This is a genomic window from Paenalicyclobacillus macrosporangiidus, assembly GCF_900116805.1.
In the GTDB taxonomy this organism is placed as follows: Bacteria; Bacillota; Bacilli; order Alicyclobacillales; family Alicyclobacillaceae; genus Alicyclobacillus_H; species Alicyclobacillus_H macrosporangiidus.
Window position 1 is genome coordinate 55,343 of record NZ_FPBV01000006.1, and the last position, 109,579, is coordinate 164,921.

Here is a 109,579-nt window from a genome sequence, read left to right on the forward strand (position 1 = left end):
AGCGCGATGGCCAAGGGGACCCACCGGACGCGTGATCCGGTCATGAAGTCTCACCCCACTGTCACGGGAATACCGGAAGTATGCGCGAGGTGGCGGCCCGTTATACGGTTTGTACCCAAGCGGGGTATCGGGTATGATGGAGGCGACGGGGAGGCATGCACATGCGTCTGAACCGCTTGATGTTTCTGATCGCCACCACGGTGCTGCTGGGCGCGGGGGCTGGCATCCTGACCACCGCCACGGGTTGGTGGCTGCACGTCCCGTGGTTCGCCGGAATGGTGTCGGGCGCCTTTTTTGCGACGACCAGCCTGATGGGATTCTGGGCTTACCTCACCCTCAATTTCGTCGCCCGCGTGACGCTGCCCCGCCGCGTCTGGCGTTGGGCGCAGGCGTTGGTGCTGGCGATCGTCCTGTACGACATGCTGTACTGGCGGTATCACCTGCACGCGGCCTCCGCCGGGGAAGACTCCGCGCTGTTCTGGACCTCGTTCTGGCAGGGATTGTGGCCGCTGGTGCCGGCCTTGGCAGGCGCGTTCGCCAAGCAGCGGTTGTCCGGCAGGGGAAGTTTTCTGCCGGCCCTGTTCTTCCTTTATGTGTTCACCATCCTCGACTCGCTGCCGTTCATTTGGCTGCAGTACGGGTGGTCCCAATCCAGCTCGCTGGTGAACCAGACGCTCTTGGTCGTCATGGCGTGCAACCTGTACCTGATCCTCGTCTTTGGGAAACTGTTGAACCGGCCCGACGGTTCGGGTTCATCCGTCATGGCGGAACGGATGGAGACAGGGCGCGATGGGATGTCCTGAGACGGTGGCCGAGGCGAGCGTGGCGGCCGAGGCCTGTCCGCCATTCCGAACATGGACGGGGCGGAAGCCCCCCGAAGCCTGGCGGTCGGGAGGCCTGTTGACCGCACCGTCACTGGACGCTCGACTTGACATCCGCCAATGCCAACAGCTCGGAGACCGTCACAAACTGGTATCCCTGAGCCCGCAGGCCGGCGATGATCTGGGGCAGCGCTTCGACAATCTGTTTGGACGAGTCACTGGCGTGCATGAGGATGATATCTCCCGGGACGACTCGTTTCAGGACCCGGTCTCGAATGGCCTGGACGCCGGGGTTTTTCCAATCGAGGGAGTCGGTGTTCCACTGGATCACCGTGTACCCCAGGTCATTCAGACACTGGATGACGCGGGGATTGATGTCTCCGTTCGGCGTGCGGATCAGTTTCGTCTTCACGCCGGTGACCTGTTGGATGGCTTTCTCCGACAGACCCACCTGTTGAACGATCCAGGAGTTCGGATAATTGGAGAAATCCTTGTGCAGGTGGCCGTGATTTCCGATCTCGAACCCCATCCGGTGGATCCGCTTGGCGATCTCGGGATGGCGGAGGGTCCAGGGCCCGCTGAGGAAAAACGTCGCCTTGGTGATTTTCTCCCGCTCCAACGCGTCCAGTACCGGTTCGGGGACCTTGTTGCCCCAAGAGATGTCGAACGTCAACGCGACCACTTTTTTGTCGGTGTCCACCTTGTAGACCGCTTGGGGCTTTTCCGCCGCGAACGCCGGGGTCTGCCCGGATACGGCGTACAGCACCCACATGAACAGGGCGATCACCGCGGTCAGCGCGAACATGCGCCTTCCTTGCCGCATGTGCTTCCCTCCTTTTCGGGCTCCAGCCCGGACGTCTGAGCACAGTGTATGCGGCCGGTACATGCCCTATACAACTTGGCACCCCTGCCAAGACGGTGAGGAGATGGAACGTCCGTGCAACCGGTGAAACACCGTCTGTTTTTGTGGTTATGGGCTTTGGCGGCCGCCGTCCTCGCGGCCGGGTTCATCAGCGGTTACACCGCTCCAGACCAATTTGGGCACGCGCTCGCGCCCACGTTGGAGAAACTCGAGCAGTTGGCCGAGTCCGCGCGTACCGGCGACGGATCGGGCATTGGCATGTGGACCGTGTTTGTCAATAACGCGCTCGTCGCGCTGCTGTTGTTGGCCACCGGGGTATTCGCGGGCGTGATCCCCGTGCTGGTGCTGTGGTTCAACGGCCTGCTGATTGGGTACGTCGTCCAGGTGGGGGCATCGCACCTGGGTGTCTCCGCGTGGCGTGTGTTGGTGTATTCCATGCTCCCGCACGGGGTCTTTGAGTTGGCGGGCCTGATGTGGGCCGCCAGTTGGGGATTGTACTTGGGATACGTCGCGGTGTTTGGCGTGGCGGACCGGATTCGGACCGTGTTGCCCGGAACACGCGGGGGGCCGCGGCCAAAGCTTCGCAAGGAGCTGGTGCGCGCGTGCGTGCGCGTTCCCGGTGTCCTCGCGCTGTTGGCGGTGGCGGCCTGGATTGAGACCGCCCTGACCCCGGCCATCATGGGCTGGGGCTTGCCGCTGCATTGACGGACAGGCGCGGACGTACGCCTTGACGCTCGTCCACCTTGCCCGTCCACCTTGACGCCTGTCCAATTGTAAGAAACAATGGGAAGGAACACGGTCACAGTCCGTCGAGCTGGGTGGCGCCGATGAATGCGTGGTTGAACGTGCTGTCCAAATTCAATGTGCTGAACGCCATCGACATCCTGATTGTCGCGTTCGTGCTGTACCGGCTGCTCCTGATGATCCGGGGGACGCGCGCGGTCCCGCTGCTCAAGGGCGTCGTGGTGATCCTGGTGGCCACGGCGCTCAGTTCGGCGCTTCACCTGGAGGCGCTCAACTGGCTTCTGAACAAGATCATCACCATCGGGGTCATCGCGATTCCGATTGTGTTTCAGCCCGAACTCCGCCGAGCCTTGGATCAGCTCGGCCGGGGCGGGTTTTTTTCGATTTCGTTCACGGCCGATCGCGCGGACGCGCAGCAACAGACCATCGCCGAGGTGGTCAAGGCGACGCAGGTCCTCTCCAAGACGAAGATCGGCGCGTTGTTGGTCATTGAACGGAAGACGGGCCTGTCCGAATACGCCGAGACCGGGACGCAGATTGAAGGCCTGGTATCCTCCGAGCTGCTCATCAACACGTTCATCCCCAACACGCCGCTGCACGACGGCGCGGTGGTGATCCGGGGCAACCGCATCGTCTCCGCGGGGTGCTTTTTGCCGCTGACGGACAACCGGGATCTCAACCGCGAGCTGGGCACCCGGCATCGCGCGGCCATTGGCGTCACGGAGCAGACGGACGCGATTGCCGTGGTCGTCTCGGAAGAAACCGGAAAGGTGTCGTTGGCGGTGGACGGCGTCCTGACGCGCGGACTGCAGGAGGCGGACCTGCACGAGCTGCTCGCCAGTCTCCTCCTTCCCAAGCGCTCCAGCCGCTTGCACTTCCTGCACCGAAAGGCGGAGTCGTGACGTGGACCGGTTTTTGAACAGCAATGCCTTTCTCCGCGTGATCGCCTTGGTGATGGCGTGCGTTCTGTGGTTGTCTGTCAACGCGCCCGGGAATTCGGGGGGCGGGGCCGGGGGACCGGTGGTCAAATCCTTTCCCTATCCCGTCCGGGTCCAGGTGTCTCCCGACATGACGGTGACGAGCATTGACAACCCGACCGTCATGGTGGAAATCGTCACCGACGCCGTCAATGTGTCCAGCTTGACAGCCCAGATGCTGGGGGTCTCGGTGGTGGCGGACGCGCGCGGCCTGTCCGCCGGCCGGCACGAGCTGCGCTTGACGGCGACCGGGATGCCGCCGGTCCGATATTCCATCGATCCGCCCGTGGTGACGGTGAACCTGGACCACAAGGTCGTATCGGTGGCCGATGTTCGGGTGACGACCACCGGGAAGCCGGCGGCGGGATACGAGGCGGGCCAAGCGACGGCCGACCTGCAGGCGGCGCAGGTGTCCGGGGCGCAGTCGGCCGTCGCGCAGGTGGACCACCTGGAGGCCGCGGTGGCCATCGACGGCGCCAAGGCGGCGGTGACCCGCACGGTGGAACTGAAACCCGTCACGGCGTCCGGGGCGCCGGTGGCCGGCGTCGAGGTCAACCCGCCGACGGGCACGGTGACGGTGCAGATCCGGCCCAAGTCGGTGACGGCGCGCCTGGTGCCGGAGATCCAAGGCAGCCCGGCGGACGGATACGCGGTGGCGGGAGTCCGCTTCAATCCAGCAGACGTACGGCTGCGGTTGGGGGAGGACGCGGCCATCGGGATGGACGCCGTGCAGGTCCCGGTCGATGTCAGCGGGCTCACCCGCACGAAGACGTGGACGGTGCACATCCCATTGCCTGCGGGAGCCACCTCGGCAGACCCGTCCGAGGTCACCGTCACGGTGGAGGTGGATCAAAGCGCACAGCGAACCTTCCACGGACTCCCGGTGACCGTGGCCAACGTTCCGGCTGGACTGCGAGCGTCCGCGGCGACGCCGGCGATGGTGGACCTGACGGTGACGGGACCCGCGGCGGTGGTGGCCAAGATGGCCGATTCGAACCTGCACGCGTACGTGGACGCCTCCGGGCTGGCGGCAGGGACCTATACCCTGACGCCAAAGGCGGAGGTGCCCGACTGGGTCCGGGTGTCGGATTGGGCGCCGGCCGCTGTCCAGGTGCAATTGCAGCCCGCCCGCCCCTGACCTCCTCCCTGCATGCCCCGGTTGCCGTCAAACCTTGGCCTGTGGCACAATGATGGGGGTTTGAAGGGAGCGAAGGACTGTTGGGCAAATGGTTTGGTACCGACGGGGTGCGCGGGGTGGCCAACCGGGACCTGACCCCCGAGTTGGCCTTTCGGCTGGGACGGATTGGGGCGTATGTGCTGGCGAGGGAAGGATCCGGGCGCCGCGTCGTCATCGGCAAGGACACGCGGATCTCGAGCGATATGCTGGAGGCCGCGCTGGTCAGCGGGGTCCTGTCGATGGGCGTGAACGTGTTGCGCCTGGGCGTCATCAGCACGCCGGGCGTCGCGTATCTCACGCGCCATCTGCAGGCCGACGCGGGCGTGATGATCTCCGCTTCCCACAATCCGGTGGAAGATAATGGCATCAAGTTCTTTGGCTCGGACGGATTCAAACTGTTAGATCAAGCGGAAGATGAGATAGAACGGTGGCTCGGAGAGACGGAGGATCGCCTGCCGCGTCCGGTGGGTGGCGGCGTCGGGCGGGTGTACGACGAACCGGCGGAAGACGAGTACGTCCGCTTCCTGGCGGGGACGGTCCGCCATCGGCTGGATGGGCTGAAGGTGGTGCTCGACTGCGCCAACGGTGCCGCGAGCCGCATCGCGCCGCGGGTATTCCGCCAACTGGGGGCGGAGGTCACCGTGCTCAACGACCAGCCCGACGGGGTGAACATCAATGTGGGGTGCGGATCGACCCATCCGCAGGTGATTCAACGGGCGGTACTCGACGCCGGGGCGGACGTGGGCCTGGCGTTTGACGGGGACGCCGACCGCGTGATTGCGGTCGATCACACCGGACAGGTGATAGACGGCGACTTCATCCTGGCCGTCTGCGGCCGGGCGTTGAAGGCGCAGGGCCGGCTGAAAGGCGATACGGTCGTCGCCACCGTGATGAGCAATCTCGGATTCGTGAAGGCGATGGCGAACCTGGGCATCCGGGTGCAGACCACGCGCGTCGGGGACCGCTATGTGATGGAGGCGATGCGCGAGGGCGGATACGTGCTCGGGGGGGAGCAGTCCGGCCATGTCATCTTCCTCGATCACACGACGACGGGCGACGGCGTGCTGACGGCGCTCCAACTGGTCGACGTCATGATGGCCAGCAGGCAGCCGCTGGCGGAGCTCAGCAGGGTCATGACGCGCTACCCGCAACTGTTGGAGAATGTCCGCGTCCGTGATAAGGCCGCGTGGCGGAGCAATGACCGCATCCAGGAAGCGATTCGGCGCGCGGAGCGGGAACTGGGGGACGATGGCCGGGTGCTCGTTCGGGAGTCGGGGACGGAACCCCTGGTGCGCGTGATGGCGGAAGGGCCGGATCCCGCCCTTCTCCAGGCGTGCGTCGCGCAGATTGTGCGCGTGGTTCGCGAGGAATTGGGAGGCGCCTGAGAGAATGCGCGCAGAGGCGCTCACGCAGGCCGGGCGTGCCGCGGGGGCGCCTTTGGTGCCTTTTTCGAAACCGACGGGCCATCACAGATGGGCCGCTGCAGGTTCCTCTGCGGCGGCGGGGGAATAGCTTGACGTATGGCTTTGCGCGTGAAAGGGGGGATGCCGGCAGAGCAGGACGCGGGAGGGCAGGAAACTGGGCAGGAACTGCGAGGTTGGGCAGGAACGTGCGCCGGTGAATCTGGGACGCCGGGGCATGACACAAGCGCCTGGACTGTGCGGTCCGCGCGCCCCTCAGGGTGCCGCGGATTGGGAACAGTTGACGCGGAGGAGGTCAGCGAACCATTCGGCGGGTGCCTCCCGGTGTGCGCCGCACCGCGAGCGAAGCTCGAAAGCCGCCGGGCGACCGGCGGGACAAGGGCGAGCAGGCGAATGAGGAGGAAGACAAAATCGATGTGCGGAATCGTGGGATATGTCGGGCCGCGCGCGGTGCGCAGCGTGATCGTCGACGGGTTGCGCAAGCTGGAGTACCGCGGGTATGACTCGGCGGGCATCGCCACGCTCGATAGCGGCGTCTTGCGGACGGTGAAGTCGGTCGGGCGGTTGTCCAACTTGGAGGAAAAGCTGGCGGATGGCGAGGCGGGCGGCCACATCGGCATCGGACACACGCGGTGGGCGACGCACGGCCGGCCGTCCGATGAAAACGCGCATCCGCATCAGGACTGCAGCGGCCGGTTCGCCATCGTGCACAACGGGATCATCGAGAACTACCTGAGCTTGCGCGAGGAACTGTTGGCGCGCGGGCACCAGTTTAAATCCGAGACGGATACGGAAGTCGTGGCGCACCTGATTGAGGAGCTGTACAAAGGGGACCTGTTCCAGACCATGCTGGACGTGGCGAAGCGCCTGCGCGGCGCGTACGCCCTGGTGGTGCTGGCCAAGGACCACCCGGACACGCTGGTGGCGGTGCGCCGATCGAGCCCCATCATCGTCGGTCTGGGCGACGGGGAGAACTTCGTGGCCTCCGACATCCCGGCCATCCTGTCGTACACCCGGGACGTGTACGTCCTCGAGGACGGGGAGTTGGCGGTCGTCCGGGCGGACGGTGTGTCCATCCACACGTTTGACGGGGAGCCGGTGGCCGGCAAGAAGGTCCTGCATGTGACCTGGGACGCCGTGGCCGCGGAGCGGGGCGGTTATCCGCACTTCATGCTGAAGGAGATCTACGAGCAGCCGCGGGCCATCCGGGACACGCTGACGGGCCGCATCGCCGACGATCTGTCGCGCGTCACGCTGCCCGAGCTGAGCTGGAGCGATGATTTTGTGCAGTCTATGGATCGGGTGCACATCGTCGCCTGCGGCACGTCGTGGCACGCCGGGTTGGTCGGCAAGGCGGTGATGGAGAAACTCACGAGGATCCCGGTGGATGTGGAAATCGCTTCGGAATACCGGTATCGCGATCCCATTGAGACCGCAGGGACGCTCGTCATCGTCATCAGCCAGTCGGGCGAGACGCTGGACACCCTTGCGGCGCTGCGCGATGCCAAAGCCAGAGGGCGGCACGTGCTCGCCATCACCAACGTCGTCGGCAGTTCCGTGGCCCGCGAGGCGGATGATGTCATCATCACCTGGGCGGGCCCGGAGATTGCGGTGGCTTCGACAAAAGCGTACACCACCCAGTTGGTGGTCCTGTACCTGCTGGCGGTGTATCTGGGGCAACGGCGCGGAACGCTGGAGGATGGCACCGCGAAACAGATCCTGGCGGCATTGGCCGAGCTGCCCATGGCTGCGGAGCAGGTGTTGGACACCGCACCGCAGGTGGAGCGCTTCGCCCGGGAGTGGGCAGACGCCCGCGACACGTTCTTCATCGGGCGCGGGATTGACTACGCGATGGCCCTGGAGGGGGCGCTGAAGCTCAAGGAGATCTCGTATATTCACGCGGAGGCGTACGCGGCCGGCGAGCTGAAGCACGGCACCCTGGCGCTGATCACCGAGGGGGTCCCGGTCATTGCCCTGGCGACGCAGACCGACTTGTACGAGAAGACGCTGAGCAACATCAAGGAGGTCAAGGCGCGCGACGCCTTCGTGCTCGGGGTGACGTTCGCGGGCGACGAGGAGATGCGCCACTCGGTCGACGAGGTGCTGTACGTGCCGAGGACGCTGCCGGTGCTCGCGCCGGTCATCACCGTGATCCCGCTGCAGCTTCTGGCGTATTACGCCGCCGTGGCGCGCGGGAACGACGTTGACAAGCCGCGCAACTTGGCGAAGAGCGTCACGGTGGAGTGAAGGGGCTGTCGGGGAGGAAGTCCTGTGTTCGCAAAAGGACTTCTTCCCTTCGCAAAATACGTTTATCTGTAAAATTGATCCTCCTTGTAAAACGGGTGAATCTGGGGGAACATCCTGGATTCACCTTTTTTATTGCGGGACCGATAGAATGACGGTGACGGGCATTGCATCCAATGACGTGGAAGGGACTTGTTTCATAAAAGTGCTTGAGTCAGACGTTGCGTCACAGGTTACGTGGGTCTGGAAAGGAGGTTTTGGGTTGGGTCGAAGGCTCTATCATATGCGCGAGTTTGCCAAAAGAGCGTCTGTGTCCGTGCGAACGCTTCAGTTATTCCAAAAAGGGCATTGAGGAAGCTGGCACAGCAAGAATTTACGGAAGAAATACATCAACAATACGGTTATTTTCGAGATGAACTTAGGAGACTTGTGGCGCAGAACGCAGACCCATCCAATCAGGAGGCACAGCGTCTTGCCGAGTATTTGGCGGACTTAAACAGACGAGTTTCTCAAGGATGGGATAAAGACATCCTCGACGGAATGATCAAGTCTTGGGAGAACTTTAATGCGTTGCCCGAAGAGAAGAAACCGCAAATATACCGTCTGACCCCAGCGGAAAGACAGTTCATCAAAGAAGCGTGTTCAATCCTGCAAAAACGGAGATCCCAGGATGAATCTAGATGGGAGTGAGCCAACAGCGGTAACGTCTGAACCTGCTTCATAAAATGTGAACGGGGATTTCGTTCTCGTGGCAGGGAACACAGATTCGTTATCGAATGTCTCTGAACACGCTGTGTTTGGAGACAGAGCGGAAGCCATCCGCCTTCCGCCTCACTGCAGGCAGGATTTCTTCCGTGTTCAGGGAGGACCGTTACGTTTGGAGAGGCATTTTTTCGAAGCTAACGGCGTGAAGCTGTCCTATTTGGATTTTGGCGGCCCATCCACACGAACCCTGGTGGCTCTTCACGGGCATTTCGGTACGGCGACCACGTTCGCCGACTTGGCGAGGGGTTTACCGGAGTGGCGGGTCGTGGCGCTGGATCAGCGGGGACACGGTTGGAGTGACCATGTCGCCGAAGAGGCCTATGGTCGAGACAACTACGTGCAGGACCTGCAAATTTTCATCGAAGCAGAATTGGGCGGATCACCGGTGGTCCTACTGGGGCACTCGCTGGGTGGGGTGAATGCATATCAGCTTGCGGCGCGAAAGCCCGCGCTCGTCCGAGCCATGATCATCGAAGACATCGGCGCCGAGATCCACGACGACCAAAGTTGGCTGAAAAAATTGCCTTCCCGGGTCCCCACCCTTCGGGAACTGCAGCAGACGTTGGAGAACCTTCTTCGCCCAGGGGCGTTTTCTTACTTCGGAGACTGGGTGTGAATATATTCAGCGGGCCTTGACGTGTGCGTAGGACCGTCTTGCCAAGAGGACACGAAAGCCCCGCCGACACGGGCGGGGCTTTTGCATCACCGCAGCGGTCACACCAACTGCCGGATGCCGATGACCATCAGGGTGACCCCCGCCAGGATGCCGCCGTACGTCCCGAGCACCCGGGAGACCAGGGTGTGTGCCAGGCGGTTTCCCAACCACAGGCACAGGTATCCCCAGGCGCCGATGCTGACGGAGATGGCCCAGGTCGGCAGGGACGTGGTCAGCGACGCACTGGCGCCGCTGGCCACGTTGGTGGCGGAGAGGGCCATGCCCAATGCGATGCCTTCCCGCCAGCCCGGGGGAGCCAACGGCCGCCGGATGTTGGCCTCCGGCAACCGGGCGCTGGAGCACAACAGATACCACCCGAGCCCGCACAGGACGAGGCAGGCGGCCATTTGAACCCACACCAGCGGCACCCAGGCCGACAAGGCGCTTCCCGCCCATGCCCCCATGACCGAAGATGCCAACCCGATCCCATTGACGATGCCATTGACCCAGTGGGGGAACCGAATCCCGGCGCTGCCGTAGGCCGCTCCCACCCCCGTGTTGTCGATGTTCGATCCAATGCCGATCACGCTGACGAGCGCCAGGCACGACAACAGATGCGGCCATCCGTCCATCCGCCTCACCCTTCCCCCGCATCGCTCGACCTGCCTTTCCGCAGGTCAATCCATTCGATGGGAAACGGGCTTGTCGCCGTGTGGACGACCGGCCAAGGCGAATCCCTCAGTCCGCGAATCGCCCGTTCTGGTAATCGTCGATGGCCTGAAGGATCTCCGCCCGCGTGTTCATGACGAACGGCCCGTACGCCGCCACCGGCTCGCGCAGCGGCTGGCCCGCATACAACAGCACGTGCAGGGGTTCCATCGCCTCGATGGCGATCTCGCTCTCCGGCGCGTCGGCCGGCCCCAGCCACAGGACCTGGCCCCGTTCGCCGGTCTGCGCGTCGGCGCCGAAGCGTCCCCGGCCCTCGAGGATGTACAGAAAGCCGTTGTACGCCCCAGGAAGGTCCTGGACGAAGCGGGCCCCGGCGTCGAGGTGGATGTCCACCATGGTCACCGGGACGTGGTTTTTCGTGGGCGCCTCAATCCCGCCGGAGCGGCCGGAGAACACCCGGCCCCAACCCCCTTCCACGCGGCGGACGGGCATGTCCTTCGCCAACAGGTTCTGGTACCTGGGGGCGGTCATCTTGTGAGACCTCGGGAGATTCACCCACAACTGCAGGCTGTGCACCGTCTCGCCCGGCGCCGGGTCCTCCTGGTGGATCACCCCGCGCCCGGCGGTCATCCACTGCACGTCGCCGGGTCCGAGTTCGCCGGAACCGTTCTTATTGTCGTAATGCCGCAGATGGCCCTCAATCACGTAGGTCACCGTCTCGATGCCCCGGTGCGGATGCAGGTCGAAGGTGCCCGACTGGAACCAGTCTTCCGCCAGGAGCAGGAATGGATCGAACCGGTCCCAATGACCGGGCTCGAGCAGCATCGCCGCCGTGTGGATGGGGCTCTGCCGGCGCGCCTCGGGCGTCCAGATCCGTTCGATCCGCCGCTGTGCGACGGCTTGTTCAGACATCAGCTTCACCTCCAGTGGGATGCGGAAGCCGGCGGACGGTTGCGATCCAGATCAGGTTTCCGCACCTGACCGGAGTATAGCACATTCAAACAAAAAGTAAGAAACTATATTCATAGAACCCCGGCGGCGCGTGTCCCTGAGGAAGAAATCGGGGAACCTGTGGCGAGGAGGTGAGGGCAGTGGAAAGATCCCGGGATAGAGAGGGAATTCGTTGGCCGAACGCCGTGTGGCCGGTGCTGGCGATGTTGGTCGGCGAGGACGTGTTGGAGGCGTTTGTCCGCTCCGCCGCGCCGGAAGATGCGGAAGGGGCGCCAAAGCCCGGCGCGGATCTGGAATAGGCGTTTTTGCATCGATTCATATATAATCGGAGGTAGAACCTGCATCTGGATGGATGTATTGGAGGAGGATGCACGTGCTGTACACGGTAGCTGGAGAAGTGGCAGGTGACCGCCAACGGTGGTTGCTGGATGGGCTCCATCGGCTGTTGCAAGGGCGGGGATATCAGTTTGTGGAACCGGGTCAGCCGGACATCCGATTGGTATTGAATTTCATCGATCCAGAACGGCCGCGTCCGTACCGCCGGATGGCGCAGGCGACGTACGTGGTGTCCATCGCCACGGTGGACAAACACCCGGACAGCGTCTTGCACGCCGCCTATCCGCTGATGGTGCGCTCGCTCGCCAATCTGATGATGTACACGGTCGACGGCCCGGACGGATTCCATACATACTTTGTGACGCTGGAACAGGGGTGCTACAAGATCCCGTATCAGGCGGGGGACGACGAGGGGTACTTTGAGCAGGTGTTCAAACGCCTGGAGCCGCTGGCGACGTCCAACCTGATCATCAACAACGACTTTCACCCCGATCTGCCCGAGGAACTGTGGGAGGGCGACGAGATCACCGAACAGGTCAGCCGCGCCGCGCGCAAAATTGAGGAGATGAACCTGTGGCCTGCGCCGTTCCCCATTCAGGAGATCCTCTCGCCGGAGGACATGCGCCACGTCAAGCGGCTGTACGGCATCGGGGGCCTGAGCTACGGGAACCTGAGCGCGCGCAAGGACACGCGCCGCTTCTGGATGAGCGCCAGCGGGGTGAACAAGGCCAACTTGCGGACCATCGGCCAGGACATCCTGTTGGTGAAGGATTTCGATCCGCAGCAGAAGGCCATGCAGCTCAGCGTGCCGCCGCACGTGACGCCGCGGCGGGTGTCGGTGGACGCGATTGAGCACTGGATGATCTATACCGAACACCCGCAGGTGGGGGCCATCGTCCACATCCACGCGTGGATTGAGGGCATCCCGTCCACAGAGATCAATTACCCGTGCGGCACCGTGGAACTGGCGCGCGCGGTGGCGGAACAGGTCCGGCGGGCCAAGGATCCGTCGCGCGCCATCGTCGGTTTGAAGAACCACGGCATGACCATCACGGGCCCCGACTTGGACGACATCTTCGAGCGCATCGAGGGGAAGGTCATCCCGCAGGTGCCGATGTCGTGACGTCCTCCTGAGCGCCTTCCTGCCGCGCCGCACCCCGTGCGGCGCGGTGCTGTTCCGTTACGCGGCGGACGGTCTGGTTCCAACCGCGCACCGTCCAGCGGTAATAGGCGTCGAGCAGCGACGGGAACGCCCTCGACAACCTCGCCGCCGCGCCGAAACGGCGCGGAACCACCCACTCTTGCTTGCGCCGCAGGACCGCCTGCACCACCCCTTCGGCCGCTTCGTCCGCCGTCAGGACGGGGACACCGAGCGGCAGGCGGTACATGTCCTGATGCAGGTGCCCTTCAATCAACGCGGTGTCCACGGGACCCGGCGCGATGAGCGAAACGACGATGCCCTCGGGATGCAGTTCCTGCCGCAGGGACAAGGCCAGGCCGTGCAGCGCGTGCTTCGGCGCCGCGTAGGCGGCGAAGAACGCCGGCGTGCAGGGGACGGACAGGGATGAGATGAACGCGATGCACTTGCGGCGGCCCTGCCGGAGGAGCGGCAGAAACGCCTGCACCGCATGCACGGCTCCCCAGTAGTTGATGTCCATCGCTTGGCGCGCCCGCGCGAGATCGAGCGCTTCCACCGGCGCGAGGTAAAAGACCGCCGCGCCGTACACCAGCACGTCGACGCGGCCGTACCGGGCCGCCACCTCCTCGGCGAGCCGGTGAACCGCCACGGGATCGGACACGTCGGCCGGGATGGCTTCGGCTTCGCCGCCCTGCCGGCGGATGTCTTCGGCGGCCGCTTCCAACGCGTCCCGTCCGCGGGCGACGAGGACGACGCGGGCGCCGCGCGCCGCGAACCGAAGAGCGCTCGCCTTGCCGATGCCCCCCGATCCGCCGATCAGCACCACCACTTCCTCTCGCATGCCCTTCATGCCGGTCACCTCCGTCGCGGATCAGCTGACATCCGCGGTCAGCTCCTGTTGCTGCGCCTGGAACAGGCGGTAGTAATGGTGAATGAGCTGCTTCGTCGGGCCGCTCCAGTCCAGTTTGGACGCCACTTCCAGACCGCGCTGCGCGATGCGCTCCCGTTTGCCCGCATCGCCGAGCCAATCCTCGATGGCGCCGAGGATGGACGCCGTGTCGAGCGGGTTGAACAACCATCCCGCCTCGCCGTGCAGCAGCACCTCGCGCGTGGCCGGGCTGTCGGCGGCCATCACCGGCAGGCCGGACGCCATCGCCTCGTACATCACGAGCCCCAAGGTTTCCGTCGTCGACGGGAAGATGAAGGCGTCGGCCGACGCGTAGGCCTGCGCCAACTCCTCGCCGAACAGGTAGCCCGTGAACGTGGTGTTGCTTCCGGCGAAGACCCGCTCCAGCTCGGCTCGGTGCGGGCCGTCGCCGACCAGGGCCAGGTGGACATCGGGCAGCCGGTCGAGACACGGCCGCAGCCGCTCAAGCCCCTTCTCGGATGCGAGGCGCCCGACGTAGAGGAGCACCTTCCGGTTGGGGTCGGCGCCGCCCAACAGGCGGGCGCGCATGGCGTCCGACCGCTTGGATGGGGAGAACAGGCGAAGATCCACGCCGCGTTCCCACAATTCAAGATTGCGAAAGCCATGGGCCTTCAACGTCTCCAACGTCGCCTCCGACGTGCACAGGTTGATCTGCGCCTGATTGTGCATGGTCCGGAACAGCCACCACAGGAACGGCTCGAGCCAGTCCAATTTGTAGTAACGGGCGTAGCTCGGGATGTGCGTGTGGTAGGAGGCAATCAGCGGCACGCGCAGACGCCGTGCGTAATAGATCGCCGCGGGTCCGAGGAAACCGGGATTGACCGAGTGGATGAGGTCCGGCTGGAACGCCTTCAGGATCTTGCCCACCCGTGGCCAGGGCCGCGCGAACTTCTTCTCGGGATAGAGGGCGAAGGTGAACGAGGGCACCCCGACCACCCGCGCGGGGCCGTAGGACTCCGGCGCGCCTTTGGGGGCAAACAAGAGGATGTCGTGGTGTTCTTTCGCCAGGTGATCCAGCGTGTTGCACAGGCGGGTGACCACCCCGTCCGTACCCGGCAGGAAGGTCTCGGAAAAGATTGCGATGCGCATGCTATCGCCTCCTACTCGTCATTCTAAGACAAATCACGAGCCAGGTGGACGTGGTTTGCCGGTTCCTGTCATCCCACCTCAGTTCCAGGATGGCCGCCCCCGCTGGCATGAATACCCGAACCGTGGAAAATCGCCTCCTCCGGCGGATCGCCCAGGACCCGCCGGACGCGCTCCACGACCTCGCGGTACTGGGGCCGGTCCCACGAGTTATAGGATGGGTGCGGGACGCCGTCAATCACCTGCCAATGAGGGCTGTCCACCGCGGCGAGGCGGAAGAACTTCTGCGCGAAGCGGCCGCATGGCACCAGGGTCAAGGGCCGGTCCTGCAGTCGCTCGAGCTTTTTCCGCAGCCCGGCGACGAGCACCGCCTGCACCTCGTTGTACAGAGGATTCGGGTAGGTATCCCGCTGATTGTTGCTGCGTATGTACATGAGCGCATCGAGCCATACCCGGTGTTCCCGGCGGACGTCGGGATCCGGATAGGCGCTGGCCTGCATCGGGATGTTGCACACGTTCATGAGGCCGATCCGGTTGAGGCGGGGCCGGTTCTTCGCTTCGTCGGCGTTTTTCTTCACCAGCCGCCCAAGCGGAAACCGGGCGTATCGCTCCCCGAACAGGTGCTTGGTCATGGTGGCGCCCGAGGGTCCCGAGACCGGCGCGCCAAATTTCAGCTCCTGGACGTGAGGGGATTCGAGAATGAAGATGAGATCGGACGAGGGAAGCAGGATGTCAGGGACCTCGTAAGACGCCGACAGGGTCGACAGGACTTGGCAAAACGCTTCCGTCACGTTCACGACAACACCCCCGTCCCCATTGTATCAGGAGGGGACAGGGGGAGGCATGGTCATAGCGTGACAATCCAGAGAATCGCTTTGGCCAAGAGAGCCGCCAACAGGCCGCTGATGGGAATGGTCAACACCCAGGCGATCACGATGTTCAACGCGACACCCCAGTTGACCTGCCGGAACCGCTTCGCCGCCCCGGTTCCCATGATGGCCGACGAGATGACGTGCGTGGAGGACACCGGCAACTTGAGCAGCGTCGCGGTCAGGATGACCGTGGCCGATGTCAGATCGGACGCGAAGCCGTTGATGGGCTCCAGTTTGATGATCTTCGATCCGACCGTCTTGATGATCCGCCAGCCGCCACTGGCCGTGCCGGCACCCATGGCGATGGCGCACAGCACCTTCACCCACAGGGGGATGTGCATGTCGGACTGAAATCCGCCCGCGATGAGGGCGAACGTGATGATGCCCATGGTCTTCTGCGCGTCATTGGTGCCGTGGGTGAATGCCTGGAAGGCGGCCGAGAAGATCTGCAGGAACCGAAATCCCCGGTTCACCTTGTGCGGCGAGGTATTGCCGAACAACAGCCGCAGGATCCACATCAGGACGTATCCCAGCAGGAGCGCGCTGATGGGCGAGATGACGAGTGCCTCGAGGATGGACGTAAATCCCGCGGCGTTCACCGCCCGCCAGCCGGCCGCGCCGATGACCGCCCCTGTCAGGCCGCCGATGAGGGCGTGCGACGACGAGCTGGGGATTCCGAAATACCAGGTGAACAGGTTCCAGCTGATGGCTGCGATGAGGGCCGCCAACACAATCCACATCCCGTGTTCGATGTGCAGCGGATCGGCAATTTTTCCGCCAATGGTCTTGGCGACCCCCGTGAAGGTCAACGCGCCGATGAGATTCAGAGCCCCGGCCATCAGGACGGCGCGCCTCGGCGACAGTGCGCGCGTGGAGACGGTGGTGGCGATGGCGTTGGCGGTGTCGTGAAAGCCGTTCGTGTAATCAAACGCCAGCGCCAACAGGACGATGATGACAATCAAGGTGATCATGCATCCACCTTCTTCACGCGTTCTTCACCGTGATGGAATCGAGCACATCGGCCACATCCTCGCAGCGATCGGTGACGTTCTCGAGCGTCTCGTAGATCTCCTTGAGTTTGATGACGTCGAGGACGTCGTAGCGGCCTTTGCCGAACAGATCGCGCAGGGCATTGCGCAACACGGCGTCCCCCGCCTTTTCCAGCTGGTTGATCTTCACCGTGTATTCGCGCAGGTCCTTGAGCCGGCGCTGGAACAGCCGGTCCATCGCACCGCGGATCTCCTCCACGCACTGCAGGATGTTCTGCGCGAACTCGTGCATGACCGGCGTGGCTTCCGTGATCTGATAGACTCCGAAGCGCACGGCGCAAGCCTCCAGGCCGTCGACGATGTCGTCCATGGAGACGGCCAGCTCGAGGAAATCCTCCCGTTCCAGGGGCGTGATGTAGGTCGCGTTGAGCAGGGTGACCAGCCCGCTGGTCAACTCGTCCCCGCGGTGCTCGAAGTCCTTCAATCGCTGCGTGAACTCATCCAAACGGTCGAGTTCCTTCAGGCCGTCGGCGAAGTACCGGGCGGTGTCGTGCAAATTCTCGGCGATGTCGACGAGAAAGCGGAACAACTGCTCACTGCGTTTGGGCACAGGATAAGGCCTCCTCTGTCACGGCGGTACGGATGCGCGGCCACATCTTTGCACAGGGCCGCAGATGTGCATATTGAGCGTACGTCAGATTTGTAAAGCCGATGTGGACGCTTTATTAAGTTTTTGTAAAGGCGTTGCCCGGTATCCCGGCATCCAGGAGACCCACGGGAGCGAAGCGTTGCCGACGCGCCTGGATGTGTTACATTCAGGACGACGGCTGCCCGAGCGTTCACGGCGGACGGGTGGACTGCGCCGGAGGTGTGGACGATGAGCGCCAAGGTGTTGGTGGTCGATGATGAGGCGACGATAGTCCAACTGGTCGCGTACAACCTGCGTCAGGCGGGATACGAGGTTGAGACGGCCAGCGACGGCTGGGACGCCCTGGCGAAGGTGGAAGAGATGGATCCCGATCTGGTGGTGCTCGACTGGATGCTTCCCGGGCTTGACGGCATGGAGGTGTGCCGCCGGCTGCGCTCGCGCGGCGAGCGGCCCGGCATCATCATGCTGACCGCGCGGGACGACGAAATAGACCGCGTCGTCGGGCTCGAGATGGGGGCGGACGACTACGTCACCAAGCCGTTTTCACCGCGCGAATTGACGGCGCGCGTCAAGGCGGTGCTGCGCCGCGCGTCCGCGGGGCGAGGTCCCGGCGACGGCGAGGAGGGGGGCGTCCACCAGGTGGGTCCCCTGCGCGTGCTGGAACGGGAGCGGGAGGTGTACGTGGGCGAACGGCGGGTGGAACTCACCACGCGCGAGTTCGATCTGCTCCTGCACCTCATCCGCCATGCGGGGCAGGTCCTGTCGCGGGAGCAGTTGCTCAACGACGTCTGGGGGTACGCGTTCACGGGAGACTCGCGCATCGTGGACGTGCACGTGTCCCACCTGCGGGACAAACTGGAGGAGGACCCGAGGCGTCCGGCCTTCATCCAGACGGTTCGCGGGGTGGGGTACAAGTTGGCGGGGCGGCCGAGGTGAGCCGCCGGATGAGCGGGGTCCGCATCCGGGTCACGGCGGTTGCGGCAGGCGCTGCGGCGGCCCTGCTGCTGCTCGCGAGCCTGTGGGCCTTGGCCTTCTTCGAACGCGAGCAGCGCGACGGCGATATGGCCGCGTTGACGGCGGGCGCGCGCGGATTGGCACTGGCCCTGGGCCAGGCGGGACAGGCCAGGTGGACGGCGGTGCTGGCCGGGTGGCCGGGGTTGTCCGGCGGGCTGCCCGTGCAGGTGGCGGTGTACGATCTCGCGGGACGCCGGGTGGCCGCGTGGGGCTCCGGGGCTGAGGGCGGCCGGGCAGCGTTGCCGGCGGACGTGCGGTCCGCCCTGTCCGGCCGGGAGACGGCAGGCAGGGTCCGGGAAGTGGGCGGCACCGGCTCGGCGTGGGTGGCAGCGGAGCCCATCCGGGCGGCGGACGGCCGGGTGGCGGGGGCGGTGCGGATGACGCTCCCCGCGACGCCCAGGGCGCGCCACCTCATCCACCAGTGGGCGCTGTACGGCGGGGGGATGTTGGGGCTGTGGCTGCTGGCGACGGCGTACGCGTACCGGCGATCCCGCCGGCTGTCCTTGCGCATCCGGCTCCTCGCGACCGTGGCGGAGCGCATCGAGGCGGGCGAGGCCGGTGCCCGGATCCGCGACGCCGGTGTGGGCGAGTGGGCCGAACTGGGTGCCGCCATTCACCGGTTGGCGGAGCGGGTCGAGGAACAGCGGGCCCGTTTGCACCGCGAGCAGGTGACTTTGGCCAGCGTGATCGAGCACATGACGGCCGGGGTGATGGTCGTCGACCGCGCCGGGCGGGTACTGCTCGCCAACGAGGCGGCGATGCGCCTGTTGGCGCCGTCGGCGGACGCGGTGGCGGGAAAGCTGCACGCGGACGTGGTGGCGGACGAGGCGGTGGTGCGGGCGGTCGATCACGCGCTCGCCACAGGGGAAAGCGCCCGGCTTGAGGTCGCTGGGGGCAGGGCCAAGGAGGCGAGGGCCGACGTCGCCCTGCGCCCGCTGCGGGGCGAGCAGGGGGCGGTCGAGGCGGTGGTCATCGTGGCCCACGATGTGACCTCCTGGCGGCGTCTGGAACGCATGCGCAGCGAATTCGTCGCCAACGTGTCGCACGAGCTGCGCACCCCGATGACGGCCATTCAAGGGTTCACGGAGACGCTGCTCGACGGGGCGTTGGCGGACCCCGACGTGGCGCGCGAATTCCTGACGGTCATCCACGACGAGGCCGTGCGCCTGAACCGCCTGGTGCGCGACCTGTTGGATCTGTCGAAGATTGAGTCCGGGCACACGGTGATGCGCTTCGAGCGGGCCGACGTGGCCGCGCTGGCGCGTTCGAGCGCGGAGCGGCTGAGGCTCCAGGCGGAGGCGGGCGGGGTGGATCTGCAATTGGACTTGCCCCGTCCGGTTTGGGCGGAGGTGGCGCCGGAGCGCATCCAGCAGGTGTTGGACAACCTGGTGGCCAACGCCATCGCGTACACGCCGACTCGCGGCTTCGTCCGGCTGCGCGCGGAGGAGGCCGACGGCTGGGCGTTGGTGCATGTGGAGGACACCGGGATCGGCATCCCCGAGGCGGACCTCTCCCGCATCTTCGAGCGGTTCTACCGCGTGGACAAGGCGCGGGATCGCAGGTCCGGCGGCACGGGGCTCGGGCTCGCCATCGCCAAGCACATCGTCGAGGCGCACAGCGGGCGCATTGAAGTGGAGAGCCAGGTCGGACAGGGGAGCCGGTTCACGGTGTGGCTGCCCGTTCACCAGGGGGCGCGGCAGGGGGACCGCCCGGGCGGCGGGCAAAACGTCACAGTTCGGTGAACACTGCGCGCCGGCAGGCCGGTGCGCGTGGCGCACTGCCCCAATTTTCGATACACTGGGGGCGAATGCGCAATGGCGCAGCGGGCAAACACGCCCGACGGCTCGCACAGGGCGCCATCGGCGCCGGGGACTTCGCGGAGCCCCCTGCCACCTGGCGCGGGTCTGCCGACGAGAGGAGATGGAGATGGACTTCGACGTCCAAAGTCTGCTGCAACACTATGGATACGCGGGCGTGTTTCTGATCTTGCTCCTGGAGCCCATCGGGATTCCGTTTCCTGCCGAGACCACGCTGACCATCTCCGGCATCGCGTGGTCCAACGGGGTGTTCGCGCTGCTGCCCCTGCTGCTCGCGGCCAGCATCGGGAACATCGTCGGGTCGCTGGTGGCGTACCTGATTGGTCGTTACCTCGGGCGGCCGGTGATCCTGCGCTATGGCCGCTACGTGGGCATCACGCCCAAGCGCTTGGACAAGGCCACGGCCACGTTTGAGAAGTACCAGGCCACGGTGGTCCTCTTCTCCAAGTTCATCGCCGGGATCCGCATCCTCGTCCCGTACATCGCGGGCATGAACCGCATGCCGCTGCTGTTGTTCACCGTCTACACGGTGGCGGCGGCGTTGGTCTGGGCGGCCACCTTCATCATCCTCGGCCGCTCCATCGAAATGCAGTGGGCCCGGTACCACCATCTCATCTACCAGTACTCGGCCGTGGCGGCGGTCATCGCCGTCGTCCTCGTGGGGCTGTACATCTTTCTCAAAGTTCGGGCGCGCCGGCGGGAGCGGTGAGCTCCCGCCTCCCTCCGGCCCGGCTGGGGGATGGCCTCGGGGATCTCAACCGGACGCCGCACCGGCTCCCATCACGCCGGCGCCCGACGCCACGCGGAGCCACGGCCGGTCATCCTGCCACGTGATCTCGACCGGGATGGAAAACGCCTCGGACAACAACGGTTCCGTGACGACGCGCGGTTTCTCGCCGCTGGCGACCACGCGCCCGTGTTTGAGCAGCAACACGTGGGAGAACAGGGGCAAAAGCTCCTCGATATGGTGGGTGACGTACAGAAGGGTCGGGGCATCCTCCGACTGACCGAGGACCTGGATGGCCTGCAGGAGGTGTTCGCGGGCGAGGACGTCGAGGCCGGTACAGGGTTCGTCGAGGATGAGGATGCGGGGCCGGCCCATCCACGCCCGGGCGAGCAACACGCGCTGTTTCTCCCCTTGGGACAGGGTGTTGAATGTCCGGTCTGCCAGGTCGGCCGCGCCGAAGCGGGCGAGCAGGTCGGCTGCGCGATCGACGTCGTCTTCATACACTTCGTCGTACACTCCGATGGTGGAGAACTTCCCGCTCAGCACCACGTCCAGGGCCGTCTCCCGCGGATGGAACGACTGTAGCTGCTCCTGGAAGGCGGAGCTCACCAAACCGATGGACTTGCGCAGCTCGCGCAGGTCGACCGTTCCGAAACGGTGGCCGAGCACGGTGATGGTGCCGGAGGTCGGCCAGATATAGCCGCACAACATGCGCAGCAGGGAGGTCTTTCCGGAGCCGTTGCACCCGATGATGGCCCAGTGCTGGTCCTGCGCCACCGTCCAGTCGACGTGCTGCAGGATGGTGTCGGTACCGCGGCGCCAGACGATATCGCGAAATTCAATGACGTTCAAAACCCACCGCTCCTTTGCTCGCTGACGGTAAGCCGGGCCCGGTCGCGTGCCTGCGGGGATCCGGCAGGCACACGGAGCCGCTTTCGAATCCAAGTAACCATTACAATAGCATGACAATGGACGCCTGACCAGACACGGCACGCGGAGTTCTCCCTTGCGCGGGCAGGCCTCACGGGATTGTGTCCGCCCTGCGGGGACGGGATAATAACAGCAGAGACGAGGAGGCGTCGGCAGAATGGGACATGAAGGGCGCGTGGTTGTGGTCACGGGTGCGGCCCGCGGCATCGGACGCGCCATCGCGGAGGCGTTCGCGGCGGCCGGCGGGCGCGTGGTGATGGCGGACCGGGATGTGGAGGCACTGGAGCGCGCGGCGGCGGACCTGCGCCGGGCGGGGGCCGAGGTCGCCGCGGTGACGGCGGACGTGGCGAAGCCCGAGGACGTCGTGCGGCTGATGGACGCGGCGGTGGAGGCGTACGGGCGGATCGACACGTTGATCAACAACGCGGGGGTCTCCCGTTGGAAATCGCCGCTGGAGCTCACGGTCGACGAGTGGGACGAGGTGCTGAACATCAACCTGCGCGGGGTGTTCCTGTGCGCGCGCGAGGCGGCTCGCCGGATGCGCGGCCAGGGCGCCATCGTCAACATCGCCTCGACCAGGGCTTTGATGTCGGAACCGGACAGCGAGGCGTACGCTGCCTCCAAGGGCGGGGTGGTGGCGCTCACGCACGCTCTGGCGGTGTCCCTCGGGCCGTATGGCATTCGGGTGAACGCCATCAGTCCGGGGTGGATTGAGACGGGGGATTACGGGGCGCTTCGCCCGGTGGATCACGCGCAGCATCCGTCGGGCCGGGTGGGGAGGCCGCAGGACATCGCGCGCGCCTGCCTGTTTCTCGCCGACCCGGACAACGGATTCATCACCGGCGAGAACCTGGTGGTGGACGGCGGGATGACCAAGAAGATGATCTACGAACCGTGACATCCGGGCCGGGGGCCCGTCTGGGGGAGGTTGTGCGGGATGCGGTTTGTGGTGGCGCCCGATTCATATAAGGGCAGCCTGTCGGCCGCGGCGGTGGGTCAGGCCATCGCGCGTGCCGTCCAGGCAGAGATCCCGGACGCCGCGGTGCGGGTGTTTCCGATGGCGGACGGCGGGGAGGGGACGGTCGACGCGCTGGTGGCGGCCACGGGCGGCCGGTTGCACGGGATGCGGGCGTCCGGTCCGCTGCTGGAGCCGGTGGACACGGCTTTCGGCGAGCTGGGGGACGGGCGGACGGCGGTGCTGGAGGTCGCGAATGTGGCCGGGTTGCCGATGGTGCCGGCGGATCGAAGAAATCCGCTGCACACGTCGTCGCGAGGACTCGGGGAGCTGATGCGCGCCGCCCTGGACGCCGGATTCCGCCGGTTCATCGTCGGGCTCGGCGGCAGCGCGACGAACGACGGCGGCATGGGGATGCTCTCGGCGCTCGGCGTGCGCTTCCTGGACGCCGCGGGGTTGCCCGTCGAGCCGGTGGGCGGAAGCCTGGACCGGGTGGCGGCGGTCGACTGGAGCGGGCTCGATCCGCGCCTGGCCGAAGCGGAGATTCGGGTCGCGAGCGACGTCGACAACCCGCTGTGCGGCCCGCGCGGGGCGTCGGCGGTGTTTGGCCCGCAGAAGGGCGCCACGCCGGAGATGGTGGCCCGCCTTGACGCGGCGCTCGGCCGCTGGTCGGCGTTGGTCGAGGCGGCGACGGACAGGCGTCTGGCGGAGGTGCCGGGCGCGGGGGCGGCAGGCGGCCTCGGCTTCGCCCTCATGGCCATGGGCGGGCGACTGTCCTCGGGGGCGGCCCTCGTGGCCGAGACCATCGGGCTGACCCAGGCGGTCCGGCCGGGCGATTGGGTGATCACCGGCGAAGGGCAGAGCGACGCCCAGACGCTGCACGGCAAGGTGCCGTACTACGTCGCCCGCCTGGCGCGTGACGCGGGGGCGCGGCCCATCCTGTTGTCAGGCGGCCTTGGGGCGGGATGTGAACGGCTGCTGGAGCATTTCGTCAGCATCCACGCCGCGGTCCCGCGGCCGATGGCCGTCGAGGAGGCGATGGCGGACGCCGAGGCCTTGGTGTACCAAGCGGCGCGCAGCATCGCCCGGCTCATCCGGACGGCCTCCGAGGTCCTGGGGCAAGCCGGGCGTTAGGCGCGCACCGGGGGGCTGGCATCCTCCCGGGGTCGCCAGGGGTCACCATGCGCATCCGGCCCCTGCGCCGGGGGGTTATTCCGCCAACGCCACGCCTTTCGCCCAGGTCTCCGGAGGCACGGCTTGTTTCAACAGCCGCTTGGCCCTGCGCAGCGCGTGGCGGCGGCGGAAGTGCCATTTTTCCGCCGCCTGGATCCACCGCTCGTCGGCCGCGGACCCGGCGCGGATGGACGTCAACGCCTGTTCGGCCCGCTTGTCGTGTTCCCTGGCCTCGACGAAGCACTCGATGGTCATCAGTACCAGCATGTCGTCGGACGGACCGGCGCCCGCGAGCAGCCGCCGCAGGTTGCCCGCGGCCGTATTCCGATGGTAGCTGGTTTCAACGATATACCGAAAGGTGCAACACTATAGGTTCCATTCGATGCGGAATGACCCGTCCCTAAATACGAGGATCTGCCGGATGGTCGCCCGCAACACCGTCTTTTTCTCTGACAGTTCCATATCATCCCACGCATCGCGGATGGCATGAAATGCATCAAGTATCGGTTCCGGGTCTGGGCGCCGCATCCGTTCTCGGGCTTCGTCCAGGGCGAGTTCGATGCGCCCGCGTTCACGCTCCAAATCGGCAACGCGACGGCGCAGTTCCCGCGCGTCAATCGCCTCTTCTTCAAAGGCGTCATACCACCTTCGCAACTTGCGTTCCACTGATGCCAATTCAGCTTCCAAGGCCGCGATTTCGTATTCAGCCTCCGGTTCGTCTGCTTGCGAGATCAAATCCTCCGGCGAAGTCGCGATAGACCGGACCAATTGCGTCACTTGATCATCCAGTGGATCCATGGGTATGTGACGTGATGGACAAGGCCCCCCTAGCTTACGGTAACCAGATCCTTTGTGTTTTCGAGCGCACACGTAATAATCGTGGACCTTTGGTATTCCACGTGTACGATGCACGTGATGATGGACCACTGGCTCGCCACATTCGCCGCACCGCAGAAGGCCGCTGAGCAGATATTCGCCGCGCGCAGGAAGGAGACCATCGCGACGCTTCATCTCCCTTTGCGCACTCTGGAAAGTGACCTCATCGATGATAGGCTCATGATTTCCTTTGGCTTTTGCGGTGCCATAGTGCACGTGACCAGCATAGATGGGCCGCTGTAACATTGCTTTGGCCACATTGTGGTCCCACCAGCGATTGGGGTACTGTGACTCCGCCCAATCTGCGATCTCCACCAGCGATGCTCCCTGTAAAAAACGCCGGAACATCTCTCTCACGATGCGCGCTTCGGATGGTACGACTTCGAGCCGTCCGGCCTCTTTGTTCCACCGGTATCCGAACGGTTGCGGGCCCCCGCCCCATAGACCTTGGCGAGCGCGTTTGTGGTGGCCTTCTTTCGTCCGTTCGATGATGGTTTCGCGCTCCAATTGCGCGAACACCGCGAGGATGCCGATCATCGCCTTGCCGAGTGGCGTCGAAGTGTCAAAGGGCTCCGTGGCGCTTTTGAAGGCTACGCCGTGCCGTTCAAATACCTCTTCGAGCAGGTACAGTACATGCCTCTGCCGGCGGCTGAGGCGATCCAAGCGGTACACGACCACGCTCTGGATTAGGCCGCTCTCGATGTGACGTATAAGGCGCCGCAAGGCAGGGCGTTCCAGGTTTGTTCCGGAATACCCATCGTCGGAGTACACCTCATAGTCCTGCCAGCCTTGGCTCTGGCAGTATGCGATGAGTCGATCTTTCTGTGCTTCAAGCGAAAAACCGTGTGTCGCCTGTTCATCAGTGGACACACGGCAATACAAGGCGACGGTCACAGATTTGGCACCACCTTAAGTCGCTTTTTACTGCTGCCCCTGCTGCTTCTCCACCAGTTTGCCGATTATCGCCAATTCGGCAGTCTTTCCGCCGAGCTTATTATCGGCCTGGACCTGACCGACAGGATACCCATATACCGTGACCATATCCCCAACATTGACGTCACCTGTCGATCCGATATTCATATAGTCGATGAACGTCATATCTTCCGTGCCAATCACAAGCTCTCCAACTTCACCACCACCAAAAGCCTGCGAAATATCGCTTCCAGGGGCATATTCTTGAGCGATACCAACTTGCCCGCTTAACTTCACGATCTTTCCATAGTATTTCCATGGAGCCTTCATGACGTCGCCTGGTTTCGCTGCTTGTGCCTGTTTCTTTACATCGCTAGCGGAAACATCCTTCAATTTCGAGATCGCTATATCAATATTTCCATTGGTGGCGACATCGATGTCATTGACGTTCCATGTGTTCTGATGCGACGGTGGTATAGTCTGAGTGACTTCGGCATTAGACTGGGTACTGGTTGGGGCAGTGGAATTTGATTGACTGGTCGACGGCGATGCTTGATTAGATATGGTGGACGACGTCGAATTAGACAGATGCTGCGATCCTCCGCACCCAGCTACCATCATCAGCGCTGCCAGCGACATATACACCAAGCGGAGTTTCATAACCCTTGAGCCCCCTTAATGATTTTCCAATGTGATTATGCCAAGGCATCCCAAAAGTCCACTTCGTGGACGATCAGGATCCTGTGGCCCTGTTTTCTGAGATGCATCGCTCTTTCTACCTTGCGACCATAGCATGAAAATGCCCAGCATGGGTTGCCCTGGTCTCCGACCACAAGATAGTCTGTGTCAGCCGTGACGCTGTTTGAGAACCGGCCTCCATGTTCGATCACTACCTTTTGGATGTCGGCCCGCTTCATCCTGCCGGACTCGCCGGTGAAGCAGAAGACCCGGTCCTGCACCTGAATATCTGGCGCCAGGGCGCATAGACCGCTAATGTTCATCTGTCTCTTCAGCGCCTCGATTTCACCCTGGTTGAGATTGTATGACGTCCGGAGGTCTATGAACTCGGCAAAGAAAGCCTTTAGAAGTCGTTCTTCTTGAGGATCAACTTTGCCGTCCCGAAGGACCTGAAACACCAAGGAATAGACTTCATCATATGGAAAGACAGATTCCAAGTATGACGATTTGTCGAGCCATTCTTTCAGAAATTTGAGTTCTTGGACGTTGATCGTGCCATCGCTTAAGATACCATGCAAGATCCCATGGAGTACTTGGATGTCATGTGTGATGACGTTGAAATATGGGTTGTCGTATAAATACATGTTGCAAAGCCAGCGGATGTCCTCGATCTCTTCTTCGGTCATGATCCCATCCGCGATGGAGGCACGGACCAATGGCACAATCTCTTTGAATGGATATTTCGACTGATGTGCACTTTGAAGCAGGCACCAGTTCTGCAGTTCCTCGACTTCCATCGAATTAATCTGCTCGTCTGCCCGGATGCCGTCGATGATGCCCATCAATGTATGTAACGCCTTTTCAAACTCCGCCTTCCCCATATACTTCCTGTACTCCAATTGCATGGGCCTGTCCTCCCCGTCATGGTCACATATTCCGCATCTGCAAACGGATACTGGCAATTTCAGTTGTTACCCCTAGATGCTCAGCGAGTTCATGGATTGATCGATACCGTTGTGCCAACGCTTCCTTCAGTGACTCCTCAGAAATGAGGAATCGCGCAGCCCAATTCAACGCGCGCCGTTCGTCGCGACTAAGTTCGATACGGTCTCCATAAGAAGCGAATGGTTTCGTGAATTTCGAACGCGGGACAGTGAAGTAATGGCCGAGTTCTTCGGCCAATACGCATCGATGAAGGGTTGGATTGAAATCCAATCGGATGTCCAGGAGGATGAATGGCTTGTCTCTGTAATGATCGTAGAAATACAATCCATGCAGCTTGCGTTCGCCATAATTCAGATGATCATAATCCAGAAAGATATCTTCTTGCTGTATGACTTCAAGAAGCCTATCCATGGAGATCTCACCCATTATTCTTCTGTTTTGCGACCATCTCATCGTATTTGCGCAATGTGCGACGGATCACATTGTGTATGTGCTCGACAAAACCTGGATCATCAATGCCGTACTCGCTTTCCATGTGGGCGGCGATTTCTGTGATTTCTGCGTTCATATCATCAGGATCAAGCCCTGCAGACTCCTCCGTGTGCTTGTCCTCTTTATCGCCTTGAGACTTTAGAAAATCAGCAAACTGAGTAACTTGCTGCTGTTTATCGGGAGGCAATTGGCGAATGGTTTCAAGGAGACGGCGTTCCTCGGATGACATCATTTCGACGACGTCCGAGACGGCAGACGCGTGCGGGTCATCTGTTCGTCCAAGAAGATAATCCGTTGTACATCCCAGTAACTCAGCTATTTTAATCAGGGTTTCTTCCCGAGGCACCCTCCCCTTATTTTCGGACTCATAACCGGCAATCGTCGAGCGCGACACGCCAAGTTTCGCAGCGATGTCGTCCTGTGTCCATCCTCGGCCTTCCCGTAGCAATTTGAACCGTTGAGCGAAAGACGTCAAGGGTAACCACCTGCCTCGCTATGTATTGTACATGCATATGTTCCGAAAAGAAACGTCGCATAAAGGAACAAAACTGCTTGACAAAGTTCCGACTAGGAACTATGATGTTCTCAGAATCAAGTTCCGTTAAGGAACGAAAGGAGGGTTGAGATGAATCCCAATACCCGGTTGGTCGAGCGTAGAAAGCAACTCAACCTGACGCAAGAGGAACTGGCCAGAAAGGCCAATATCTCTCGTGCGTATCTGGCCAACATTGAAGCCGGGCGAAGAACGTCGACCATCCATGTCGCGAAACGCATCGCGGACGCATTGCAGTCGACTGTTGACTATCTTTTTACAGACAGTGTTCCCAAAGGGAACGAGGAACATACGGCCTGAGGAGGTGATATCGTGAATCAACTCGTGTTCATCCACCAGGATCGGCCGGTGACCGACAGCCTGACGGTGGCAACGGTGTTCGGAAAAGAGCACCGGCGAGTTCTGCAAGACATTCGTGAGCTTGGATGCAGCGATGAGTTTCGTGAGCACAATTTCGTGCTCACCTCGTACATCGACCAATGGAACCGTGAGAAGCCGAAGTACATCATGACCGAACAAGGTTTTGCACTCCTCGTCATGGGATACACAGGCCCGCGCGCCATGGAGTTCAAGGAACGCTACATCGCCGAGTTCGAGCGGATGCGCAAGGAACTCCAGACACGGGACCTGGTGGAACGGTTCAATCTCCCGCGCACCTATCCCGAGGCACTCCGGGCCCTGGCTGCGGCGGCCGAAGAGGCCGAGCAAATGCGGCAGCAGTTGGAGGAGCAGGCCCCGAAGGTGGCGCTGTACGAAGTGGCTATGCAAGCCACCAACGCCCAGGCGATGAGCGCGATTGCAAAGTCGCTTGGAATCGGTCGAAACAAACTGTTCGCGTTCCTGCGCGAGCAGAAGGTACTCCGGCACAACAATGAGCCATATCAGGAGTACATCGACCGAGGCTATTTCAGGGTGCGCCAGTACAGCATCACGCATTTCCATGACGGCATTGAGAACAAGGCACAGACCCTGGTCACGGCCAAAGGGATGGACTTCATCCATCGTCTGCTGCGCCAGCACGGGATGATCAAGGACGCTCAGGCGGTGAAGGCTGAATGAGTCGCATTAGCGACCTGCAGACAAACGGCCCGTCGGAAACGCTTGAAAAATACCAGAACGCAGCAAGACGGGTTGTCGAGAGTTTGGCTTGGTTGCGTGCGAATCTGAATGAACGCCAAAACGCAGTCCTAGACGACCTGATGGAAGCCATCGAGACGTGCACCGACATGGAATGGAACGGAGCACTCGTAACGGGGTTCGACTTGGGTGCAGCTAGCTCACACGATGGTGCACGCCAACCGTGAAGCGCACACCACTCCAGCGCAAGACGCCGCTCAGACGGCGCAGTACCTTGGCAACTAAATCGCGTAAACCAACGGCCTACACCAAAGACCTGCGCGAGTACATCCGCGAACGTGACCAGCATATCTGCCAGATCTGCGGTAGGTCCGGAACCCAGATTCATCACGTTGTCCCACGCGGTCGGTTTGTCGCGGCATGGTATACGTTCGAGAACGTCCATGACCCGCGGAATCTGATGCTGGTGTGTCACAGGTGCCATCGGCGGATCCATGACGAGCCGGGCATGGTGGAAGAGGTCATTCACATGCAGGAACAGCGGTTTGGGCCGTTGAGGAAGACGTTCGGATAGGAGGTGAGAGCATGGATGGGCAAAGGGTAAGAAATCATGCCGTGCTCGCTCAAGCGGCAATGGAAATCTTAGAGGTACTTTGCAAGCACGGCATCAAACACGGAGAGATCGAAACGGTGTTTACCTATGTTCGTGAAAAGGCATCAGAGCAACCTGTGTCTATTGATTCTCATGGCTCTCGATGAAAGCCAACCCTTCGTAGGTGAGCCTCGGCTTATGCACGTTGAATACTAGACCACCGATCGTTTTCGTGTACATCACTCCGGTGATCAGATTCAAATCAATGAGTCTTTTAAGAGCATCCTGATAGTCATCTGATTCGAGGCCCAACAAACTTTCGAGTTGGTTCAAATCTGTATTCCCGTCTCTGATGTTCGTGAGAATCCGACACATTGCATGATCGAATTCCTTGGTGGATTTGAACAAGCGTTTCACGTCCTTTCCGAGTTGTCGCTTTTACTAACCATCTCCCGCAGGAACTTGTCCAAAAGTTTCCGCTGGGTGGGTAAATGAAAGGCTGGTGGAATGAATGGTTTCAAGGCTTCGTCCGACACAACACGACGACCCGAAACTGCATGCCATGGCAACTTCTCAGTTTGCACTGAGCGAGGCAGAATGGGATGCCCTGTTTGCGAATGCTCCGGTGGTGGATCTTCGCAAGGAGGGTCCAGTTCCGCAGCGCATCAAACGGTATACCGTTTCCACGGAATCGCAGCAGGGTTGACGCGGGACAAAAAGTTAACGATGTCCTGCCGCCCGTAGTATGTAGGGATGCCTCGCGTGTCCTGAGCCATGAGGATGATTGGTATCGGTCCAAACACTTGCAGTCCGAATTGCTGCATCTGATCGCGTTCGTGTGGTGAGTTCAAGACGTGCTGTTTTACGACAACGATTGCGAACGTCACTCCTTGTTCGCGGATCAGAGCGCCATCAAATTGCATCAATCATCACCACCTTTCATGGTTTCAAGGAACTTCGCCAGTTGCTCTCTCTGCTGCGGAGTCAGTTCTTTGGCAATCGATATGAGTCTGCGGAGGTCTGGAGGCAATTCATCACTCCGGTCCTCCGCGAAGAACTCCGAAAGGGTGATGCCGAGGGCGGAGCAGAGACGGGACAGCACGTCGACGGTTGGGCGCATGTCGCCAGACTCGATCTTGTTGATGGCGGATGCCGCAACCCCGGATTCCTTGGACAACCTGTATTGGCTCCAGCCACGAGATTCGCGCAGAGACCGTAACCGGGACTCGACATCCAGAGCCAATTGAATCCCCCGTTCGTTATGTCTCTAAAGAGAATTATAACGGACGTACTTTTTGGAGCAATAATTTCTGATAGAGGTTGACATCCTGACTCTAAAGGAACATAATAGAGCCATGGAGGTGATGTTGATGGTGGTCAAGGTTAGAGAGGTGCGCCAGCAACGTGGCATCACGACGTATGAACTGGCTAAGCGTTCTGGCCTTGCTCAATCGTTCGTATGGAAGCTTGACCACGGCAAAATCAAGAGCCCGAGCATCAACACGCTCACGAAGTTGGCGAAGGCACTCGATTGTAGCGTGGACGACCTCTACGAGGAGGAAGAGGCCAAGCGGGCCTGACATCGACACGATGGAGAGTTGGCCGAAGGAGGTGATGTCTTTGGTGATGGCGACAGCCGAGCAAGTGACCAACCTGCAACCGCATAGGCTCACCCAGGAGGTGAGCGATATGCAACAGCATTATGTCCCGGCGCTAAAGGACTTTCCGCCGGAGGTGCAATCTGTTGTGAAGCGTGTCCTAGCTCGGGTGCAACAACGCATGCTCAGTCAACGCGCGGAGATCGACAAGCGGATCTCCACTTCATCGTAGTTCTCACGGAGTTCTTCAGCGAGGTCTATCAAGGCTTCGCAGATGAACTCCAAGATGGCCTGGGCACTCGGTGTCAACGTGGTCTGCATGGTGTATCTCTCCTTCGATGGGGGGGATGTGGGAGGCGCGGCTCGGTACCGCGCCGGATTGAGGATGGACAAGGAGGTGATGAAAGTGAAGCGAGGCATGAAGGCTGTCGTTGCGCGGGCGTTGCGGGGCGCTGCAAACCTCACGCAAGACGAGGAGGCGGCGGCCGTGAACGTCCACCGGACAGTGATCAGTCGGGTTGAGAACGGTGCTCCAATGAGTGACGACCTGTTTGATGCAATCATCGGTGCATGCGGAGGCGCGCCATTCATCGACTGGCTGATTGACCTGTTGCAGGCGGCCAAGGAATGGCACCAAACACGCCGTCGTATTGGGCCGTTGCTCTACGCATAGCGTATCAGGTTTCTGAGAACGTGCCGTGCTGATTACGCACGAAATGTGCGTGTTGAGGGGGTGGACGATGAAGGGGCGGACAAACGAAGACCCCGTGGATGCGGGAACATCGCACGGGGTAACGGGGTAAGGGTGTTTCGAAGGGACTATCACCGCCAGTCTACCGCAATTGAGCGGGGCTGGCAAGGAGGAACGGACCATGCAGGTGATCGAGGTCACGACGGATTTTGCAAGCATCCGCGCGGTGGCGACGGACCGGGAACGGCAGAACCGCGAATGGCTCTACCGCCACAGCCTGCACCAACTGATACGGCAGTACCGGCGGGAGTTCGGCGATGAGGCGACGGCAGACCTGCTCCGAGAGTTGAACGCCTACCACGACCACAAGGTGGTGTCGAGATGAGCACGGCGCCGGTTATCCAATCCCCGGCCCCGCCGACGGTGGAGTGCTTCATCTGCCATCGGCAGCACCCGATTCAGGCGACGGTGCAACTGGCCACGGGCGAGAGGGTCTGCGAGGCGCCTGAGTGTCGGGGGACGGTGGTGCAGTGCGACTATTGCGAGGAACTTTTCTACGACGAGGACATACACCTAAGCCGAGCAGGAGTGAATCTCTGCGGGACGTGCGCGAGGAAACACGCAGAGGCGTTCGACTGGAGGTGGATTGAGGCGTGATCTACGTGGGTCATCGTGGAGATCTGTCGACACTCTACGTCGACCGGGAAGTGTGGCATCAGAAGTACCACGGTCAGCCGGAACTGACCGAGCAATATGCGCAGCGGGTGTGCGACTTTCTCATGGACCATCTGCCGGCCTCGGTGTTCAAGCGCCTCGCCAAGAAGGTCCAGGAGGAGGCGAAACATCTGTGACCACCGGATGGGGTTGGCGGGTCATCAAGCGGCCCGCCAGAGAATCACAAGAGAGGTGAGGACGAATGAGTGTGAATCCGCTCTACATGCAGGAGATCGAGGAACTCGAGCAGCAGCCGGCGGAGGCCCGGGAGCGGTTCCGGGTCACCGACCTGGCTAGCGCCAACTGGTGCATGCGAAAACTGGCGGCGCTCAAGGCACAGGAGCGCGACACGAACAACCTGGCGGACGCCGAGATCGAGCGGATCGAGTCCTGGCGCCGGCATGAGTTGGACAAGCTCCGTGGCAGCATGGAGTACCTGGAGATGCTGCTCACCGAGTACCACAAGCAGGTGTTGGCGCAGGACACTCGGGCCAAGACCATCAGCACGCCGTACGGAAAACTAAAGGCCCGCAGGCTCCCGCCCAAGGTGGAGTACGACGAAGAGATGCTGCTGGCGTGGGCGAAGGGTGCAGGCCGGACGGACTTCGTTAGGGTCCGCGAGGAACTTGCCAAGGACGCGATTCGCGATGCGGTGCTGCGCGGCGGAGAGGCGGTTCCTGGCGTGACGGTAATCGACCAGGGTGTCAAGTTCTCGGTGGAGGTGACGGAGTGATGGCCATCCAGGAACGGGCGATTGTATCCGCGCAGCCTAACGCGGGCCTGTCGATGGTGATGGACTTCGCTGTACTCAAGCAAAGGCTCTCTCAACTTCAGCAGTTCGTGAGAGAGTACATGGTTCCTGGAGAGGATTACGGGATCATCGAGGGGGCCAACAGTAAGCCCACTCTACTCAAGCCGGGTGCGGAAAAGCTGTGTGACGTGTACGGTCTATCAGCCGGCGAGGCACAGATTGAGTTCACGCGAGACGACACGAAGACTCCGATCTACATCAGTTACCGCGTTTCATTGCCGCTCATCAGTCGGGCGGACGGACGAATCATCATGGTTGGTGTTGGATCGGCCAACTCGTGGGAGAAGAAGTACCGCTGGCGCTGGGTGTTTGAGAATGAGTTGCCGCCTGGGATGTCTACGGAAGGATTGAGAACGCGGACGGGGACGAACAAAAAGGGCGAACGCTATGTGCAATACCGCATCCCGAACGACGAGATCGACGACATCGACAACACGCTGCTTAAGATGGCCAAGAAACGGGCATTGATCGACGCCGTCCTCTCCGCGACTCGCTCGAGCGCCCTGTTCACCCAGGATGTCGAGGACATGGAGGGCATGCTGGTTCGGCCGCACGATACCTCTGTCAGGGATGAACGACGCATGAATCAGCCTCCGCAAAGCGGCAACGGAGGCGCCAAGCCCGCGTCCGACCGGCAACTGACATTCCTCCAGCGGAAGGGCAAGGCCAAGGGCCTAGAGGGAGAGGAACTTACCGCTTGGGTCCATCAGCAGACGGGGAAGCCGATGGAGCAGCTGACGAGCAAGGAAGCGTCCCAACTTATCGACGCGCTGGACAACTATCATCCACCAGCGAAGGGAGGGCCGCCGGATGACGATCCCTTCGCCGGAGAGTCGCTGGAGATCGACGACGCCGACCTCCCGTTCTGACGCGGGGCGACACAGGGGGCTGCGAAAAGCCGCCCCCCTGCTCCTGGCCCTGGTGTGGGTGCTGATGTTCCTTGGCGCCGCGATGGCGTCCGTTCGGTCCGGAGCCGTCTCGCCGGGCCCGAAGACGACGCTGTACACCGTGCAGCCTGGCGACACTCTGTGGTCAATCGCCAGCCGGCTGGACAAGCACCAGGATCCGCGGCAGGCGGTGTGGGACATCATGCAGGCCAATGGGCTGAAGGACTCGCTGATACGGCCGGGGATGGTTCTCCAGATCCCGGCGGGGAGGTAAGAGGACGTGATAGGGGAGACCATGCGCACGTGGATCGAAGCATGGAACTCAGGAAACTTTTGGGCGTTCGTGCGCTGGCGCGCCGGGATCCACCGCCGCTACGTGAAGCGGCGTCCGGCACAGCGGTGATTGGCGTGAGTGTTGCGGCCGCATCCCACGGTACTACGGTATGCGGCCTGGACAAGCAATATGCACGGAGGGGTGTTCATGAGCACGACGACGATTGATCACCCGACTCTCGACCAGAAGTTTCAGCAGTACCACCAAGACAATCCGCACGTCTACGAGACGCTGGTGCGGTTGGCCCGACAGATGAAGGCCCGCGGACATCGTCGGATCGGGATCAAGATGCTGTGGGAGACCATGCGGTACCAGCTGATGCTGGACACGCTGGACCCGGAGGGGTGGAAGCTGAACAACAACTACCCGTCCCGGTACGCGCGCCTAATCATGTCGCAAGAGCCCGATCTGGCGGGGATCTTTGAGACGCGAGAACTGAGGTCATAGGGGGGGTGAAACCGTGGCCTGGATAGAGTCGCACGAAACACTGGCTCATCATCCAAAAACGCGAAAACTGGCCCGCCTGCTGGGAGAGGATCTCCCGGCGACCATAGGCAGGTTGCACCTTCTCTGGTGGTGGGCGATGAACTACGCGCAGGATGGAGACCTGACCAAGTACGATGACAGCGACATCGCAGACGCACTCATGTGGAGCGGCGACCCAGGCCACGCTGTCGAAGCGCTGTGCACGGCCGGATTCCTCGACCGGACCGAGGACGGACTGTACATCCACGACTGGCAAGACTATGCCGGCCGCCTGATAGTCCAACGTGAAAAGAATGCGGAAAGGAAACGGAGGTCACGTGCCCGTCACGCGGACGTCACGCGGACGGACGACGGACAGGAATGTGACGGCCGCGAGAGTCACGGGGCTACCATACCTAACCTAACCAAACCAGACCTAAGTGGTGGTGGTGATCACGCGCACGCGCGCGAGATCGTACGAGCCTACGAGCAGATATACGGTACCCTTCCGAATCCGGTGCAGATCGACGACTTGGTGCAGTATGTCGAGCAGGGGATGGAAGTCGGCTTGGTCATCACCGCTCTAAGGCGGTCCCGTGTCAAGGGCAAGGACCTTGAGTATGCGCTTGGGATTCTACGGCGCCAACTGCAACGCGGGATAAGGACAGTAGCGCAGGCGGAGATGGACGATGCTCGCTTCGAGCTGGCGATCAAGGCGCGGGCGCCAACGGAAACCAAGCCCAGAGCGAATGGCGAGGGGGGTGTAAACCGTGGAGTCGATTGGCGAAGCGATGGAGCGGATGTTGACTGGGATGCTATCGAAGAGCGCTTCTTCGGGGGCGGATAAGTGCCCGCACTGCGGCTGCAAGATGCGGCGCATGACGACCGTCAAGGTGCGAGGCAAGGAATACCCGTGGGGCCCTCTCGTGTGTGATTGCGAGGGCTTCAAAGTGGCCCAGGACCGGCGCGAAGCGGAGCGCAAAGCCCGCGAAGAGGCGGAGGAACGGGAGCGGCAGCGTGAGCGCATCGAGCAACTGTTTCGCACGAGCGGCCTGCCGGCCCGGTGGCGGAATCGGACGTTCGAGGCGTTCCAGGTCACGGACTCAAACCGCGAGGCGTTCGAGGTGGCCAAGCAGTACGCAGACTGGTTCGATCCCGTCGAGGGCAGGGGGCTGCTTCTGACAGGCACGGTCGGCACCGGCAAGACACACCTAGCGGCGGCGATTGCCATGGAGCTGATCGCGCGCGGTCACTGGGTGGTGTTCGGAACCATCACAAGCCTACTCCAGGACATCAGGCGCACATACGATGAACACGCCAGGGAGACTGAGGCGGATGTACTGAGGCGGCTGAAGCGCTGTGCGCTGCTCATTATCGACGACCTTGGGAAGGAGAACGTCAGTCCGTGGGTCAAGCAGACGGTGTTCGACGTTGTGAACGCTCGCTACGAGGATAACAAGGCCCTCATCGTGACGACTAATTTGAGCCTGCCAGTGATCCGCCAGCGGTACAACGCCGACCCACAAAACCCGAACGACACGGTCAGTGTTGGGGACGCTTTGGTGGACCGAATCCTTGAGATGTGTAAGGGCGTGCGGATGGTCGGCGAAAGCTGGCGGAAGCGGTCGGTGCTGTAACTGGAGGCGGTCCGAATGACCGAATGTTGGGTCAAGTTCCCGGAGAGAGGCCGCGATGTTAGGAGCCTGGTGGTTGTGCTGGAAAGCCTAACGGCACAACTCAAGCGGCACCTGGATGACGAATACACCGCCATCCGGCTGGACAAGCAGACCCGGAGCATACGGGTGGTGCTGAAGGAGGTGGACGACAGTGGCGGAGGCGGTGCTGACGCGGGAGACAGCGTTCGCGCCGGATGAGGTGGACCAGATGGTGCGTGACAACATGCGGCTCGTGCACTACGTGGCACTGCAGTACCAGCACAAGGCGGCGGCTCTCGGAATCGACTACGACGAGCTGGTGAGCGCCGGAATGATCGGGCTTTGGGAAGGGCTGATGCGATATGACCCGACCCGGGCGAAATGGACGACCTGTGCGGTGATCCACATCAAAGGGCGGATTCGGAGACTGATTCGGACGACAAAGAGGCAAAACCGTATTGCGACCGTGCCGCTCGAACACCAGGTGGCTGCTGATGAAGATTCTGGAAACGCTCTGAAAGTGTATGACATACTGCCGAGCCGCGATGACGTGACGACCGTGGAGATCCGGGACTGGATGGACAAGCTCCCGGCGCGTGAGCGACACGTGGTGAGCCGGTACATGGATGGATACAAGCAGCATGAGATCGGCGATGAGATGGGCGTGAGTCAGGCACATGTGAGCAGGATACTGCGCCGCACGGTGCAGCGATACTTCGAAGCGTGAGGAGGAGATGCGGATGGTCAAGCCAGGCGACATCGTGAAGTGGACAAGCCAGTCGCAAGGATCGTGGGTGACGAAGCAAGGCGAGGTGGTGGCGGTGGTGAAGCCGCTAGAGAGTGCTTTCCGACACCTGCCGGCAGACCTTCCAAAGGCGCGGCGCAAGTTTGAAAGCGACCGGGTACATGCGTGGTACGGGATCCGGGCCCTGGTCAAGGTACCGCGCGTGAGCAAGCGCGACGGCAGCGTGCTCGGCTACGACTACTACTGCCCGAGGCTCAGTCAGGTGGAGGTGGTCGAGGATGGAGGAGACCACGGACCCGATCCGGCGGCTTGAAGAGGCGCGGCGCCGGGTGGAACGGGCGAAACGGATATGGCACCACGCAGATCCCGACCGCGCGAATCAACTCTACGAGCGCTACCGCGCGGAGGAAGAATACCTGGCGAGGCTATGGGACCTGCTAACGGGGGAAAAGGCGGAGGCCAACGAAAACGCGGCTCCCGCGGGATGCCAAGAGACATAGCGAAAGGGTGATGTGATTTGGCGAAGGTGACGGTGGAGCGTCAGAAGGTGGACGGCAGGAAGTATGTGGTGTGGATCAAGGGCCGCGATGGTTGGCGTCCGGGTAAAGCTGTGGATCGTGACAGAGCTGAGGCGCTGGTCCAGCGGCTGTCGGGCGGACCCTGGAGTTACAGGATGGTCCCGGCGCCGCGGACGACGGTGGAGGATCTGGCGGAGTGACCATGCTAACGCACCTCAGCCTCTTCTCCGGGATCGGCGGCATCGATATTGCAGCCGAGTGGGCCGGATTTGTAACGGTCGGCCAGTGCGAGATGGCGGAATACCCGTACAGAGTGCTTTGCAAGCACTGGCCGAATGTGCCGAAGTGGAGGGATGTACGGGATGTCACAGCAGACAGTGTTAGAGCGGCGGGAATCAGCAGGGTTGACGTTCTCTCCGGTGGATTCCCCTGCCAGGACATCAGCAACGCGGGGAAACGCGCCGGCCTATCCGGGGCCCGTTCTGGACTTTGGCGGGAGATGGTGCGAGCCGTTCGCATGGTGGGACCCCGTTACGTCCTCGTGGAGAACGTGGCAGCGCTCCTTGGACGGGGCATGGGAACTGTTCTCGGGGACCTGGCCGAGAGCGGGTATGACGCGGAATGGGATTGCCTACCGGCGAGCGCCTTTGGTTCCTATCACGAGCGAGACCGGGTGTTCATTGTGGCCTACCCCAAGGGCGAGTATGGGCAAGCACGGAGTGTGCTGGAAGCGAGCGAAGATTGGAGATCATCGGCACAATCTGGAAGACTTCATCGGATGGTTGTGGCTGAACGAGGGAAACAGCCCGGAGAGCGGCTTGAATCTGAACCCGGCGTGGACCGAATGGTACATGGGATTCCCCATCGGACACACAGACTTGCTGCGCTAGGGAACGCGGTCTATCCGCCAGTGGTCAGATGGATTCTTGGTCGGATTCGTGCGGCGATGGGGGTGTGACCATGCCAGACCAACGATCCCTGCACCTCCGCCTCGAACTCATGCGCTGGGCAACGCGGATCCTGACCCTGCGCGACCAGGGCAAGGTAGACACAGACGAGTACCGGGAGGCGGTACGGAGGCGGGATGAGGCGAGGCAGGCGCTGAGGGAGTTAGCGGAGACGGAGCAGATGACGCTGGGGTTGTGAGGGGACTGAGCATTCGAATCACGGGAATCGTCGCTGCCTCGGTAGTGATGACGACAGTCATCCAGGAGGCGATGAAGGGAGCGTGTAGGGATGGGCAACAAGAGCGCAATCGAGTGGACGGACGCAACGTGGAATCCGGTGACGGGCTGCTCGAAGGTGAGCGCCGGCTGCACCAACTGCTACGCCGAGCGCCTGTCACACCGGTTCGGATGGACCACGAAGCCATGGAACGCGACGTATGCGGCGGAGAATGTCAGGCTTCACCCCGACCGGCTGGAGGAACCGTTGAAATGGAAGAAACCCCGGCGGGTGTTTGTGAACTCGATGTCTGATCTGTTCCACGAGCAGGTACCGCTGGAGTTCATCGCCGAGGTATTTAACGTGATGGCTTGCGCGACTGCTGCATGCGGGAAGAACCACAAGCACGATGAGGAATGCTGGACAGGAGAACCGCATACCTTTCAGATCCTCACAAAGCGGCCTGAGCGAATGATGAGAGTGATCAACGAGGAATTGCCAGACTACGTCGGACACTATTGGCCCGGAGACAGGCCATTGTGTTTGGCGCTTGAACTGAATTGGCCTCTGCCGAATGTGTGGCTTGGTGTCAGTGCCGAGAACCAAGAGGCTGCCGACGAGCGAATCCCGTTCTTACTGAAGACTCAGGCGGCGGTGAGGTTTGTGTCGTGTGAGCCGCTGCTAGGGCCGGTGAATTTGAGAGACATAGACCTAGGGACAAACGGTCACGGACTAAGATTCCAGCTTGATTCTCTTACTGGATGGTCACGTGGTAGTGACGAACAAACAGGAAGACACAGGGTAAGCCGAAACGACGAATTTGGCCGGATTGACTGGGTCATCGTTGGCGGCGAGAGTGGGCCGAATGCGAGGCCCATGCACCCGGAATGGGCGCGGAGCCTGCGGGATCAGTGCCAAGCGGCCGGGGTGGCTTTTCTATTCAAGCAGTGGGGCGAGTGGGCGCCGGTCCATGAGCTTCGGTGCAACGAGCCAGGGATATGCGGGCGGCAGTGGTACAACTTCGATCCCGACACGGCCGTGTGTCGGATTGGCAAAAGGGCCGCCGGCCGCCTGCTAGACGGACGCACATGGGATGAGTACCCGGAGAGGAGCGTGTGAGGGATGGAAGTGTGGGTTGTATGTCAGTGGTGGCCTAGGTCAGACGACGAGGACGTGAGTCCGCTGATCTACGTATACAGCAATCGCAGCATGGCAAACGAGCGCGGATTGGAGCTTCAGCAAGCAGATCCCGATTCGCAGGTGCTTATCTATCGGACTGCGCTTAGAGAAGGACGGTGACGACCAATGACCAGCGCATATGACGACATTGCGGATCCCCGTGCCCGGGCGGAAGCCATCATCGGACAGATGCGTCTGCAGCGCATGGAGCAGTCCGGGTTGGCGGTGGTGGATCGCAGCAGGCTGGAGGCGCTAGAACATGTCGCCAACGCCGCACAGGATCTCATCGATCAGTGTTGGACCCGAACAGAACACGGGCCTGTGATGCTTGGGCGGGCGGATCTTGAGCCATTGGCCGACGCACTGGAGGCGTTGGGAGACGCTGAGGAGGCGATGGAGCGGTGAAACAGTCTAAAGAAGTCTGCATGTACTGCGGTTCTGAGGGCTACTGGTGGTACGGCGATGACGAGCACGGATGGATCTGCGACGACTGTGCGGAGGGAGATATGGACTGGGACGAAGAGACGGAGGCGGAGAAGGCGTGAGCACCAAGCCACGCTACGTCTCCAAAGCCGAGCGCCAGTCCATCCTGACGCTGGACGCGCTGGGGGCGCACCTGATCAACCGGGTGCTGCCCCAGGCGCACCGGTACGGGCCGGAGGTGGCGCGGCGGTGGCGAACCGCAGCCACGCACCTGGCCAAGGGTTTGCGCGCATGGCTGGACGGACTGGCGCCGGAGGATCGGGAGCGGTTCCTACGCGAGAGCTCCACCACCCGTGTGATCCTCACCAGCGAGGCATACGTGCCCCGGCCGGACAGCGATGCAGGGATGGACGTGCTGTACACACTGGCCGAGCACGCGATAGGCACGACATGCCGCGGCTGCACTCGGGACCCGGAGGCGTGCGACCTTCGGCGGGCGCTGGTTGCGGCGGACGTGCCGTACTCGACCACGGAGCCGGAGCGGTGTCCGTATGAGATGCCGGGGGTGGAGATGTGAGCGCGACGAACCGGGCCCTGACCAAGCGCCATCCGTATGACGCCTACAGCACGCCTGCATGGGTGACGGAGGCGATTGTGCGGGAGATTGTGTGGGGTACAGATCCACACATCCTTGAGCCTTGTGTGGGACAGGGAGCAATACTGAACGTTCTTGTGAATAGTCCGGTCGTGCCGCCCGCTTACTACGATTATTGCGAGATACAGGAAGACCGCGATTTTCTGACATACGACTTTAACGACCGGAGGTTTGATTTTGTCATCACCAACCCGCCCTTCTCCCTGGCGCAGGAGTTCATCGAGCGGAGTCTGACACTGGCGAACTGCGTAATCATGCTGCTGCGCCTAAATTTCCTGGCCTCTCGCCAGCGCAAAGAGTGGTGGCAGAAGCACCCGCCGACCGCGATCCATGTGCTGACGAAGCGCCCGAGCTTCACAGGGAAGGGGACGGATGCGACGGACTATGCGTGGTTCGTCTGGGATACGACAGGGAGGCAGAAGAGGGGGCTGTACTGGCTGTGAGCGGGGAATCCAAGCGCCCAAAGTGGCTGCCAGAGGTTGCTTCGGACGAAATGATAGCGATGCGGACGCTGCGCATCTGTAAGACCGAGCCTGAGCAAAAGTCCATCGAACAAATCGCCGAGGAAGTCTGCGATCTGTACACCAGCATGGACATCCGGGCATGCGCAACGGTGGAAGGGATCCGATGGACCTGCGAGATCTACCAAGACAGCCCATATAGGGAACTCGGTCTGGCGGAAGAAATGGCCACTGCGGAGGAAGCCGCCAATGAGGCGTATCGGCAGTGGCTGGAGTGGAGGGCGAGGGAACGGTGAAACGGTGGTCTGAGATGACGCCGCGAGAGCGGGATGCGTTGGTCGCTGAGCAGGTGTTCGGATGGACTGGTTGTTGGGCCAATCCACATGGACTAGCGGCCTTTGGGGTTCCGCCAGGCAAGACTTCACGTCGTGGCATTGGGTACTACACCACTGACATCAGCACCGCATGGCAAATCATTGAGCACGTGAAGTCCAAGGGGTTTTACATCGACGTTCTTTCATATGCTGATGGCTACGTCGCAGTTACACATGATGGACAAGAACCGTTGAACCTGGATGGCACTGCACCAACCGCATCCGAGGCTATCTGCATCGCTGCACTAAAGGCCGTCGGGGTGAATGTGGAGTGAAGCGCCTGGTGCTGCCGCTACCGCCCTCAGCGAATCACTCACACGTCCAGGTCCGCCGAGGAAAACGCCTGATGCGGATCCTCTCACCTGAGGCCCGAGCATACAGGACTGAGGCCGGCTGGCTGGCGTTGAAGTGGCGGCGGGAGACAGGATGGGAGATCCCGAGCCGACGGAGCAAGGTCATCATGCGGGTGTGGTTCTACTGGCCGGACAAGCGGCGCAGGGATCAGGATAATCCGCTGAAGCAGCTGCAGGACAGCCTCACGGACGTGCTATGGGAGGACGACAGGCAGGTGCTGCCGCGGGTGATGGACTTCGCAGTGGACAAGCATCAACCACGAGTGGAGATCGAGCTTGAGGTCATGGGGGAGGGTGATAGCGGTGGACGCGCCGACAAGAGGGATCGCAACAGGGACGCCCGTGCCGAGCGTAGAGCGTGAAGCGGCCGTTCAAGCACCAGCGCCGCTGCAAGTGTACTGGATGGACCCGGCGGAGATGGAGGCGTACCTGATCGGCAAGTACGGGGGCAGGCTAGCGCCTCCCTCAGAGAAGCCGACGAACATCATCATCCCTGGCGTGACAGGGCGAAAGCGGGTGACTGCGCGTGGCTGAGCAGACCAAACGCTGCAGTCGGTGCGGTGAAGAAAAGCCCATCAGTGAGTTCTCGCGCCATCGCAGCCGGCCAGATGGGTACAGTGTCTGGTGCCTGGACTGCTACCGGGACACGCGAAACCGGTTCGTGAGCCTGGACGTGCCGGAAGGCAAAAACATATCGCGTCATGACCGGATCACGCGGCCGCTGCCGACGCGAACCGATGATTCATGGGAGCGAGTCTGCCGGGCAATGCGGTATTGGATGGAGGATCGGACGCTGAAGCCTGCGCAGGTAGCGGTCCTAATGATGCGGGCCGTGGAGTTGCTCGACTGGCCGGAGATCGCGGAACTTTCGGGGCTTTCTCGGGATGCGGTGCGGTATCACTACATGCAGGGTCTGCGAAGACTTCGGGAGCGGTACAGGGGGATGATGGCGTGATGGACGACAAGGCGAAGGCGCGGCTGGAATCAATCAGGAAGCGTATGGCGTGGGATGATGCGCTACCCATGAAGGATGCGCGATTCATTCTCCAACAACTCGACGCAGCCGAAGCGGAGAATCGGCGGCTGCGGGAGATGCTGGAAAGCCTGCTAAACCCATGCGAACTATGCTGTGGTGAAGGAACGGTTGTTACTTTCCCGATCTGTGAAGAAGTGGAGTGCCCAAATTGTAGAGGGCGGATTCGCCAAGTCCTACAACCAACGAAAGGAGTTAATGAGGAATGAGCGACCGCGTGTTGAGCGATGAAGAGATTGCCGAGTTTGAATCATTTGCCTTGGAAGTTCCCGATCAGATTGACTTTGCTTCGGCGGAGGATGTGCTGGATCTCATCGCCACCATCCGCGACTTGCAACGGCAGAATGCGGAATTGCGTTCAGACTACCAGCGCATGTACGAGCGAGCTTTGAAGCTGCACAATCAAAACGCCTTCATGCTGGAGACGCTGGAAACCTATGTGCGTGAATGTCGCGATTGCAAGGATGGATATATTGACGGGTTGAGATGTGCTCACTGTTGGACTGCCCGCGAAACTCTCGCCAAGGTACGCGGGGAGAGCGTCGGAAATCCAGCGTAAAGCGAAAGGAGGCCCCGTGGTAAGGGGCCGAGGCAGTGCGGTTGCCTAGAACATACCACGGGGGCGATGCGGATGCAACTGGACCTGGGACTGCGCAAGATAGACAAGACGCGCACGCGGCAGATGGTGCGGGAGTATTTCCGGCTGTATCGGTATCGCAAGCGGCTTCTGGAGGCCGACCTGGAAGAGCGGCCAGCCGAACGCAGGCCGCTTCCTGGATATGAGCATGCCGCTGATCCGCGTACCATCCGTGCGCCGGGGTATGATGGATCGCGGATCCCGCACCTGCCACCGGACATAGACGAGGATCCGCGGGATCGCGAGCGGCGACGGTTCTGCCGTGAGGTCGAACGTGCTGTGGATGCCCTGCCTGAGTACCAGGCGGCCATCATCCGAAAGCTATACATGGAACACGAACCATCACCGCTGCATCCGGCGCCGACCGATCTCCAGGTGTGGCGAGAGCTATATGGGGATGGATGGTACGTGAGCGAACGGTACTACGAGTCTCAGAAGGCGCAGGCCATCTTCAGGTTGGCTGAGACGTGGGGGATCACGCAGTACGTCGAATAGCCGTTCGCGGTGACATGGGAATGGCCGGGCATAACGCCCGGCCGGTGCTCAGTTGCGAAGTCGTGCGGAAATGGCGCGCTTCCAATTGGGATTTTATGCGGAGCGCTGCGGGAAAACCGTGATACGATGTGACCATGGAGCCTTAGACGCGTGACGACGGCGCGCGCCTGAGGCTCCATGGCAATCTGAGCAACGGGAGAATCAGTAAGGATGAACGCAGGGCTTCGTCCCTGTGTCGGGATGAAGAATTCGCGTACATGGTTGGCGCGTCAGGAACAGGTCGGGTCCCGTCCGTTCAAGTCGGACGTAATGCGTGGTGCCGTGAAGACCCGGCGAACGAGTGAGGTTCGAATCCTCGCCTTCATTCCGACAGAGTGGCGAACTCACACCTATTCGATCCGGCGTCGGCACTCTGAAGCCTTATGATCCGGGACTGAACCCGAGCCAGACTCGGCAGTAGGCCCCCACCGGCATCGGAGTGCGGACGCCTGACCGGACGGCGTGTGCCGAGCATCCGGCCTTGCTTATTGAACAAACCCGCGGGTATATCATTTGGCCGCCAACACCCTGCCAATCCGAAGGGTTGCGTTCCTACGTGGCCTCGTCCGAGCCGCTACGTACCGTGCGACTCGGCTAGGTGCGGTGGGGTGCAAAATGGCGCGCGGCGTACTTACAGTACGCTGCCTGCAAAGGCTTCGGACGCTGTGCCCGCAAACAGTGTCCATGGCCGCCGCTATCACCCGAAACCCTGGCCTCTGCGGCCGGGCGGAAATCGCGAGCGGCGCCGGGAGGCGCTAAGGCCGAGAGACCGAGTCTCGCTAGGGATGGGGCGGCCACAAAACAGTCATTGGGCGCCTGGCCAGCGCCCCGGCCGCATACGTCTGGCACTCGCTCACGCGGGTGCCGGTGTTTTTATTGGCCGCCGCGAAGAATCATCCGCCTGGCGAACTGCAGCGCGCGCAAAGCCGGCGCGATCTGCGACGCTGAAATCGCAGACCATGGGCGCTGCTGCTCCATTACCGTCGAGCGCCCGCCGGCGGTAAGGCGGGTGCTGCGGGGCCGCGGCGGCCTATCATTTCTGTGACCCTGCCAGGATGGTGCCTGACCATGCACGTCGCCGGACCGGACGGCGCCTGGCAGGGTTTCCGGTGCGTAGGAAGAGGTGATCGCGTGAAACCCTGCTGGGCATGCGGTGAAAAGGTGCCGACCAACACACGCATGATGCGCTGCCGTCACTGCCAGGGCTGGGCCGTGACGCCCGATGAGGATCCGCGGCGCGAACGGGAGTTGCGCGAGCTGGAGCGCTTGATGCAGTCGGCGAACACGTATGAGCGGCGGGGTGGACGGTTGAGGCAGAGGAGGCATGCGCAGATATGAGAGAGGTGCTGTACCGACTCGTCAAGTACCACTGTTGGGGCTGCGGAATGGAATTCCTGGCGGATCACCGATATGTCAAGACGAGGTTCGTGGAAGCGCACGGTGGCTTGAACTGCCCCGGTTGCGGTGAACGCGTCGAGGTTGTCGTCTGCACCCGAGACGAGGACTCCGATGAGCTTCGGAACTGGGGATGCGTATATCCGAACGGTCTTACATGGGACCAAGAGCGCGTTTGGGATCAAGTAGGCATTTGATGAGGTGATCCCGATGGAACCGATCGCAAGGACCGGGATATGCCCGCAATGCCGCGGAAGTGGTTATGTGGCTGGATGGCTTTCTGCAGTACGGTGCTTCCTCTGTGACGGTACAGGTCACGGGTCATTCATTTTCGACGGCGTGTGGCGCAAACGACAGCAGGAAATCACCATAAAGCTGTCTAACCACACAGAGCCTTTGCCAGCGCATGAACGACGCCTTGGTACGAGTTCGATGCGGGCGAGGTGATCGGGCCCAGCGTGGAGAGGATAGTCTACGCGAGGATCGTATGCCTCGCCCTCTCCACGGTGGGCCTGACCCAGTCCACCCACCATTACCCCTGCATTGTGGCCGCTGCCGTGAGGTGGCGGCCGGATTGTTCTGCTTTGCCCGAATATGAGGCGGTGAGGACGTAGAAAGCCGCCACGGTAGGACGTGACGGCGTGGTGCGTGTTACTTTTCGGTTGGCGCTGACTGAGATTCAATTGCGAACCCAATGCGGCGTTTTGGCTCGTTGATATTCTCGCGCGGCACCGCGGTTAGCAGACAGTTGATTTGAGAAACGTGTTGAATTAGCCGCATTGGTAACCCATCGGCACTGGTCCCGTAGAACACTATTAAGCTCGGATTCCAGTAACCGATGTTCTCAACACTCAAGGTCAGTGTCTGGCCAAATTGCACAAGACTGAGAGCGACTTGTTTGTTTGCGTCCAAGCTCATGTTGTACTCATTAATCATTGCAACCAGCCGCACGACGAACTGTTCAGCAAGGTTTTCTTTAATTGAAGTGACTTGAGGATTTGGTGGAATAACAGGCGCCTTGAACGATGGCACCTTGATTTCCGGAAGCTCCGGCATCTTGAATGAGAAATCGCTCATATCTGGTCACCCCCTTGTCTAAGGTGAGGAAGTTCTGCAACATGGTCCACAATCCTCTTTTTTTACACAAAACCAACTCAATCCAGTCTCTGGAGGTGGGGTGAATGTAGTGCCTCGATCTCGCAATCCGAACCGTGACCAAGCACGCGAGATATGGCTTGAGCACGGCGGAAACATCACTAACCGACAGATCGCTGAAATGCTTGGTGAGAGCGAAAGGGTTATTGCGGTGTGGAAGCACCGAGACGGCTGGGCGAATGTTGTACAACAAACTGATGAAAGTTGTACAACAAACGCCAAGCCTAAACCGCGCAAGGCCGGTGCTCCTCGCGGCAACAAGAACGCGGTCGGCAACCGTGGAGGACCTGGTGGACCACCAGGCAACAAGAAGGCGGTCGTGACCGGCGAATACGAAACCATCTACTTGGACGCGCTCGACGACGAGGAGCGTGTCCTTTTTGCTGCTGTAGACACGGACGTAACAGCGCAGCTTGATCGTGAGATCCGGTTGCTTGAGATTCGGGAGCGCCGCATGCTTCAGCGGATCAAACATCTGCAGCAAGGACCAGAGATGGTCCTGCAGTTCGAGGATCACAGCGAGCAATCCAGCGACATACACGGGGATACAGATATCCGAAACGAACGTCGTGAGGCTGCGCTCGACCGCATCCAGCGCATTGAGGAGGCGCTCACACGTGTGCAGGAACGCAAGGCGAAGCTGCTGGATCTCAAGCACAAAGTTGAGAAGGGCGCCGGTCCTGATGACAGCAGTCTGGCTGACCTTGCTCGCGCGATTCGGGAGAGTGCCGAATCATGAGTTTTACGTGGGGGAGGTTCAGCCAAAAGCAACTGGATTCGATCCGTAACTCCACGGCCCGCCTGAACTTCTGGGAGGGCGCCGTTCGCTCTGGTAAGACCATCGCGAGTATCGTGCGCTGGCTGGACTACATCGCAACCGGGCCGTCAGGCGACCTGCTGATGGTCGGCAAAACGGAGCGCACGCTCAAGCGCAACATCCTAGATGTGATGGAGCAGATCCTCGGCCCGCGGTTGTACCGCTACAACAAGGGCGAAGGCGAGGTCTACGTCTGCGGCCGAAAGATTTACGTCGCCGGCGCGAATGACGAGCGGGCTGAAGGTAAGATCCGCGGAATGACACTCGCCGGCGCGTACGGCGACGAGGTGACGCTGTGGCCGGAGAACTTCTTTAAGATGCTCCTGTCGCGCCTATCAGTTTCGGGCGCCAAGTTCTTCGGCACGACGAACCCCGACAGCCCATACCACTGGCTGAAGGTGGAATACCTGGACAAGACGGATCTCGACCTGCGGTCATGGCACTTCGTGCTCGAGGACAACCCAAACCTTGACCAGGCGTACGTAGAGGCCCTGAAACGTGAGTATACCGGCCTCTGGTACAAGCGGTTCATCCTCGGTTTGTGGGTTATGGCCGAGGGAGCCATCTACGATATGTGGGATGATACCTTGAACACCTTCACGGACGCCGACATACCGCCGGGACTCAAGATGGTTGCACGGCGGTACATCTCCGTGGACTATGGCACGCAAAACGCCACGGTGTTCCTCGACTGTTTGGACGACGGTGACACGCTATGGATCGTCAACGAGTACTACCACAGCGGCCGGGAACAAGGCCGACAGAAAGAGGATGCCGAGTACGCTGATGACCTGCTCAACTTCGCCGGCCCAGAGCGGCCACGATTCGTCATCGCCGACCCTTCGGCAGCCAGTTTCAAGATTGCGCTGCGGCGCCGTGGTCTGATGGTGAGAGACGCTGAGAACGACGTTCTGGAAGGCATCCGGATGACGGCGACGATGATTGCGAAGCGCAAGTTGCGCGTGAACCGCGACAGGTGCCCACATCTCGTCAAGGAGATAGCAGGCTACGTGTGGGACGCGAAGGCCGCCGAGCGCGGCGAGGAAAAGCCGTTGAAGCAAAACGATCATGCGGTTGACGCCATGCGCTACCTGGTCGCGACGGTGGTCAACAAGTACCGGCTGCATTCAGCGTGATGGCGGAACACATCGTGGAGAAAGGAGGGGATTGCCTATGTCGAAGAGCGGTAAACGCGCAAAGACGTCTCCTAGATCCACGAAAGAGGTACAGCATTCAACTCCTGCGGCACCACGCGGGTTAACTTTGGACACGCTTGCCAATGTGCTTACCAAGATCGTGACCATGGATGCTTTCAGCAATCCACTGGCCCGTCTTGGTTACGGTACACCGAACATTATCGAGGGCACCCAATACCCGCTCACGCGGTTGACGCAGAACTACCAACTGCTGAACAGTCTGTACCGGAACAACTGGATCGTTCGGCGTGTGGTGGACATCATCCCAGAAGACATGTGCCGGAACTGGATCGCCATCCAGAGCCAGATGCCGCCGGAGGCAATCGACAAACTGAACCGTATGTGGCGGTCCAAACGACTCAAGCAAAAAATCCTGCAGGGTCTGAAATGGGGCCGCCTTTACGGAGGCGCCGCTGGGCTCATCATGATCGAAGGCCACGAAGACATCCTGGACCAGCCGTTGGACTACGACATGATCATGCCGGGCAGCTTCAAGAATCTGATGATTGTCGACCGCTGGACCGGTGCGTACCCGTCAGAAGAACTCGAGGAAGACATCAACGACGTCGAGTTCGGATTGCCCAAGTACTACGAGATTACGCTGGAAAATGGTCAGGTGATACGAGTCCATCACAGCCGTGTGCTGCGGTTCACCGGCCGGGATCTTCCTTACTGGGAGAAACTTGCGGAGGTATACTGGGGCATCTCGGAAGTCGAGATCGTTTACGAGGAACTGAGGAAACGCGACAACACTTCCTTCAACATCGCGTCCCTGGTGTTCCTCGCCAATCTGCGCGTACTCAAGATGGAGGATTTGGGTGAGCTTCTGGCATTGGCGGACGAGAACGCCAAGAAGGACCTATATAACGTCCTACAGGCGCAGAATTGGCTGATGTCCAACATGGGCGTGTACGTGATGTCTGCTAAGGACAGCATGGAGACGCACCAGTACACGTTCGCGGGCCTCAACGAGATCTACGAGTCTTTCATGATGGACATCGCAGGTGCATGTCAGATCCCTGTGACGCGTTTGTTCGGGCGTTCTCCGGCCGGCATGGACGCGACCGGTGAGAGCGACCTGCAGCACTACTACGAGACCGTACAGCAGGCGCAGGAGACGTATCTGGCGCCGATTCTGGATAAGCTCCTGCCCATCATGTGCATGTCGGAGTTTGGTGCCATCCCGGACGACCTGGACTACAGTTTCAACCCCATCCGCAACCCGACAGACAAAGACATCGCCGATCTGGTGCAGCAAAAGAGCGCAGCCATCGTCAACCTCTTCAACGCGGGCATCATTTCGCAAAAGACGGCGCTGCAGGAGTTGCGCCAGATGTCCGACACGACGGGCATGTTCACCAACATCACAGACGCGGACATCCAAGCGGACGAAGACCAGACCACAGACGCCGGGGAGATGATACCGGATGGCGCGTTCGCCTCTATTGGAGTCGCGGCGCCGGATCGAGTCGGAATATCGCCGGGCCATCAAACTGGCGATGGAAAAGCTGGGCGATTTGCTCAGTGGCTTAGACGATCCCTTCGAGATCGTTAGACGCCTGCGCAACGCCACTAACGACCCGTGGTATATCCAGTACGCCGAGGCCGTGGCCATGAAAATGGTCACGAACATCTTCAGCGACGCCGGACGGACATGGCGCCAAGCGGCGAACCGCAACAGCAAGGGCGGCGTGCTGTACCGGGCCCTCATGCAGGAGTTTGAGACATCCGTCGGCGGCGCCATCATGGCCCAGGTGCGCGAGAACGCCGAGTATATCCGGTCAGTTCCTGCTGATGTCGCGCGTGAGATGACGGAGCACATCATGCACCAGTCGATGGCTGGTTTCCGGGCGTCGGAGATCGCTGAACACCTGCTGTCCATTTACCCGCACATGTCAGAAGTCAAGGCGAACCTCATCGCGCGCACAGAGACCAGCAAAACGCGGACGGCACTGGAGCAGGCCCGGAGCGAACGCCTCGGGGCCCGATGGTATCAATGGCGCACGTCGGAGGACGCGCGGGTGCGCAAGAGTCACCGCCTGATGGACAAGGTCTTGGTGGCATGGGATGACCCGCCAAGCCCGGAGGCATTGGCCGGTGAGAAGTCTGTGGGTCACTACCACGCCGGCTGCATATGGAACTGCCGTTGTGCGGCGTTGACGGTTCTGACGCTGGATGACGTCGATTGGCCGTGCAAGGTGTACAGAAATGGCGCCGTAACAACGATGACGCGGGCCCAGTTCGAGAGAATATGGACACCAAGCAAGGTGGTTTGAAGCCCAACCGGGCTTCTTTTTTATGCCTTGAAAGGAGGTGATGACAGGTGAAGGCGTTCTACGGTTCGCGCTTTTCGCCGAACCAAACCATGACGCCTGAGGGCTTTCTTGTCGCGCACAACGTGCCCATCTCCCGCGCTGGTTGGTACGAGTACCTGGCCAGCGAGATCGGCGCCGACACAACCAGCGGAGACCGCATTGTCAAGGTGTTCCGCGATCCCGCCGAGGTGTTCAGCCCGGCTGCCATGGCGAGCTTCGAGGGCAAGCCGCTCACAGACGGGCACCCGCCGGCGGGAGTGACGCCGGACAACGCCTCGTGGTACGCCAAAGGCGCCGTGCAGAATGTCCGGCGGGGTACCGGTGAAGACAATGACCTACTGCTTGCCGATCTGGTCGTGTATGACGAACGCCTCATCAACGAGATTCGCGCTGGCAAGCGTGAGGTCTCGGCCGGTTACGAGTGCGAGTACGTGCCAAACGGAGATGGTACCTACTCGCAACGCAACATCGTCGGAAACCATGTCGCTGTCGTGGAAAGTGGAAGGGCCGGTGATCGAGTGCGGATTCGTGACCAAAGCCCGGATGATGATGCCGAGGCCGCGGCCAAACGATACGGGATCGCCGTCAAAAAAGACGGTCACCGCTCACCGCCCAAAGGTTACCCCGAGGACCGCGAAGACTACGCCGACCCCGTGAACTACAAGTACCCGCTGACCGGTCAGCATGTGCAGGCGGCGGTTGAGTACTACAACCATCCTGGCGAGCGCGAAAAAGGCGGATACACCCCGGAGGAATTGGTTGTCATCGGCCGTCGCATGGTCCAAAGGCTCGGCAGCGGCTACGAGCTAAGGGACGGCCGAATCATTACGCCGCGTGAAAACAAGCAGAAAGGTGCTGATTCAAGGATGAAGTTGAAGCTGCCTACTCGCCGGCACTCCCGCGTAACGGACGTGCTGGCGGCAATCGGACTCAAGCAGTTTGCAGTGGACGCTGAGCCGGACGAGATTGTGGACGCTGTGGATGCCATGGCCGAGGAGCGCGCGTCTGCACAGGAAGAGCCCCCGAAGTCCAATGACGAGGGCGGTGCCCCCGAAGATGTAAAGCGCATCGAGGCGTTGGAGCAGAAGGTGGATGCCCTGACAGAGATGCTGCGCAAGCTGGTCGAGTCGAAGACCTCCGACGCCGAGAAGTCTCCGGAGGAGGCCATTGATGAGGCCATCGCCCAGATGGAGGACCCCGAAAACACGCCGCCTCGTACGCAGGACAACGCCGAGGAAGAGGAGAGCCATACCATCGACCCGTCCATGGTTGAGGATGAGGCCGGCCCGGTGGCGCCTCCGGAGGAACGCCCGCAGTCTGGTCTGACGGCTGTCGACACTGCGTACAAGATCGCCGCTCTGAAGGCTATCAAACCGATCATCGCCGCAATCCCCGACCCTGTGGCCAAAAAGAAGGCTGCCGACGCGGCCATCGCGGCCATCAAGGGGAAGCCGTCGACCAACACGTACGCCATGATCGAGCGGGCGAACCGGCAGCGCGCGCGTGACCAGCAGACCAACAAGCCGACCGCACAGCAGACGCCTGACATCTCGCAACTCGGCCGCGAATGGGCCAAGAAGTACAACCCGCACTACAAGGAGCGGGCCTAACCTATCGTTTCTCGCAAAGGAGGAGATTTGAGTGCCTGGTTCCGTTGTGGGCAAGACCCTGAACCTGGGTTATCCCGGGAACGTATCTCGTAGTGCTGATGCCGTGATCGTGAATCGCCCTGTGCGGTCGACCGATAGCAACCCGATCCCCTTTGGGGCGCCGGTGGTGTTAAACTCGGACAACACTTACTCCCTGTTCGGCGCAACAAACACGGCCGCTGATTTCGCAGGTGTGGCCATTCGTGAGGTCAAGCAGGCCACTTCATATCTGTCCCAGCCGTATGGACAGACGCAGTACAACCCTGGCGATCCGTGCGACGTGATCGAACGGGGCTCGGTGACGGTCACCTGCAACGTGGGAACGCCGGTGGCCGGCGGCCCCGTGTACATCCGTGTGGCGGCCAACGCTTCCATCCCGAACGGCGTTGTCGGCGGCTTTGAGGCGGCGGCGGACGGAACTAATACGGTGCAGTTAACCAACGTGCAGTGGAAGACCGGCAAGATCGATGCCAACAACACCGCCGAGATCACGATCCTGTCTCGCAACAAGGCGTGACGATAGGTTGACCGAAGGAGGAATGGACAGATGACGGTGACTCCTGGACAGCGGACCTACACGGTGCCGGGCCTGGGCGGCGGTGTCATGACAAATGATGCGGCCATCGCCAGTGGCCTGGCGTTCCTGAATGCCGAGCTTGAAAAGCGCGACCCTCGCCTGCTGGAGCCCCTTCAAAGCGTGACGTGGCCGCGTGACATCGTGGCTCGCACGGGTGGCGGCTGGGTCGAGTTCAGCAGCCAGTACTTTGTCGACTATGCCACGACGGGCGGCCAGGACGGCGGCATCATCGGCGGTGAGAGCAATGACATCCCGATCATGCAGGCCAATCTGACCAAGGATGTGTGGAAGGTCTTCACCTTCTCGAATATCCTGAAGGTGCCGTTCGTCGACCAGTCCAAGCTGCAAGGCATTGGCCGCTCGTTGGACGACATCCTGGACAAAGGCATCCGGCTCAACTACAACAAATCCATCGACAACGTGGTCTACGTCGGCGTACCGTCCCTCGGTGTTACGGGTCTGGTAAACGATCCGAATGTCACGGCAAGCGCGGCGCCGAATGGCGCAAGTGGTCAGTCCACGTGGCAGAGCAAGACGCCGCAGGAGATCCTGGATGACGTCAACAGCATCATCCAGGCGACGTGGCAGGCGTCAGAGTACGACCTGACCGGTATGGCGAATCACATCTTGATTCCGCCGGCGCAATACAGCTATCTCGTCGGTCGCACGGTAAGCCAAGCTGGGAACATCTCGATCCTGCAGTTCTTGCTCGAGAACAATCTGGGACGCAACCAGGGCATTGACCTTGTGATCGCACCGTCTCGGTGGTGTACTGGCGCCGGCGTTGGCGGAAAGGACCGCATGGTGGCCTATGTCAATGACGAGGACCGCGTGAATTTCGACCTGACCGTCCCGCTGTCGCGCGTCATGACGCAGTCGCAGGTGACGGAGATGGCCTACTTGACGGCCTATGCCGCTCAGTTCAGCCAGGTCAAGATCCTGTATCGGCAGTGCATCCAATACATGGACGGTATCTGATGAGGGGGTTGCATGCATGCGAGTGTTCTCGCGCAAGTCTCTGATGTTTCATCACCCGACCGGAGAGGAGGCGCCCGTCACCGTACGGGCGCATGACTTTTCCGACGTTCCGGATTGGGTGGCTCACTCCACGATGTTCCGTTGGGCCTTGGATGACGGGGTAGTGAGTGTGATCGAGTCCAAGGCTGACGAAGTTCAGGCGGAAAAGGCGGCGGCCAAGCGCGGTAAAGCTGGTGGATGACCGTGGGGATGGATCCAACCTTCACGGACGTCAACGGCTTTTTTACGTTCGGGGATGGCTCGAACATCCGGCAAGGCACCAATCCACCGTATGCTGTCTCGGACTTTCTGGCGATGTACCCGCAATTCGGGCCCGACGCCGATGACAAATACGTGGTTCCGCAGACGGTGATCGAAGCCTTCATCGACATGGCGAATGCGTCGATGTCGCAGGCGCGCTGGCGCAGCATGTGGCAGGCAGCCATGGGCTGGTATGTGGCGCACTTTTGCACGCTGTATCTCCAGTCGGCGGCCGATCCGAATAGCGGCGCCGCGGCGGTGCTTGAGGCCGGGCGCGCGCAAGGCGTCCTGACTGGAGAGTCCGTGGGAGACCTGTCGTATTCGCAGGATGCGAACATCGCCAGTGTCGATGGTTGGGCTGCTTGGAACCTGACGGTATACGGCCAGCAACTGGCCACAATGGGGCGCCTGGTGGGAAAGGGCGGCATGTACGTCTACTGATAGGAGGCGGTGCGGTTGCTCAAGGCGATGGTAAAGGTCTCCTTAAGGTTGGACAAGACCTCCTCTCTAGCCAAGGCCCTCCATACGCTCGCCAAGACAGATGTGCTTGTCGGCATCCCGCAAGGCAGCGATCGTGAGGACGGCCCCATCACCAATGCCCAGCTACTCTATATCCACGAGCATGGTGTACGCTCGCAAACCATGCGCGAGGCCATGCAGCCGGATTTGGACCGCGGCGTGCCGTATAGCAAGGCGTATGACCTGTTCATCCATGAGCATGGTTCGCCTCTTTGGAAGATCCCGCCGCGGCCGGTTTTGGAACCGTCCATTGCCACTGTCAAACCCAAGATCGCCGAGTGGTTCAAGAAGGCCACTGATGCGGCGCTGAACGGAGACGACCCGGGTCCATACCTGGATGCCGCCGGTAAGACAGCCCGGGACGCAGCATTCAACTGGTTTACGGACCCGCGCAATGGTTGGCCGCCCAATGCGCCGTCCACCATCAAAGCCAAGGGCAGCGACCGACCGCTCATTGACACCGGCGAGATGCGCAAGGCCATCACTTGGGTGGTGAGGGAACGATGATGCAGCTTTCGCGCGTGCTGTCTAGCCGACGGATGGCGCAGACCTTCACCGTCTATCGCAAGGGCGGATCATGGGTGGCTGGGCGCTGGAACGGCACGGAAACCCCTATACAGATGACTGGTGTTATCACCGTGCCAAGCGAGACGGACGTCGAACAGGTGCCGGAGGGCGACCGCCAGCGCGGGGCCATCTGTGTCTACACCGCCCAGCCATTGATGATCACGAACGCCGGAGGTACATCAGACGAGATTTTATGGCGAGGTCAGAGGTACCGGGCTGCGAAGGTTTGGCCGTATGCGGACTACGGGTACTACAAGTGCATCGCCGTGCGGATGGATGATGTGTGATGGCAGATACCGTGCTCACCGTGCAACAGATCGAGGACATCTTTCAGACGTGGACCAGTCAGGCTCTCGGAGTAACAGATCCGGGAGCCGTTCGTATTGGATGGCCAATGGACGGTGCCCCGGCGTGGCATATCACGGATGATGTTTGCTTCGTGCTCGTGACGTATGTTGACAACCCAATCACTCGTCAAATAGAGCGCTCATACAGTCCGCTGGACCCGGACAATGCGAACATGGCGCACTCCTACATAGACAGCGTTCGTGTGTCCTGGACACTGTATGGACCCAACGCCTTCGAGCGTGCCGACATCATCCGCGCAGCGCTCTTTCAGCCTTCCACCACCGATACACTGGCCGCCAACAACCTCGGATTGGTGACTGATGTACCAATGCCGATCCGAGTGCCTGAACTGTTCAACGGCCAGTGGTGGAGTCGCGCGACGTTGTATGCAGACTTCAATCAGTTGGTCATCCGTCAGACGTCCGTCCCGTACATCACAGGTTCGGACGTGAGAATCGTTGAAGGGTAGGTGAACCCTGTTGACCCTATCACTTGCCGACATCGTAAACATTACGGTCGAGGTCTCGCCGTCGGCTGCAAGCCCGAACGCCATGAATGTCGGGCTAATCGTGGGCGCTTCGACCGTCATTCCAACCGCTACCCGGACACGCCAATACAACAGCACTACCGACATGCTGTCAGATGGTTGGACAGGCACAGAACCGGAATACAAGGCCGCGCAGGCATATTTTGAGCAATCTCCTGCCCCGTCTGCAGTGGTCATCGGCCGTCAAGATACGACCGCCTCAGAAACTCCTCTGCAGGCTGTGCAGGCGTGCCGCGCCGCCGATAGCACGTGGTATGGCTGCTATGTATGTGGCGCACAGGACGCGGATATTGAGGCCGTCGCTCAGTATATTGAGACGGCTTCACCTGCGTCCGTCTTCTTCTACGACACCCAAGATGCCAACGTCGCGTCCGGCACCACGCCGAATGTCATGTCGACTCTGCAGTCTGACAAGTATCACCGGACTCTTGGCATGTACAGCACGTCCCAATATGCTGGTGCCGCATTGCTTGGCCGTGCGATGGGTCTGAACACAGGTTTGGCCGGTTCCGCGTTCACTCTCGCTTACAAGAACCTGACTGGAGTCACACCGGAGAATCTGACCAGCACCCAGGCCAGCGCTATCCTCGGCTACAACGGCAACATCTACGCCAACTACGGCGGCCAGTACAATCTGCTTCGGCAGGGAACGATGGCCGATGGCACACCGTTTGACGAGGTGTTGAACCTGGATGTCATCACGGCCGACATCCAAACGTCCGTGATGAACGCGCTGACCCAGAGCCCGAAGATTCCGCAGACCGAGGATGGCGTAACGATGCTGGTCAACACCATCACGGCGCCGTGCGAACGGGCCCGCATCCGCGGGATGATCGCGCCTGGTGTGTGGCAAGCGGCTCCGGTGCTCGGGAAACTCAACACCGGAGACACACTTGCGTCCGGCTACCTGGTGCTGGCGGATTCGCTCGCCAACCAGTCTCAGGCCGACCGTGACGCGCGGAAATCGCCGCCGATCTATGTCTGCTTGAAGATGGCCGGCGCCGTCGAGCATGTGGTCATCGGCGTCATCGTGAACCAGTGAGGGGGTGACTGACCTTGGGAATGACAACCTACAGCTTTGCTGATGTCTCCGCTGTGGTATCTCATCCGTCCCTCGGTCAATATGTGGCCAACGGCGCTGGCCTTGGCAGCATCCGTGTCACAATGGCCACCGAAAACACCAAGCATGACGTCGCCGCTGATGGGTCCGTCATGGTCACCAAAACCATCGGGAAGAACGGCACCATCGCATTCGAGATCCAGCAGACCAGCGGCTTCGATCAGTGGCTGCGCAACTCCTACAACTATCTGTACACGGCTGACACATCTCAATGGGCTCAGATGTCCATTGTCATCCGCTCGCCTATCATGGGCGACCTGATTACGGCGACGGGTTGCGCATTCAAAATCCGGCCGGAACGCCCGTATGAGGCAGATGGGCAGAAGGTCACATGGGAGATCATGGCCGCCAACATCGACGAGTTTGTGGCGTGAGGGGGATAACGCATGGGAGAAAAGTACAAGGACGTCGAAATCAACGGCCGTAAATTTCGGATCCGCAAGTTCAGCGCCCGTGATGGCTCGTACATTCTTATCAAGGTGATGAGCATCCTGGCGCCGATGTTTCAGGGGTTGGACCTGAACCAGGTGCAGAACGTCAAGGACGTCAGCGATGTCGCGTCGAACGGGCTGGATGTCTTCGGGATGATCGCGAAGCTGATCACGCTCTCCGAGTCCGACTTCAACTACATCCAGGAGAAATGCTTGCGCGTATGCAGCGAGCACCTGCCGTCCGGGTTCGTGCCGGTCCTGAATGACAACGGGTCCTTCGGCGTTCTCAACCTCGAGGACGATACGGTGACCGTGCTGGCGCTGACTGCTCACGCGCTCATTTTCAATCTGCAGAGTTTTTTCGCCGGAAGCCCGTTGCAGGGCTTGGTTGGCGGCCTCTTGGCTACACCCCAGTAAGGTTGGTCAATGTCGACGAGTTCCTCTACGCGCCAGTAATGGCGGGATTCTGGACGCATCGGGATCTCGTGGAGGACGTGTTCGACATCGACGACCTGTTGGACGCGCACGAGATGCTCAGTGTTCGCTTCGAGAATGAGTGGCGCGCTCGCGAAGCTGCTGAGAGATTCCGACAGCGTCCCTATGGCTGACGCGTGCTGAGGCGATAACGGCGCGCTCGACACGCTTCAATGCTCGCTCTTCGTAGAAACTCTTGACCACGAATAGGGCATGAACGATGCCGGGTATCAAACCGAAACACCACAGGATCAGGTTAAGCAAGGCTGACAATGGCTTGCCACAGAAAAGCACTGCTACCGGCGGCAGAACGATAGCCAGGAAGTATCTCATCCTTACCCCTCCTTTGACGACATAGTATACCAGCACATGCCATGTTGGCGAGAGTTTTCAGTTAGGAGGTGAGACGCATGATTGAGACCATCAAGGAATACCTGGTGTCGCTCGGTTTCCAAGTGGACAATAACTCTTTCGGCCAGGCAAACAAGGCGGTGAAGTCTATTGAAAAGGGGCTGGCCAAAATTGCACCCGCGGCCGTTGCCAGTTTCGCAAAGGCGTCTCTTGCCATGGCTGGCTTGGTCACGGCAACCGTCGCCGGAACTGCTAAGTTTCTGGACAGCCTCGGGAACCAACAGATCCAGATGGAGATGTTGGCTCGACAGATGTGGACCACCCAACAGCAGGCGCAAGCGTTCAGCGCTACGCTGCGGGCCATGGGCACAAATCTGCAAGCGCTGTATCTCAGCCCGACATTGATGCAGCAGTACCAACAGTTAAACGCGTTGGCACTGCAAATGCAGAGGCAGATGCCGTCCGACTACACCGAGCAGATACAGATGGTTCAATCGGTCTCCCTCCAGTTCAAGCAGATGCGTCTGGAAGCGTACTACGCCCTCCAATGGATCGGGTACTATTTCATCAAGTACATGGCGGGCCCCATCGGCAGCGTCCGGAATGCGTTGCAGTCCCTCAATACGATCATCATCAAGAACATGCCGTCCTGGACCAAGCATGTGGCTGAGGTCATGGCGTCTTTCATGCAGGCAGGGGTGTACATCGTCTCGGCCTTGAGCAGTGTCTACCACTGGCTGCAGACGATTCTGTCGTACATGCCCGGCTGGTCAAAAGGAGTAATCGCAGCTATCGCAGCGCTTGGAATCGCGTTGGCTGCCAATCCGTTTGGACAGTTCATGTTCGCATTGGGCGCCGTGGTTGTATTGTTGGATGACTTCGAGACGTACATCCATGGTGGAAAAGCTGCACTCGGTCCACTGTGGCAGTGGCTAATGAAGGTTACGGACGGCCTCAAACAGTTTGGCAACGCCTCTTCCATCGGCGAACGCGTGCGGTCGGCCTTCGAGGCGCTGGGCAAGACCTTCCAAGACGTCGCGGGCTGGTTCAAAAACATGGTCAAGACGCTAAGCGACAATGGAACCTTTGCGGCGCTTGGCCATTCGGTGAAGGACGTTGCGGATGCAGTGGATGGTCTGATCAAGTCCATCGGACACCTATTCGGCGTCCTGACCAACAGTCAGAACAAGTCCGATCTCGAGAACTTCGGTATGCTCATGATCAAGGTCGTCGAAATCATCGTCAAGACTATCGCCATGGCTATCGAGGAAGTGGCGGGTCTTGTCGGTTTGGTGTCGGATGTTCTGCGCGGCAATTGGCAGGGTGCCTGGAACGATATTAAATCGATGTTGACCGGTCAGAACCTGGCCAATGCCGGTATTATCTCGCCGCACTTCGTGGCTGGTGCCATGGGACCTCCGATTGGTCCGCCATCCTTCCCGTACATGTTCAAGCCAGCTGCCAACACGACGACGACCACGAACAACAACGTCACGATCAACCAGACTAACCACATACAGGCCACGGACCCACAGGGGACAGTGAACGCCATCCAGAATCAGATGACGCCTATCCTGATGCAGAATCTGCGGGGGATGGTGCGATGACCACGACGTATCCAGCCGTCAAGGCTACGGTCAATGGCAAACCCTATCAGGCCATCGCGGTCAATTGGGTAACATACCTGATCTGGACGGTCGCGCGCGATACAGGATGCAACCTTACTAAGGTTGCGTATGGAGACGTCGAGATCAACGGCGTCAAGCCGCCGCAGGTGACCTACAACGGGAACACCTACATCCAGTGGTCATCGATCCCGACCATCGATCCGAATCCGACCAAGGCAAGCGATGGAACGTGGCAGTTCCGTACGTCTGCCGCTGCGGCGTCCACACAGGACACCGGCAGTAGTTCCAGTACGTCGCCCATCCTGGATCTCACCGCACCCAACATCAAAAGTTGGGTCTACGCGAAGACGAACATCGGCGGCTGGTTCTTCGACGCCATCCTGAACACAACACACACAAGTACGCTCACGATCACGAGCCATCCGGTGCAGATCGGTTCGTCGGTGTCTGACTACGCGTTTATGCAACCTCGAACGCTGTCCATGAGCGTGGGAATGTCAGATGCGGCGACAAGCTTCATACCGGGCCAGTTCTCTGGGGGCTCCTCTCGCTCTGTGGAAGCCTGGAAGGTTCTGCAGCAGCTCCAGGCCCTGCGGGTGCCGATCCAGGTGTACACGCGATTGGGCTTGTATCAGAACATGCTGATCCGGTCCTTAACCACTCAGGAGGACTATACGACCGCAACCGGTCTGCGGTGCACGGTGGATATGCAGGAGTTGCTCGTGGCGACTGTCCAGGTCGTGAAGGTGAGCTCAAACCCGGCGGTGACAGATAACTCGGCGAAAGGGAGTAAGCAGCCGCAGACGGTTCCGCCATCCATCCTGTCTCTGCTCGGCCAGTTACTGTCTGGTAGCAAGTGAGGTGATAACCATGGCCAGCGTAGTTATCCCGCTGACTCCCGGAACAAACCAGAGTCTGTCCTGCACGCTTCCCGTCGACTCGCGCAACATCACTCTGATGTTCCAGTTCACCTACAACTCCATCGGCGGCTATTGGTTTATGACTGTGAAGGACAAGACGGGCACGGTGTTGCTGGATGGTGTGCCGTTGGTCACCGGGCAATACCCAGCCGCCAACCTTTTGCGACAGTATCAGTACCTAGGCATCGGCAGCGCATATGTCGTGCCAGCCAGTAGCGCGTTGACGGGTGATCCCGACTTCAACTCCTTGGGCAGTGATTACGTTCTGGTGTGGTCCGATACGGCGGCGTGAGGTGATATGCGATGGCGGTCACGATCTCGGCATACGTGGCAGAACTGGCGCAGATGGTCTCTCAGGCGACGGGCCTGGACCAAAATGTTGTCCTTGCTCACTGGAACGCCGAGGAAGGTGTCGGGAGCGCCAATTGGCCGAACAACAACCCGGCAGGTATCCGGCCCGGAAACTCTGCCGTCGACAAATTAGCTGTTGGGGTCAACTCCTACGGATTCGACATCTTTCCGTCTCCCGCGGCGGGGGCCCAGGCGTATGCCACGCTGATCAATACGGACGTCAACTATGCCGGGGTTCGCACGGCCGCAAAAACAGGCAACCCCATAGCACAACTGCAGGCCATCGTGCAAAGCCCGTGGGATGAAGGTCACTACGGCGGGGACGGTCATCTGCTGTATCAGTCCTACACCGCCATTACCGGCAAGAACGTGACGATCACCGCGGATTCGTACGGAAGCAATTACACCTACCCTGCCATGCAGGATGACCAGACGGCGATCAACAACCAGATTAGCTTCCCGCCCACGAACTACAGTGTAGTGGCTAACAGCCAGCGCACTGGCGACATCCTGTATGGTCGCAGGTATCGGATCATCGTCAGCAACAAGAGCGGGATCGCGCTGGATGTGTCGGACCTGCATGTGTCCTTCGACGTCGTGAAGACCATCAACCAACAGCCGAACTACAGCACGGTCGTGATTTACAACCTCAACCCGACCACGGAGAACTTCATCATTTTGGAGGGCGACCACATCACGATCGAGGCGGGATACGTCGGGTCACAGTATGGCGTGATCTTCGATGGCGACATCATCCTGCCCATCCGGGACAAGGCCGACAACGTGACATACCGTCTGACGCTGTATGCACTCGATTCGCACCGCCAACTGAATCAGGCGTTCGCCAACTTCACGCTGAACAAAGGCCAGTCCGCACGGAGTCTGATCGAAAATCTCGCCAGCAAGACGACGGTTCCCACGCCCCTTGGCTTCATATCGGACAAGCTGAGCACGACGCAACTGCCGCGTGGTAAAGCTGTGTTTGGGCTGGCCCGGGACTATCTGCGGCAGATCGCGCAGACCAACAGCATGGCGTTCTACGCTGAGAATGGGGAGATCAACTTCATCCACGCGACAGACTTGCCGCAGGGCGAGATTTTCGACCTGACCCCGGCGTCCGGATTGATTGGAGAACCGGCCCAGCAAGACCTGGGCGTGGCGTTCCGGTGCCTGCTTAACCCGCGCTTGACCATCAACTCCTTCGTGCATATCGACAGCAGCCTTATCCAGGCTCAGGCATATCAAATTGGTCAGGTCCCGCGGCCCCTTGACAGCGAAGGGATCTACCGGGTGATCAGCGTGGAGCATAGCGGGGATACGCGCGATACGAATTGGTACACCGGTTGCGTGACCGTCTCCCAGGCCGGCGGAATCCCCGGGTCGCTCACGCCGAGCGTCCCCGGCATGATCAGCACGACGACGGCTTCACCGTGGTGAGGTGGTGAGGGTATGGCTATTCCGATCAGTCAACGGATCCCTAATAACGAAGAGGAGTTCTACCGCCAGATGATGGAGGCGTGGGCGCGGACCATTCGCGTCGCCATCCCTGGCATCATCCAGTCCTTTGATCCTGTTGAGCAGACGGTTACGGTACAGCCTGCCATCCGTGAGCGAATCCAAGATCCCAACACCCTCGAGCACTCATGGGTCAATCTTCCGCTTTTGGTCGACGTGCCGGTTGTGCTCCCGAGGGCAGGCGGATTCTCGATCACGTTCCCGATCCAAAAGGGAGACGAGTGCTTGGTGGTCTTCGGCGATATGTGCATGGATGCCTGGTGGGCGAATGGTGGCGTTCAGAACCAGATGGAGACCCGACGGCACGACTTATCGGATGGCTTCGCCATCGTCGGGGTCACGTCACAGCCGCGCAGACTCAGCGGTTGGTCGACGGACGCCTTGCAGATACGGACGGACGACGGCGCCACCTACATCAGCGTCAAGCCGGGGGAGATCGATCTGGTGGCCTCCACGGTTAAGGTGAACGGGACTGTCATCGGATAGGGAGTGGTCGACTTGATCTATCGCAAGCTGTCTCCGACCGGGGACTATACATTCGGCGGGAACGCGAACGACTTTTATTCTGGCACCACCGCCGTTGCGCAGGCCATCTATACATCGCTTCGGCTGCTCCAAGGCGAGTGGTGGGAAGACACCTCGCGGGGGCTGCCTCTGTTCCAGAGCATCCTGGGTCAACCGGGCACGCCTGAACATGTCCGCGCCATCGACATGCTGGTTCAGGAGACGATCCTGAAAGTCCAGGACGTCGTGCAGATCAAGTCTTTCCAAAGCAGCTACGCCAACCGGGAGTATGCAATTCAATCATGTATTGTGCAGACGAAGTATGGCGATGTCGTACTGGAGGGGGTGACCTTCTAGGTGGCCTATTTTGCTCCGTACATTGACGCAACGGGAATTCACATCCCGACCTATCAAGACATCGTGAATCAGTTGGTGGCCGATGCTCAATCTATTTTTGGCGCCGACATCTATCTGCAGCCGGACTCGCAAGACTATCAATGGATCTCGGCCTTCGCGAGCATCATCTACGACTCATACCTGCTGGCGCAGGCGGTCTACAACAGCCGCGGGCCTGCCACAGCGGTCGGAAGTGGGCTGGATGTGATCGTCGGGATAAATGGTCTGCAGCGCAAACCAGCCGTGTACTCCACGTGCCCGGTGGTGCTGACTGGAACTCCGGGCACAACCATCACCAACGGTGTTGTCGGAGACGTGAACGGGAACAACTGGTCTCTCCCGACGCCGGTCATCATCCCGAGCAGCGGCACGATCACCGTGCAGGCCACGTGCCAAACAGAAGGCGCCATTGTCGCGAATCCTGGCGACATCAACACCATTGTGACGCCGACTCTTGGATGGTCTGCCGTGACCAATACGGTCGCTGCGACGGTTGGATCCCCGGTGGAAACGGATGCGCAATTACGCGCGCGGCAGGTGATGAGCACCGCACAGCCCAGCCAATCCATCCTTGATGGATTGAAAGGGGCGATCGCCGCCATAGCTGGAGTGACAAGGTTCGCGGTCTACGAAAACGACACGAACGCCACTGATGCGAACGGGTTGCCACCGCACTCCATTTGCTGCGTGGTGGAGGGTGGCACGCCACAAGACATTGGCAACGCGATCTTCACCCGAAAGACTCCAGGATGCGCGACGGTCGGATCTACGTCCGTTCAGGTCACCGACTCCTACGGTGTAGCCACAACCATCCGCTATGACGTACCGACATATGTGGACATCGACGTCGCCATCACCGTCAAGCAATTGTCCGGGTACACGTCGGACACAACTGCAGCCATCCAAAGTGCGGTGGCCGACTTCCTCAACGGGCTTCCCATCGGCGGAGACGTCTACATCTCAAGCCTGTGGGGAGCGGCCTTGTCGGTCAACGCGGCACTCAGCAGCCCGACGTTCAGCATCACTAGTCTACAGGCGGCTGTGCACAGCCAAACGCTTGGTACGGCTGACATTCCAATCGCGTACAACCAGGTGGCCCGCGGGAATCCCTCCTACGTGACCGTCAACTTCACGAGCTAGGCGGTGAGGCAGCATGGCGATCTCTAAGTATCTGAGTCTCATCACGTCGCAGCATAGTTCCCAGCCTAAGTTCATGGCGTGGTTGTCGGCCGCCCTGCAAAAAGTCGATGATGGGATGACGATGCTGTCCAGCATGCCGTCTGCGTTCGATCTCGACACCGCGGTCGGCGCTCAATTAGATGTGCTGGGTCAGATTATCGGCCAGCCGAGAAACATCGGGGTGCCGCTGACTAACTCATCATCCATCCTCGATGACGAGCACTACCGGATGGTCCTGCGTGCAAAGATCGCGCGCAATCAGTGGGATGGCAGCATTCCACAGATCTACGACATCTGGGACAACGCCTTCCCAGGTACACAATTGCAACTCATCGACGATCAAGATATGACCATGCAGGCCGTCATCACGAATCTCACCGACAATATGTCGGTGGAACTGGTGACGGCTGGTCTCATCATACCGAAGCCCATGGGTGTGACTCTGAGCATCGTAGCAAACACGGTGATTTCCGAACCTGTGTATTCGGCGGCGCTTGTTACTGGTTGGGATGTTACAACTCTCACCGTTCCATCTTCGTAAAAGGAGGGTGACGCATGGCGGTCTATGGAAACATGGTCCTGACGCAGCGTGGACAAGCACTTTACAGCAAGGTTCAAGCAGGCGCCACTCTGACCTTCACACGCATGCAGATCGGCTCGGGCCAACTTCAAAGCGGGCAGGATCCTACGACTTTCACTGCGCTCATATCCCCCATCGACTGGGTGACGATCAACTCCGTCACAAGCAGCGGTGGAACGGCCTTGGTGCGCGGGATCTATCAAAACACGAACCTCACCCAGTCGACGTACACGTGCGAGATCGGACTTTTTGCGCAGGATCCCGACCTGGGAGAAATTCTGTACGCCTACGCCAATGCAGGCACACAGGGAGATACATTCCCGCCATATGCAGATGGACCGTTCGCGCGCAATTTCCAGATCAACATCGCGGTAGGGAATGCGACCAATGTCACGGCGACAGTACCGGACGGTACGTACGTCACTGTGGCGGAAGTAGGCGCACCAAACGGCGTGGCGCCCCTTGGTCCGGATGGTCAGATACCGGCGAACTACCTGCAACACGCGCCCAATCCGGGAGGCGCCACACCCACGACAGCGGGCCTCGTAAAGACTACGGGGACCAGTGGAGTGGCTGTTACAAACGATGACCCGGTGTACACGCATGCCGCGCGAACCGACCAGGCCAACACCTTCACGGCGAAGCAGACATTTAGCGGGGGCTTTGATCTCCCTGCAGGGCAGTCGGGCACTGTAGAAGGGACGCTGTCTGCCGGCACAGGCGGGACGATCCATGCGACCAACTCGGACAACCTGGGAGGGAATCCGCCGAGTTATTATCTTCCGGCAACCGCTCAGGCGGCAGACTCTGCGAAACTCGGGGGCAAAACGCCAAGCTACTACCTTCCTGCCACGGCCCAGGCTGCAGATTCCGCGAAACTAGGTGGACAGCCGCCAAGTTACTACGCACCAATCAGCAGTCCCAACTTTTCCGGAACACCCCAAGCTGGTGGGAAGAATCTTTTGCAAGCCATCAGCGGCGGATATAAGGTGCAGAGCGGAATTACATCGTACTCGTCAGCATCATCGGGAACCATTACGTTCCCTACACCTTTCACAAGTACACCCATTGTTGTCGCATGTAGCGATGCAGGTAATAACGCAAGTTCAGCTATCGCTGTGACTTCAGTTAGCACAGCATCGTTTTCTTGGACCGAAAACTACGGAGGTAAAAATACTATTTATTGGGTTGCAATCGGTAGCTAAGGAGGGGTGACAAATGAATTACTGGTTTTTATACACAACTGCAACGGGAGAAATATATGAAGCACCTTATCTAGGTAACGCCACTGAATGGACGAACATTCCCGAAGGCTGTGCGGTTCTCGGCCCTATCGATCAGTCTGATCCCACGGCGACCGACGCATGGCAACACCCGAATCATTACGCAGTCCAAAATGGTCAGCTCGTAAAGACAGTGACGGATGCGCAGTTACTGGCTGAGGCACAGCAGGCCAGGATTGCATTCCTGGACCAACAACTCACCGCCACGTATAACGCCGGATTTACGTCGTCGGCCACCGGAACATCTATCACCTGGCCATTTGACGACAAGAGCCAGATTAAATGGAATTGGCTACTGAGCGTCATCGCCGCGGGAACATTCCCGGCCAGCGGCGTCCAGGTCAAGGATCTGGCCGGGAATACCTACACGATTACCGATGTCAATGTTGCGAAGGCATTGTGCATCGACGCTCAGAACTTCTATTTGCAGTGGGATTCCCACTATCACTCGTTGGTCCAGCAGGTGCAGGCGGCTACGACAGTTGATCAAGTCGATGCTATCACGTGGTGAGTTGGCGAAGCATGTGCTCGGCCTTCTGTCTTATGGAAGGATCAAAGTCGGCTGTGCCTCGGTACGTGCTTGCGAGTTGCATGGCGCGTTCAAAACATGATCGACTGCCAATGTGGTCACCTTTACCCATTCGGATTACGCCGAGGAGATACCATCCATCTGGATAGTCTGGGAAATCTGCAGTTAGTCGCTCAATGGCATCGGCTGCGGTTTCTCTGTCGTTGCAGGCAAGACATACGTCATAAAGAAGTTTGCGGATAGACGGAACAAGCGCCAATTTTACTTCGCAACGGCTTAGTTCATCCGCCTTCTTTGCGTGCCCTAAAGCCTGTTCATGTTCTCCAAGATGGAAATATTCACGAGCTAAGTAGTAGTGAAACCTAACATTGTTCGGGTTATCATGGATAGCCCGCTCCAAAATCCCGATATTCCGCTGACACTTATCACGGATGGAGACCACATCAGGGTCATACCCATCGTGAAAAAAGCGAATTCGCACTTGGGTTGTCTGTATGTATTGACTATCGTGTGTTTCAAGGAATTCGTGGATAGGATCGGCCCAGCGCATGCCATCACTTAGCTGATGCATCCTCGTGATTTTGAGAGGATGTATTTGTCCATTGATGCGATTCATTTGTAGAGCAGTCAGTGCCAGGGAACGTCCAGTAAAAAGTGCCGCAGCGATTCTGATGTTGTCGCGATCCTCTGGATACAAGATTTCATCTGAGTCTATGGCGATAGCCCATTCGCTTGTGACGAACGACAGTGCATAGTTTCTTGCCGCAGCAAAGTCATCACACCACTCAAAGTTGTGCACTGGTATCCCAAACGACTCTACGATTTGCACCGTGTCGTCAGTCGAACCAGTGTCAACGACGACGATTTCATCCACAGCACCCTGCAACGCTTCCAGGCATTGACGGATGGTGCGACTGCTGTCGCGGGTGAGGATGCAAGCCGATACGGTCACATGCGGGACTTCGAGAAGGCGCAGAACCGCCTTATCCTCCCGACCTTCGCCAGCCGCTTCCGCATCACGCCAAGCCTGTTGAATCCACGTCGCAAACGGGTCGAGCAGGGCGGCACGTTCAAAGCAAAGTTTCGCCATCCTTCCGCGCTTCAGACCAACCATCGCCTGCCCGAGAAAAGTCCATGCTTGCGCGTCGATACGGTTTAAGGTAAGGCGGTCGATTGCTGCGTAACGCACGCTGTCAAACTTGCGCTGCTTGATGAGTTCGATGATTTGCTCGTTGCTCTTCACTGTGGCTTCACTCCTTGCTTAGATAGTACACGATCCGCGCCAATAAGGCGCTTTTTCATGCTCAGGAGGTGATTCAGGGATGGTCCCAGGCATCCAACCGGGCGACGTGCTCCTATTCCGCGACGGCACCGGCCTGCTGGAGCGTGGAATCGATTTCTTCGAGACACTGGAGGATGGTCCGCAGCCCGTGATGTACCACCACGCTGCGATTGCGTTGGGCGACCACGCGAAGATCGAAGCCCTGCTGAGGGTGGAGATCACGGCACTGGCGGACACCGGAAACTTCGACGTATTCCGGCCTCCCGTCGACATCGGCCGACGACGAGAGGCGTTGCGAGCCCTCCGAAGCCTGCAAGGCCAACGATACGACTACCTGCTTATCCTGGACGACGCCCTGCGGTACGCCACGCGGGGCGTTATTCATTTGCCGCGGCGGTGGGTGGAGTCATGGGAGCGGCGGCGGAAGATATGCAGTTCGCTGGTGGCGTACTATCTGCGGAAAGCGGGATTCCGGTCGAAGAAGCTGAGGCGCTGGCCGCCGCCGAGTCCGGAGGATCTTTATTTGGCGCTGAGGCATTTTCAGGTGCCGCTCGACGAAAGGAGAGAGGCACAGTGACCGTGACAGTAGAGGAGCGCCTATCGACACTGGAGGCTGGCTTTCAGTCTCTGAAGGAGGGGTTAGACCGGGTGGAACGTGCACTTGAGAAACTCGACGGCAATGTGGCCGTGCTGATTGAAAAGCTGGACGCCCGCTACCCCTCTCAGGAGTCGGTTAACCTGCGCTTCACCGACCTGCAGCAGAAAGTGGCTCAACTTGAAACCCAGTGTGAGGCGCAGCGAAAAGACATCGATCAGCTTCGCAATTGGCAGTACAAGGTCACCGGCGGGATCGCCGTGGTGGCCTTTCTGCTGGGATTGGTCTCGAGCAAGATCCCGCCGGTGAAATGGTAAGGAGGTGATACCGTGACTATCATCGCAAAAGCCGTGGATTGCTACTCGCCGTTGACCGCAGCCTCTGCGAAGGCCCTGAAAGCCGCGGGATACGTCGCTGTCGGGCGGTACCTGGGCCACCTGACGCACGGGTGGAGCAAGGCGCTCACGCCCGGGGAGGTATCGGCCATCCGTGGCGCGGGTTTGGCCATCATCAGCATCTGGGAGGGCGCTGGGGACAAGCTGGCATATTTCACGTATTCCCAGGGCTTGCAGGACGGCGCCCAGGCCGTAACCGAAGCCAAGGCGCTCGGGCAGCCGGCCGGCACGCCAATCTATTTTGCCGTGGACTTCGATACCGCCGACCGCGACATGCCACAGATTCGGCTGTACTTGGATGGCGTCCGGAGGAACCTTGGCCCGTACAAGCTCGGCGTGTACGGTAGCTTCCGGACGCTCTCCAACGTCGCGGCGGACTACTACTGGCAGACCTGTGCCTGGTCCTACGGTCAGATCTCGCCCCGTTCCTGTATGCACCAGTCACAAGTCGACACGACGGCGGCTGGAGTGCATGTCGACATCGATGACGTGTTCCGCGATCCCGGGTGGTGGCCAGGGAACCCGCTGCAGGAGCACACGATCACCACCCCGGAGGCGACGTATGACGTGCTGGTCAATGGCAAGGTGTTCCGCGCCATCGTGGTGGGCGGATCAACCTACGTGCTGTGGACGGCGCTGCAGGCCACAGGGGCCAAGTACAACTACAAGGGCAACGGTGTCATGTCCATAGATGGAAAGGACGTGCAGGGGGTGATCTATGGAGGCGACACATACCTGCCGTGGACGGCGTTGCCGGGCGTCAAAGCGACAAAGGTTGAATGGGCATTCTCGACTCAATGAGGAAAGGATGATGGATGATGGACTTTTCTTGGCTCAACGCTGCCAATGATCTGGTGACTGCCGCTGTGGCAATCGGCGGTGTGATCGTGGCGCATAAGCGGGGTTGGATCGGCACGGTGGTCCGGGAGATCGTCCATGAAGGTCCGCGCCTGCTCCGCGACGCCGAGCAGGTCGCCGAGGGCGTCGGGCAGCTGGTGCCTGCCGTAACGGAGGCCGAGCAGCGTCTGAAAGACGAGATCGCCCAGATCACCGAGCGCGCCCGGCAGTCGGAGCTGTACCACGCGGCGTCCGTCGGGCTGCATGCGTTTGGGGTCGCCCTGGGGGCGGTCTCCGAGGATCAGCGCAAGGCCCTCACGTTCTGGGTAGCCGCCCGTGTTCCCGGCGTGACTCCGGACGAGATCTCGGCGGCCCTGGAGGCGGTGCAGCGTGAGGCCGATGAGGCCGCGGCGTCGCCGCTGTTTGCGGCTGCGACGGCGTTCACCCAGGCCCAGCAGCAGGCTCAGGCGCAGCAGACTCAGCCCCAGGCTCAACAGACCGCCTGACAGATCTCGCTTCACCACACGGCCCTCACCCTTCGGGGTGGGGGCCATTTTTTTATTCCTCAAAAACGAGAAAATTTTTCTCTTACCCTCTTGACTAGCGATAACGCTACTCGTATACTGTAATCAGAAAGTAGCGATACCGCTACAACAGGAGGCGAGGGAACGATGATGAAGGTGGATGTGCGGAACGTGATGAAGCGGGCGCACGAACTCGCGCGGCAGATGGAGGGTGACTACAAGGCGCGGATGGCGCTGGCGCTCCGCCAGGCATGGGCTGAAGCGAAGGCGCCGAAGCGCGTGCTGCTCACCGTCCGTCACCAGCCCAGCGGCGGCCGGGAGTGGGTCGCTCGGATCGTCGGACGGCATCCGAAGTACCACTTCGAGCGTGAGTTTCTCGCTCCGCTGGCCCGCGACTGGAGCAGCAGCGGGAAGACGGGGTACACCACGTTCGCATTGGAGGAGGACGGGATCTACGAGGTGAACGAGCCGTACGTCGGCCGGCGCTTCGTCGAGGTTCGGGCGGGTCGGCAATATGAGATCGCAGTCGCGGATGTCGCCGCGAAAATTGCCTGAAGGAGGGCGTTACAACAATGGATCTGTCACAGTTCGCCGCACACCTGGGGTTTCCGACCAACGAGGCGCTGATGGAGGCTTCCCAACACTTCTACGCGCAGGGCGACGTCGACTGGTGGATCACGCGGCTCCCGGACGGTCGGTGGGCCGCGTGGGATGACGCCGAACTCGCCCCAGACAGGGTAGAGTGCTGCGACACATATGAGGAGGCGGTCCGGCATCACCAGGCCGGGATCGCCGCCCTCTACGACGGACGGGACGGAGTGTACAGCTATCACGGGCAGTACGGTCTGCTGGTGGTGGATGTGGCTTCCCAGCGCGTCCTCGAAGACTGGCTGGACCGTGATGCCCTCGGTGCGGTGCCAGAGCGGTACAGAGAGATCATCACCTCGCTGTTCGGCGGTGACGTCGCCGACCTGTTTCCGCCTCGCCCGGGCAGGGATGAGGACTGGGCAGGCGAACCCACGGACTCCGGGTATCGGGCCCTGGGACCTGACTGGGACTTTCAACTGGATCGGGATGGCGCTTTTTTCGCCCAAACCCGCTGACGCAAGTGATGAGCGTGGAGGAAGCCTCCGAACTGTGGGGGCTTTCTCCCGCCTGGGTGAAGCGACTCTGCGCCAGCGGGGCCATCAGAGCGAGGCAGATGGGCAAACAGTGGGTGATCGACCGAGAACAGAGCCGGCCGACCAGGCGAAAGGCGGGAGACGAAGATGGGCACGAAGCGTGAGAATGCGCGGCTGGAGCAGTCGCTGGCCGCGCTGCGCTCCTATGCCGCATCCCTCGGGCGCTGGCCGTCCCAGGCGGAATGGGATGCGTATGCGGCGCAGGGCCGGCTGCTTAGGCAGATGTCACTCTACTACCACACCCGTAAGCCATGGAGCAAGCTGCGGGATGAGATGGGATTCGCGCCGCGCGACAAGGGCCCGACAGAAGAAGAGTGCATCAGGGCCCTTCGGGAAGCCGCGGAGACCAGCCCGCTCCTGACGAAGCGGGACTACGACGCATGGCAGCGGCAGCACCCAGACAGGCCACCGCGTACCAAAATCACGCGCCAGCTCGGTGGGACCTGGAATAGAGCGAAAGAACGTGCCGGGTTACCCGTGATAGATCCATCATCACCAGGATGGTCAGATGACGATCTGCGCGCGGCTCTGGCGGCCTGTGCGCAAGACTACGGACTCCAATTCAGCGAAAATGACTACTTGGAGTGGCGCGAACAGCACCCCACGTACCCGCACATCGAGACGATCCGGATGCGCTTCGGGGGCGTGGGCGAAGCGAAGCAGGCACTCGGGCTGGTGCGGTACGAGCCAGGCCCGCAAACGGAGTACACGGACGGCGAGATTGTTTCATACCTGCTTCGTTTCGTGCGCCAACAACTGGGCTTGGAATCGTATCTCCAGTGGCGGGAAGTCAACGGTGGCCCGTCGCTTACCCCGATCCGGGAGCGGTTCGGCGGGTATGAGCCGGCACTGAGGCGGGCCCTGGAACTGTATGTACAGATAAAAGCACAGCAGGGCGTATGACAGACGGGCCCCCATCCGTTCGCGGGTGGGGGACTTTTTTGTTTATAGACAACATTGTGATAGACTTGATATAGGCCAACGGACTGGGAGGGAGAGTTGTTGTCGTCCGAGGACTGGAACCTGCTAACGCAAATCGCGATGTCGGTTATTTGCGGCATCATCGGCGCTGAATGCCGCAATGCGTTGGACGTCATACGGATCGGCAATCATCCACAGTTCCACGGCCTGAGCGCAGAAGATAAGAGACGACTCATCAAAGAAAATCCATTCCGGTACAAACACTATCTGGTTGGCGCCGTTGCGGCGTTTGTTGGTGTCGTCACGTTGGCGTCAGATCTAAGCACGGCGCATCAGGCTGTAATTGCTCTCATTTCAAGCCTCAGCGGGAACTCTTTTCTGGTTCAACGCATGGAGGGCGGATCAGAAGGGGCGGGCGATTACTATGGTTACCTGGCCGGAGCAGTGACAAACCAATGGGAGGCTATTGCGAAAAAGTATCACCATCTCGATGGTGCTGCTCAGCCGGCCGCTACTCAGGAAAATTTGAATGTCATTCCACTTGAGAATGACGGGTCCACAGGAGCCTTATAAATTTCATAAATTCGGTCGAAGGGTTTTCGCACGATATGTAGAATCATTGGCCATCAGCAATCATAAGTATTCACCATTCAGGGACGGGGAGGAGGGCCATCCATGGCGAAGTTGTCTTCTGAGGTGATCGTCATGCGTCTCGCAAAGCAGGTATTCACCGAAGAAGAGTACCAACGGTTCATGGCTCTGGCAGAACTTCGCGAGCACAGCAATCCGCAAATCCGGGCTGCCGCGAATCTCGAATTACTGAAGATGTCGGAACGCCTGCAGGCTCTACTCGATGCTCGCCACTCACATCTGCATGCCGTTTAACACTTGAAGCCCACTCGCAAGAGTGGGTTTCTTCGTGTTTCCATCATCCCCCTATGGCCAAATCCCCGCAGCACTGCCACGATCGACATAGGTGAGACCTATGCTGTTTACTCCGATCAATTTGTCGGTCTACGACGTGGAGCGTGTCAAGGAGCCTGTACCCGGCGCAGGCACCAGGATCACTGCAGTTGATCCCGACCGATACGTGGTGAGGTGGTTTCTGTACAGGGCATGGGATTAGGTGTGACCCGAATAAGCAGACCCTCGCCGGGTGGCGAGGGTTTTTCATTCGTCGAGGTGTACAATGTAGATAGTTACTCACCATGGGTGTTTCACCTTTCGGTAGAACTTCTCATAATTTTGCCTATGCACCTCGGTCAGGTGCGGATCGTCTTTGAACGCCGGCATGAATTTCATCTCGGTGACGATGGAACAGAAAATTTGCTCCGCGTGAATGCTGCGCTCCACGTAGTGCAACACCGGCGCGTATATGCTGGACATGGCCGGGTACGCCATGCACACCCCTCCTCGTGTGGTCTTGGCCATCCGTCCGGGAGGATGGGTATAGTTACATATATGGCGCCCGGCGGTAGGTGTGCATGGAGGGGGCGTCCCAAGCGTTGGCACCCTGGAACCGGCATGGAACGGGGGACGAATGGGACGGGTGGCGTCCGGGCGGAACGCGGCGGTGCTTCAGATACGACACGAGGTGCGGAAGGTGGGAACAGGATGGAGCTTCACGTGCTCGGATTTTGGGGAACGTACCCTGGCCCTGGCGAGGCGACGACCGGATTCCTGTTGCAGACGGATGAAGGGCGGCAGGTCCTCCTGGATTGCGGCTCGGGCGTGCTCGCCCAGTTGTTCAAAATCACATCGGTGCACGCGTTGGACGCCGTGATTGTCACGCATCACCATTTCGATCACGTTGCCGACCTCGGCGTCCTGCAGTACGCGCTGCTCTTGGCGCGGCTGCGCGGAGAGCGGACCCGCCCGCTGGACATCTACATGCCGCACGGACCGGCGGAGTTGGAGCGAGCGTTCCAGAACGAACCGCTGGCGAACCTGCAGCGGTTGGACGCGTCGTCCCGGCTGGAGATCGCGGGTCTGCAGGCGTCATTCGCCCGCACGGAGCACCCCGTCGAGTGCCTGGCGGTGCGCCTCGAGGGGGATGGAAAGGTGTTCGCCTTCTCCGCCGATTCGGCGCTCTCCCCTGTGCTGGAGCAGGTGGCGCAAGGGGCAGACCTGTTCGTGTGCGAGGCGAGCATGTACGACGGCCAGGAGGAAGAGGCGCGGCAAGCCGGCCACGTCACCGCCCGACAGGCGGGCGAGGTGGCGAAGCTGGCGGGTGCGAAGCGGCTTGCCATCACCCACTATCCTCACTACGGGGATTTGAACACCTTGCAGCGGCAGGCCTCCGAGGGCTTCGGGCGCCCGGTTGAGCGGCTGCACACCCTGCAGCGCCTGATGGTCTGAACCGGTGAGCGGGTTCATCCCCGGGCTGTGTCGAGGATGTCCTTCACCGCCTCCGCGGGCGTGGTGGTGTCGTAGCCGATGTCGATGCGCGGGATGGCGTCCGGTGCGGTCCAGGGCGTGACAGGGCCGGGGGTGGTCGTGTACAGGTAACGATAACCGGCGGACAGCGCGGTGTGCGTCGCCGTCAGGGTCCCCCATCCGTACGGCCAGGCGAGTTGCGTGCACGGCGCGCCGAGATGCTGCTCGAGTTCCTCACGGGCTTTCAGGAAGTCCCCCTGAATGCGCGTCAAGTACTCCCGGCGTGTCTCCATATGGCCATTCACGGGGATGGGCGTGTTGAACGCCGCCACCAGGTGCCCGTTCACGTTGACCAGGTAGTGGCTGTTGTACGTGTGGCTCTGGATCTCCATGCCCGCCCGGTGCATCGCTTCGAGCTGAGCCCACGTCATGTATCCGAGGTTTCCCGCGTGATCCGCGGGTTGGTCGGCCTTGCCGACGATGACGAAAAATGTCCCTTCCATGTGGTGCGCCCGCAGAATGGGCAGGGCGTATTGGTACATGTCTGAATACCCGTCGTCAAAGGTGAGCAGCACCGCGTTGTCCGGAATGTGCGCCCGATGCTGCAGGAATCCTATGAACTGGCGGTTGGTGATGACGTTCAGATGCGCGTGTTCCATCGCGTCGAGGTCGGCTTCGAACTGCGCCGGCGTGATGGTGTAGCGGGACCGGAACGACGGCGAGATGTCATGGAACGTGACGACCACGACCCGGTTCTGGTAGTACACCCCCGGCGGAAGGGCGTCGTAGCCTGCGCTGCCAGGCCGATAGCCCAGGTGGACCTTGTTGGGGCCCGCATCGTTCATCGGATCGTGCGGCGTTCGGTGCACACCCGCCGAACTGCTAGTGCCGGCCACGGTCCCGGCGCCTGGAGCGCCGGGATTCGAAGAGTTTTCAGGCACCGGCGTTGTACCGGCGACGGCGCCCGTTCGGGTCTCCGTCAGGATGGCGCGTTGATCCAGCCACAGTCCCAGCGTGCAAATGCCGCCGAACAGCGCTGCCGCGGCCAGCAGAAAATGTCTGGCTTTCATGGGATGATTCCTCTCTCTCACAGGCGATGTTCCGTGTCGTGGGGTGAACCGCGGCACCTGCAGCGTCATTATAGAGACGGGATGGCGTGTTTGAAAAGGGGGCGTGGGCGCGGGATTCTGAAATATCACAGCGGATGGTTCCGCCCTGCAGGAGTTCGCGCCGTTGCCCCAGAAATGCACGTTTTGGGAAGGCTGGCCCGCCGAACGCGCCGGACGTCTTCGCGGGGGCATCGAGGAGGGGTGGCATGTTCGCGCATTGGATGCACGTCATCCATCAGGGCGGCGCCATGGCTGCCGTGGTGGGCTTCGCGCTGATTGTGGTCGTCTCGTACGTTCCGCTGCTGCCCATCCCCGTCATCGCCGCCGCAATGGGTGCGGTGCTTCCTTATTGGCCGGCGCTGCTCGTCGCTTGGGCAGCGGCGACGCTGGCCGCGGTGAGCAAGTTCTGGCTCGAGCGCCTGTTTTTTCAGAAACACGTCCAGCGCCTGTTTTCGCGTTACAAGGGGTGGGAAGCGCTCGTCCGCTTCCTCGACCGAAACGGGTTCGCAGCGGTGCTGCTCACGCGCCTGGTGCCCATCTTTCCCTCCGCGCTGATCAACTTCGCCAGTGCAGTGACCGGGATCTCCATGTCCGCGTTCACGCTGGCGACGGCCCTGGGCAAATTGCCGGCCATCATGACGTTTACCTTGGCGGGACACCACTTGCACAAGCATGTCTGGGTCACCGGCGTCCTCGTCGCCTTGTACATCTTGATTGTCGGATGGGTGGGGTGGCGCCTGAAACGTGCGCTGTCGGAGCGGCCGGCTGCGCAGGAGGCCGGGCAGCCGGAGGCGAAGGAGAACGCGCATGCTGCGTCCCATAACCCGGGGACACCGCGGGACCCCGGGGACGGGGGCGGGCCCCCCGAGGGGTGACCCGCGTGTGGTTCAGCGTCGCCCCGGGCTGCAGAGATCGGTGACATGCCGCAGAACCTTGGCCACGTCCGCAGGGCGCGCCACCTGCACCGTGACATCCGGTCTGGGTTGTCTCAGGTAGCGGTCAATGTATACGGTCGCCATCCCGAGTGCGGCGGCGGGCGCGATCTCGTTGCGATAGTGATCCCCGATGCTGACCATCTGTTCGAACGGCACTTGAAATTGTTCTTGGAACCGCGTGAAGTGCTCGCGAGCGAGATGCTGCTTGCGGGCGTTGAACACCTCCACGTCAAACGCGCCCGTCAGGTCGAGCTTGGCGAGGATCTTGCGGCTGTCCGGCTCCGGGCTGTTCGTGGCGAGGGCAAAGCGGCGCCCCAGCGCGCGCAGTCCGTCGATGGCCGCGCGCAGCCCGGGAAGCGGCCGCATCTGAAACTCGGGCGATTCCATGTGGGCGCGCGTGGCGAGAAACGCCGCCTCAACCTGATCAGGCTTGGCACCGTGGTGGAGGCCGGCGGCCATGTAGATACCCCACGGATCGTCCATGTGCGCGAGGTGGGCGGAGGGGGAGGCGGACACCGGCTCACCGGTCCAGGTATAGGCCCGCTCTCCCTTGAAGATCAGGTCCTGCTCTGCATCGTAGCTCGATCCGTAGGTCAGCGTATGCCGGCCTGACAACGCCGCTTCGACGTCGGCGGCAAAGGCCTGCGCCCGTTCCGGGGTCAGCGCGCGCGCGATCTGCTCCTCGTAGAAGCGGAAGTGATCCGTCTCCTCGTAGACGGTGCCATCGAGATCGAAAATGAACAGCCGGCAGCCGGCCAGGCGCTCCAAGCCGGCCGCCGGCACCCCGACCCCCGTCATTTGCCCGCCAACGCCTGGGTGATGGCGTCCACGCTCTTCTTCAGGGTATCGTCCACACTCTGCTTGCCGGCCAGCATGTTGCCGATCTGTGTCGTAACGTCGTTCTGGCCGGAGTACAGCTCGGCGAGCCGGGGCGAGAAGTAGGCATTCTCCAATTCACCGGGTGCCACCCCGAGGTTCGGGTTCTGGCTGACGACGGCTTTCCACGCTGGGTCGTCGAGGGCGCTCTTGCGTACCGGCAGGTAACCGGTTGCCTTGGCCCACTCGATGGTGTTGTCCTTCGAGATCAAGAAGTCGAGGTACTTGGCGGCCGCCTGCTGCTGTTCCGGCGTGGCGTCCTTGAACAGGACGATGTTCGTCCCGGCGGTGGGCACCGCCTTCTGCACGTCTCCCGGCAGAGGCGCCACTTTGAATTTGACATTCTTGATGAACGACATGGAGGCGGTGGAGTCGAGGTCCATCGCGTATTTGTGGGTGTTGAACCCATCCGACAGATAGGCGTTGCCGCCAATGGCCGTCGCGGCCTTGTCGTCGATGACCAGCTTGCGCATGAACGACAGCGCCTTCTTCCCCGCGTCGTCTCCGAACGCCGCCTGCTTCTGGTCGTCTGTCAACACCTTGCCGCCCGCCTGGCGCAAGAGCATCTCAAAGGTGTAATAGTTGCCCTGGAAGGCCAAGCCCGGGATGCCGGTCGCCTTGGTGATCTGGATGGCGTCCTGTTCCAGCTCGTCCCAGGTGGCGGGCGGTTTGGTGATGCCGGCCTTCGCGAAGTCATCCGGGTTATAGAACAGGACGTAGGCCGATTTATTGAACGGGACGGAGACCAGCTTGCCGTCGTACGAATTGTCGTCCTTCCAGATTTGAATGAGGTCGTCGACGGTCTCCTTGGGGAGCAGATCTTGGACGGGTTGAAGCAGGCCGTTGTTGTAATACTCGGTCTCCCACGTCTCCTGCACCTGGGCGAGGGTCGGCGGCTTATGGGCCGCGATGGCGGCCGTCAGCTTTTGTTTCTGAGTCGTGTAGCTGCCGTTGTACACCAGCTCCACCTTGATATTCGGGTTCTGTTGCTGGAACTGGTCGGTCAGTTTTTTCAACTCGTCCCCCAGCGCGCCCGGCATCGCCTCGTAGAAGGTGATGGTCACCTGGCCGGCGGGTGCCGTACCGGCCGTCGCGTTGCCGGAGGTGTTCGCCGCATTTCCGGGCGCCTGGCCGCCGCAGCCTGCGACCAGTGTGGTGCTGAGCACCACCGCTGCACCGGTGGCCAACCAACGCTTTTTCATCGGTCACAACTCCTTTTTGCCCTCAGGTTCCCCGTCACGGGGAAGGGCATTCTATCGGCAAAACGCGCTCATTTGATGCCTGAGCGCGCGATGCCCTCAATGAAGTATCGCTGTCCGAACAAAAACAGGACAATGAGCGGCAGCACACTGAAAGTGGCGGCAGCCATCAACTGGTTGTACACCGTGCCCACGTCGGACGAGAAGTTGATGAGCCCGACGGGCAAGGTGTAGTAGTCGGACGAATTGGCGATGATCAGCACCCACAAGAAGGCGTTCCAAGCTCCGACGAATTTGATCAGCGCCGAGGTGATCCAGATGGGTTTGGAGATCGGCATGATGATGCCGAACAGGGTGCGAAGCGGGCCGCATCCGTCCAGTTCCGCGGCTTCGAACACCTCCCGGGGCAGTCCAAGGAAGAACTGACGCATGAGGAAGATGGTGAACACGCTCACCAGCCAAGGGACAATCAGACCCGGGTAGGTGTTCAGCCAGTTCAGGGTGCTGATGGTGATGTAGTTCGGGATGAGCAGGACTTCGCCGGGGACCATCATCGTCGCCAGCAGAGCGACGAAGAGGACGTTCTTGCCGAAGAACTCCATCCGGGCGAAGGCGTACGCGGCCATGGCACCGAACGTCAGGTCAAATACCGTCTCCAACGCCGAGACGAAAAAGCTGTTCCAGAAATAGCGGGCGAAGGGCGCGGAGGCCCAGGCTTTGGCGTAGTTGTCGAACGCCCAGTGCTCCGGGAACAGGTGCGGGATGGCGCTGAGGACCTCTGCATCCGGTTTGACGGAGGTGGAAAGCATCCACAGGAAGGGGCCCAGGACGAACAGGGACAACAGGATCAACACCAGGTACACCCAGACCTTCTTCATCTCTCCCACCCCCTATGCCTCATAGTGGACGCGGCGAGAGAGCGCCATCTGCGCCAGGGTGAACACGAAGACGATGAGAAACAGTACATAGGCCGAGGCGCAGGCGTATCCCATCCGGTAGTCGCCGAATCCTTTGGTGAACATGTAGTACAGGAGCGTCATGCCGCTGTTGTTCGGTCCCGCAGTCTCACCGTACAGCACGTAGATCTGCAGGAACACCTTGAAGGCCTCGATGGTCGTGAGGATGAGCAGGAAATAGGTCGTCGGTGACAAGAGTGGCAGCGTGATGCGGGCGAACTTCTGCCACGGCGTCGCGCCGTCCACGTCGGCTGCCTCGTAGTACTCCCGACTGATGTTCTGCAATCCCGCGAGGAAGATGACGGCGACGTAGCCAAGATTCTGCCAAACGCCGATGGTGATGATATTGAACAACGTCCAACGGGGGTCGTTCAACCAGTCTTGCGGATGCAGGCCGGCGCGCTCCAGAAAGTAATTGAGGAGTCCGAATTGGTCGTTGAAGATCCACTGCCACACGATTCCAGTTGCTGCGAGAGAGGTCACGTATGGGATGAAAAAGGCGGTGCGGAAGAGCGGCAACAGCCGAATCTTTGCGTTCAGCAGCACTGCGGTCAGCAAACCCAGGGCCAACACGATGGGCACGAAGAACACCACGTACAGCACTGTGTTCTTGAGGGCGGTGTGGAACAGCGGGTCTTCGAAGATGTAGACGTAGTTCTGCAGCCCGACGAACGGTTTGTTGGCGGACAGCATGTCCCACTTATAGAAACTGATGATAAACGAGTCCACAATGGGGTAGACGACAAACACGCCGATCAGTACAAGCGTCGGAAGCAGCATCAGGTACGCTGTGACACTCCGTCGCAGCCGGAAACTCATCCAATTCCCCCCTGTCTGTCCACCGACTTTATCCTAGTGCACCGGCGCGGGGGCAGGCAAGAGAAAATCTCGTTCGGATGGCCGAATTTACAACAATTTAATATGATACGGTGGTATAATAAAATGCTACCCGTATTTCGTTGTTTCCGCAGAGATGAGGAGTGACGCGATTGAGCCGTGTGACCTGGCAGTTCTTCCAGGGTATCGGAACCATCGGCGGCACGGTCATTCGGATTGCGGTGGACGGACACCGCCTGTTGTTCGACATGGGCCGCGTCTTTAGTCCGGCCGTCCCGGTGTTCGATTCTGTGCTGGCTGCCCGGGGCATCCGGGACCTGCAGCGGATGGGCCTGGCGCCATGCATTCCGGGGCTGTTTGAGGGAGACGGCACCGACGCTCCGGCCGGCGTACGGACGATGGTGGCCATCAGCCACTCCCATCTGGATCACACTGGACTGCTGCCCTACCTGCGCGAGGACATCCCTGTCCTGCTCACCGAGGACACCCATCGGCTGCTACGGGCGTTGGACGAGGTGCTCGACGGGCCCCGGCGGAACCTCGCCTATCAGCCCGTCCCCTGCGGAGAGACGGTTTCGTTTGGGCCCATGCGGATCACGCCGGTGGCGGTCGATCACGATACACCGGGCGCATGTGGATTTTTCATCGAGACGCCGGAGCTTCGCTTTGTGTATTCGGGAGACCTGCGCCTGCACGGCGCCCATCCGGAGCGGACCCGGGATTTTGCCAGAGCGGCGCGCGCGTTCAGGCCGGATGTGCTGTTCATCGAGGGTACGCGGGCGGACACCGAGGACAACAGCCAGACGCTGTATGAGGCCGAACTCGCCCGGCATGCGGCGGAGGTCATGCAAGCTGCGGAGGCAGGCGTGTACTTCACCTTCTATCCGCGCCACCCGCAGCGCGCGGAAGCGTTTCACGAGGCGGCGCGCGCGAGCGGCCGGCGGTTGCTGTTGTCCGCGCCGAGCGCGTATCTGTACGCCGCGTTCGGCGGCGATCTGTCGGACATCGCGATCTACGGCGGCGGCGAGGAGTCGTGGACGGAAGCGGCGCGGGCCTTCGTGACTGCGCATGGCTTCGAGGTGGTGCGTCCCGCGGAGCTCCGCGGGCGAGAGCACGCGTTTGCGGTCGAGCTGGGATACGAGCGGTTCATCGACTGGATCGACATCGATGCGAAGCCGGGCGGCGTGTTCATCCATTCCAACGGCAGCCCGCTCGGGCCGTATGATCCGGCGTGGAACAACATGCTGCACTGGCTCGAGGTGTTCGGACTGAGGCTGGCGTTGGTCGGGTCCACCGGGCACGGGGCGCGGGACGACATCCTGTCCATCGTGGAGACCATCCAGCCGCGCGTGCTGATGCCGATCCACTCGATGAACCCGGGCCGCATCGGGTTGCCCACCGTCCCGCGGATCCTGCCCGCCTACGGACGGATCTACACCGCGGACGATTTGACAGGGGCAATCCCGCCCACCGAGGAGGAATTGCAGTGAATCCGTTTGTCTTCGCGTGCATCACGCCGCACGGCTCCGAGATCATCGAACGTTTGTCGAAACCGGATCCTCGGCTCATGGAGCGGACGCGGCGGAGCCTGGAGAGGCTCGGGCAGCGGATGCAGGAGGCCGCCCCAGAGACATTGGTGGTGCTGACCCCGCACGGCATTCGCCTGGACGGGTTGTTCGCCGTCTCGGACAGCGAGCGCATGGCGGGGGAGGTGGAGGATCACGGCGAGAGGGTCACGATGGAACGGCGGGTCGACCGCACCTTGGCGCGCGCCATCGTCCAGTCCGCCCGCGGCCTCGGTTTGCCCGCCGCGGCGGTCAATTACGCCACTGCGGAAGGGCCGCTGTCCTGCCTGCCGCTCGATTGGGGCGCCATCGTCCCGCTGTGGTTCATGCCCGAGGTGCCCATCGTGGCGATCACGCCGACACGTCAACGTTCGTTTGCAGATCAAATCCGCTTCGGAGAGGCGCTGGCCAGGGCCGTGGCGGCCTCCGGCAAGCGCGTGGGGTTGATCGCCAGTTGCGACTGGGCCCACGCCCACCGCGAGGACGGGCCGTACGGTTTCCATCCGGCGGCCGCACAGTTGGACGCGCAGGTGTTGGAATGGCTTCAGGCGGACGACCTGGAGGCGTTGGCAGGGCTCGATCCGCAGTTTGTCGATGACGCCAAACCGGACGGCGTCTGGCAGGCGTTGATCCTGGCCGGCGCAATGCCGAAGGGATCCAGGCGGGTCGAGGTGTGGTCGTACGAGGTGCCGACGTACTTCGGCCTGATCTGCGCCGCCGTCCATCCGGCGGCCGGATGAGGCGATTCGTTGGGAAGTCGACATAAAAGATTGACGCCGCCGTCACCATCTGTTATAACAAAACATAAAATACCATAGCAGAACATGCTGAATTCCCGAGAGGGAAACGGGGGAACCGACTCATGGGGTGAATCCGCGCCGCACGGTGCGGACGGGCAATCTCCTAAGCCCGAACCCGACAGCTAACTTCGTAAGCATTTAGGAGACTGCTTGGCTTGTATCAAGCGGATGCGTTCAACGTGCAAATCTGCACATCCCCGTAGGCGTGCCTACGGGGTTTTTTGGCATCCGAAAGGAGGGAGGGCTCCCATGTTATCGTTTCAGGACGTGTGCAAGCGATATCCGGATGGCACCACGGCGGTCGACCAGTTGTCGCTCGACATCTCCCACGGCGAACTGGTGGCGCTCATCGGCCCATCCGGTTGCGGCAAGTCGACCACGCTGCGGATGGTGAACCGGTTGGTGGAACCGTCGTCAGGCACCATCCTGGTGGACGGCCGGGACAACCGGGCGTACCATCCGGTGGAACTGCGACGGCGCCTGGGCTACGTCATCCAGCAGGTCGGTCTCATGCCTCATCTGACCATCGCGGAGAACATCGCCTTCGTCCTGCGGCTGCAAGGGGTGGCGCCCAAACAGCGACGAAGGCGGGCCGAAGAGCTGATGCACTTGGTCGGGCTCGATCCCGGACTGTACCTCGACCGGTACCCTCGCGAACTCAGCGGCGGACAGCAGCAGCGCATCGGTGTGCTCCGGGCGCTGGCCCACGACCCCGACATCATCCTCATGGACGAACCGTTCGGCGCTCTCGACCCCCTCATCCGGGAACAGCTCCAAGATGAACTGAAGCGGCTGCAGAAGACGGTGCACAAGACCATCCTGTTCGTCACGCACGACATGGACGAAGCGCTGCGCATCGCGGATCGCATTGTGCTGATGCGCGACGGGCGCATCGTGCAGGCGGCGGAACCCGAGCAGATGCTGCGCGCGCCGGCGGACGCGTTTGTCGCCGAGTTCATCGGGCGGCACCGGATGCTTCGGCAGGCCAGCGAAGTGGCCGTGGCGGATGTGATGATTGACAACCCGGTGACGATGGAGGTGCACGCGGGACTCGCGCAGGCGCTGGAGCGGATGCGCCAGCGGCGGGTGAACAGCGTGATGGTGGTCGACAGCGGCGGCCGGTTTGCCGGCGTCGCCCGGCTGGAGGACGTCACGCGCGCGCTGGAACAGGGCCTCCCGATGCGCGTGGGCGATGTGGCGCGCTGGGCTCAGACCGCGGTGCACCCGGACGATCCTGCGCTGAACGCGATGCGCCAGATGTTGTGGTACCGCGTGGACGCCGTTCCGGTGGTGGCCGAGGACGGGACCCTGGCAGGACTGGTGACGCGAAGCGCGCTCGCCGGGGTGTTGGACGACGCCCTCCGCGTGACGGGGGCGGAGCCCTTGGCGGAGGCGCGGTGAGGGGGACCCATGTTCATGGAAGGAGGGGATTTCCGTGTGGCAGGACCTGTGGCAGTACTTTTCGACGCACGGGTACGAGGTGTGGATGCTGACGCTGCAGCAGTTGTACATCGTGGCCATTCCGATGTGCGCCGCCATTCTGGTGGCGGTGCCGTTGACCATCGTGGCGACACGCGTCCCGCGGCTGTATCCGTGGGTGATTGGCATCAGCAACGCCTTTCAGACCATCCCCAGTATGGCCCTGTTGGTGCTGATGATCACCATCGGGCTCGGCATCGGGTTGCTCCCTGCGGCGGTGGCCCTGTTCGTCTACGCCCTGATGCCGATTGTGCGCAACACCTACGTCGGCATCGCCGGGGTGGCGCCGGAGGTGAAGGACGCGGCCATCGGCATGGGCGCGACGAAGTGGCAACTGCTGTGGCTCGTGGAGCTGCCGCTGGCGTTGAAGGTGATCATCGCGGGCATCCGCTCATCGCTGGTGGCGTCCATCGGTTTCGCCACGTTGGCGGCGCTCATCGGCGCCGGCGGGCTCGGATCTCTGATTCTGCAGGGGCTCGGCATGGCGGATAACGCCATCGTCCTGGCCGGGACCATTCCGGCGGTGATCATGGCGTTCGTCGCGGAGTTCGTCATGGGGCGCCTCGAGCGTTGGCTCACGCCGAAGGGCCTGAGGGGGTGATGGGAGACGCAAACGGACACCGCGCGTGTGGCGGGAGGGGTGGGATTGGATGACGTGCACCGCGTGGATGGCATGCGCGGCGCGGGTTGCGCGCAGCGCGTGCACCGCGGGCCAAGAATTCGTTTGGGGGTGAGGATTTGACACGTCAAACGCGGGTACTGGCCACCTCAGGGATGTTCGCCATCGCCGCGGTGACGGTTGCGGGGTGCGGGGCCTCCGCACAGCCCGGGGGCGAGGCGAAACCCGGGCAGGTGACCGAGATCACCATCGCGGCGCAGGACTTTTCCGAGCCGTTGATTGACGATTACATCATCAAAGATCTGATTGAGGCGAAGACGTCCATCCGGGTGACCATCAAGAAGACATCGGGCGCCTCCGGGCTGATGCACTCCATGCTGCAGCAGGGCGACATCCAGATGTATCTCGGATACGACGGGACGGAGTTCACTGGTCCGCTCAAACAGTCCTATACGGGGGAATATGCCGGCCATCCGGACAAGGTCACCCAATACGTGAAGGATCAGGAGATGAAGCAATTCCACGCGTGGGTGTCGCCGCCGCTGGGCTATGAGGACACGTACGCGCTGGCGGTGACCGAACAGACGGCGGAGAAAGACCACCTGAAGACGGTCTCCGACGCCGTACCGTACGCGAAAGATTGGGTGCTGGCGACCGATTCGACCTTCCAGGCGCGCCAAGGGGACGGCCTGCCCGGATTTGAGCAGGCGTACGGGATACAGTTCAAGTCGGCCAAGTCGATGAGCTACGACGTGATGTACCCGGCGCTGCAGCAGGGGGCGGTCGACGCCGCCATCGTGTACTCGACCGACGGGCGCCTCAAGAAGTTGCATGAGGTGCCGCTGGTGGATGACAAGCATTTCTTCCCGCCCTATCATGCTGTGATCATCGCCGACGCCAATACCTTCCAGGCGGCGCACCTCGATCAGGTGTTGGCGCCGCTGTGGGGCGCTATCACGACAGACGACCAGATGCAGATGAACTACGAGGTCGACGTGCTGAAGAAGAACCCGGCAGACGTGGCACACGACTTTCTGGTCGACAAGGGGCTCATCCACCGATAGCGCGCCACAGCAGGCGCGGGGGCCGGCCGCGGAGGCGGCCGGCGTTTCTTATGGTGCGACCGGCCGGTCACCCCACCCCGTTATGCATGCCCTCGCTGCTCCCGCTCCTGGAGGTACGCTTCGAGCCCCCGGTTGCGCAGGATGCACGCCGGGCATGTGCCGCAGCCGGCGCCGATGACGCCGTTGTAGCAGGTGAGGGTTTTGTCGCGAACGAGATCGAAACAGCCGAGCTCGTCCGCCAAGGCCCACGTGTCCCGCTTGGTCAGCCACATCAGCGGGGTGTGAATGACGAACTCATAGTCCATCGCCAGGTTGAGCGTGACGTTCAGCGATTTGATGAACACGTCCCGGCAATCGGGGTAGCCGCTGAAATCGGTCTGGCACACACCGGTGACCAGATGGCGGGCTCCCCGTTGCTTGGCGAGGATGGCGGCGAAAGACAGAAACAGGAGGTTGCGCCCGTCCACGAAGGTCGAGGGTAGTTCGCCTTCCTTGTGTTCGATCTCGATGTCGCGCCGGGTCAGGGCGTTCGGCGCCAGTTGGCTGAGCAGGCCGAGGTCGAGGATGTGATGGGGGACACCCAGTTCTGATGCGATGTGCTTGGCGCACTCAATCTCCAGTTCGTGCCGCTGGTTGTAGTGGAAGGTCACCGCTTCCACGTGGCCGAAGCGGCGCATGGCCCATACGAGGCACGTGGTGCTGTCCTGGCCGCCGCTGAACACGACGACGGCGCGCTGGTCCTGATGCATTCGGATCCCTCCCGACAATCTGCGCCCATTATGCACCATCCGGCCCGCGGCGTCCATGTGCCGCGCGGGCGGTTGGGATACAATAGCCCTCGGGACGGTTTTTCGGCAAAGCGTTGTGGAAAGGTGACCGTCATGTTGAAGTGGCTGCTCGGAGGTCTGGGACTCACGCTCTTGTGTCTGGTTGGCCTGTTGGGTTGGCAGGTCCGCCGATTTCGGCGCGGGCTGCCGCATCCGCCCTACAGGTCACCGGCCCTGCACCCGCGGGTGGATGCTTGGCGGGACGACCGGGTGCAGGTGTGTTGGGTCGGGCACTCCACCCTGTACATCCGATGGAACGGGCTCGGTATTCTGACGGACCCCGTATTCTCCGAACGGGCCGGTGCGTGCCTGCCGGGCGAGGTGGTGATCGGTGTGCGCCGTCACACGGCACCCGCCCTGCGCCTGGAAGAGGTCGCTGGACGGGTGGACGTCATCCTGTTGTCCCACGCGCATATGGATCATTTCGATATTCCTTCTCTGCGCCGACTCGCGCGTCCGGATGTGACCGTCGTGACGGCGTCCGGGACCGGACGGCTCCTGCGCCGGATGCGGTTTGGACGGGTCGTCGAACTGTCGCCTCCGGAGTCCGCGGAACTGGCGGCGGGGCTGGTCGTCACCGCGCTGCCGGTGCGGCACTGGGGGGCCCGGTTCCCGTGGAACCGCGACTACGGCTGGAACGGCTACCTGCTGGAGAAAGACGGCGTCCGGTTGTTGTTTGCCGGAGACACCGCGTACACGCCCGCCTTTCAGGATCTGGCGGAGGCGGGACCGGTGGACATCGTCTGCATGCCCATCGGCGCATACAATCCGTATGTGTACAATCACTGCACGCCGGAGCAGGCCTGGCAGATGTTTGAGGAAGCGGGCGGGCGGTGGCTCATCCCGATACACTGGGATACGTTCGTGCTCTCGCGCGAGCCGGTGGAGGAACCGTTGCATCGGCTGTTGGCGGCCGCCGGTCCCCGGCAGGACCGGGTGGCGATTCGGCGCCACGGGGAGGTCTTCACCCTCCCGGGGCCGGTTCCGGGGGATGGCCAAATGCAGGCGCCGTCAAGCGTGAAAGCGTGACTCGAGCGCGGCCACGATGGCGGCGTCGTACCAGGTGCCGGATCGTTCGGCCAGTTCCGCCATCACCTGGCTGTGGGGGAGGTCGCGCAGGGTCACGCCGGTGGCGTAGTGATCCGCCACCGCGAAGACCCTGGCCAACGGGTGGATCTCGTCTCCCCGTTTGCCCGCGGGGTACCCGGAACCGTCGACGTGTTCGTGGTGATCGGAAATGACGCTCAGGACCTCGCTCGGAATGCCCAACGGGAAGAGCATTCGGACGGACAGCACGGGATGCTGCTGGTAGTCCCGCCACGCTTCCGGGGATCGCAAGGGATCTGCCAGCACCTCCGGCTCGACCGCCGTGAGTCCGTAGTCGGCAAACCGGCAGGCATACGTCAACGTCTGGCGATCCTCGTCAGGGAGGCCGAGGGCCTCGGCGATCTCGCGGGCGTACTGGACCCTCGTATCCAACAGGGCCGAGAATCCGGGTTGCAGCACCTCCTGTGCATTCAGCACCTCGAGCCAGGTGAGAAAGCGGGAGACGTCCTCCCGGCCCAGCCCGGGCAGAATTTGCCCGCTCCCGCGCGGAGGCATCGGCCGTTGGCGCAGGTGATCCAGTTCCGCCTGCACCTGCATCCACTCTCGCCACATCTCCATGCGGCCGAACATGAGCTGCGATTTTTCCATCAACCGCATCGCCAACGCGCGCTCGCCGGCTCGTTCCGCGAGCAGGGCGAGAAGCCGGCAGAAGCGGGAGATCTCGCGCTTGGCGTTGTGCATCACCGACGACCACACCTGCGGCAGGGCCGCGCAAGCCCAGTGCAGGCCTGACGCGACGTCGTTTTGCAGCAAGTACAGCCGGCTCAACTCGGTGTACGCGTGCAGAGCGAGCTCGCTCTCCGACGTGACCGCGCGCAAGAGAAACGTCTTCGCCTCTTCGTAGCGGCCCAACTCGATACAAAAGACGCCGAGATTGAGGTACAGTTCATCGTGGCCGTCCTTCAGGCCGGCATCGGTGAACGCCTCCAAGCTCCGAAGCGCACTCTCGTATCCCTCCGAGTAAAAGCCGTTGATCCACTGGACGTCGCTCAGATTGTTGTATAATACCCCACGCAGATCGGGCGTGAGGTACGCGTCGTATTGGGACAACACGTCGGTGATGAGGCGGTGGGCTCGGTCCGGATCGATGTAGCGGTAGGCCACCGCCAGGTTGGTGTTATACCGGACGGCGCACGCCGGGGGAACCTCCGCAGCAGCAGCATTGGAGAACCAGCGCACGCTTTCTTGATAGCGACCCAACCCTAAATACGCGCGTCCGATATGGTGATACACCTCGGCGCGGACGCTCGGATCAGGGCAATCAGGTGCTTCATCGGGGCGCAACTCGTCGAGCGCCGCGTGGAGCAAGTAGCGGCGAATGAGAGACACGCCGCGGTGCAGGCGCACCTCCCAATCGGTTGGGGTGGACACGGCCCTCCTCATCCCTCTCCGTACACCGGGATGCCAAATGTGAACTGGCTTCCCTGCCCGGGGGCGGATTGGATGACGAGCCGCCCGCCGAGGTAGGCGGCTCGCTCTCGCATGCCGGCGATGCCATACCGGCCGGCCGGGATGGACGTGGGATCAAATCCTTTGCCGTCGTCCTGAATCCGAATGAACAACTCAGGGCCGCAACGCGTCAAGCTCACCTGCACACGAGATGCCGCGGCGTGTTTATGGATGTTTTGGAAGACCTCTTGCACCAGCCGGTAGATGGCGACCTGTTTCGCCGGGGCAAAGTTGTCGTGCACATCGGGCGCCACCGTCAGGTCGATGGTCAGGTGCCAATCGTCCTGCAGACGGCAGCAGAGTTCGGTGACGGCCTTCACCAACCCGACTTCGTCGATGGCCACCGGACGAAGGTCGTAAATCAACCGGCGGATGCTGTTGACAATCCCGATGACACGGCTGTTTAGCCGGGCCAGTTCGGCTTCCGCGAGTTCTGGCGTGGTTTTGAGCATGCGCTGGATGATCTCCAAGCGCATGCTCACATTCGTGATGTCCTGCGCCGGGCCGTCGTGAAGATCACGCGCGATGCGTCGGCGTTCTTCTTCAATCAGGCGAATGGCTTGATCCGTGCGGTCGTAGACCGGCAGCTCCCCATGTTTCATGTTCACACCATACCTCTGTGGCCGACAGGCGGCCTTCTCTCTTTGTGCTTGACATTAGTGTACAGCACAAAGGCGGATGGTGCGAACTCATTCAACGACGATGGGCAGGGTGCTATCCGGTGTGAACGTGCCGGAACCAGATGTGGAACCAGATGTTTGTGATGTCGTGGTGGACGTGTTGGTCGCGGCGAGAGCCAACGGCGCACTGGTGGTGAGAAGCGACAAGGCGGCCACTGCAGAGAGGAAGATTCGTTTCATTGGGACATGCTCCTTTCTGACGGGTAGGAATCCGACAACCCGGCTGCCATGGCGGTTCCCGGGATACCGCTGTAGGCCCGTGGCTTTGCGTCCCAGCCTTTCGGACTGGTTTGCCTTTGTCATCATCCTAGCTTGGAAATCATTCGGTGTCAAGAAGAAATCATAGAATTCTGAGGATGATTTTTTCGACATTTATCGAGTACAGTCAAACCAGGACATACCATCCCTTGGCCGGGTGACGTGGCGACAGAACAGGCGGGGGGGCGGGGACATCGTGGGGATGACGGGACAACTCGGCTGGCCGGCCCGGAAAAAGAGAATGCCTCGGGAAGCGCGTGGCAGAGGACGGCCGGCTCACAGGAACGTCGGTGATGCATGTGAAGGACCTGGTGGAAACCGGGATTCCAGGACTGGATCAGATACTGCACGGCGGTATCCCAGCCGGTTCCGCGGTCGTGGTCGAAGGCCGGCCCGGGACCGGCAAGACCGTGTTGGGGATGCAGTATCTGTACGCGGGCGCATTGCGCGGTGAAGCGGGCGTCTACATCACGTTCGACATCCTGCCCGAACAGCTCTATACAGAGGCGGCCACCTTCGGGTGGGACCTGAGAGCGTTCGAGGACAGCGGCGTACTCCGTGTGGTCTGCACCACACCTGAGGCGTTTATGGCTGTGGCCCGGACGGATGAAGGGTGGTTCGAGGCGCTGGTCAGCACGCCGGATTGCCGGCGGATGGTCATCGACAGTGTGAGTGCGCTGCTGGAACGGGTGGCGACAAGGCCGGGAGAGCGAGACGTTTTGCGCGGCTTGCGCGGCATCCTCCGCCGTTACCGGTTGACGACGTTGTTGATCCGGGACGGCGAAGCGGATGATCCCGGCCCTGAACATTATCTCGCCGACGGTCTCCTTCGCCTCGGCACACGTCCTCAAGGGGAGAATTTCTGCGAGCGAACCCTGTCGGTCGTGAAGATGCGGGGAATGCCCGCCGAGGTGCGCACGTGTGTGATGCGCTTCACCCCCGGCGGGGTTATGGTCGTGCCGCCGGCCGGCATGGGTATGCCGCCGGTCCTGCAGGACGATGTCCGCCCGTCGGGGCGCGACGGCGACAGACCGGTTCCCATCCACCCTGTGCGCGGTGCACCGGAGGGGGGCATGGATGCGGACCAGCTGCTGGCGTGGGCTCTCCCGCACGGGAGCGTCCTGTTCCTCGACGTGGACGGACGCGTGCAGTACCGGCCGTTGCTGCCCTGGATGATCCGCCGCCGGATTGCGGACGGCGATGACGGTTTTCTCATCACGCTGACCGATTGGGCAGGGCTTCCGGACCTGTTGGCTGAATCCGCCGAGCTGGTGGCCTGGTGGCCGCAGGGACGCTTGTATGTCACCGGACCGCCCGGCGGCCGTCGGCGCGTGGCGGGGAGCGCGGTCGTGCGTGACCCGCTCCGTGCGGCGGGCGATGCATCGGAATGGTCGGTGATGCTGCGGATGTTCCGTCTCCTCGTGCGTGAAACGCGCCGCGGGAGGCGTTGGTTCATCTGGATAGACACGAATGCCGCCGTCGGCCTGTGGAGCGTTGGCCATTTCGCCGACCGTCTTCCCACCGTCGTGCGTGTCCTGCGCTCGCTCGGGGTGACCACGGTTTTGGTAGGGGATTCCGGAACGCTGGGCGGCGGGGTGGCGGAGCGGATCACGGGCTTGGCCGACAGCGTGGCCCGCATGTGGTCGACGGTCGACTATCAGTATCTGCAGGTCGTCAAGTCGGCCAGCGGGCGTACGTCGGCCCCGTATATTGTGCAGATGGGCGAAGATCTCACCGTCCGTTTGCTGTAGGCCCGGCTGTGGCCGGCCGGGAGGTTTTCCATGCGGGGGGATGAAGGTGCAGGCGCGACAACCACCCAAGAACGTGTGCCGGCAGGCTCGCTCGGACCTGCGGTCCGCGACGGCATGCCTCCATTTGTTCCAGAGAAACCCGTCCTTGTTCGATACGGCGGACGGCATCGCGTCCCGCCTCGGCCGTGAGGGAACGGCGGTGGCCCGGGCCTTGGAGGACTTGGTCCGGCAATCGCGCGTGTGGGCCTGCCGCGTCAGCGGTCTGACGCTATACGCCGCTCCCCTTCGGAACGCGGCACCGGGGCAAGTCCAGGAATCGGGTCTCTCGTACGTACCGGGCGACGCCACGGAGGCGGAGTCCGGCAGACCGGTGCATGACGGGGCCAGGACCGGGGCCGTCCCGCCGGTGGCAGCGGAGGTGGCCGTCAGTCTGGAGGCGGCGGGGGTACCGCCGCGCGTCGCCTTGACGGAACGGGAACGGGAGGTCCTGTCGCTGGCAGGGCAGGGCTACACGAACCGCGAGATCGCCCGGAAGCTGCACATCAGCGCGCACACCGTGAAAAACCACATGAGCAGCATCTTTCGGAAATTGGGGATCCGTGACCGGAGGCAGTTGCTCCTGGCCCGTCACGACCGGCTTTCCTAGGAAACCGGGGACAGGACGACGATAGAAAATAGGAAAGATGGCGGATGGGTTCGGTCTATCAAATCGACAATAATCGACGATGATCGACGCGGCCTCGAGCGCCACAACCGCATACCGCATCAGGGCAAATCAACGGAAACGTTGAGACGCAAAGCCACGGGTCTACGGACGCGCGCCGTCTATGATCGCCGGGTTGCCGCAGGCGGGATGCCTGTGTACAACGCACCACCTGGGCGATCCTTGTCGACGGACAAGGATTTTTTCATGTGCGGGGGGATGAAGGATGGCGGCGTTCGTCTCGTGGTTGTGGCGGGCGAGGGGATGAGGGCCCGTCTGCGGGCCGGATCCCTTGCCTCGGTGTACGGCACGTTGCTCCCGTGGGTGCAGGAACTCTCCTTCGCGTTGCTGACCGTCCGCCGGGACTGCACTATACTGGTGGCGAATGCGGCCAAGCGGCCGGACGCAGCACGCACGCTCCCCCGTATTCCATCCGTTCTCCCCGATGGCCGCCACACGCTCCTCGCCGCGTCCCTCCAGGTATTCTCGGTACCCAGCACCAGGCTCGGTTCCCCGGTGAGCCGGCGGAAGGAGGATGTCCGTGATTCGCATCCGGTTGGACAATGATTTCCGGCCCCTGACCCAGTGGCATGTGGCGGGGAGGCCGCAGCGATGAATCGGCGTCCCGTACACGACGGGGCGGCCTGGAACCCTGCAGATGCGGGCAACTGGGTACCGCGCGAGGCCTTCTTGGAAGGGATGGCAGACCGGGTGTCGGAGGCGGTTCAACGCGGCCGGCACGCGGTGACCCTTTGTCTGGACCTCGACCAGTTTCGCGCAGTCAATTACACCCTCGGCTGGGAGGCGGGGGACCAGGTCATCGGGACGGTGGCGGAACGTCTGTCCCGCTGCATCGGGGAACAGGGCGTGGGGACCCACATGGGCGGGGACGAGTTCGCCCTGTGTCTGTGGGATTGCGGCGAGGCCGAGGAGGCGGCGTGGCTGGAGCGGGTGTTGGCCGCCGTCGAGGCGCCCATCCGGGTGGCGGGCAGGGAGGTTCGGATGACGGCGAGCATCGGGATAGCCTCGACGATGGAGTGCGGTCCGGACGCGCAGCGGTTGCTGCAGCACGCGGCCGCCGCCCTGCTCGAGGCCAAGGAGGGCGGGCGGAACACCTTTCGCCTGTACATGCCGGGGAGCCGCTCATTCGTGGATCACAGCCTGCTCGTGTACGACTTTGAGCGGGCGTTGGCCGAGCGGGAATTCTTCCTCGAATTCCAGCCGCGCGTCCATGCGGAGACCGGGGTCATCACCAGCGCGGAGGCGCTGTTGCGGTGGCGCCACCCGCAGCGCGGACGGGTGATGCCCGGAGCGTTCATCCCCATCGCCGAGCGGACGGGCTGGATTGTCCCCATCGGCAGGTGGGTGGTGGAAGAGGTGTGCCGGCAGATCCGGGAATGGCTCGACAACGGTCAGCCGGTGGTCCGGATTGCGGTCAACGTGTCCGCCAGGCAATTTCAGCGGGAGAACTTCGTCGCGCACATTACCGAAGCGTTGGAAGCCCACCAAGTGGATCCGCGCCTCTTGGAGATTGAGCTGACGGAGACCGCGGTCGTCGAGGACGTGGAAAGCGCCCGCAAGAAGCTTGGCAGGTTGCGGGACATGGGGATCACCGTGTCCATCGACGACTTCGGCGTCGGCTATTCGTCGCTCAGCTTCCTCCACCAGATCCCGGTCGACGCGCTGAAATTGGATCGGAGCTTCATCCAGGAGAGCGGTGTGGGGGGCTGGTCGGTGATGGAGACCATCATCGACCTGGGGCATCGCCTGAACCTGTGCGTCGTCGGGGAAGGGGTGGAGACCGAGTGCCAGCTCGCGCTCCTGCGCGATCGCCGATGCGACGAAGTCCAGGGATTTTTCTTTAGCCGGCCCGTCCCGGCGGCCGACTTCGTGCGCCTCCTCGCCGCCTCCTCCATCCAGCTGTGACGCGCGGGGCGATGGTGGGCACCGCAAATTCCGGTGTATAGTAGAGGCGTGAGACAAGGGCCTTCGGGCTTGAGGAGGGATAGGGCGTGGCGCAGGAACTGGCGGGCAAGGTCGCCGTGGTCACCGGGGCGGCGAGCGGCATCGGGCTGGCCATCGCAACCCGGTTCGCGGAACACGGGGCGCGGGTGGTGTTGTCCGATCTACGCAAGGATGCGGCGGAGTCGGCGGCGTCCGGTCTGCGGGAACGGGGGCTCGACGTCGAGGCTTTCCAGGCTGACGCGGGCCGTGAAGCGGACGTCCAGGCGCTCATCGCGCACGCGGCGGATGGAACAGGCCGCCTGGACATCGTCGTCAACAACGCGGGCATGCAGCACGTGGCCAGCATCGAGGAGTTCCCGACAGAAAAATTCACGCAGATGATTCAACTGATGCTCGTCGGGCCGTTTCTGTCCATCAAGTATGCGTTTCCATACATGAAACGGCAGGGCTTCGGACGTGTCATCAACATTGCGTCCATCAACGGCCTGATTGGCTTCGCGGGCAAGGCGGCCTACAACTCGGCCAAGCACGGGGTCATCGGCCTGACGAAGGTGGCGGCGCTGGAGGGGGCGGAGCACGGGATCACGGTCAACGCGCTGTGCCCGGGATACGTGGATACGCCGTTGGTGCGCAATCAACTGCAGGATCTGGCCGCCAACCGGGGCGTTCCCCTGGAGAAGGTCTTGGAGGAGGTCATCTTCCCGCTGGTGCCACAGAAGCGGCTTCTGCAGCCGGAGGAAGTGGCGGATTATGCGGTGTTCCTGGCGTCCGACCGGGGCCGGAGCATCACCGGGCAGGCGGTCGTCATCGACGGCGGGTACGTGGCCCAGTAAAGACGGGGCGGCCACCGCAGGCCAGCGGGGCCGCCCCCTGATATTCTCCGTTTTATCCCCGTGGGTTCGCGCACGCCGGTGTCCGCGGACTCAGCGCCGGAAGAACAACCAGCGCACGACTTTCCACAGCACCACCAACAGGATGATGTCGAGGATCAGCCCGAACAGCGAGAACGGGTGATAGACGCCCATGCCGTAGTAGCCGAACGGGTGGAACATGCTCCCCAGGAGCCAGCCGGCGCCGAAGGAGAACAGGTGCGACCCGATGCTCGGCCGCGGCGCCGTGTACACGCCGCTCGTTCCGATGCCGCCCGATCCGAATGTCGATCCGTAGGTCCGCGTCGTCCCCACGCCGGGAGAGGGCGACTTGAAGCCGGAACGGTACGCGGTGGTCTGCAGGGCCACCGGTTGTGGCGCCACCGCGCTCGTCGCGTGCGGATGGCCGGATTCGGTTATCTGGACAGCCGCCGGGGACTGCGCCGGTACCGCGGCGTCTGTCGATGCCGCCAACGCAGCGCCTGGCGTGCAGGCGAACAAGAGCGCAATCCACCATGCGAACAGTCGTTTCATTCGTCATTCCCTCCATTGGAGATGCCCGCACTGCGGGCCATCGGCGCTGGGTTTCGCGCCGGTCGTTTCCCTTTTATCGTATCGTGGGGCGGGTTGGCTTGACAATCCCTCGGATCGCCGTTCTCACACCCGGCCGGGCGGTGCGCGGCCATCCACGGGTCACCCGTGCTTCCTGCGCATTCAATCGCGCGCGGACGCGTGACGCCGCAACAGCACGGCCGATCCCGCACCGACCGCCGCCGCGACCCACCACAACAGCCCCGGCATCCCCATCCGGGCGCCCGCGTCGAGCAGCCACCCGCCAATCCCTTGCCCAGTCCCGCCGCCCAGCGCCAGCGCCACATACCCGAACCCGAAATAGGTGGCGGTCATGCCCGGTTTGGCCAGGCGTGCGGTGAGATCGTAATTCGCCGGCTCGGTGACCATGACGCCGACGGCGAACAGGAAAAACCCGAGCAGGAATCCCGTGAGGTGCCCGGCTTCGCCGATGCCGACGAGTCCCAGCGCCATCGACGCCAAGCCCGCCATCATGGAGGGGGCGGGGTGAAAGCGAGACACCAGGGCGTTGACCGGGTACTGACAGACCGCGACGAGGATGGCCAAGGTCAGGAACACCAACGACACGGACTGGGTGCGGTGGGTGAGCTCTGTGACGCGGACCGGTATGGTCAGATACAACTGCATGTACATGAAAAAGTACCCGGCGTTGGCGAGCACCAGTTGGAGGAACGGGGTGTCCCGGAGCACGCTGCCGGCCATGCGGCGGAGGGGAATCGGCGACAGTTGGACGCGGATGTCGGGCAGCCTCAGGTGGGTGAGGATGCCCATCGACGCGAAGACGGCGCCACACGTCCAGGACAGGAGCCGGAAATCCAAGGTGATCAACAGCGCGCCCACCAAGGCCGACAGGACCATCCCCAGGTTGCCCACGACCTTGCTGACGGCGTACGTCCTTCGGCGGTCTGGTTCGGGCGTGAGCGCGGTCAGCGCAGCGGCGCTGGTCGGTTCGAACAGCGCCCCGCCGAGGCCGGATACCACGGCGGCGGTGAACATCCAAGCGGGCGCGCCGCTGGCGCCGAAGAGGGCGAAGCCTGCGCCGCGCAGCAGAAATCCGGCCGTGATGACTCGCCGGTAGCCGATGCGGTCGGCCACCAGCCCGGTGAACAACGTCAGGCCCTGCTGGCTGAGCTGGCGCACCATCAGCAGGGTGCCGGCCAGCCATGCGGGCCAATGCAGGGTTTGCGTGAGGTAGACAGACAGGTACGGGATCAGCGCGTAGAAGCCGAGGGACATCAACATGGAATTGAGGAACAACAACGGCACGCCCCGCGGCCAGCCGCGCAACCCATTCAACAAGCACCATCCCTCCCATCGGCGTCAGGAAAAACCGGATTCCGTTGTCTATCCTACCAGACGCGGCCGGTGGAATCGGCAGGAGAGATCCAGGCGTTGACACCGGATGGACGACCTGATAGATTGTTATAGAAAATGATTTTCTATAACAGGCGTGCGTCTGCGTTGGGTCGCCTGTGTCTGGAGGAGGATCTGTGGGGACGTGGGGATTGCCGATGGTGTTGTGTGCCATCGCGGCTTTGGCGGACGTCATCGGCGGGATGTTGACGGTGTTGCGCAAACTCAGCCCGCGTCAGACGGTCTTGGTGACCGCGCTGGGGTGCGGGTTTTTGCTCGGCGCGACGGTCCTCGACCGGCTGCCCGACGCCATGGAGGAACTGCCCGGGGCGGCGCCGCTGTGGATTCTCGCGGGATATCTCGGCATGCTGCTGCTCGACCGCTCCGCCGGGCGCGCTCCGGCACCGAACCAGGTGCTGGTGCCGGCCCGCGAGGGCGCTTCTGACGGACACGGCCATCTGCACGCGGAGATGCTGTCCCAGCGGGCCGGGCTGGCGGTACTGGCGGGGATGCTGGTGCACACCCTGATGGACGGCATCGTGATCGCCGGCGCGTTTCAGGTCAGCCGCAGTGCCGGGGTGTTGATGTTCCTGGCGATCACGCTGCACAAACTGCCGGAGGGGTTCAGCATGGCGACCGTCGCGCTGGCGGCGGGCGAGACGCGCTGGCGGGCGTTCACCTCCTCCGCGCTGTTGGCTGTCTCCACGCTGGCCGGGGCGGCCTTGACCCTGTGGCTCGGGCAGGCGGACGCGGCCGCCGTGCACGTGGTGATGGCTGTGGCGACCGGATCGTTCTTGTTCATCTCGACGACCGGGCTGATTCCGGGCGTCCGCAATTCCGGCGAGCGGATGGCCCCGTACATTGTCGTGGCGGGCGTGTTGTTCTTCTTGGTTTCGCTGTACCTGGTGCGAGCGGTGGGACTGCAATGAGACAAGGCGGCGGGCCGCGGGCGGGTCTCCAACCCCCTGCGGCCCGCGCGTTTACGCAGGTCCGTGCGTTTACGCATCAGGCCCATCTACATGCCGAGATAGGCGCGTTTCATGTGTTCGTCGTCGAGCAACGTCCGGCTGTCGCCCGAGAGGACCACTTCGCCGTTCTCCACCACGTACGCCCGGTCGGCCAACTGCAGCGTCTGCATCACGTTCTGCTCGACAATCATCACCGTCACGCCCTGCTCCTCGCGGACGCGCCGGATGATGTTGAACATCTCCTGCACGATGACCGGCGCCAACCCCAGCGAAGGTTCGTCGAGGATGAGCAGCTTGGGCCGGCTCATCAGCCCGCGGGCGATGGCCACCATCTGCTGTTCGCCGCCCGACAGGGTGCCCGCCAACTGGCCGGCCCGCTCCTTCAGGCGCGGGAACAAGGGATAGATCTCTTGCGTAAGCATCTGCCGCCGCTGGGCGCGCACCCGCGGCAGGTGGGCGCCGAGCAGCAGATTTTCCTCCACGGTCATCATCGGGAACAGCCCGCGCCCTTCGGGGACGTGGCTGATGCCGAGATCGGCAATCTGATGGGGCGGCAGCTCGTGGATGGGTTTGCCCTCGAACCACACCTCGCCCTGCTTCGGGCGCAGCAGACCCGACACGGTGCGCAGGGTGGTCGTCTTTCCGGCCCCGTTGGCGCCGACGAGGGCGACCACCTCGCCCTGGCGCACTTCCATCGAGATGCCCCGCAGCGCCTGCATGTCGCCGTAGTACACGTGAATGTCGCGGATCTCGAGCACCGGGTCACACCTCCAGTCTCGCGCCCAGGTACGCCTCGATGACGTCCGGGTGGGACGTGACTTCCTGCGGCGTGCCCTCGGCGATCTTCTGCCCGTGGTGGATCACGATGACCCGGTCGGAGATCTCCATCACCACGCGCATGACGTGTTCGATCCCGCCGATGGCCGACACCCCCCGGTCCCGCAGTTGCTTGAGCAACTGGATGGTCTCCACCGCCTCCGTCGGCGTCAGCCCCGCGCACACCTCGTCGAGCAGGATGAGCTTCGGGCGCGTCGCCAGGGCGCGGGCAATCTCCAGCCGTTTCCGCCCGGCGAGCGGCAGCGACCCGGCCATCCGGTCGCGCCACTTGCCGAGCCCGGTCAGGTCGAGGATCTCGTCTGCCTGGCGCCGCGCCTCGTGTTTAGAGGATGTGTGGGCGAAGGCGCCGAGCATCACGTTGTCGAGCACGCTCATGTTGGCGAGCGGCTGGACGATCTGGAACGTCCGGCCGATGCCCCGCCGGGCGATCTGATACGGCTTCAACCCTTTGATGGACTCGCCCTCGAACCGGATGTCGCCCTCGTCTGGCGTCACGAACCCGGTGATCAGATTGAAGATGGTGGTCTTTCCGGCCCCATTCGGGCCGATGATGAACAGCACCTCGCCCTGCTGCACGGAGAAGCTCACATCGTTGGTCACAAACAGGCCGCCGAAGTGTTTCTTGACGTGATCAAACGCCAGCAGTGGTTCGTTGTGCGTGGACATGCGCCGCCCTCCCTTTCCGCCACTTTGCCACCGTGCCGACGATGCCGGCCGGCATGTACATCACGACCAGGACAATCAGCAGGCCGTACAGGAAGAACGCGAACGCGTTCGCATCGCCGAGCCAGGTGACGTTGGCCACCGAATTCTTGAGCCAGTCGGACGCAAATTCGAGGATGAACGCCCCCACCAGCGGGCCGTACAGGGTGCCGGCGCCGCCGAGGATGGCGAGGAACACCACCTGGTTGGAGATGGCGGCGCTGAACACGTCGTTCGGCTGGATGGTGCCGAGATTGGCCGCGAAGATGCTGCCGCCGACGCCGGTCAAAAGGGCCGACACCAACAGCGCGTACAGCTTGTACAGCGGGGTGTTGATGGTCACGGTCTGGGCCGTGTCCTCGTCCTCGCGGATGGCCATCAGGTAGTAGCCGGTCTTGGAGGTGGCCAAGAGGGCCGTGACCGCAAACGCCACCACCATGAACCCGAGCGCGACCCAATAGTACAAGGAAGGATCGGGCACCATCCCCTGCACCAGGAGCCCCGCGGCGCCCTGGGTGAGGCCCTTGAACTGGTTGGTCGCGAGGACCAACAGCAGTTGCGCGACGGCGATGGTCGCCAGCGCGAAGTAGGGGCCGCGCAGACGAAAGCAGATGAGGCCGATGGGCGCAGCGCTGACGGTCGAGAGCACCGCCGCCGCCAGGACCGCCGGCCCCGTCCCGATGTGCGGGGCCAGAAGCGCGTATGCGTAGGCGCCGATGCCGAAAAACGCCGCGTGCCCCAGGGATAGTTGCCCGGCGTAGCCGCCGACCAGGTTCCAGGCGAAGCCCACGCCTGCGAACAGGAAGATGTAGAAGAAGATCTGCTGATAGTAGAAGCTGGCCGTGAACGGGATGAGGGCGAACAGAATCAGCACCAGGATGGGCAGGATCCAAGCCCGCAGGCGCTTCATACGCGGGACCTCCCGAGCAGCCCGGACGGTTTGAACAGCAGGACGAGCAGAAACACGACGTAGGTCAGCACGTCCGAATAACTCTGTCCGAGGTAGTAGGACGCCAATTGCGCAATCACGCCGATGAGCAGGCCGCCGATGGCCGAACCGAGGATGCTGCCCATGCCGCCCAGGACGACGATGATGAACGCCAGCAGGCTGAAGGCGTCGCCGACCGACGGATCGACATAGTGGATGGGCAGTAGCAGCGTCCCGGCGACGCCGGCGACCGCGATGCCGAGGCCGAAGGCGAGCATGGTGACGCGCGTGACGTGGATTCCCGACAGGGCCGCGGCGGCGGCGTTTTGCGAAATGGCGCGGATGGCGCGCCCGGTCTCCGTCTTCATGATGAACCAGAACAAGAGCGCGGCGACCACCGCGGCGATGAGGAAGGAGATCAGGTACGCGATGTTGATGCGCAGCCCGCCGAACACCAGATCGCGGTGGCTGTAGGACAGGTTGATGGTCAGTTGGTTGGTGTTGTACACCATCTGCGCCAGGTTGGTCAGCATCAGACCGATGCCGGCGGTCAGCAGGATGTGGTTCATCTCCGGGCCGCGAATGATGCGGTGGATGGCGACCCGGTAGACGGCCATCCCGAGCAGGAAGCACAGCACGAAACTGACGAGGGCGGACACGTACGGATCGAGCCCGAAGGCGGTGAACAAGGTATACGTGATGTACATGCCCGCCATGACGAACTGGCCGTGGGCGAAGTTGACGATGCGCATCGTGCCGAACACGATGGACAGCCCCATGCCGACGATGGCGTACAACGCCCCGAGCAACAGGCCGTTGACGATGGTCTGCAGAAACATGGGTGACCTCCCTCGTTTCAGGAAAACAGGGGCGCCGGAGGACGCCCCTGTGTCATCCGGTTACTTGCGCTGACTCCACGGCGGCGTGGGCAGGAGCTTACCGGTGGCCGCGTCGGACGGGAACACCGTGACGAACTTGCCGTTCTGGATCTGGGTGACGATGACGGGGTGCGCGTTCTGGCCGGTGCTGTCGAAATGGACGGGGCCGAACGCGGTTTCCATCTGAAGGCTGGCCAGCGCGTCGCGGATCTTCTGGCCATCGTACGCGCCCGCCTGTTCAATGGCCTCTTTGGCGACGTACAGGGCGGCATAGGCCTCCATGTCGTGGTAGGACGGATAGTCACCGAATTTCGCGTGCACCTTGTCATAGAATTCCTTTGCCCCCGGCCACTTGGCGGACGGATCCCACTGGCCGGCGGCCAGCGTGTACTCGGCGGCAGGGCCCGCGTCCTGCGGGAAGGTCCCGACGGAGAAGCCGGTGCCCGCGGCCGTGAAGTACTTGGCGTTGAGGTCAATCTCCTGGGCCTGTTTCATCAAGGCGACCGCGTCTTTGGAGTACGAGGCGAAGTAGATGACATCCGGATGCTTCTGTTTGACGCGCTGGAGCATCGCCTTGTAGTCCAGGTCCTTCGTGGAGTACGACTCGTCGTCGACGACTTCAAACCCGTACTGCTTGGCGTAGTTGACCATGGCCTTGTCGGCGCTGGTGCCGAAATTCTGGTCCTCGTGAACGATGGCCATGGTCTTCGCGTCGCCCTGTTGCTTGAGCAGTTCGCAGATGGCCTTGGCGTAGTCGTCGCTGGTGGCGCACAGGCGGAACACGTACTTGGAGCCGGTCTGCGTCACGTTCGCGGCGGTCGCGGTGGGCACGATGTCCGGAATCTTGTACGTATCCGCTTTCTTGACCACCGCGAGTGCGGAACCGGAGCTGTACGGTCCGAGGATGATCTGGGCGTGGTACTGGCTGACCAGTTGATCCACGTCCTTGGCCGCCTCCTGGGCGCTCGACTTGTCGTCCAGGTAGACCAGCTTCACCTGCTTGCCGAGGATGCCGCCCGCGGCGTTGATCTCGTCGAGGGCCACCTCGTATCCTTCCTTTTGCGCCTTGCCGAACTCGGAGTCTGCTCCCGTGATGGAGGTGATGACACCGAGCGTCAACGTGTTGTCACCGGAGCCTGCGCTCCCGCCGCCGGTGTTCCCGGAGCCGCCGGACGCGCCCGAGCCGCTGGTGCCGCAGCCTGCGAGCGCGAACAACCCGGCCAGGGTGAGCGTCGCAAGCATGCGTGCGGGCCGTCTGTTGTGCAACCATGACACCCCTTTTCGAAAAATCTATTTTGTCTGTTTCATCATACACTCTATTTTATTTAAATCGGATTCGTCTTGTCTATGAAAATATTCAGATCACAATGATCCGCGTGCGGAACGGGGGAGGATCCAGGTTGACGGGATGGGGGCACGAGGCGCAATCTTTCGTCAGAAGGCGGACGTCCGCCGTCTGAAGGGAGTGGACAGGACATGAAGGCGGTGTGCATGAAGGGCTTCGGAGGCCCCGAAGTGTTGTATCTGAGCGATGTGCCCGACCCGCATCCGGGCAGCGGCGAACTGTTGGTGCGGGTGCGGGCGACGGCTTTGAACCGGGCGGACCTGCTGCAGCGGCGCGGCCTGTATCCGCCGCCGCCCGGCGCGTCGGAGGTGCTGGGACTCGAGATGGCGGGCGAGGTGATTGCGACGGGTCCCGACTGCCCAGGGTGGCAGCCGGGGGACCGGGTGTGCGCCCTGCTGCCGGGTGGCGGATACGCGGAGTTGGCGGTCATCCCGGCGGGGATGGCCATGCGGCTGCCGGACGGGATGTCCTTTGAGCAAGGGGCCGCCATCCCGGAGGTGTTCCTGACGGCGTATCTCAACCTGTTTTGGCTGGGCCGGATGCAGGCCGGGGATGTGGTTCTGGTGCACGCGGGCGGGAGCGGGGTCGGGACCGCCGCCATCCAACTCATTCGGGAGACCGGCGCGGTGGCGTTGACAACGGCGGGATCGAAGGAAAAATTGGAACGGTGTCTGGAACTCGGCGCGCGGGCAGGCTGGAATTACCACGACGGGCTTTTCGACGATTGGGTTCGCCAGCAGACGGAGGGGCGCGGCGCGGACATCGTGCTGGATTTCATTGGCGCGCCGTATTTTGCGGCCAACATCCGGTCGCTGGCGGTGGACGGGCGGCTCATCGTGGTCGGCACGATGGGCGGCGCCAAAGTGGATGGGGTGGATCTCGGCGTCCTGCTGGGCCGTCGCCTGCAGGTCATTGGTACAGCCCTGCGGTCGCGCCCGGCGGCCGAAAAAATCCGCCTGTCGCAGGAGTTCTGGGGGTGGGCGCAGCCCCGATTCGCGGACGGGCGGTTGGTGCCGGTGGTGGACACGGTCTTCGACTGGCGGGATGTGGCGGATGCCCACCGGTACATGGAGGCGAACCGGAACGTCGGGAAGATTGTGTTGCGGGTGTCGGCGTGAGTTGGGCGCGTTGCGGCGGGGGCTCGTTCGGACGTGCGGCGTGCGGGTGCATGCACGCGGACGTGCGCGACGCGCGGTGATTGAATCCGCGAAACGATGGGGAGGAATGGCGAATGGCGGAGCGGTTGACGGATGACGAGATCCAGGCGGCCCTGGCGAAGGTGCCGGAGTGGCGGCTGGAGGAGAAGACGATTTGGCGGCGGTACCGGTTTCCGTCCTTCATGGAGGCGGTCGGATTCGTGAACCGGGTGGCGGAGGTGGCGGAGCGGCGCAATCACCATCCGTTCATTTCGTTGGACTACAAGGTGGTAACCCTGCGCCTGACCAGCTGGCACGCGGGCGGATTGACTCAGGCGGACTTCGACGAGGCGGCGGAATTCGACGCGTTGTACGGGAGCGCGGGGCAGGCGTGACGGATGTTCGGTGCGGTCGTCGTGCAGTGTGGTCGGTGTGTGGCGTGCCCGGTTTGGGGCGAGTGCTCAGATGAGAAGTGGTTTAGTGAACGATTTGGTTTTAGCGGCCGCGCCGATGGGGGGGTAGCAACCCTTTCAAACGTAACGCGAGTTGGGCGAGCGGGGATCACATCAGGATGTGACTTATGCGCTCCCGCCGGGGCTGACATGGCCCTGGTTTACACCCAAACGTTTTCTATGGCCCGGGATCGCATGAGCGTTTAGATGAAAATGGATCGCAACGGGGATGCGTGGGTGGAGAATAAGATGTAAACGTATTTTAGCGGGCCGTCCGCGCTGGCGGACGGCCGGCCATCTTGGACCGCGGGGCCGGATAACCGGCCCCGCCGGCGATTTTCGGGCCCAGCCCCGTGTTCCCGGCAGGGTGTCAGGCGATGGTCAGGGGATGGCATCACGGTCCTCGCGAACCCGCCTGCGCCGCTTCTCCGGCCGACAGGTGGCTCAACGGATGAGGACCAGGCCGGCGGTGATGGCAAGGGCGATGGCGACGGCGGCCCAATCCCGCCGTGACCACCGCACGGTGCAGCGCTCCGCCGGGGCGAGGGGCTGCAGATGGCTGTATCCTCGCGCCTCCATCGCCAGCGACAGGTCTTCCGCGATCTGAAACAGCGCCGCCAGCAGGGGGACGGTCACGGCGGGCAGGTCCCGCGGCCGGATGCGGCCGGGCGGGGCGGGCGACTTCGCGCGGGCGCGGGCGATGCGCGAGAACCGATCCAGCTGGTCCCCAATCACGGGGATGAACCGCAGGATCAGCGAAGCCGCCAACGACAGGACGGCCGCCGGGCGCCGCATCCCGGGCAGTCGGCCTATGACCTGTTCCAAGGCCTGGCGCAGTTCGAGGGCGGTGGTGGTCCAGGAAAGCAGCCCGCTCAACCACACCATCAGCACCACCCGGTAGAGGGCAGCCAGGGTGCGGGCCGCCCCGGCGGGGTCGAAGCCGAGGCCAAGTGGCCCCGCCTGCCCAAAGCGGATCCCGGACAGTGCCGCGGAGAACAGCGTCAATCCCAGGATGGGGCGCATCCACTGCCACAGGGTGCGCAGCGGAACGTTGGCCACCGCGCTGAGGAGCGCCGCGATCCCGGTGGCCGCGGCAAGGCCGGCGGGCCGGCTCTGCCCCATCACCCCCGCTGTCAGCAGGGCATAGCCGGCCCACTTGGCGCGGGCGTCGAGGCCGTTCAGCACGCCGGCGGACCCGGCGCCGTCGGCATGCCGAACGCGCGGCCGGACCGTCTGCAGCCGTTCCGGCGCGGGCTGTGCAGAATGGTTCCATCGCTCTCCCGCTGCGGTTACCGGTGGTTCCTCTGAGGACGCCGCCCCCGCGGGTGCCGCCGGATGGTTTGTCGGGGAAGAGGTCGCCGGCGACTCCGGCCCCGTTGGCGTCGTCTGCGTCCTCATCCCGGGCCATTGTCGGGCGATGGCGGCCGCCGCCTCCTCCGCGGAGAGCGGGCCAGCGGGAAGATGCACGCCGCAAGAAGCCAGGGTACGCCTCAGCGCGAATCCGGGTGGGGGGGCCAGGCCGGCGTCGAGCAACGGACGGGGGTCCGTCCACAGACGGGCGGGATGGACGTCGGCCGTGAGGCGGCCCTCTGTGACCACCCACACCCGGTCCGCCAGCGGCAGAAACGCCTCCAGGTCGTGGGTGGCGATGATCAGGCCGCCGCGGCCGCGGGATCGGCGCGCCTCGTGCAAGGATTTGAGGGTGTCGAGAAAGCGTTGTACCGCCGCCGGATCCATTCCGGCCGTCGGTTCGTCGAACAGGAGCCAATCGGGATCGGGTGCAAACGACGTGGCGACGGCCACCCGTCGGCGCTGGCCGCCGCTGAGCGACAGCGGTGCGCGGGAGAGGAAGTTGTCGCTGAGGCCCACCCGGGCCAGGGCGGCTCGCGTCCGCTGTGCCGACTCGGCCGCGGACAGGCGGTACGGGCGCAGGGAGTACCCGAACTCCGCCGCCACGTCGCGCGCGAAGAGCTGTTGCTCCGGCGATTGAAACACCACGCCGATCCGCAGGAGCACCCTGGTGTCGGGCCGCCGGCCGTGCCAGAGGGGCTCGCCGTCGCAACGGACCTCGCCCTCCGCAGGCTGGACGAGGCCGGCGAGGGCGTGCAGCAGCGTCGATTTGCCTGCGCCGACGGGGCCCGCGATGACGACGAGATGGCCCGTCTCAGCCCGACAGGTGACCGTATTCAACAGCGTCCGGCCCGATGCGGCCTTGACCGTGATGGCCCGCGCCTCGAGCGCCACCGGCCTCACCCTCCCTCCCGCACAACGCCTGCAGGTCTGTGGCCAGTTCAGCTTCCGTCAACGCCACCCGCGGCAGGGGGACGCCTCGGTTGCGCAGGTCCATTGC

146 protein-coding genes and 3 riboswitches (2 of these 149 cut by a window edge) are annotated in these 109,579 nt (G+C 61.9%); of the genes, 104 read left to right on the forward strand and 42 right to left on the reverse strand.

Annotated features, from left to right (window positions below):
• A protein-coding gene (gene gerD / locus BM357_RS06810) for a spore germination lipoprotein GerD (protein WP_074950929.1) crosses the window boundary here: on the reverse strand, positions 1-44 show its start. It extends 601 nt beyond the left edge of the window; the window shows 44 of its 645 coding nt (coding positions 1-44); its start codon is at positions 42-44; its stop codon lies off the left edge, out of view.
• Between the two features lie 117 nt (positions 45-161).
• On the opposite strand from gerD, the gene BM357_RS06815 reads away from it, so the two are divergent.
• Positions 162-803, forward strand: a complete 642-nt coding sequence (locus BM357_RS06815) for a KinB-signaling pathway activation protein (RefSeq protein WP_074950931.1) — start codon at positions 162-164, stop codon at positions 801-803.
• A gap of 109 nt (positions 804-912) precedes the next feature.
• On the opposite strand, the gene pdaB is transcribed toward BM357_RS06815, so the two are convergent.
• A complete protein-coding gene (gene pdaB, locus BM357_RS06820; protein WP_425426526.1) occupies positions 913-1,593 on the reverse strand; it encodes a polysaccharide deacetylase family sporulation protein PdaB in 681 nt (226 codons plus the stop codon).
• 165 nt (positions 1,594-1,758) lie between these two features.
• Between pdaB and BM357_RS06825 the strand changes: the two genes are divergently transcribed.
• From BM357_RS06825 to BM357_RS06855, 7 genes are all read left to right on the forward strand, one after another.
• A complete protein-coding gene (locus tag BM357_RS06825; protein ID WP_074950935.1) occupies positions 1,759-2,388 on the forward strand; it encodes a stage II sporulation protein M in 630 nt (209 codons plus the stop codon).
• Positions 2,389-2,510: 122 nt separating this feature from the next.
• Positions 2,511-3,329 carry a diadenylate cyclase CdaA gene (gene cdaA, locus BM357_RS06830; protein WP_074950937.1) on the forward strand — a complete coding sequence of 273 codons (819 nt, stop codon included), beginning with the start codon at positions 2,511-2,513 and terminating at the stop codon, positions 3,327-3,329.
• A 1-nt stretch (position 3,330) separates the two neighbouring features.
• Positions 3,331-4,542 (forward strand): CdaR family protein, encoded by a 1,212-nt coding sequence (locus tag BM357_RS06835; protein ID WP_074950939.1) that lies wholly within the window; start codon positions 3,331-3,333, stop codon positions 4,540-4,542.
• An 80-nt stretch (positions 4,543-4,622) separates the two neighbouring features.
• Positions 4,623-5,966, forward strand: a complete 1,344-nt coding sequence (gene glmM, locus BM357_RS06840; RefSeq protein WP_074950941.1) for a phosphoglucosamine mutase — start codon at positions 4,623-4,625, stop codon at positions 5,964-5,966.
• A gap of 450 nt (positions 5,967-6,416) precedes the next feature.
• The gene (glmS, locus tag BM357_RS06845; RefSeq protein WP_074950943.1) at positions 6,417-8,249 is read left to right on the forward strand and encodes a glutamine--fructose-6-phosphate transaminase (isomerizing); all 1,833 of its coding nucleotides are present in this window, start codon (positions 6,417-6,419) and stop codon (positions 8,247-8,249) included.
• A gap of 345 nt (positions 8,250-8,594) precedes the next feature.
• Positions 8,595-8,936: a TipAS antibiotic-recognition domain-containing protein gene (locus BM357_RS20085; protein ID WP_217647675.1), complete on the forward strand. Its 342-nt coding sequence runs from the start codon at positions 8,595-8,597 to the stop codon at positions 8,934-8,936.
• Between the two features lie 187 nt (positions 8,937-9,123).
• Positions 9,124-9,627, forward strand: a complete 504-nt coding sequence (locus BM357_RS06855) for an alpha/beta fold hydrolase (RefSeq protein WP_074950947.1) — start codon at positions 9,124-9,126, stop codon at positions 9,625-9,627.
• Between the two features lie 98 nt (positions 9,628-9,725).
• Here BM357_RS06855 and BM357_RS06860 read toward each other — a convergent pair whose 3' ends face one another.
• Complete coding sequence (locus tag BM357_RS06860) at positions 9,726-10,298, reverse strand: manganese efflux pump MntP (RefSeq protein WP_074950949.1); 573 nt, start codon at positions 10,296-10,298, stop codon at positions 9,726-9,728.
• A 106-nt stretch (positions 10,299-10,404) separates the two neighbouring features.
• Positions 10,405-11,247 (reverse strand): pirin family protein, encoded by an 843-nt coding sequence (locus tag BM357_RS06865; RefSeq protein WP_074950951.1) that lies wholly within the window; start codon positions 11,245-11,247, stop codon positions 10,405-10,407.
• Between the two features lie 179 nt (positions 11,248-11,426).
• Between BM357_RS06865 and BM357_RS19765 the strand changes: the two genes are divergently transcribed.
• Entirely contained in the window at positions 11,427-11,585 is a 159-nt protein-coding gene (locus tag BM357_RS19765) for a hypothetical protein (RefSeq protein ID WP_175511471.1), read from the forward strand.
• Between the two features lie 68 nt (positions 11,586-11,653).
• Complete coding sequence (locus BM357_RS06870; RefSeq protein WP_074950953.1) at positions 11,654-12,745, forward strand: class II aldolase/adducin family protein; 1,092 nt, start codon at positions 11,654-11,656, stop codon at positions 12,743-12,745.
• Here the strand turns inward: BM357_RS06870 and BM357_RS06875 are convergent.
• From BM357_RS06875 to BM357_RS06895, 5 genes are all read right to left on the reverse strand, one after another.
• Positions 12,720-13,610 (reverse strand): SDR family NAD(P)-dependent oxidoreductase, encoded by an 891-nt coding sequence (locus BM357_RS06875; protein WP_074950955.1) that lies wholly within the window; start codon positions 13,608-13,610, stop codon positions 12,720-12,722. The genes BM357_RS06870 and BM357_RS06875 overlap by 26 nt on opposite strands.
• Before the next feature lie 21 nt (positions 13,611-13,631).
• Positions 13,632-14,777, reverse strand: coding sequence for a glycosyltransferase family 4 protein (locus BM357_RS06880; protein ID WP_074950957.1), 1,146 nt, complete (start codon positions 14,775-14,777; stop codon positions 13,632-13,634).
• Between the two features lie 68 nt (positions 14,778-14,845).
• Positions 14,846-15,571 (reverse strand): hypothetical protein, encoded by a 726-nt coding sequence (locus tag BM357_RS06885; protein WP_074950959.1) that lies wholly within the window; start codon positions 15,569-15,571, stop codon positions 14,846-14,848.
• A 50-nt stretch (positions 15,572-15,621) separates the two neighbouring features.
• A complete protein-coding gene (locus BM357_RS06890; RefSeq protein WP_074950960.1) occupies positions 15,622-16,617 on the reverse strand; it encodes an inorganic phosphate transporter in 996 nt (331 codons plus the stop codon).
• 13 nt (positions 16,618-16,630) lie between these two features.
• Entirely contained in the window at positions 16,631-17,245 is a 615-nt protein-coding gene (locus tag BM357_RS06895; protein ID WP_074950962.1) for a DUF47 domain-containing protein, read from the reverse strand.
• Between the two features lie 267 nt (positions 17,246-17,512).
• On the opposite strand from BM357_RS06895, the gene BM357_RS06900 reads away from it, so the two are divergent.
• The 3 genes from BM357_RS06900 to BM357_RS06910 all read left to right on the forward strand — a co-directional run bounded on the left by BM357_RS06900 (position 17,513) and on the right by BM357_RS06910 (position 20,824).
• Positions 17,513-18,220, forward strand: a complete 708-nt coding sequence (locus BM357_RS06900; protein ID WP_074950964.1) for a response regulator transcription factor — start codon at positions 17,513-17,515, stop codon at positions 18,218-18,220.
• An 8-nt stretch (positions 18,221-18,228) separates the two neighbouring features.
• Positions 18,229-20,040 (forward strand): two-component system histidine kinase PnpS, encoded by a 1,812-nt coding sequence (gene pnpS / locus BM357_RS06905; protein WP_074950966.1) that lies wholly within the window; start codon positions 18,229-18,231, stop codon positions 20,038-20,040.
• Between the two features lie 184 nt (positions 20,041-20,224).
• Positions 20,225-20,824, forward strand: coding sequence for a DedA family protein (locus BM357_RS06910; RefSeq protein WP_074950968.1), 600 nt, complete (start codon positions 20,225-20,227; stop codon positions 20,822-20,824).
• A 45-nt stretch (positions 20,825-20,869) separates the two neighbouring features.
• Here BM357_RS06910 and BM357_RS06915 read toward each other — a convergent pair whose 3' ends face one another.
• Entirely contained in the window at positions 20,870-21,694 is an 825-nt protein-coding gene (locus BM357_RS06915; RefSeq protein ID WP_074950969.1) for an ABC transporter ATP-binding protein, read from the reverse strand.
• Positions 21,695-21,929: 235 nt separating this feature from the next.
• On the opposite strand from BM357_RS06915, the gene BM357_RS06920 reads away from it, so the two are divergent.
• Together BM357_RS06920 and BM357_RS06925 are read left to right on the forward strand one after the other, a co-directional pair.
• The gene (locus BM357_RS06920; RefSeq protein WP_074950971.1) at positions 21,930-22,670 is read left to right on the forward strand and encodes an SDR family NAD(P)-dependent oxidoreductase; all 741 of its coding nucleotides are present in this window, start codon (positions 21,930-21,932) and stop codon (positions 22,668-22,670) included.
• Between the two features lie 39 nt (positions 22,671-22,709).
• Positions 22,710-23,861, forward strand: coding sequence for a glycerate kinase (locus BM357_RS06925; RefSeq protein ID WP_074950973.1), 1,152 nt, complete (start codon positions 22,710-22,712; stop codon positions 23,859-23,861).
• 75 nt (positions 23,862-23,936) lie between these two features.
• Here the strand turns inward: BM357_RS06925 and BM357_RS06930 are convergent, their stop codons facing one another.
• From BM357_RS06930 to BM357_RS06955, 6 genes are all read right to left on the reverse strand, one after another.
• Positions 23,937-24,167 carry a hypothetical protein gene (locus tag BM357_RS06930; RefSeq protein ID WP_074950975.1) on the reverse strand — a complete coding sequence of 77 codons (231 nt, stop codon included), beginning with the start codon at positions 24,165-24,167 and terminating at the stop codon, positions 23,937-23,939.
• Positions 24,168-24,266: 99 nt separating this feature from the next.
• Entirely contained in the window at positions 24,267-25,670 is a 1,404-nt protein-coding gene (locus BM357_RS06935) for a recombinase family protein (RefSeq protein WP_074950977.1), read from the reverse strand.
• Between the two features lie 27 nt (positions 25,671-25,697).
• Positions 25,698-26,348, reverse strand: coding sequence for a hypothetical protein (locus BM357_RS06940; protein WP_074950979.1), 651 nt, complete (start codon positions 26,346-26,348; stop codon positions 25,698-25,700).
• Between the two features lie 35 nt (positions 26,349-26,383).
• The gene (locus BM357_RS06945) at positions 26,384-27,271 is read right to left on the reverse strand and encodes a BRCT domain-containing protein (RefSeq protein WP_074950981.1); all 888 of its coding nucleotides are present in this window, start codon (positions 27,269-27,271) and stop codon (positions 26,384-26,386) included.
• 22 nt (positions 27,272-27,293) lie between these two features.
• Positions 27,294-27,722, reverse strand: a complete 429-nt coding sequence (locus tag BM357_RS06950) for an ImmA/IrrE family metallo-endopeptidase (RefSeq protein WP_175511472.1) — start codon at positions 27,720-27,722, stop codon at positions 27,294-27,296.
• A 7-nt stretch (positions 27,723-27,729) separates the two neighbouring features.
• On the reverse strand, positions 27,730-28,278 hold the full coding sequence (locus tag BM357_RS06955) for a helix-turn-helix domain-containing protein (RefSeq protein WP_074950985.1): 549 nt from the start codon (positions 28,276-28,278) through the stop codon (positions 27,730-27,732).
• 150 nt (positions 28,279-28,428) lie between these two features.
• Here BM357_RS06955 and BM357_RS06960 point away from each other — a divergent pair, with 150 nt between their 5' ends.
• From BM357_RS06960 to BM357_RS19775, 5 genes are read left to right on the forward strand one after another with little or no spacing between them, the layout of a single operon-like run.
• On the forward strand, positions 28,429-28,656 hold the full coding sequence (locus BM357_RS06960) for a helix-turn-helix transcriptional regulator (protein ID WP_074950987.1): 228 nt from the start codon (positions 28,429-28,431) through the stop codon (positions 28,654-28,656).
• Between the two features lie 12 nt (positions 28,657-28,668).
• A complete protein-coding gene (locus tag BM357_RS19770) occupies positions 28,669-29,415 on the forward strand; it encodes a Rha family transcriptional regulator (RefSeq protein WP_074950989.1) in 747 nt (248 codons plus the stop codon).
• Complete coding sequence (locus tag BM357_RS20660) at positions 29,412-29,660, forward strand: DUF6809 family protein (protein ID WP_074950991.1); 249 nt, start codon at positions 29,412-29,414, stop codon at positions 29,658-29,660. The genes BM357_RS19770 and BM357_RS20660 overlap by 4 nt, the downstream gene beginning before the upstream one ends.
• On the forward strand, positions 29,657-30,007 hold the full coding sequence (locus tag BM357_RS20665; RefSeq protein WP_074950993.1) for an HNH endonuclease: 351 nt from the start codon (positions 29,657-29,659) through the stop codon (positions 30,005-30,007). The genes BM357_RS20660 and BM357_RS20665 overlap by 4 nt, the downstream gene beginning before the upstream one ends.
• Positions 30,008-30,018: 11 nt before the next feature.
• Positions 30,019-30,192, forward strand: a complete 174-nt coding sequence (locus tag BM357_RS19775; RefSeq protein WP_175511473.1) for a hypothetical protein — start codon at positions 30,019-30,021, stop codon at positions 30,190-30,192.
• Here BM357_RS19775 and BM357_RS20670 read toward each other — a convergent pair.
• The 3 genes from BM357_RS20670 to BM357_RS06990 form a co-directional block, all read right to left on the reverse strand.
• The gene (locus tag BM357_RS20670) at positions 30,167-30,400 is read right to left on the reverse strand and encodes a YjcQ family protein (protein ID WP_425426527.1); all 234 of its coding nucleotides are present in this window, start codon (positions 30,398-30,400) and stop codon (positions 30,167-30,169) included. The genes BM357_RS19775 and BM357_RS20670 overlap by 26 nt on opposite strands.
• Before the next feature lie 290 nt (positions 30,401-30,690).
• A complete protein-coding gene (locus BM357_RS06985) occupies positions 30,691-30,948 on the reverse strand; it encodes a hypothetical protein (protein ID WP_074950997.1) in 258 nt (85 codons plus the stop codon).
• Positions 30,948-31,268 carry a helix-turn-helix domain-containing protein gene (locus BM357_RS06990; protein ID WP_217647676.1) on the reverse strand — a complete coding sequence of 107 codons (321 nt, stop codon included), beginning with the start codon at positions 31,266-31,268 and terminating at the stop codon, positions 30,948-30,950. Before BM357_RS06990 ends, BM357_RS06985 begins: the two co-directional genes overlap by 1 nt.
• 130 nt (positions 31,269-31,398) lie before the next feature.
• Here BM357_RS06990 and BM357_RS06995 point away from each other — a divergent pair, with 130 nt between their 5' ends.
• A complete protein-coding gene (locus tag BM357_RS06995) occupies positions 31,399-31,605 on the forward strand; it encodes a helix-turn-helix domain-containing protein (protein ID WP_175511474.1) in 207 nt (68 codons plus the stop codon).
• 207 nt (positions 31,606-31,812) lie between these two features.
• Here BM357_RS06995 and BM357_RS20460 read toward each other — a convergent pair whose 3' ends face one another.
• Positions 31,813-31,944 (reverse strand): hypothetical protein, encoded by a 132-nt coding sequence (locus BM357_RS20460; RefSeq protein WP_281245571.1) that lies wholly within the window; start codon positions 31,942-31,944, stop codon positions 31,813-31,815.
• Between the two features lie 79 nt (positions 31,945-32,023).
• Between BM357_RS20460 and BM357_RS07005 the strand changes: the two genes are divergently transcribed.
• The 32 genes from BM357_RS07005 (at position 32,024) to BM357_RS07150 (ending at position 46,594) form a co-directional block, all read left to right on the forward strand.
• Positions 32,024-32,296 carry a helix-turn-helix domain-containing protein gene (locus tag BM357_RS07005; RefSeq protein WP_245783887.1) on the forward strand — a complete coding sequence of 91 codons (273 nt, stop codon included), beginning with the start codon at positions 32,024-32,026 and terminating at the stop codon, positions 32,294-32,296.
• Between the two features lie 199 nt (positions 32,297-32,495).
• Complete coding sequence (locus BM357_RS07010; RefSeq protein WP_074951002.1) at positions 32,496-32,699, forward strand: hypothetical protein; 204 nt, start codon at positions 32,496-32,498, stop codon at positions 32,697-32,699.
• Entirely contained in the window at positions 32,696-32,971 is a 276-nt protein-coding gene (locus BM357_RS07015; RefSeq protein ID WP_074951004.1) for a hypothetical protein, read from the forward strand. The genes BM357_RS07010 and BM357_RS07015 overlap by 4 nt, the downstream gene beginning before the upstream one ends.
• A complete protein-coding gene (locus tag BM357_RS07020; RefSeq protein ID WP_074951006.1) occupies positions 32,968-33,165 on the forward strand; it encodes a hypothetical protein in 198 nt (65 codons plus the stop codon). Before BM357_RS07015 ends, BM357_RS07020 begins: the two co-directional genes overlap by 4 nt.
• Positions 33,166-33,236: 71 nt before the next feature.
• Positions 33,237-33,761 carry a host-nuclease inhibitor Gam family protein gene (locus BM357_RS07025; protein ID WP_074951241.1) on the forward strand — a complete coding sequence of 175 codons (525 nt, stop codon included), beginning with the start codon at positions 33,237-33,239 and terminating at the stop codon, positions 33,759-33,761.
• Complete coding sequence (locus BM357_RS07030) at positions 33,761-34,708, forward strand: hypothetical protein (RefSeq protein WP_245783888.1); 948 nt, start codon at positions 33,761-33,763, stop codon at positions 34,706-34,708. Before BM357_RS07025 ends, BM357_RS07030 begins: the two co-directional genes overlap by 1 nt.
• Positions 34,650-35,000 carry a LysM peptidoglycan-binding domain-containing protein gene (locus BM357_RS07035; protein ID WP_083430269.1) on the forward strand — a complete coding sequence of 117 codons (351 nt, stop codon included), beginning with the start codon at positions 34,650-34,652 and terminating at the stop codon, positions 34,998-35,000. Before BM357_RS07030 ends, BM357_RS07035 begins: the two co-directional genes overlap by 59 nt.
• Before the next feature lie 6 nt (positions 35,001-35,006).
• The gene (locus BM357_RS20465; protein ID WP_281245572.1) at positions 35,007-35,129 is read left to right on the forward strand and encodes a hypothetical protein; all 123 of its coding nucleotides are present in this window, start codon (positions 35,007-35,009) and stop codon (positions 35,127-35,129) included.
• A gap of 78 nt (positions 35,130-35,207) precedes the next feature.
• Complete coding sequence (locus tag BM357_RS07040) at positions 35,208-35,507, forward strand: hypothetical protein (RefSeq protein ID WP_074951013.1); 300 nt, start codon at positions 35,208-35,210, stop codon at positions 35,505-35,507.
• A gap of 13 nt (positions 35,508-35,520) precedes the next feature.
• Positions 35,521-36,372 carry a DnaD domain-containing protein gene (locus tag BM357_RS07045; protein WP_074951015.1) on the forward strand — a complete coding sequence of 284 codons (852 nt, stop codon included), beginning with the start codon at positions 35,521-35,523 and terminating at the stop codon, positions 36,370-36,372.
• Positions 36,296-37,162 carry an ATP-binding protein gene (locus BM357_RS07050; protein ID WP_083430270.1) on the forward strand — a complete coding sequence of 289 codons (867 nt, stop codon included), beginning with the start codon at positions 36,296-36,298 and terminating at the stop codon, positions 37,160-37,162. Before BM357_RS07045 ends, BM357_RS07050 begins: the two co-directional genes overlap by 77 nt.
• A gap of 15 nt (positions 37,163-37,177) precedes the next feature.
• Positions 37,178-37,399: a hypothetical protein gene (locus tag BM357_RS07055; RefSeq protein ID WP_074951019.1), complete on the forward strand. Its 222-nt coding sequence runs from the start codon at positions 37,178-37,180 to the stop codon at positions 37,397-37,399.
• Positions 37,353-37,907, forward strand: coding sequence for a sigma-70 family RNA polymerase sigma factor (locus BM357_RS07060; protein WP_074951021.1), 555 nt, complete (start codon positions 37,353-37,355; stop codon positions 37,905-37,907). Before BM357_RS07055 ends, BM357_RS07060 begins: the two co-directional genes overlap by 47 nt.
• Positions 37,908-37,920: 13 nt before the next feature.
• Positions 37,921-38,238, forward strand: coding sequence for a hypothetical protein (locus tag BM357_RS07065; protein WP_074951023.1), 318 nt, complete (start codon positions 37,921-37,923; stop codon positions 38,236-38,238).
• Positions 38,204-38,425, forward strand: coding sequence for a hypothetical protein (locus BM357_RS07070; protein ID WP_074951025.1), 222 nt, complete (start codon positions 38,204-38,206; stop codon positions 38,423-38,425). The genes BM357_RS07065 and BM357_RS07070 overlap by 35 nt, the downstream gene beginning before the upstream one ends.
• Before the next feature lie 17 nt (positions 38,426-38,442).
• Positions 38,443-38,643, forward strand: coding sequence for a hypothetical protein (locus BM357_RS07075; protein WP_074951027.1), 201 nt, complete (start codon positions 38,443-38,445; stop codon positions 38,641-38,643).
• Positions 38,644-38,645: 2 nt separating this feature from the next.
• Positions 38,646-39,401, forward strand: coding sequence for a DNA cytosine methyltransferase (locus BM357_RS20675; protein WP_074951243.1), 756 nt, complete (start codon positions 38,646-38,648; stop codon positions 39,399-39,401).
• Between the two features lie 2 nt (positions 39,402-39,403).
• The gene (locus BM357_RS07085; protein ID WP_074951029.1) at positions 39,404-39,589 is read left to right on the forward strand and encodes a hypothetical protein; all 186 of its coding nucleotides are present in this window, start codon (positions 39,404-39,406) and stop codon (positions 39,587-39,589) included.
• Positions 39,590-39,679: 90 nt separating this feature from the next.
• On the forward strand, positions 39,680-40,726 hold the full coding sequence (locus tag BM357_RS07090) for a DUF5131 family protein (protein WP_074951031.1): 1,047 nt from the start codon (positions 39,680-39,682) through the stop codon (positions 40,724-40,726).
• A gap of 186 nt (positions 40,727-40,912) precedes the next feature.
• Positions 40,913-41,191, forward strand: coding sequence for a hypothetical protein (locus BM357_RS07095; protein ID WP_074951033.1), 279 nt, complete (start codon positions 40,913-40,915; stop codon positions 41,189-41,191).
• The gene (locus BM357_RS19780) at positions 41,188-41,331 is read left to right on the forward strand and encodes a hypothetical protein (protein WP_175511476.1); all 144 of its coding nucleotides are present in this window, start codon (positions 41,188-41,190) and stop codon (positions 41,329-41,331) included. The genes BM357_RS07095 and BM357_RS19780 overlap by 4 nt, the downstream gene beginning before the upstream one ends.
• Positions 41,328-41,786: a DUF5651 domain-containing protein gene (locus BM357_RS07100; protein WP_074951035.1), complete on the forward strand. Its 459-nt coding sequence runs from the start codon at positions 41,328-41,330 to the stop codon at positions 41,784-41,786. Before BM357_RS19780 ends, BM357_RS07100 begins: the two co-directional genes overlap by 4 nt.
• Positions 41,783-42,307, forward strand: a complete 525-nt coding sequence (locus tag BM357_RS07105) for a DNA methyltransferase family protein (RefSeq protein ID WP_074951037.1) — start codon at positions 41,783-41,785, stop codon at positions 42,305-42,307. The genes BM357_RS07100 and BM357_RS07105 overlap by 4 nt, the downstream gene beginning before the upstream one ends.
• Entirely contained in the window at positions 42,304-42,621 is a 318-nt protein-coding gene (locus BM357_RS07110; RefSeq protein WP_074951039.1) for a hypothetical protein, read from the forward strand. The genes BM357_RS07105 and BM357_RS07110 overlap by 4 nt, the downstream gene beginning before the upstream one ends.
• Positions 42,618-42,974 carry a BC1872 family protein gene (locus BM357_RS07115; protein ID WP_074951041.1) on the forward strand — a complete coding sequence of 119 codons (357 nt, stop codon included), beginning with the start codon at positions 42,618-42,620 and terminating at the stop codon, positions 42,972-42,974. Before BM357_RS07110 ends, BM357_RS07115 begins: the two co-directional genes overlap by 4 nt.
• An 8-nt stretch (positions 42,975-42,982) precedes the next feature.
• Complete coding sequence (locus tag BM357_RS07120) at positions 42,983-43,414, forward strand: RusA family crossover junction endodeoxyribonuclease (RefSeq protein ID WP_281245574.1); 432 nt, start codon at positions 42,983-42,985, stop codon at positions 43,412-43,414.
• The gene (locus tag BM357_RS07125) at positions 43,395-43,586 is read left to right on the forward strand and encodes a hypothetical protein (RefSeq protein ID WP_074951045.1); all 192 of its coding nucleotides are present in this window, start codon (positions 43,395-43,397) and stop codon (positions 43,584-43,586) included. The genes BM357_RS07120 and BM357_RS07125 overlap by 20 nt, the downstream gene beginning before the upstream one ends.
• Positions 43,587-43,830: 244 nt before the next feature.
• Complete coding sequence (locus BM357_RS19785; RefSeq protein ID WP_175511477.1) at positions 43,831-44,007, forward strand: sigma factor-like helix-turn-helix DNA-binding protein; 177 nt, start codon at positions 43,831-43,833, stop codon at positions 44,005-44,007.
• On the forward strand, positions 44,004-44,294 hold the full coding sequence (locus BM357_RS07135) for a hypothetical protein (RefSeq protein WP_074951049.1): 291 nt from the start codon (positions 44,004-44,006) through the stop codon (positions 44,292-44,294). Before BM357_RS19785 ends, BM357_RS07135 begins: the two co-directional genes overlap by 4 nt.
• Complete coding sequence (locus BM357_RS07140) at positions 44,291-44,644, forward strand: hypothetical protein (protein ID WP_074951051.1); 354 nt, start codon at positions 44,291-44,293, stop codon at positions 44,642-44,644. The genes BM357_RS07135 and BM357_RS07140 overlap by 4 nt, the downstream gene beginning before the upstream one ends.
• A 72-nt stretch (positions 44,645-44,716) precedes the next feature.
• A complete protein-coding gene (locus BM357_RS07145; protein WP_074951053.1) occupies positions 44,717-45,217 on the forward strand; it encodes a hypothetical protein in 501 nt (166 codons plus the stop codon).
• 1,170 nt (positions 45,218-46,387) lie between these two features.
• Complete coding sequence (locus BM357_RS07150) at positions 46,388-46,594, forward strand: hypothetical protein (protein WP_074951056.1); 207 nt, start codon at positions 46,388-46,390, stop codon at positions 46,592-46,594.
• A 708-nt stretch (positions 46,595-47,302) separates the two neighbouring features.
• Here BM357_RS07150 and BM357_RS07160 read toward each other — a convergent pair.
• On the reverse strand, positions 47,303-47,728 hold the full coding sequence (locus BM357_RS07160; RefSeq protein ID WP_074951060.1) for a DUF6173 family protein: 426 nt from the start codon (positions 47,726-47,728) through the stop codon (positions 47,303-47,305).
• Between the two features lie 109 nt (positions 47,729-47,837).
• Here BM357_RS07160 and terS point away from each other — a divergent pair, with 109 nt between their 5' ends.
• The 15 genes from terS to BM357_RS07235 are packed head-to-tail and all read left to right on the forward strand — an operon-like array spanning position 47,838 to position 59,587.
• On the forward strand, positions 47,838-48,545 hold the full coding sequence (terS, locus tag BM357_RS07165) for a phage terminase small subunit (protein ID WP_074951062.1): 708 nt from the start codon (positions 47,838-47,840) through the stop codon (positions 48,543-48,545).
• Positions 48,542-49,759, forward strand: coding sequence for a PBSX family phage terminase large subunit (locus BM357_RS07170; protein WP_074951064.1), 1,218 nt, complete (start codon positions 48,542-48,544; stop codon positions 49,757-49,759). Before terS ends, BM357_RS07170 begins: the two co-directional genes overlap by 4 nt.
• A gap of 37 nt (positions 49,760-49,796) precedes the next feature.
• Positions 49,797-51,374, forward strand: a complete 1,578-nt coding sequence (locus tag BM357_RS07175) for a phage portal protein (protein ID WP_083430271.1) — start codon at positions 49,797-49,799, stop codon at positions 51,372-51,374.
• 58 nt (positions 51,375-51,432) lie between these two features.
• Entirely contained in the window at positions 51,433-52,095 is a 663-nt protein-coding gene (locus tag BM357_RS07180; protein ID WP_175511470.1) for a phage minor head protein, read from the forward strand.
• Between the two features lie 47 nt (positions 52,096-52,142).
• Positions 52,143-53,744, forward strand: coding sequence for a DUF2213 domain-containing protein (locus BM357_RS07185; RefSeq protein WP_074951068.1), 1,602 nt, complete (start codon positions 52,143-52,145; stop codon positions 53,742-53,744).
• A gap of 31 nt (positions 53,745-53,775) precedes the next feature.
• Complete coding sequence (locus BM357_RS07190; RefSeq protein ID WP_074951070.1) at positions 53,776-54,300, forward strand: structural cement protein Gp24; 525 nt, start codon at positions 53,776-53,778, stop codon at positions 54,298-54,300.
• A 30-nt stretch (positions 54,301-54,330) separates the two neighbouring features.
• Positions 54,331-55,338 (forward strand): DUF2184 domain-containing protein, encoded by a 1,008-nt coding sequence (locus BM357_RS07195; RefSeq protein WP_074951072.1) that lies wholly within the window; start codon positions 54,331-54,333, stop codon positions 55,336-55,338.
• Positions 55,339-55,354: 16 nt separating this feature from the next.
• Positions 55,355-55,579, forward strand: a complete 225-nt coding sequence (locus BM357_RS07200; protein ID WP_074951074.1) for a hypothetical protein — start codon at positions 55,355-55,357, stop codon at positions 55,577-55,579.
• Between the two features lie 8 nt (positions 55,580-55,587).
• Entirely contained in the window at positions 55,588-56,079 is a 492-nt protein-coding gene (locus BM357_RS07205) for a DUF4054 domain-containing protein (RefSeq protein ID WP_074951076.1), read from the forward strand.
• 15 nt (positions 56,080-56,094) lie between these two features.
• Positions 56,095-56,664, forward strand: coding sequence for a phage virion morphogenesis protein (locus BM357_RS07210; protein ID WP_217647677.1), 570 nt, complete (start codon positions 56,095-56,097; stop codon positions 56,662-56,664).
• Positions 56,664-57,011: a hypothetical protein gene (locus tag BM357_RS07215; protein WP_083430272.1), complete on the forward strand. Its 348-nt coding sequence runs from the start codon at positions 56,664-56,666 to the stop codon at positions 57,009-57,011. The genes BM357_RS07210 and BM357_RS07215 overlap by 1 nt, the downstream gene beginning before the upstream one ends.
• On the forward strand, positions 57,011-57,541 hold the full coding sequence (locus tag BM357_RS07220) for a phage neck terminator protein (RefSeq protein WP_074951080.1): 531 nt from the start codon (positions 57,011-57,013) through the stop codon (positions 57,539-57,541). Before BM357_RS07215 ends, BM357_RS07220 begins: the two co-directional genes overlap by 1 nt.
• Positions 57,542-57,551: 10 nt before the next feature.
• Positions 57,552-58,661, forward strand: coding sequence for a DUF3383 family protein (locus BM357_RS07225; protein WP_074951082.1), 1,110 nt, complete (start codon positions 57,552-57,554; stop codon positions 58,659-58,661).
• Positions 58,662-58,681: 20 nt separating this feature from the next.
• Positions 58,682-59,113 carry a tail tube family protein gene (locus BM357_RS07230; RefSeq protein ID WP_074951084.1) on the forward strand — a complete coding sequence of 144 codons (432 nt, stop codon included), beginning with the start codon at positions 58,682-58,684 and terminating at the stop codon, positions 59,111-59,113.
• A gap of 12 nt (positions 59,114-59,125) precedes the next feature.
• Positions 59,126-59,587, forward strand: a complete 462-nt coding sequence (locus BM357_RS07235) for a phage tail assembly chaperone (RefSeq protein ID WP_074951086.1) — start codon at positions 59,126-59,128, stop codon at positions 59,585-59,587.
• A 117-nt stretch (positions 59,588-59,704) separates the two neighbouring features.
• Here BM357_RS07235 and BM357_RS20680 read toward each other — a convergent pair whose 3' ends face one another.
• The gene (locus BM357_RS20680; RefSeq protein WP_074951088.1) at positions 59,705-59,977 is read right to left on the reverse strand and encodes a YqaE/Pmp3 family membrane protein; all 273 of its coding nucleotides are present in this window, start codon (positions 59,975-59,977) and stop codon (positions 59,705-59,707) included.
• 77 nt (positions 59,978-60,054) lie between these two features.
• Between BM357_RS20680 and BM357_RS07245 the strand changes: the two genes are divergently transcribed.
• Genes BM357_RS07245 through BM357_RS07290 form a run of 10 tightly spaced genes read left to right on the forward strand, consistent with a single transcriptional unit; the run spans position 60,055 to position 68,862 of the window.
• Positions 60,055-61,602 (forward strand): phage tail family protein, encoded by a 1,548-nt coding sequence (locus BM357_RS07245; RefSeq protein WP_074951090.1) that lies wholly within the window; start codon positions 60,055-60,057, stop codon positions 61,600-61,602.
• Positions 61,599-62,483 (forward strand): phage baseplate protein, encoded by an 885-nt coding sequence (locus BM357_RS18940; protein ID WP_083430274.1) that lies wholly within the window; start codon positions 61,599-61,601, stop codon positions 62,481-62,483. Before BM357_RS07245 ends, BM357_RS18940 begins: the two co-directional genes overlap by 4 nt.
• A 10-nt stretch (positions 62,484-62,493) precedes the next feature.
• Positions 62,494-62,835 carry a phage baseplate plug family protein gene (locus tag BM357_RS07255; protein WP_074951092.1) on the forward strand — a complete coding sequence of 114 codons (342 nt, stop codon included), beginning with the start codon at positions 62,494-62,496 and terminating at the stop codon, positions 62,833-62,835.
• Positions 62,836-62,846: 11 nt separating this feature from the next.
• A complete protein-coding gene (locus BM357_RS07260) occupies positions 62,847-64,331 on the forward strand; it encodes a phage protein (protein ID WP_074951094.1) in 1,485 nt (494 codons plus the stop codon).
• A 12-nt stretch (positions 64,332-64,343) separates the two neighbouring features.
• A complete protein-coding gene (locus tag BM357_RS07265) occupies positions 64,344-64,895 on the forward strand; it encodes a Gp138 family membrane-puncturing spike protein (RefSeq protein ID WP_074951096.1) in 552 nt (183 codons plus the stop codon).
• 12 nt (positions 64,896-64,907) lie between these two features.
• The gene (locus BM357_RS07270; RefSeq protein ID WP_074951098.1) at positions 64,908-65,270 is read left to right on the forward strand and encodes a contractile injection system sheath initiator; all 363 of its coding nucleotides are present in this window, start codon (positions 64,908-64,910) and stop codon (positions 65,268-65,270) included.
• Positions 65,271-66,449: a baseplate J/gp47 family protein gene (locus BM357_RS07275; RefSeq protein ID WP_074951100.1), complete on the forward strand. Its 1,179-nt coding sequence runs from the start codon at positions 65,271-65,273 to the stop codon at positions 66,447-66,449.
• A 13-nt stretch (positions 66,450-66,462) separates the two neighbouring features.
• The gene (locus BM357_RS07280) at positions 66,463-67,029 is read left to right on the forward strand and encodes a baseplate wedge 1 family protein (protein ID WP_074951102.1); all 567 of its coding nucleotides are present in this window, start codon (positions 66,463-66,465) and stop codon (positions 67,027-67,029) included.
• A gap of 14 nt (positions 67,030-67,043) precedes the next feature.
• On the forward strand, positions 67,044-68,273 hold the full coding sequence (locus BM357_RS07285; RefSeq protein WP_074951104.1) for an H-type lectin domain-containing protein: 1,230 nt from the start codon (positions 67,044-67,046) through the stop codon (positions 68,271-68,273).
• A 13-nt stretch (positions 68,274-68,286) separates the two neighbouring features.
• Positions 68,287-68,862: a hypothetical protein gene (locus BM357_RS07290; protein WP_074951106.1), complete on the forward strand. Its 576-nt coding sequence runs from the start codon at positions 68,287-68,289 to the stop codon at positions 68,860-68,862.
• Here BM357_RS07290 and BM357_RS07295 read toward each other — a convergent pair.
• Positions 68,852-70,123, reverse strand: coding sequence for a glycosyltransferase family 2 protein (locus BM357_RS07295; protein ID WP_074951108.1), 1,272 nt, complete (start codon positions 70,121-70,123; stop codon positions 68,852-68,854). The genes BM357_RS07290 and BM357_RS07295 overlap by 11 nt on opposite strands.
• Positions 70,124-70,202: 79 nt before the next feature.
• On the opposite strand from BM357_RS07295, the gene BM357_RS07300 reads away from it, so the two are divergent.
• The 10 genes from BM357_RS07300 (at position 70,203) to BM357_RS07345 (ending at position 75,500) form a co-directional block, all read left to right on the forward strand.
• Positions 70,203-70,739, forward strand: a complete 537-nt coding sequence (locus BM357_RS07300; RefSeq protein ID WP_074951110.1) for a hypothetical protein — start codon at positions 70,203-70,205, stop codon at positions 70,737-70,739.
• The gene (locus BM357_RS07305; RefSeq protein ID WP_074951112.1) at positions 70,736-71,074 is read left to right on the forward strand and encodes a hypothetical protein; all 339 of its coding nucleotides are present in this window, start codon (positions 70,736-70,738) and stop codon (positions 71,072-71,074) included. The genes BM357_RS07300 and BM357_RS07305 overlap by 4 nt, the downstream gene beginning before the upstream one ends.
• A 12-nt stretch (positions 71,075-71,086) precedes the next feature.
• Positions 71,087-71,953, forward strand: a complete 867-nt coding sequence (locus tag BM357_RS07310; RefSeq protein WP_074951114.1) for a DUF1906 domain-containing protein — start codon at positions 71,087-71,089, stop codon at positions 71,951-71,953.
• A 17-nt stretch (positions 71,954-71,970) separates the two neighbouring features.
• The gene (locus BM357_RS07315) at positions 71,971-72,495 is read left to right on the forward strand and encodes a hypothetical protein (RefSeq protein ID WP_074951116.1); all 525 of its coding nucleotides are present in this window, start codon (positions 71,971-71,973) and stop codon (positions 72,493-72,495) included.
• 165 nt (positions 72,496-72,660) lie between these two features.
• Positions 72,661-73,068 carry a hypothetical protein gene (locus BM357_RS07320; RefSeq protein WP_074951118.1) on the forward strand — a complete coding sequence of 136 codons (408 nt, stop codon included), beginning with the start codon at positions 72,661-72,663 and terminating at the stop codon, positions 73,066-73,068.
• A gap of 17 nt (positions 73,069-73,085) precedes the next feature.
• Complete coding sequence (locus tag BM357_RS07325; protein WP_074951120.1) at positions 73,086-73,616, forward strand: hypothetical protein; 531 nt, start codon at positions 73,086-73,088, stop codon at positions 73,614-73,616.
• An 8-nt stretch (positions 73,617-73,624) separates the two neighbouring features.
• Positions 73,625-73,798, forward strand: a complete 174-nt coding sequence (locus tag BM357_RS20685) for a helix-turn-helix domain-containing protein (RefSeq protein WP_083430275.1) — start codon at positions 73,625-73,627, stop codon at positions 73,796-73,798.
• Positions 73,782-74,597, forward strand: coding sequence for a hypothetical protein (locus BM357_RS07335; RefSeq protein ID WP_074951122.1), 816 nt, complete (start codon positions 73,782-73,784; stop codon positions 74,595-74,597). Before BM357_RS20685 ends, BM357_RS07335 begins: the two co-directional genes overlap by 17 nt.
• A gap of 99 nt (positions 74,598-74,696) precedes the next feature.
• Positions 74,697-75,188 (forward strand): hypothetical protein, encoded by a 492-nt coding sequence (locus tag BM357_RS07340; protein WP_074951124.1) that lies wholly within the window; start codon positions 74,697-74,699, stop codon positions 75,186-75,188.
• A gap of 102 nt (positions 75,189-75,290) precedes the next feature.
• Positions 75,291-75,500 carry a hypothetical protein gene (locus BM357_RS07345; protein WP_074951126.1) on the forward strand — a complete coding sequence of 70 codons (210 nt, stop codon included), beginning with the start codon at positions 75,291-75,293 and terminating at the stop codon, positions 75,498-75,500.
• Between the two features lie 318 nt (positions 75,501-75,818).
• Here BM357_RS07345 and BM357_RS19790 read toward each other — a convergent pair whose 3' ends face one another.
• Positions 75,819-76,016, reverse strand: a complete 198-nt coding sequence (locus BM357_RS19790; RefSeq protein WP_074951128.1) for a hypothetical protein — start codon at positions 76,014-76,016, stop codon at positions 75,819-75,821.
• Positions 76,017-76,229: 213 nt separating this feature from the next.
• Between BM357_RS19790 and BM357_RS19795 the strand changes: the two genes are divergently transcribed.
• The gene (locus BM357_RS19795; RefSeq protein WP_074951130.1) at positions 76,230-76,973 is read left to right on the forward strand and encodes an MBL fold metallo-hydrolase; all 744 of its coding nucleotides are present in this window, start codon (positions 76,230-76,232) and stop codon (positions 76,971-76,973) included.
• Between the two features lie 14 nt (positions 76,974-76,987).
• On the opposite strand, the gene BM357_RS07360 is transcribed toward BM357_RS19795, so the two are convergent.
• Positions 76,988-78,061 (reverse strand): polysaccharide deacetylase family protein, encoded by a 1,074-nt coding sequence (locus BM357_RS07360; RefSeq protein WP_074951132.1) that lies wholly within the window; start codon positions 78,059-78,061, stop codon positions 76,988-76,990.
• 245 nt (positions 78,062-78,306) lie between these two features.
• Between BM357_RS07360 and BM357_RS07365 the strand changes: the two genes are divergently transcribed.
• Positions 78,307-78,975: a TVP38/TMEM64 family protein gene (locus BM357_RS07365; RefSeq protein ID WP_074951134.1), complete on the forward strand. Its 669-nt coding sequence runs from the start codon at positions 78,307-78,309 to the stop codon at positions 78,973-78,975.
• 12 nt (positions 78,976-78,987) lie between these two features.
• On the opposite strand, the gene BM357_RS07370 is transcribed toward BM357_RS07365, so the two are convergent.
• From BM357_RS07370 to BM357_RS07385, 4 genes are all read right to left on the reverse strand, one after another.
• Complete coding sequence (locus tag BM357_RS07370; protein WP_074951136.1) at positions 78,988-79,833, reverse strand: HAD family hydrolase; 846 nt, start codon at positions 79,831-79,833, stop codon at positions 78,988-78,990.
• The gene (locus tag BM357_RS07375) at positions 79,830-81,113 is read right to left on the reverse strand and encodes an ABC transporter substrate-binding protein (protein WP_074951138.1); all 1,284 of its coding nucleotides are present in this window, start codon (positions 81,111-81,113) and stop codon (positions 79,830-79,832) included. The genes BM357_RS07370 and BM357_RS07375 overlap by 4 nt, the downstream gene beginning before the upstream one ends.
• Before the next feature lie 68 nt (positions 81,114-81,181).
• Entirely contained in the window at positions 81,182-81,988 is an 807-nt protein-coding gene (locus tag BM357_RS07380; protein WP_074951140.1) for a carbohydrate ABC transporter permease, read from the reverse strand.
• A 12-nt stretch (positions 81,989-82,000) separates the two neighbouring features.
• The gene (locus tag BM357_RS07385; protein WP_074951142.1) at positions 82,001-82,885 is read right to left on the reverse strand and encodes a carbohydrate ABC transporter permease; all 885 of its coding nucleotides are present in this window, start codon (positions 82,883-82,885) and stop codon (positions 82,001-82,003) included.
• A 179-nt stretch (positions 82,886-83,064) separates the two neighbouring features.
• Between BM357_RS07385 and BM357_RS07390 the strand changes: the two genes are divergently transcribed.
• From BM357_RS07390 to BM357_RS07410, 5 genes are all read left to right on the forward strand, one after another.
• Complete coding sequence (locus tag BM357_RS07390; RefSeq protein WP_245783889.1) at positions 83,065-84,393, forward strand: MBL fold metallo-hydrolase; 1,329 nt, start codon at positions 83,065-83,067, stop codon at positions 84,391-84,393.
• Positions 84,390-85,208, forward strand: a complete 819-nt coding sequence (locus BM357_RS07395) for a DODA-type extradiol aromatic ring-opening family dioxygenase (RefSeq protein WP_074951147.1) — start codon at positions 84,390-84,392, stop codon at positions 85,206-85,208. Before BM357_RS07390 ends, BM357_RS07395 begins: the two co-directional genes overlap by 4 nt.
• Before the next feature lie 75 nt (positions 85,209-85,283).
• Positions 85,284-85,420, forward strand: a riboswitch (cyclic di-AMP (ydaO/yuaA leader).
• A gap of 97 nt (positions 85,421-85,517) precedes the next feature.
• Positions 85,518-86,669 carry a betaine/proline/choline family ABC transporter ATP-binding protein gene (locus BM357_RS07400; protein ID WP_074951149.1) on the forward strand — a complete coding sequence of 384 codons (1,152 nt, stop codon included), beginning with the start codon at positions 85,518-85,520 and terminating at the stop codon, positions 86,667-86,669.
• Between the two features lie 34 nt (positions 86,670-86,703).
• The gene (locus BM357_RS07405; protein ID WP_245783883.1) at positions 86,704-87,348 is read left to right on the forward strand and encodes an ABC transporter permease; all 645 of its coding nucleotides are present in this window, start codon (positions 86,704-86,706) and stop codon (positions 87,346-87,348) included.
• Between the two features lie 137 nt (positions 87,349-87,485).
• Positions 87,486-88,430, forward strand: a complete 945-nt coding sequence (locus tag BM357_RS07410; protein ID WP_074951151.1) for an ABC transporter substrate-binding protein — start codon at positions 87,486-87,488, stop codon at positions 88,428-88,430.
• 80 nt (positions 88,431-88,510) lie between these two features.
• Here BM357_RS07410 and queC read toward each other — a convergent pair whose 3' ends face one another.
• Positions 88,511-89,236 carry a 7-cyano-7-deazaguanine synthase QueC gene (queC, locus tag BM357_RS07415; protein ID WP_425426524.1) on the reverse strand — a complete coding sequence of 242 codons (726 nt, stop codon included), beginning with the start codon at positions 89,234-89,236 and terminating at the stop codon, positions 88,511-88,513.
• A gap of 75 nt (positions 89,237-89,311) precedes the next feature.
• Between queC and BM357_RS07420 the strand changes: the two genes are divergently transcribed.
• A complete protein-coding gene (locus tag BM357_RS07420; protein WP_074951155.1) occupies positions 89,312-90,286 on the forward strand; it encodes an MBL fold metallo-hydrolase in 975 nt (324 codons plus the stop codon).
• On the opposite strand, the gene BM357_RS07425 is transcribed toward BM357_RS07420, so the two are convergent.
• From BM357_RS07425 to BM357_RS19800, 3 genes are all read right to left on the reverse strand, one after another.
• The gene (locus tag BM357_RS07425; RefSeq protein WP_074951157.1) at positions 90,269-91,735 is read right to left on the reverse strand and encodes an HD domain-containing phosphohydrolase; all 1,467 of its coding nucleotides are present in this window, start codon (positions 91,733-91,735) and stop codon (positions 90,269-90,271) included. The genes BM357_RS07420 and BM357_RS07425 overlap by 18 nt on opposite strands.
• An 8-nt stretch (positions 91,736-91,743) precedes the next feature.
• Positions 91,744-92,415 (reverse strand): sensor histidine kinase, encoded by a 672-nt coding sequence (locus tag BM357_RS07430; protein ID WP_074951159.1) that lies wholly within the window; start codon positions 92,413-92,415, stop codon positions 91,744-91,746.
• A gap of 87 nt (positions 92,416-92,502) precedes the next feature.
• Positions 92,503-92,673 (reverse strand): hypothetical protein, encoded by a 171-nt coding sequence (locus tag BM357_RS19800; RefSeq protein ID WP_175511478.1) that lies wholly within the window; start codon positions 92,671-92,673, stop codon positions 92,503-92,505.
• A gap of 30 nt (positions 92,674-92,703) precedes the next feature.
• A riboswitch (cyclic di-GMP riboswitch) is annotated at positions 92,704-92,798 on the reverse strand.
• Between the two features lie 246 nt (positions 92,799-93,044).
• On the opposite strand from BM357_RS19800, the gene BM357_RS07435 reads away from it, so the two are divergent.
• The 5 genes from BM357_RS07435 to BM357_RS07455 all read left to right on the forward strand — a co-directional run bounded on the left by BM357_RS07435 (position 93,045) and on the right by BM357_RS07455 (position 98,003).
• A complete protein-coding gene (locus BM357_RS07435; protein WP_139234607.1) occupies positions 93,045-94,502 on the forward strand; it encodes an ATPase domain-containing protein in 1,458 nt (485 codons plus the stop codon).
• A 46-nt stretch (positions 94,503-94,548) separates the two neighbouring features.
• On the forward strand, positions 94,549-95,148 hold the full coding sequence (locus BM357_RS20470; protein WP_281245573.1) for a helix-turn-helix transcriptional regulator: 600 nt from the start codon (positions 94,549-94,551) through the stop codon (positions 95,146-95,148).
• Positions 95,149-95,261: 113 nt separating this feature from the next.
• Positions 95,262-95,349, forward strand: a riboswitch (cyclic di-GMP riboswitch).
• A gap of 12 nt (positions 95,350-95,361) precedes the next feature.
• On the forward strand, positions 95,362-95,772 hold the full coding sequence (locus BM357_RS07445) for a hypothetical protein (protein WP_139234608.1): 411 nt from the start codon (positions 95,362-95,364) through the stop codon (positions 95,770-95,772).
• 45 nt (positions 95,773-95,817) lie between these two features.
• A complete protein-coding gene (locus BM357_RS07450) occupies positions 95,818-97,131 on the forward strand; it encodes a putative bifunctional diguanylate cyclase/phosphodiesterase (RefSeq protein ID WP_074951167.1) in 1,314 nt (437 codons plus the stop codon).
• Between the two features lie 86 nt (positions 97,132-97,217).
• Complete coding sequence (locus BM357_RS07455; RefSeq protein ID WP_074951169.1) at positions 97,218-98,003, forward strand: 3-hydroxybutyrate dehydrogenase; 786 nt, start codon at positions 97,218-97,220, stop codon at positions 98,001-98,003.
• A 90-nt stretch (positions 98,004-98,093) separates the two neighbouring features.
• On the opposite strand, the gene BM357_RS07460 is transcribed toward BM357_RS07455, so the two are convergent.
• Both BM357_RS07460 and BM357_RS07465 read right to left on the reverse strand, forming a co-directional pair.
• On the reverse strand, positions 98,094-98,573 hold the full coding sequence (locus BM357_RS07460) for a hypothetical protein (protein WP_074951171.1): 480 nt from the start codon (positions 98,571-98,573) through the stop codon (positions 98,094-98,096).
• Between the two features lie 180 nt (positions 98,574-98,753).
• Positions 98,754-99,929 (reverse strand): MDR family MFS transporter, encoded by a 1,176-nt coding sequence (locus BM357_RS07465; protein ID WP_074951173.1) that lies wholly within the window; start codon positions 99,927-99,929, stop codon positions 98,754-98,756.
• A gap of 191 nt (positions 99,930-100,120) precedes the next feature.
• Between BM357_RS07465 and BM357_RS07470 the strand changes: the two genes are divergently transcribed.
• Positions 100,121-100,912, forward strand: a complete 792-nt coding sequence (locus BM357_RS07470; RefSeq protein ID WP_074951175.1) for a ZIP family metal transporter — start codon at positions 100,121-100,123, stop codon at positions 100,910-100,912.
• Between the two features lie 86 nt (positions 100,913-100,998).
• Here the strand turns inward: BM357_RS07470 and BM357_RS07475 are convergent, their stop codons facing one another.
• From BM357_RS07475 to BM357_RS07495, 5 genes are read right to left on the reverse strand one after another with little or no spacing between them, the layout of a single operon-like run.
• On the reverse strand, positions 100,999-101,709 hold the full coding sequence (locus tag BM357_RS07475; RefSeq protein WP_217647679.1) for an ABC transporter ATP-binding protein: 711 nt from the start codon (positions 101,707-101,709) through the stop codon (positions 100,999-101,001).
• 4 nt (positions 101,710-101,713) lie between these two features.
• On the reverse strand, positions 101,714-102,454 hold the full coding sequence (locus BM357_RS07480) for an ABC transporter ATP-binding protein (protein ID WP_074951177.1): 741 nt from the start codon (positions 102,452-102,454) through the stop codon (positions 101,714-101,716).
• Positions 102,420-103,400, reverse strand: coding sequence for a branched-chain amino acid ABC transporter permease (locus BM357_RS07485; RefSeq protein WP_074951179.1), 981 nt, complete (start codon positions 103,398-103,400; stop codon positions 102,420-102,422). Before BM357_RS07485 ends, BM357_RS07480 begins: the two co-directional genes overlap by 35 nt.
• On the reverse strand, positions 103,397-104,257 hold the full coding sequence (locus BM357_RS07490) for a branched-chain amino acid ABC transporter permease (protein WP_074951181.1): 861 nt from the start codon (positions 104,255-104,257) through the stop codon (positions 103,397-103,399). Before BM357_RS07490 ends, BM357_RS07485 begins: the two co-directional genes overlap by 4 nt.
• Positions 104,258-104,317: 60 nt before the next feature.
• The gene (locus BM357_RS07495) at positions 104,318-105,562 is read right to left on the reverse strand and encodes an ABC transporter substrate-binding protein (protein ID WP_139234609.1); all 1,245 of its coding nucleotides are present in this window, start codon (positions 105,560-105,562) and stop codon (positions 104,318-104,320) included.
• A 210-nt stretch (positions 105,563-105,772) separates the two neighbouring features.
• On the opposite strand from BM357_RS07495, the gene BM357_RS07500 reads away from it, so the two are divergent.
• A complete protein-coding gene (locus tag BM357_RS07500; protein ID WP_074951185.1) occupies positions 105,773-106,759 on the forward strand; it encodes an NAD(P)H-quinone oxidoreductase in 987 nt (328 codons plus the stop codon).
• Between the two features lie 113 nt (positions 106,760-106,872).
• Positions 106,873-107,172 (forward strand): 4a-hydroxytetrahydrobiopterin dehydratase, encoded by a 300-nt coding sequence (locus tag BM357_RS07505; protein ID WP_074951187.1) that lies wholly within the window; start codon positions 106,873-106,875, stop codon positions 107,170-107,172.
• A gap of 501 nt (positions 107,173-107,673) precedes the next feature.
• Here the strand turns inward: BM357_RS07505 and BM357_RS07510 are convergent.
• Together BM357_RS07510 and BM357_RS19245 are read right to left on the reverse strand one after the other, a co-directional pair.
• Positions 107,674-109,473 carry an ATP-binding cassette domain-containing protein gene (locus tag BM357_RS07510; protein WP_074951190.1) on the reverse strand — a complete coding sequence of 600 codons (1,800 nt, stop codon included), beginning with the start codon at positions 109,471-109,473 and terminating at the stop codon, positions 107,674-107,676.
• Positions 109,394-109,579, reverse strand: the 3' portion of a protein-coding gene (locus BM357_RS19245) for an ATP-binding cassette domain-containing protein (RefSeq protein WP_074951192.1). 711 nt of this gene lie beyond the right edge of the window; the window shows 186 of its 897 coding nt (coding positions 712-897); its start codon lies off the right edge, out of view; it ends in the stop codon at positions 109,394-109,396. Before BM357_RS19245 ends, BM357_RS07510 begins: the two co-directional genes overlap by 80 nt.

Coding starts and splice junctions, on each gene's coding strand:
- BM357_RS06815 (WP_074950931.1), top strand. CDS start 162: ATGCGTCTGAACCGCTTGATGTTTCTGATCGCCACCACGGTGCTGCTG.
- pdaB (WP_425426526.1), bottom strand. CDS start 1,593: ATGTGGGTGCTGTACGCCGTATCCGGGCAGACCCCGGCGTTCGCGGCG.
- cdaA (WP_074950937.1), top strand. CDS start 2,511: ATGAATGCGTGGTTGAACGTGCTGTCCAAATTCAATGTGCTGAACGCC.
- glmS (WP_074950943.1), top strand. CDS start 6,417: ATGTGCGGAATCGTGGGATATGTCGGGCCGCGCGCGGTGCGCAGCGTG.
- BM357_RS06860 (WP_074950949.1), bottom strand. CDS start 10,298: ATGGACGGATGGCCGCATCTGTTGTCGTGCCTGGCGCTCGTCAGCGTG.
- BM357_RS06865 (WP_074950951.1), bottom strand. CDS start 11,247: ATGTCTGAACAAGCCGTCGCACAGCGGCGGATCGAACGGATCTGGACG.
- BM357_RS06870 (WP_074950953.1), top strand. CDS start 11,654: ATGCACGTGCTGTACACGGTAGCTGGAGAAGTGGCAGGTGACCGCCAA.
- BM357_RS06875 (WP_074950955.1), bottom strand. CDS start 13,610: ATGAAGGGCATGCGAGAGGAAGTGGTGGTGCTGATCGGCGGATCGGGG.
- BM357_RS06880 (WP_074950957.1), bottom strand. CDS start 14,777: ATGCGCATCGCAATCTTTTCCGAGACCTTCCTGCCGGGTACGGACGGG.
- BM357_RS06890 (WP_074950960.1), bottom strand. CDS start 16,617: ATGATCACCTTGATTGTCATCATCGTCCTGTTGGCGCTGGCGTTTGAT.
- BM357_RS06900 (WP_074950964.1), top strand. CDS start 17,513: ATGAGCGCCAAGGTGTTGGTGGTCGATGATGAGGCGACGATAGTCCAA.
- pnpS (WP_074950966.1), top strand. CDS start 18,229: ATGAGCGGGGTCCGCATCCGGGTCACGGCGGTTGCGGCAGGCGCTGCG.
- BM357_RS06910 (WP_074950968.1), top strand. CDS start 20,225: ATGGACTTCGACGTCCAAAGTCTGCTGCAACACTATGGATACGCGGGC.
- BM357_RS06920 (WP_074950971.1), top strand. CDS start 21,930: ATGGGACATGAAGGGCGCGTGGTTGTGGTCACGGGTGCGGCCCGCGGC.
- BM357_RS06925 (WP_074950973.1), top strand. CDS start 22,710: ATGCGGTTTGTGGTGGCGCCCGATTCATATAAGGGCAGCCTGTCGGCC.
- BM357_RS06930 (WP_074950975.1), bottom strand. CDS start 24,167: ATGCTGGTACTGATGACCATCGAGTGCTTCGTCGAGGCCAGGGAACAC.
- BM357_RS06940 (WP_074950979.1), bottom strand. CDS start 26,348: ATGAAACTCCGCTTGGTGTATATGTCGCTGGCAGCGCTGATGATGGTA.
- BM357_RS06945 (WP_074950981.1), bottom strand. CDS start 27,271: ATGCAATTGGAGTACAGGAAGTATATGGGGAAGGCGGAGTTTGAAAAG.
- BM357_RS06950 (WP_175511472.1), bottom strand. CDS start 27,722: ATGGATAGGCTTCTTGAAGTCATACAGCAAGAAGATATCTTTCTGGAT.
- BM357_RS06960 (WP_074950987.1), top strand. CDS start 28,429: ATGAATCCCAATACCCGGTTGGTCGAGCGTAGAAAGCAACTCAACCTG.
- BM357_RS20660 (WP_074950991.1), top strand. CDS start 29,412: ATGAGTCGCATTAGCGACCTGCAGACAAACGGCCCGTCGGAAACGCTT.
- BM357_RS19775 (WP_175511473.1), top strand. CDS start 30,019: ATGGATGGGCAAAGGGTAAGAAATCATGCCGTGCTCGCTCAAGCGGCA.
- BM357_RS20670 (WP_425426527.1), bottom strand. CDS start 30,400: ATGTGTCGGATTCTCACGAACATCAGAGACGGGAATACAGATTTGAAC.
- BM357_RS06985 (WP_074950997.1), bottom strand. CDS start 30,948: ATGCAATTTGATGGCGCTCTGATCCGCGAACAAGGAGTGACGTTCGCA.
- BM357_RS20460 (WP_281245571.1), bottom strand. CDS start 31,944: ATGCAGACCACGTTGACACCGAGTGCCCAGGCCATCTTGGAGTTCATC.
- BM357_RS07005 (WP_245783887.1), top strand. CDS start 32,024: ATGAAAGTGAAGCGAGGCATGAAGGCTGTCGTTGCGCGGGCGTTGCGG.
- BM357_RS07010 (WP_074951002.1), top strand. CDS start 32,496: ATGCAGGTGATCGAGGTCACGACGGATTTTGCAAGCATCCGCGCGGTG.
- BM357_RS07015 (WP_074951004.1), top strand. CDS start 32,696: ATGAGCACGGCGCCGGTTATCCAATCCCCGGCCCCGCCGACGGTGGAG.
- BM357_RS07030 (WP_245783888.1), top strand. CDS start 33,761: ATGGCCATCCAGGAACGGGCGATTGTATCCGCGCAGCCTAACGCGGGC.
- BM357_RS07035 (WP_083430269.1), top strand. CDS start 34,650: ATGACGATCCCTTCGCCGGAGAGTCGCTGGAGATCGACGACGCCGACC.
- BM357_RS07040 (WP_074951013.1), top strand. CDS start 35,208: ATGAGCACGACGACGATTGATCACCCGACTCTCGACCAGAAGTTTCAG.
- BM357_RS07055 (WP_074951019.1), top strand. CDS start 37,178: ATGACCGAATGTTGGGTCAAGTTCCCGGAGAGAGGCCGCGATGTTAGG.
- BM357_RS07065 (WP_074951023.1), top strand. CDS start 37,921: ATGGTCAAGCCAGGCGACATCGTGAAGTGGACAAGCCAGTCGCAAGGA.
- BM357_RS07070 (WP_074951025.1), top strand. CDS start 38,204: ATGGAGGAGACCACGGACCCGATCCGGCGGCTTGAAGAGGCGCGGCGC.
- BM357_RS20675 (WP_074951243.1), top strand. CDS start 38,646: ATGCTAACGCACCTCAGCCTCTTCTCCGGGATCGGCGGCATCGATATT.
- BM357_RS07085 (WP_074951029.1), top strand. CDS start 39,404: ATGCCAGACCAACGATCCCTGCACCTCCGCCTCGAACTCATGCGCTGG.
- BM357_RS07090 (WP_074951031.1), top strand. CDS start 39,680: ATGGGCAACAAGAGCGCAATCGAGTGGACGGACGCAACGTGGAATCCG.
- BM357_RS07095 (WP_074951033.1), top strand. CDS start 40,913: ATGACCAGCGCATATGACGACATTGCGGATCCCCGTGCCCGGGCGGAA.
- BM357_RS19785 (WP_175511477.1), top strand. CDS start 43,831: ATGGAGGATCGGACGCTGAAGCCTGCGCAGGTAGCGGTCCTAATGATG.
- BM357_RS07140 (WP_074951051.1), top strand. CDS start 44,291: ATGAGCGACCGCGTGTTGAGCGATGAAGAGATTGCCGAGTTTGAATCA.
- BM357_RS07145 (WP_074951053.1), top strand. CDS start 44,717: ATGCAACTGGACCTGGGACTGCGCAAGATAGACAAGACGCGCACGCGG.
- BM357_RS07160 (WP_074951060.1), bottom strand. CDS start 47,728: ATGAGCGATTTCTCATTCAAGATGCCGGAGCTTCCGGAAATCAAGGTG.
- BM357_RS07170 (WP_074951064.1), top strand. CDS start 48,542: ATGAGTTTTACGTGGGGGAGGTTCAGCCAAAAGCAACTGGATTCGATC.
- BM357_RS07175 (WP_083430271.1), top strand. CDS start 49,797: ATGTCGAAGAGCGGTAAACGCGCAAAGACGTCTCCTAGATCCACGAAA.
- BM357_RS07180 (WP_175511470.1), top strand. CDS start 51,433: ATGAAAATGGTCACGAACATCTTCAGCGACGCCGGACGGACATGGCGC.
- BM357_RS07195 (WP_074951072.1), top strand. CDS start 54,331: ATGACGGTGACTCCTGGACAGCGGACCTACACGGTGCCGGGCCTGGGC.
- BM357_RS07200 (WP_074951074.1), top strand. CDS start 55,355: ATGCGAGTGTTCTCGCGCAAGTCTCTGATGTTTCATCACCCGACCGGA.
- BM357_RS07205 (WP_074951076.1), top strand. CDS start 55,588: ATGGATCCAACCTTCACGGACGTCAACGGCTTTTTTACGTTCGGGGAT.
- BM357_RS07215 (WP_083430272.1), top strand. CDS start 56,664: ATGCAGCTTTCGCGCGTGCTGTCTAGCCGACGGATGGCGCAGACCTTC.
- BM357_RS07220 (WP_074951080.1), top strand. CDS start 57,011: ATGGCAGATACCGTGCTCACCGTGCAACAGATCGAGGACATCTTTCAG.
- BM357_RS07230 (WP_074951084.1), top strand. CDS start 58,682: ATGACAACCTACAGCTTTGCTGATGTCTCCGCTGTGGTATCTCATCCG.
- BM357_RS07235 (WP_074951086.1), top strand. CDS start 59,126: ATGGGAGAAAAGTACAAGGACGTCGAAATCAACGGCCGTAAATTTCGG.
- BM357_RS20680 (WP_074951088.1), bottom strand. CDS start 59,977: ATGAGATACTTCCTGGCTATCGTTCTGCCGCCGGTAGCAGTGCTTTTC.
- BM357_RS07245 (WP_074951090.1), top strand. CDS start 60,055: ATGATTGAGACCATCAAGGAATACCTGGTGTCGCTCGGTTTCCAAGTG.
- BM357_RS18940 (WP_083430274.1), top strand. CDS start 61,599: ATGACCACGACGTATCCAGCCGTCAAGGCTACGGTCAATGGCAAACCC.
- BM357_RS07255 (WP_074951092.1), top strand. CDS start 62,494: ATGGCCAGCGTAGTTATCCCGCTGACTCCCGGAACAAACCAGAGTCTG.
- BM357_RS07260 (WP_074951094.1), top strand. CDS start 62,847: ATGGCGGTCACGATCTCGGCATACGTGGCAGAACTGGCGCAGATGGTC.
- BM357_RS07265 (WP_074951096.1), top strand. CDS start 64,344: ATGGCTATTCCGATCAGTCAACGGATCCCTAATAACGAAGAGGAGTTC.
- BM357_RS07280 (WP_074951102.1), top strand. CDS start 66,463: ATGGCGATCTCTAAGTATCTGAGTCTCATCACGTCGCAGCATAGTTCC.
- BM357_RS07285 (WP_074951104.1), top strand. CDS start 67,044: ATGGCGGTCTATGGAAACATGGTCCTGACGCAGCGTGGACAAGCACTT.
- BM357_RS07290 (WP_074951106.1), top strand. CDS start 68,287: ATGAATTACTGGTTTTTATACACAACTGCAACGGGAGAAATATATGAA.
- BM357_RS07300 (WP_074951110.1), top strand. CDS start 70,203: ATGGTCCCAGGCATCCAACCGGGCGACGTGCTCCTATTCCGCGACGGC.
- BM357_RS07315 (WP_074951116.1), top strand. CDS start 71,971: ATGGACTTTTCTTGGCTCAACGCTGCCAATGATCTGGTGACTGCCGCT.
- BM357_RS07320 (WP_074951118.1), top strand. CDS start 72,661: ATGATGAAGGTGGATGTGCGGAACGTGATGAAGCGGGCGCACGAACTC.
- BM357_RS07325 (WP_074951120.1), top strand. CDS start 73,086: ATGGATCTGTCACAGTTCGCCGCACACCTGGGGTTTCCGACCAACGAG.
- BM357_RS20685 (WP_083430275.1), top strand. CDS start 73,625: ATGAGCGTGGAGGAAGCCTCCGAACTGTGGGGGCTTTCTCCCGCCTGG.
- BM357_RS07335 (WP_074951122.1), top strand. CDS start 73,782: ATGGGCACGAAGCGTGAGAATGCGCGGCTGGAGCAGTCGCTGGCCGCG.
- BM357_RS07345 (WP_074951126.1), top strand. CDS start 75,291: ATGGCGAAGTTGTCTTCTGAGGTGATCGTCATGCGTCTCGCAAAGCAG.
- BM357_RS19790 (WP_074951128.1), bottom strand. CDS start 76,016: ATGGCGTACCCGGCCATGTCCAGCATATACGCGCCGGTGTTGCACTAC.
- BM357_RS19795 (WP_074951130.1), top strand. CDS start 76,230: ATGGAGCTTCACGTGCTCGGATTTTGGGGAACGTACCCTGGCCCTGGC.
- BM357_RS07360 (WP_074951132.1), bottom strand. CDS start 78,061: ATGAAAGCCAGACATTTTCTGCTGGCCGCGGCAGCGCTGTTCGGCGGC.
- BM357_RS07365 (WP_074951134.1), top strand. CDS start 78,307: ATGTTCGCGCATTGGATGCACGTCATCCATCAGGGCGGCGCCATGGCT.
- BM357_RS07370 (WP_074951136.1), bottom strand. CDS start 79,833: ATGACGGGGGTCGGGGTGCCGGCGGCCGGCTTGGAGCGCCTGGCCGGC.
- BM357_RS07375 (WP_074951138.1), bottom strand. CDS start 81,113: ATGAAAAAGCGTTGGTTGGCCACCGGTGCAGCGGTGGTGCTCAGCACC.
- BM357_RS07380 (WP_074951140.1), bottom strand. CDS start 81,988: ATGAAGAAGGTCTGGGTGTACCTGGTGTTGATCCTGTTGTCCCTGTTC.
- BM357_RS07385 (WP_074951142.1), bottom strand. CDS start 82,885: ATGAGTTTCCGGCTGCGACGGAGTGTCACAGCGTACCTGATGCTGCTT.
- BM357_RS07400 (WP_074951149.1), top strand. CDS start 85,518: ATGTTATCGTTTCAGGACGTGTGCAAGCGATATCCGGATGGCACCACG.
- queC (WP_425426524.1), bottom strand. CDS start 89,236: ATGGACGCCGCGGGCCGGATGGTGCATAATGGGCGCAGATTGTCGGGA.
- BM357_RS07420 (WP_074951155.1), top strand. CDS start 89,312: ATGTTGAAGTGGCTGCTCGGAGGTCTGGGACTCACGCTCTTGTGTCTG.
- BM357_RS07430 (WP_074951159.1), bottom strand. CDS start 92,415: ATGAAACATGGGGAGCTGCCGGTCTACGACCGCACGGATCAAGCCATT.
- BM357_RS19800 (WP_175511478.1), bottom strand. CDS start 92,673: ATGAAACGAATCTTCCTCTCTGCAGTGGCCGCCTTGTCGCTTCTCACC.
- BM357_RS07435 (WP_139234607.1), top strand. CDS start 93,045: ATGCATGTGAAGGACCTGGTGGAAACCGGGATTCCAGGACTGGATCAG.
- BM357_RS07450 (WP_074951167.1), top strand. CDS start 95,818: ATGAATCGGCGTCCCGTACACGACGGGGCGGCCTGGAACCCTGCAGAT.
- BM357_RS07460 (WP_074951171.1), bottom strand. CDS start 98,573: ATGAAACGACTGTTCGCATGGTGGATTGCGCTCTTGTTCGCCTGCACG.
- BM357_RS07480 (WP_074951177.1), bottom strand. CDS start 102,454: ATGTCCACGCACAACGAACCACTGCTGGCGTTTGATCACGTCAAGAAA.
- BM357_RS07485 (WP_074951179.1), bottom strand. CDS start 103,400: ATGAAGCGCCTGCGGGCTTGGATCCTGCCCATCCTGGTGCTGATTCTG.
- BM357_RS07490 (WP_074951181.1), bottom strand. CDS start 104,257: ATGTTTCTGCAGACCATCGTCAACGGCCTGTTGCTCGGGGCGTTGTAC.
- BM357_RS07500 (WP_074951185.1), top strand. CDS start 105,773: ATGAAGGCGGTGTGCATGAAGGGCTTCGGAGGCCCCGAAGTGTTGTAT.
- BM357_RS07505 (WP_074951187.1), top strand. CDS start 106,873: ATGGCGGAGCGGTTGACGGATGACGAGATCCAGGCGGCCCTGGCGAAG.